Raw genomic sequence first — 115,343 nt, 5'->3', positions numbered from 1 at the left:
TTGGTTTATGTCTAATTTAGAGGTTACCAAACTAAGTAGTAGGTCTAATTTATACGATAAAATAAAGGCAACGGTAGCTTACCAAAATTTTCAAGAGAGTAGGATGGATAGAGATTTTCAATCTACAACGCGAAGTGTTAGTGAAGAGGCGGTTGATGCCTATTCTTTTAATATAGATTTAGAGAAAAAGTTATCGCCTAAAACAGAGTTTTTCTATGGTGGCGAGTATATTTACAATAAAGTAAAGTCGGTTGGTTTTAATCAGGATACCGCAAATAACACCGAAGTTGACGCGGTAACTAGATATCCAAATGGATCGAGTTGGCAATCGGCAGCAGTATATTCAAGCATAAAATATAAACCAAATCCAAAGTTTGTGTTTCAGTCAGGTTTACGTTTTAATTATGTGGTTTCCGAGGCTAATTTCACCGAAAACAATGTCTTTTTAAACCTGCCTTTTGATTATGCCAAAAACGAATCGGAAGCCTTAACAGGAACTGCAGGTATTAGTTGGGCTCCAAGCCCCAAAATACAATGGAAATTAAATGCATCTTCAGCATTTAGGGCGCCAAACATTGATGATATTGGTAAGGTGTTCGATTCCGAACCAGGTGCTGTGGTTGTACCAAATAATAATTTAAAATCGGAATACGCTTATGGTGGCGAATTGGGCTTAAAACTTAACTTTAATAACAAGTTAGTTTTAGATATGAGTACTTATTACACATATTTGGATAATGCTTTGGTAAGACGAGACTATAGTTTAAATGGCGAAACCGAAATTTTATATAATGGCGAATTAAGCAATGTACAAGCCATACAAAATGCATCAAAAGCATGGATTTATGGGTTTGAAGTGGGTTTAAAAATGCCTATTACAAATCAGTTGGATTTAACATCGCAGTATTCGGTAATTGGAGGAACAGAAGAGGAGGAGTCTATAGAAGTGCCTATACGCCATGTGGCACCAAACTTTGGGAATACACATTTAACATGGACATCCAACGCTATTAAATTAGACTTTTTTGCAAATTATAATGGCGATTTGTCTTATTACGAGTTAGCACCTTCCGAAATTGAAAAGGACTATATTTATGCATTAGATGCGAATGGAAATCCTTACAGTCCGTCGTGGTACACCATAAATGTTAGAGCACAGTACCAAGTAAATAGTTCCATTACTTTAACTACAAGTTTAGAAAATATTACCGACCAGCGTTATAAAACCTATTCTTCTGGAATTGCAGCTGCCGGACGAAACCTAATTGTAGCTTTAAAATATAGCCTATAAAAAATGCTCTAGCTATAAACTAGAGCATTGTATTATGTTATATTTTTTTCGATTTATTTTTTAACTGCCTTTTTAGTAATAATGGCACCGCTAGAAAGTTCTACTTTTGCAATATAAATACTGCCACTATTTAATTGTGATAGGTTGTAGGTTTCTGAAGTGTTGTTGCCTTCAAATTGATATAATTGACGGCCTAGTAAATCAAAAATACTTATCGATTTTATATTATTTGATGCTGTAAATTGAACATGGTTATCATCCAATTCCACAATTTTTAATGCGTTAGTTTCAAGTGAATTACTTTCGGTTGATAATACAGACGCGGAAAATTGAATTTTAAAACGATCGTTAAACTCTCCAACTTCCGATGTAAAACTATAATCGGAATCCGATAGGTTATGTACCTTATTTAATAGATTATCTTTTAAGTAAATGATGTTGTTGGCTAAAAAGTCACCTTCTAATTGTGCAATAGAAAAGGTATATAAAGTAGCCACATCAATATTAGTAGCAAATCCAAGATTTATAATTTCATCTTCTGTTAAGCTATTTATGGCCTTACCTTGAATGGCAAATTTAGTGTTAGACCCTTCAATGGTAGAATATAGAGTTGTGTTAAAATCTGGTGTTAAAAATCGTTTAGCATCGTAGGCTCCATTATCTATTCCGTTGGTTGCCCCATCAACATAGGCTACAAGTATTTGGTTAAATATACCGTTATCCGAAGTTAAATTTACCCAAAGTCTATTAGCTGTAGCGGTGTTTTGTTTAGCGCTAGAGTTTTTGAAAAATTGTGTATTGCTAGTGGCATCTGCCATACGCATAGCGTTGGTAAACGTAGCAGGTCCATTGGCTAATCCAGCTATAAAAAATCCTTGTCCTGAAGGTATGTACTGTGTAGGTGTTTCTCCACTTGCACCAGCTACACCACCACTTCCAAAGGCATACATGGCGTAATCATTTCTACTAAAATTACTTTGTTCGTTACCAGGATTAGCTCCAGACGGTGGTGTGAATTGCGACCAAAAATAGGCGGTACCATCAACTTCAGTAGAGTTTGCCGTATAAAAGGCATCAAAATCGATAGCCGAAGGGTATGGGTTACCAATAAAATTCCAACTAGTACCTGGATTTGCAGCGTTAAATGAAATGTTTGTGTCTATATCACCAGTGTTAAATTCACCTTCAAATGATGCAGATCCCGTACCTGGCGCAAAATTTGAAAAAAGTCTAGCTTCTGTAACGGCATACCCAACTCCAGGAAGCATATTATCGGTCCCGTTTGAAGCTAAGGCATATTGCCATGCGTCTGCATTATCATCAACGTTATCAGTATCTGTATCAACAAAATTAGCGGCATTGAACCAAAAACGTCTGTCGCCATCTACATCCGGAAATACGTTAGTGGTAGTTTCTCCAACAACAGGAGAACTCCAGTAAGTATAGTAATACCAATCGGCTTTTGTAGCTGTAGTTTTATTTACTCTCGATGTGCCATTATTTGTAAACGTTCCTGCGTTGTCTCGTTGTACAAAGTTTCCTTGGGTTTCAACTACTAAAGTACCATTAATGGTTACATCATTTTCAATTTCTGCAAATGTGCCATCGGCTATAGTTAGTGTAGCTCCAGAATCTACGGTTAAACTACAACCTACAATATCTTCGGTTGTAGTGCTGTAATTACTGCTTATAACAACACTTTTTGTTAAGCTATCCGGCGATCCGTTAGACCATGTTCCAGTATAAATTGTGGCAGTAGGACAGGGAAGAGCATTAACTAAACCATTTATAACAATCCCTTTGTCAGTAGTAGTATTTTCTTCAATATCAAAAGTCCCCGATGCACCATTAGCACTAAAAGCATATAATCTAAATGTTATTGTTCCAGTAATTCCAGTTATTGAAGTCAAATCTATACCATTATTATCTTCTGCTGGATCTGATACGGATGCATCCGTAAATATTGATGAATAACCTGAGCCAGTATCAACTTGAATATCAACCATTGTTGGACCTGTTCCGCTTCTATCATAGGTTATGTCCATTGTAGTTAGATCAATGGAATAACCAGAATTTGCGGTTAAAGTCCATTCTAAATAATCATTAGAATCTAATGTTGCATTTGTAGTCCAATCTCGTGAATTGTATGTTCCGCCTGTGTTTATATTAATTCCAGATCCTCTACAAATTCCAGTAGTACTAATATTTGCATTATTTGAAATAGTTCCACTACATCCGGCATTAGCAACAGAGCTAAAAGCAGCTATTTCTTGCCCAAAACCAAAATCAAAAGCCAAAAACAATAATATTAATAAAGTAATTTTTTTCATAACCGTTAAGTTTTAAAAATCTAAGATTTGGTATTTATAATATTTTTTTCAAATTGTTACTTTAACATTGTTATTTTTGATGCTTATGCAAACAAAAAAAACATTTACGGTACAAGAAGCGACTAGAAAACTAGAGCATTATTGTGCGTATCAAGAACGTTGCCACCAAGAAGTAAGGCTAAAATTAGAATCTTTACACATGATACCCGAGGCTATCGATGTTATAATAGTTCATCTTTTAGAGCATAACTTTCTTAACGAAACACGTTTTGCTAAAACATTTGTTAGCGGAAAGTTCAGAATTAAGGCTTGGGGCCGTCGCCGATTAACTTTAGAATTAAAGAAAAAAGACATAAGCAAAGTTAATATAAATCAAGCACTTGCTGAAATAGAAAACACGGAGTACATCGAGGTTTTCAATACCTTAGCCGAGAAAAGAGTTAATTCTATTACAGAACCTAATAAATTTAAGAAAAAGAAAAAATTAATCGATTATCTGCTGTATCGAGGCTGGGAAACTCATTTGGTGTACGAAAAAGCCAGTGAGTTATTGGGGTAATCCCGTAAAAAAGGCGAATTATGTATAAAACATAATTCGCCTTTTTAATATTTAAAAGTTTAGAACTATAAGTTGAAAACAGCTCCTAAATTAACAGTAAATTGGTTGTGTAAGGTTTCGGCAGCAGTTAAAGTTTCCGATTTGTATTTAGCAAACGGTGCATTTAATTCTGTGTAAATACCAAAACCATCTGTAAAGAAATAACGTGCTCCTAAATGACCACCAAAGTTTTTAAGTCCAAGACTTAAACCAGGATAAAGATCGAAGTTTTCGTCAATATTAATTACGTTACCTAGGTTAGCATTAAAACGAAATCTTACATCAAAACGATTATCGAAATTAGCATCTAAATCTTCGTTTTCATTATTTTTTAAAGCATCATCAACACCTAAAAGGTAAGTAGACGATATACCAATAGATATGTTTTCTCCAATACCGTAATCGTAACTTACATTAATACCAGAACCATTGTCTTGTAAATTAGCACCTACTTGAAATTTGTTGTCACCTTGTCCTTTGTAGGCTTGTGCACTTGCAGCCGAAAAACTAAGAATAGTCAATAATAATATTAAATTTTTCATTTTGTTATGTTTATTTTTAAGTTGTAAAATGTAATTCGTACAATAAAATTTTGATTTCATCTAATATTTTAGATGTCCTCATGTCTTGAAATGAGCTTTAAATTTAAGTGCGCAAAGATATTACAAGTTTTTTAATATCAAAGGTTTATTTGTAAGTTCTATCTTATTTAGAGTTTGTTTAAAAAGCCCTAAAAACAGGTGTTTTAGCTTTATAAATGTTTGTTGGTTTTTAAAATGGCTTGCTGGTTTTTCCAATCTATCCATTTTTGGCCTTTAATACGGCGCATAACATTATCGAAATTGCGCATTATCAAAATGTTATAAACGGCTTTACTAAAGTTTTTAGGGTTTCTGGCAAGGGCTCTTAAACTCATAGAAAACCCAGGCGTAATGTAGCGCATGTAATGCCAATAACCTTCTGGCATGTATAGCATTTCGCCATGTTTAAGTTCGGTTTTGTAACCCTTAGCCTTTTTAAGCATAGGCCATTTTTTAAAATCGGGGTTATTAAAATCTATATCTTCTCTGGTAATTAAGGCATGCGGAATTTTATACAGGAATTCGTTTTGCTTTTGGTCGAATAAAATAACTTGTTTTTGCCCCTCGAAATGAAAATGAAAAATATTAGCCAAATCAATATCGTAATGCATAAAGGTGTGCGAATTGCTACCGCCAAAAAATAGCATAGGCACTCTTTTTATAAGGTGTATGCCCAATTTAGGAAATGTAAAATCCTTTTGTAATTGCGGAATTTCCTTTAAGGCATTCCATAAAAAAATACGGTATTTAGTAGGTTCGCGCTTTAATAAATCTATATAATCGCGCAGTTTCATTTTGGCATGTGGCTCGTTAAAGCCGTCTTTATAATCTACTGGTCTGTCATCGTAAAGCGGAATGGTAATATCGCCGCCAACGGCCTTCATATACTCTAAATTCCATTTGCTGTATGCCGGCCAATCTTTGGTTAAGCATTCCACTACCACAGGTTTTTGCGGTTTAAAATAATGCTTTAAAAAATCCGCTTTAGTAATGGTTTTTACACGCGGAATGTCCAGTAGGTTTAACGACAAAGTATATTTAGTTTAAGACCGCAAAGTTAACAAAACGATATTAGAACTAAAATAGTATTTTGGGCGTTACCACAAGGGTCGGGCTTTCGGTTACAAGTCCTCGCTCTTCCTTTGTCAGGCTGTGGGCTATCCACTACAATCCCTAACGCAGCTATCGTTAAACTTAAAACTTGAGTTTAAAACTTCATGTTATTTGTTACCAATAAAAAGCAATAACGATATAAAGTATTTTTAAATTTAGTTTAGTATTGTGCGAGTTCTAGCAAAAAAACTTAAAACGATTGGATTGTTGACTAAATTATACAGACTTACCCGCGTTAGGGATTGAGGTATTGTTGAAGCTCTTTTTGTGTTGTTGCACATATGCAACACAAAAAAGCGACTACTGAAAGCCCGACCCTTTTGGTAACGCTCAAATTATTAAAATTTATAGGTTTATTTAAACTTATAGTTAAGCCCAAAAAGGACATTGCTAGGTGGCATAGGCACAAAACCAGCTTCAATATAATCGGCATTAAAAATATTGCTTGCCGTAAAGGTGAATTCTAGCTGTTTTAGGTGTAATGCAATGGAGGCATCCCAAACGTTATAGCTGTCGCCAGTGGTACGTTGGGCGTATTTGTAAATTATATTCTGACTCACATTTTTAAACAATTGTGTACTTAAACGGGTTGTAAAATGGTGTTTAAGTGTGTTTAGTGAGTAACGCGATAGGTCTTTGTTATTGTTTAAAATATCGTCTTCTAAAAAGTTATAACCAACGGCTAGTGTTTGGTTATAGTTGTTATGCTTAAAGTGGTATGCAGCATCTACCTCGAACCCTTTTGTGTTAACCTCGGTAATATTTGTTGCTGTATAAATGGTTTCTGTAACTCCGGTACGAACAAAATCTATTAAGTTTTGTGCATCGCGGTTGTAAACAGCCAACGATCCTGTAAATTTTGGAGAAAAATATTTAATTCCAATTTCTTGTGAAAACGCTTCCTCAACTTCTAAGTCTGGGTTCCCAACCGTACTTGGGTCGTTATAATACAAATCGGTATAGGTTGGTATTCTGTATGTATAGCCAATGTTACCGTATGCTTTTAATTGATCGTTAATTTTGTAACCAATGTCTATACCTGGAAAGGCATAAAAATCGAAATCTGAAAAATAGGTAACCGCAATGCCTGGTGTAATATCTAATTTTTGGTTGGCTAATTTAAAAGCATGTTCTAAAAACAAGGTTGTCATAAAACGATTGCGGTTTCCTAAATTGTTACTAGTAATATAAACTTGAGAGAGATCGATTCCAAAACCAGTTATTCCTGCTTTAGATGTATAGTTTCCGTTAAGCTCTGCACCAATTTTGTTGGTAATATGTAAATTACGGTAAACGGTTGGGTCGTTTCTTAAATACACATATTCATCTTGGTTTCGTTTCCAGTATATGCGAGGTTTAAGGGTTAATTTTTCGGTGTTAAAGTTTGTAGTAAAACCAATAAGGCTGTTTTGAGTTTCTTCGTATTGCTCGGTAGCGCTTTCTCTAGCATAAAAACCATTGGCGCCAAATTTTCGTTCTTGAAACGTAGCAATCATTTCAATGGCTTTTTTGTTTTTATTAAAAACACTTTTTACAAAATAGTTACTGTTATCGTAATCGGTATTATGGCGGTAACCCGCCGATGTCATTTTATCTACATGCACAATATGCGATGAGTTATCGAGGTCTGCACCAACGGTTACGCCAGTATTTAACTGCCCAAAAGATCCAGTTTCTGTTTTAACCGAAACCGAATTGCTAAGTTCTTTTTTAGTGATAATGTTTATGGCACCATTAAATGCATTTTGCCCAAAAACACGAGCAGCAGGTCCTTTAATAATTTCGATACGTTCTATAACCTCTAGCGGTAAAGCCGCGTTCATGGTGTGGTGCCCTGTTTGTGCATCGTCCATTTTTATACCATCGATAAGCAGTAATGTTTGGTCGAAACTACCACCACGAATATATAAATCGGCTTGACTACCGGCAGTTCCACGGCGTCTAATATCTATTCCGGCTACTTGTTGTAGCAAATCAGCTAGCGTTGTTGAGGCACTTTTTTTGATGTCTTCTGATGAAATAATATCTATGGTTCTAGAGTTTTCTTTAAAAGGTAAATTGATTCTTGTAGAATTAATAATAACCTCTTCCAACGAGTTTGTTTGTACAGGGTTTTCTTGTGCATACCCAATAATAGAGAAACAAGTAAATGCGATTGTAGCGTAAATAGACTTCATTAAATGATTTGTTTTTAACGCTGCAAAAGTCGTAACTTTCCGGACGAGTAGAATAGTCCAGTTTTAAAACAATGAATAGTCCGGTTAGCCAACTTCTAAAACAGTTAATACATTTTGATAAATCTACTGCACAACCTATTTATATTCAAATAGCGCAACAAGTTATAAATGCGATACAACGTGGCTATTTAACAAAAGGCACCGTTTTACCCGGAACACGTGTTTTAAGTCAGGTTTTAAAAATACATAGAAACACCGTGGTTGCGGTTTACGATGAGCTAGCCTCGCAAGGATGGGTAAATATTATACCTAATAAAGGCACTTTTGTTTTGGTGCCTGAGCAAACTACTGCAAAAATAAAAGCTAGCGCACAACATATAGATCAAGCCAATACATACTCCACTACTACAGGGTTTCCTTTTCAGTCGTCTTTTAATTTGGCCTCAAATATTAAGGCTACCAGGGCGAAATATAGTATAAATGAAGGCTCGCCAGATTTAAGATTGCATCCTGTACACCAGTTTTCTAGATGGTATAGCGCGGTAATGAAACGAAAATCGTTGGTTAGTAAATGGAATGAATCATCCTACTCACTTTTCGAAATGCAGTTGTGTAATTATTTAAACGCTACGCGCGGTTTCCATATACAACCTAATAATCTTTTAAGTACCCGAAGTACAGAAATGAGTTTGTATATCGTTTCGCAGCTTTTAGTACAACAAAACGATTTGGTTTTGGTGGGGCATTTAAGTAATTATGCCTCTAACATGATTTTTCAGCAGGCAGGAGCCAATATTAAAACAATTCCCGTGGATGCGCATGGTTTGGATGTAGATTATATAAAAACACATTTTGTAAAAGGTAGTATAAGGTGCGTTTATGTTTGTGCACACCGGCATTATCCAACCACAGCAACACTAAGTGCAGAACGCCGGATAAAATTGTTAGCTTTAGCCAAAGCTTACCAATTTGCTATAATTGAAGATGATTTCGATTACGATTTTCAGTTTGAAGGTTCTGCCATGTTACCTATGGCGAGTGCCGATGCTAATGGTATGGTTATTTATTTAGGAAAGTTGGGGCAATCCTTATTTCCTAGTTTTCAAGTGGGTTTTGTTGTAGCGCCCGAGAATTTAATTCAGGAAGCTAAAAATTATTTAAAATTACTAGATAAGCAAGGTGATGTTATACAGGAACAAATGCTAGCTGAGTTAATTATGGAAGGCGAAATTTATCGCCTTCTCAAAAAAAATATTGTAATCTATAAACAAAGGCGCGATTATTTATGTAATGAATTAACAAAGCAATTTAAAGACGCTGTGCATTGGGAACTACCATCTGGCGGACTAGCAATTTGGTTGCAATTTAAATCTAAAATATCTTTAGTGCAATTAGCCGAAGAAGCGGAAAAAAACGATTTGTATCTTCCAAAGACAACGCTTTATCAAGATAAAGATACCTGTGCTATTCGTTTTGGTTTTGGGCACTTTAATGAAGCAGAAATTGAGCTCGTGGTTAAAAAACTAAAAATTGCTTATGATGTGTTGATTTTAGAATAGAGTTTACGAGGAATAAAGTTTATGGCTTCTTTATATCAAATTCTGTATTACAGTTTTCACAACGGTAACTATCTTTTGAATAAATAGGAAGAACGGTAGTTAATAGACTTAATATAAGAGCGAATAAAAAGGCAAAGAAAGATTTACTTTCTTTTATAGTATAATAGAGTTTTATTTTATTGCTGTTACAGTTTGGACATTTTAAATTATCACCTTGGTCATCCAAAGAGTATTCACTTATAGAATTTAAGATGCTTTTTGCTTCTATAGCTTCATGTGAAAGTACTTTTAATTTCACGCCTCCAATAGCATTACTAACTAAAGGATCAGTATCAATAGTTAAATTATCAAATAAGAATACTTTAATCCCTTCGGCTACCAAACGTCCTTTAACAATTTGCGCTTCTGCCGAATATTGAAATTTTGCAACTGTAGTGAAGGTTTCGGCCATAATTCAAGATTAGTTTAAATAAATATAGTTTATTAAAGTTTGTTTGTAAACGAATACTATCATTTTTTTCTTATATTAATTTGGTGTCTATCAACAATCTGTATTCTTCACGTCTCTATTTTTTTTAAAACATAATGAATTATAAATTGTATTTTTGGTGGTACAAATAATCTTATAACGCTCCCTTCATGAAAACATATTTTTTCCTTTTAAGTCTTTTAGTTTCATCTTTTGTATGTGCTCAAAACAACCACATTGTAAACACCGAAGATGGTAGGCGCGTTTTACTTAATGCCGATTTCACTTGGGAGTATATAGATGGGCAATCTTCATTAACTAGTATTAAAACACCTTTAAAAGCGGATACAGGCTGTAATTTAGCTCCAGATTTTAAAGAGCCGGCTTTAAATAGTAAAATACAAGCCCAATTAAAAAAAGGAAGGGCTACTATAAGTCACGTAAAAGCTAAAGTAGCTAAAGATAATAACTGTACGGTAGAAGATGTTTTGTTGCTATTGGTTTCCGAACAAAAATCGAAAGCAACATATCAATTTTGTGCCAACGGAATACTTGTTGCATATAAGCGAATAGGTAACACCATTATTAAAAAGCAGGATCTTTTTTAGGATTATAGTGTGTAATAAAAGATGATATTTCAAAAATTTAAATTAAATTTAAAAGCAGAAAATTAATTTGGGCGCCTGCCTACATGCAGGTTAGCACACCCTTCGTCTATGCTCAGGTCAGGCGGTCGGGCTTTTGCTACTCAATCTTTTTGCGAAAAACAAAAAGGATTTCAAACATGCCGCTAACGCACAAAACCGCCAGCAAAACCTTTAATTTATGATAGCACTAAACACAAACTCGTTAGATATTTTTTCGCCAGAATCAACTCAGACTTCAGGTGCACTTTTTTTCGATACAGGAATTTCGGCAGGATTTCCAGCGCCAACAGAAGATTTTAGTCAGCAACGTTTATCCTTAGATACCGAACTGGTAAGAAATAAAGAAACCACCTTTTATGCACGTGTAAGTGGACAATCGATGATAGGGGCGGGGCTTGATGATAATGATTTACTAGTAATTGATAGAGGTTTAGAACCTGCTAATAATAAAATAGCGGTGTGTTTTCTAGATGGCGAATTTACCGTAAAGCGCTTAAGGGTAGATAGGGATGGTATGTGGTTACAACCAGAAAATCCAAATTATCCTATTATTAAAATTACCGACGATAACGATTTTGTTATTTGGGGTATTGTAACTAATGTGATTAAAAAGGTTTAATAAATAGGGTAGAGCCTATTGAGAATTACTACGGTTACCTTTTTAAACTAAGGTGCCCATTTAAAAACGCGCCATTTTTGTAGTGTATAGTGTACCAATAGTCATTTGATGGTAACGTATTATTTAAATAGATCCCATCCCATCCTTTCGATATATCAGTAAATTGCTTTAACAATTTTCCATACCTATTATAAATATTAATATACGATATGGTATTTAAAGGGTCGGGTACTACCCAAGTATCATTATAGCCATCATTATTAGGTGTAAAATATTTAGGAATGCTTGAGGTTGTAAGGGTTTCAGTTGTAAAGTGAATATTTTCACAGTCTATATTTTCTGTTATAGAATTATAGGGAGTTATTTTTACGTAAACCTCAGTGTTTTGGGGTAAGTTTCTAAATAAATCGAAATTTAGAATGTTACCAACGTCAGTTGATTCTAAAATATTGTTGTTGCTAGAATTTGTTCCTATAGCTATTTTATAACCTTCTGCACCAGCTACTGCACTCCAAATGAAATCAGTTTCTACTGATACATTTGTCGAATTTAAACTTGGTATATTTAAGGTAGCGCAAGATAAGGTACTTGAAATTAAGGTTAATTGGAAAGACTGCTCTGAAATGCAAATACCATTAGAAACGTCGTAAGCATAAATTGTAATTGGGTAGGCGTTGAAATCATTAAAATAGATAATATCACCAGTATTATAAACGGTACCTGTGGCATTTGGTGCTGTATAATATTTTTCATTTGTGCTAAGGTTTTTTCCTGTAATTTTAGGCAATGTATATTGGTCAATGGCCTTTTGGTTTTCTATATCATCTAAAATTGGCGCATCGGTACCACCATCTATAATTATCCAGTTGTAGGTAGAAATTATCTTTTCTCGTGCAGCAGCTCCGGCGCAATATTGGCTATACCCGCCGTGAAATTCGACATTAGATAGAAGGTCAAGCTTAGACCAGCCTATTAATAAAGCATCGTAGTTAGAAATGGATAGTTTTACGCTTGAAAACATTCCGTACATTTCTACCACGCTAACAACATTCCAATTCCCTAAATCCTGATCGAACAAAATAGCACCTCCAAACATGAGCTCCATATTTCTAACTTTACTAACATCCCAACGGCCAATATCTTGATTGAATGATTCGGCAACGTAAAACATTTTAGCCATGGTTAATACATTGCTCGTATCCCAATTACTAATATCCTGATTAAAATTAAAAGCATGCGAAAACATATCTGCCATATTGGTGACTGCACTCACATCCCATTGGCCAATATCTTGGTTAAATTCCGAGGCTATATAAAACATCCCATTCATGTTAATAACCTTACTCACATCCCAATTTGAAATATTGTGGTTAAATTTTGTTCCTTCAAAAAGTCTACTCATATTAGTAACGTTACTCACATTCCAATTGCCAATATCCTGATTAAATGGCGATGTGTTTAAAAACATGGCTTCCATATTAGTAACATTTTTAACATCCCAATTTCCAATATCTTGGTTAAAACTAGAAGCTTCAGCAAACATATATTGCATATTAGTAACATTGCTAACATTCCAATTTGCTATATCTTGGTTGAAACTAGAAGCTTCTGCAAACATATATTCCATATTAGTAACATTGCTAACATCCCAATTTGCTATATTATGATTGAAAGAAGCTGCATTATAAAACATATATTCCATGTTGGTTACATGAGATAAATCAGGAGTATCTGTAAAATTACCTTGTACATTAATGCAATCCTTAAAAGCATTTTCCATGGATTGCCATTGGTTATCGCCCCATTGTTCTATGGTTAATAACCTTTCCATATTAATAAAATCAATCTTAGGAAAATCGCCTGTTATACTCACGGTATAAATACCTGCTGCTGAATAGGTATGTATGGCGACACTGGTATGATTTGTTGTTGTACCATCTCCCCAATCTACAGTGTAATTAAAACCAGTTTCCGAAGCACGAATTGTTATATAATTATTAAGTGGCATCCCAAATTGGTTAACTTCATCGCCTACAAACCATGTGGTTATAAAGGGAGTTGTACCTCCGTATGCTTTCAGTGAAGAAAGTATGAGAAAACAAAATAACATTGCTGCTTTGTAAAATAACTTAGAAATAGTTGTAATTGGCACTGAAATATTGGTTTTTCTTAAAACTAAGATACTAAATTGTAATACTTTAAAACTAATTAGTTTGTAAATTCTATTTTGTAATTAGGAAAGTTTTTAAGCTTGTGTCAAGAATGGAATGGCAATACCGGATAGATATTAAGAGTTTTATTACTAGTGCACCAAATGATTCAAGAAAATTTATGCCTTATACTGTGCATGGCACAAAAAAATCACCTTGTATTTGTACTAGAATATATTACTGGATTGTAATGTTGTTGTACCATAACAATTTTGTTTTTAGAGTTTTTGTAAACTAAGCGATTAAAAAGGCTATTAGGAAATAGATAGGAAATATTGAGCATAAAAAAAACGCAAAGCTTAAGCTTTACGTTTTTTTTATATGTCAATTTAAAATAAAATTAATCGGCTAAAATTATAGCTTTATTATCTTTCATTTCAAGTGTACCCGAATTTATTTTTATAGTCAATACTTTATCATCATCGTTATGTGGAATAACTTCAGAATGTAAAGCATCAAACTCTAAGTGGGTTTGTGTATGTGTATGGATTTTTATAAAACCTTCTTTTAGTATAGAAACTATAGGAGCGTGATTATCCAACATTTGAAACTCACCGTTTATACCTGGAACTGCTACAGAATCAACTTCGCTGCTAAATAATGTGGCTTCTGGTGATACTATTTCTAAATACATCTTTTTAAGTCTTCAGTTTGTAGTCTTCAGTCTTCAGTACTGCTAACTGCAGACTGTGGACTGTGGACTAAGTTTTACGCTTCCGCTAACATTTTATCTCCAGCTTCAATAGCTTCTTCAATGGTTCCTTTAAGGTTAAACGCTGCTTCAGGAAGACGATCTAATTCACCATCCATAATCATGTTAAATCCTTTAATAGTCTCCTTAATATCAACTAATACACCAGGAATACCAGTAAACTGCTCTGCTACGTGGAAAGGTTGAGATAAGAAACGTTGTACACGTCTTGCTCTACCTACGGCTAATTTATCTTCCTCAGATAATTCTTCCATACCAAGAATAGCAATAATATCTTGTAATTCTTTATAACGTTGTAATAACTCTTTAACACGTTGTGCACAAGCATAATGCTCATCACCTAAAATATCAGCAGTTAAAATTCTAGAAGTAGAATCTAAAGGATCTACCGCAGGGTAAATACCTAACTCAGCAATTTTACGAGATAATACAGTTGTTGCATCTAAGTGAGCAAAGGTTGTAGCAGGTGCAGGATCCGTTAAATCATCCGCAGGTACGTAAACCGCTTGTACAGATGTAATAGAACCTCTTTTAGTTGAAGTAATACGTTCTTGCATTGCACCCATTTCGGTTGCTAATGTTGGTTGGTAACCTACCGCGGAAGGCATACGACCTAATAATGCAGATACCTCAGAACCAGCTTGTGTAAAACGGAAAATGTTATCTACGAAGAAGAGTACATCTTTTCCTTGTCCTTCACCAGCACCATCACGGAAATACTCAGCAATAGTTAAACCAGATAAGGCAACACGTGCACGTGCTCCAGGAGGCTCATTCATTTGTCCGAATACGAAAGTAGCTTTCGATTCTTTCATTTTAGATTTATCCACTTTAGATAAATCCCATCCGCCATCTTCCATAGAATGCATAAAATCATCTCCATAACGGATAATTCCAGACTCTAACATTTCACGAAGTAAATCATTCCCTTCACGAGTTCTTTCACCCACTCCAGCAAATACAGATAAACCACCGTGTCCTTTTGCTATATTATTAATTAACTCCTGAATTAATACTGTTTTACCTACACCAGCACCACCAAATAAACCAATTTTACCACCTTTTGCGTAAGGCTCAATCAAATCGATTACTTTAATACCAGTAAATAAAACTTCAGTTGAAGTTGATAAATCTTCGAATTTAGGAGCTTGACGGTGAATTGGTAACCCAGCTTCTCCAGCTTTAGGTAAATCTCCAAGACCATCAATAGCATCTCCAATTACATTAAATAAACGTCCATAAACGTCATCACCAATCGGCATTTGAATAGGTGCGCCAGTTGCAGTAACTTCTGTACCTCTACTTAAACCATCAGAAGAATCCATTGCAATAGTACGTACAGTATCTTCTCCAATATGAGATTGTACTTCTAGTACTAAAAGCGAACCATCTGCTTTTTTAATTTCTAATGAATCGTAAATTTTTGGAAGTTCTGATCCAGCAGCGAATTCAACATCGATAACCGGTCCAACTATTTGTGCAACTTTACCTGTAACTTTAGACATTACTTATGTATTTAATATTATGCGTTTTAATTCTATAAAAACACTTTAAGTTTTCGCGTGCAAAGATATATTTTTTAATTTAAAATGAAAGTTGTTTTTAAAGCTTTTTTGTACCAAAAAAAACACCTTCAATTTGAAGGTGTTTTTATAGTATAAGTTGAATTCTATTTTATTGTAATAAAGGGGAGTAGTTAGTCGGGTAATTTCCTATGTCTACTAAATTACCTGAAGCTTCAAAGTTGGTGCCATAGGTCACATCAATGGCTTTCATAAATTCATTTGCAGCCATTGCATAACCTCTAGATGTTAAGTGAACACCATCTAATGAAAACGCACCACCCGTTACTAAGTTAGAGGTTAAAATAAAATTATCAGTTTCTATTCCAGTTGTTGCTAATTGAGATAATAAAGAGTTAGCGTCAACAAATGCTAATCCTGCATTTATTGCTGCGGTTTCAATAGTTAAATTAAATGCATCGACAGCTTTTTTAATTTCGTCTTGTTCACTCGGAATTAAAACCCATTTATCTGCCAAAGGAAAAGTAACACCTTCTGCTGAGAATTGATCTGCAAGGGCTTCTGGTAAGTCTTGTGATTGTAAAAAGGCTGATTGAGTTTCGTTAACCTCTCCAATAATACTTAAACTAGGTAATACAAATAAATCGTCTGCTGTGGCTTGTCGAGCTTGTCCATAAACAATTCCAAATAAAGTAGCTACAGAATCCGCAGCTTCAGGCGCTAAGCCGAACTGAGCAATAAAGCCTTCAAATGCTGGTCTATTCGATAGTAATCCACCTCTGATTACTGAGGAAAGGTCGGCTAAAGTTTCATCTTTAATTACAACACCGTTAGCTTCTGTTGAAGAAAATGTTATGACGCGAGAAGGATCAACCAAATTAAAAATTTGATTTAATGCACCATAAACAGTATTTAAAGTTGGTATTTGAGCTACAAGTGCAGGGCCGTTATCTTCATCATTTGGATCTAAAGCATTATATGGCACCGTTGTAAAATGTGGAATATCGGTTACATAAGGTATGTTTGCAATAACGCCTTTGGCGCCACCGGCTGTTAATGTTGCAATTAAAGCGCCATAAGTTTGAGTAAAACCAACACCTGGAGCACCATCAACAGGAGTTATTGGGTTTGTGCCATCTCCACCTGTAGTGGCATATCCTAAAACATCATTATTCCCAATCCATAAAGAAAAGAAGGTTGGTGTTTGTGCCATAGCTAACTGCAAAACACTAGCATCTGGAGTTGTTCCTGTCATTCTAACAAAATATGGATTTGCCGTTGCAGGGTCGGTTAATAAACCACTAATGTTACCATAGCCGGGAGCAAGTAAATGAAAACTTTTTGCTCCTGGAACACCCATGTTATTAAAAGGTCCGGTCGGATTATTTAATGCTACATCTGTTGTTACAGTAACAGGTCCAATTACGCTTTCTAAACTTACCGGAGCTCCTCCTGTTGTTACTAATCTTGGTTCCAAGATTCTGTTTCCTCCTAGAGCAATACCTCCAAAGTTGTCGTTTGTAAGTGGTTGATTAAAATCTCCACCACCAATCATAGCAAATTTTTGTGATAATATATTTGGAAACGAGTTTTCTTGAGATGCTTTAAATAAAGCATTATCTGTAAAACCAGCAGTAAGCGAATTTCCTATAGAAACATAAGTTGAGAAATCTGTAGATCCTGTTATTAGTTCTGGTAATACAACAACTTCTTCAGGCTCAATATTAGTGTCTTTAAGGACATCTTCTGGTTCATTACAGCCAACAAAAGCAATAAGGCCAAATATTAAAGTTAAATATTTTATATTTTTCATGTTTGTTTTTTTATAGGTTATTAATAGTCCAAGACACATAGTACATTGAGCCTATAAAGCCTGTACCAAAAGCGGTAAAGTACTCATCTCCTAAAAGATTTGTAGCTCCTGCTTTGAACGTAGATTTAAAACTAGGGACTCTTAAATTGATTTGAGCATCAACAACGTGGTATTCTGGTACTAGACCATTACCAAATGTGGCTTCCCAGAAATAGTCATCACTAAATCTGTAATTTACATTAAAACCGAAGTTTTTAAATAATTCAGTATTTCCAAAAGACGCTTTAAATTTGTGTTCTGGTGTATTAAAGTTTGTTGTGAAATCTGGATATTTATTTCTATCAAAATCTAATTTAGCGTAGGTATAACTTCCGCTTAAATCAAAATCTCCAAAAACTTTAGTAGTTAATCCAATGGATGCGCCATATGAGTTAACATCGGCTTCTGAATTTGTGTATGTGCTATAGGCTTGAAAGTCTTTATTAGCAATTGAAGCGACGGCTAATCCATCCGGAGAGCCCACAGTACCATAATAAGGAGATATAACAACTTCTTGAGAAATGAAGTCTTTATACTTGTTGTAATATGTACTAAAATCAACAATTAAATTTTCGAATTTACCACGATATCCAATCTCAGCAGATGATACTTGCTCTGGTTTAATAATATCAGGATTAGAAACCTCAAGAACAGCAGGGTTTCCAGTATCTGATAAGGCCTGTACAGAACTTGCAGTATAAGAATTCTCATAAGCAACACGTCCTGTTTGTGTTACAGTAGCCTCTTGACCGAATCCTACTTGACCTTCATCACTTACATCAAATGTTCTAACATATCTGTCTAAATTTTCTGGAGCCGAACCAACTAAAATAGCTCTACCAGCATCTAAACCAATAAATAAATCTTGTGTTGTTGGATTTCTAAATCCTGTTTGCACAGACGCACGAATGTTGTGGTTTTGATTAACTGTTAAACCTGCAGATATTCTTGGTGAAAAGAAACCATCAAAAAATTCAGATTTATCGTAACGAACAGATCCTGTTAATTTTAATTCTAAATCGTCATTGAATTCTATGTTTTTTTGAATTTGAGTATAGATGCCATATTCTGAATAATCTATTGGTCCATCTAAATCTGTGTAAATAGTTCCTGAAGAATTTAGATTATATCTTCTGTAAGATGCACCAACTTGAATTTCGGCAAAATCAATTAAATGACTTAAGTTATAGTTAGCATCTGAATGGTAATATTTAGAGGCATCTTGAAATTTAGATCCTGTACTTAAGTCTGGATCGTTAATACTTCTAGTAAAAGCAGATTCGTACTCAGGAGTACCCGGTAAATAGCGTCCAGATTCTGCTTGCGCTCTTGCCGCTGCGTGAGATTCTGCTTCTGTTGCACCACCAAGGGTTGCGCCAGCATAAGTTTCAATATATTCTTGAAACCATTGTTTATCTGCTTTCCATGCTCTATTAATATTAATACCTGTAAAGACCATATCGTAAGAGTCTCCAGCCTTATCTGTTACAACATAACCTCTTAAAAAGAAATTATCATTTTTAAATTCTATTTTATGTTGTTGCTGAAAGAAGTTTGCAATGTTATATCTATTTGTTCCTTGATATATAGTTGATCCTGTTCCTACTTTTCCAACATAAGATACTTCAAAATCATTTTCCCAAGGACGGTAATATAAACCCCAATCAGATTTTATACTTTCTGCATTGTAGTTTGTTAAATCTCTTTCGTTATAACCAGTTCTACTAACCACAACATCTGGAATAATGCCTTTTACACTGGCAGGAGCTTCGGTTCTAATATTTGCAGATACTTCATCACCATATACGTTAATACCATCGTAATCTGAGTTAGCCCTGGTGTTGTTTGGGTTTAACTTATCTGTTTCGCTAGTTGCTGCCCAATCGGTACCTTTTAAGTAACCGAAGTTGATTTTTGCTGCAAATTTTTCAGTGAATTTGTAACCAGCTCTAAAACTAAGATCCGTATAAGCGTTATCTCCTGCAGATTCTTGAGAAGTAATTCCTCTTTTTATTGAAGCACTAATGCCTTGGTGATCGAAAGGATTCTTACTACGCATGAATAAAATACCATTAAATGCATTTGCACCATATAATGCAGAAGATGCACCAGGTAGTAATTCTACACTTAGCACATCGGTTTCTGTCATACCAACTAAGTTACCAATTGGAAAGTTTAATGCCGGAGTAGAGTTGTCCATGCCATCTACTAATTGCATGAAACGGTTGTTTGCAAATGTTGCAAAACCTCTTGTGTTAACCGATTTGAAAGTTAAACTATTAGTGTTTACATCAACACCTTTTAGGTTTTCTAAACCACCATAAAAATCGGCAGATGTTGTGTTTTTTATTTGTTTAAGACCGAAACGCTCTACAGTTACTGGAGATTCAAAAATACGTTCTGGTGTTCTAGATGCAGAAATTACAACTTCATCTAGAGCGTTACCTTCCTTTAAAATAAAATTTACTTTTTGGTTTCTTGCAGTAACCTCTTCAGTAGCCGTTTCAAACCCAACGCTACTAGCTTGTAGTGTAAAGGGTGGGTTTAAGTTTGTGGTTACGGTAAAATTACCATCAAAGTCGGTTACGTTTCCAGTTGATGTACCAACAATAATAATGTTGGCTCCCGGAATGGGTTGGCTGTTGTCATCAACTACTGTACCAGTAATTGTTGTTTGCGAAAAGGAAATTCCACAAAATAATAACATTAAAAAGGGGAGAATTGTCTTCATTTAGTTTACAAAGTTTTAGTTTAATAACAAGATACTATAAAATTATAATATTATGCAAGTGTCTAAAAATATAAAAAATTATGCACGCATAGTATGTTTTAGCAAAAAAAGTGTCAATTTATTATTAAATATTTAAAAAATAAGGCTTAAAAAAAGAATTCCCATGCTTGTGCTAAGCATGGAAATTTAAAATGTGTTTATAAAAAGTAATTTTTATTCTACTGTAACCGATTTAGCCAAGTTTCTTGGTTGATCAACATTTTTATCTAACATTACTGCAATATGATATGATAACAGTTGCAGAGGAATTGTAGTTAATAATGGCGAAAGAGACTCTAAAGTTTCAGGTACTTCAATAACATGATCTGCTAAATCTCTTACTTGAACATCACCTTCGGTTACTATTCCAATAATTTTTCCTTTTCTTGATTTAATTTCTTGAATATTACTGACTACCTTTTCGTAATGCCCTTTTTTAGTTGCAATTACTACTATTGGCATGTTTTCGTCAATTAAGGCAATAGGACCATGCTTCATTTCTGCTGCAGGATAACCTTCGGCGTGGATATACGAAATCTCTTTTAATTTAAGAGCGCCCTCAAGAGCTACCGGGAAATTATAACCTCTTCCTAAATATAAAAAGTTGCTTACGTTTTTGTAAACATCAGCTATGACTCTAATATTTTTATCAGATTCTAATGCTTTTTCCACCTTTTTAGGAATCATTTCTAATTCTAATAAATGCTGACGGAAATCTGAACTAGTAATAGTTCCTTTTGCTCTAGCAAGTCTTAAAGCAATAAGAGTTAAAACAGTTATTTGAGTGGTAAATGCTTTAGTTGAAGCTACACCTATTTCTGGTCCAGCATGTGTATATGCACCGGCATGAGACTCTCTAGAAATTGATGAACCTACTACATTACAAACTCCAAATACAAAGGCACCTTTAGATTTTGCTAATTTAATGGCTGCAAGCGTATCGGCAGTTTCTCCAGATTGAGAAATAGCAATTACTACATCATCTTCTCTTATAACAGGGTTACGATATCTAAATTCTGAAGCGTATTCAACTTCTACAGGTATGCGCGCTAAATCCTCAAAGATATATTCGGCTACTAATCCTGCGTGCCATGATGTACCACAAGCCACTATAATAATACGATTAGCATTAAGAAACCTTTTCATGTTATCTTCAACACCAGCCATTTTTATAATAGCTTCGTTTCTTAATAATCTTCCTCTATAGGTATCAGTTATGGCTTTAGGTTGCTCATGTATTTCTTTAAGCATGAAATGATCGTATCCTCCTTTTTCAATTTGCTCTAAATTCATTTGAAGCTCTTGAACGTAAGTGTCTACTAACGAATCATCCTTAATTTTTCTAACTTTTATACCCTTATGAAATCTAATAACAGCCATTTCTTCATCTTCAAGATAAACAGCGTTTTTAGTGTATTCTATAAAAGGTGAAGCATCACTAGCTATAAAGAATTCGTCCTCGTTTTCTCCAATACCAATGGCTAACGGACTTCCTAAACGAGCGACTACAACTTCTTCTGGTTTATTTTTATCAAAAACAGCAATAGCATAGGCACCTATAACTTGATTTAATGCAATTTGAACTGCTTTACCAAGTTTTACACCTTCTTGCTTTTTTACGTCTTCAATTAAATTAATTAATACCTCGGTATCGGTATCAGATTGAAAGGTATAACCTCTTGTAATAAGTTCTTTTTTAAGTGAATCGTAATTTTCAATAATACCATTATGGATAATGACTAAATCACCAGAGTTTGATAAGTGTGGGTGTGAATTAACATCGTTAGGAACACCATGGGTTGCCCAACGTGTATGGCCAATACCAACATTTCCTGTTTTAGTAATTTCTTGGGTAGCTCGCGCTTCTAAATCTGCTACTTTACCTTTTGTTTTAGATACTTTTAAGTCTGTGCCATCAAATAATGCTATTCCAGCACTATCATAACCTCTATACTCTAATCTTTTAAGCCCTTCAATTACAATAGGGTAAGCCTCTCTGGGTCCAATATATCCAACAATTCCACACATAATTTTTTAATTTGATTTTGGGGTTATAATTAATTGGCGCAAATATGAAAAATAAATGTTTAGAACGGATAATTATTATATGAACTAGTCTATTTATACGTTCAAAAACACTTTGCTTAATTTATAACGTGTTAATCCTCTTTAGTTTCAGTGAAAAGTATATTTAATTTTAGTTTTTTATCGTCATCCACACTTTCATGACTTCCGTATAAAATTGTTCCTCTTGGGGTTATTACTGAGGCAGAAGGAACAGCTGTTACTTCGTCTGTGCTGTTTAAAATTTCAGAATTATTTGTGTAATTAACATTATTAGAAATGACTAAACCAATATTGTAATTGGTTGAATCGTTTTGGATAATATTATTTAGATGTTCGGTAATACGTATTTTGTATTTAACTTTTTCTTCACCATCATCATCGGTTAAAACACCTCTTTGCCCTAGACTAATAATTTTAGAACTAACAGCTGCGTTATTTTCTGTAGGGTCATATAAATAATCAATAAGGGTTGTATTATTTTTTATATCGTAAGCATAAATACGATCGTATTTGTGGTATTCATCACCGTTATCATCTAAGGTATTTGAAACCTGAGTGTCGTCTTCATAGATTTCTAAATGCGCTTCGTTAATTAGTCTTTTTAAAACATAACTATCGTCTTCGTCTTTAACAAAGTTGCCACTTTCATCGGTTTTTCTATATGTCTTTAAAAATGTATCTAAATTATCAGGAATTTCATTACCATCAAGATCTTCTGTTCCAAATAAATCGATTACAGCCATAGAACCTTCCATCCCTTTTAAATGTATTGTTGAGTCTCCATTAACGTTGTCGCCATCGGTTAATGTAGTTTCAAAATCGTTTATAAAGGTGTTTAGCTTATTTCCGGTGAATTTCAGGGTGTAAGTGTTTTCAACTCTTGTGTCGTCTTCACCATTGGTATAAGCTATGGTTATGTATGCATTTGTAGATTCTAAATTCACTAAAAACATGCTTCCGTCATTGGAGTCATCAACGGCTTCAGCTTTAAAATATAAGCCACGAAAATAGTTTTTAAAATTATTTTCGTTACTCAATTCAGCTCCGCCACTTTTTGCAACTATAGTATTTTGCCAAAATTCATTTTCTAATTCAACTTTAAAAGCAGGTTCTGAATAAGTTATAATTTCATCTTCAGTATCTTCGTCTGTTATCGTTTCTGATGCAGCGCTACTAGGAATAATAGTGCTTGCAGAGAAAATCGTTTCTAGAATATGATCGTCAAAATTAATGGTTGTACTTCCGTTAAGTGCAGAATTAGTAGTGCTCGAAGCGTTAGAATAATAATTCTGAGATGTACTGGCATCTCCTAAAGGATTGAAATCTCTTAAAAAATAATTACTTCTATAAATGGATAATTTAATAGGTTTGTTTGCGTTGCCATAAACGGAATCCAATTGGTAGGTTGTATTACCTTCATCATCTAAACCTATAGCTGTACTAAAATAAGGAATATGAAGGGTAACTTTATCTATTGTTGGATTAACGCCAAAATCTACACCGTATACAGAAGGTGTTAATTGAGTTACAATACCAGCTGTTGTTGTTCCGTATTCCGGATCTTTAAATACGCCTAATAAATTAGATGCTAGATTGTTAACTTGTAGAGCGCTTAGTTTTTTGTTGTAAGCCGTTACAGGAATAAATTCTGTATTGGTTAAAAAATTAGCATTGCCTTCACCTAGAACATCACTTTCTATGATACTAAAATCTTTGTCGCAGGCCACTAAAGAGGTTAGAACAAAAAGTGAAAAAATAGAGATTTTAAGGGCTGTAAATGTGTTTTTCATATAGTAATACTTAATGAATTAATTGGAATTACCTAAAACAGTTTCGTTAAAAAACGTGGTATAAGCTTCACCAAATTCATCTTTACTTTTATATTCTAAAATAGGTTTGTCTGCGGCTTTTAAATAAGTATCTAATTCATCAGGAATATTTTCAGACCCTACAATTAAAGCATCAGAGTAATCAATAGCTACTTTCATTAAGCTATTGTATGATGGTTCTACTAAAGTTTTAATAGCATCCTCTTCAATATTATCAAACTTAATTTTGTTAACCATATCTGTATTTAACGTGCCTTCAAAGCTTTGATTGTAAATAGAGGTAACTATTTTACTTTCGTTAAATAATGGCTCGTCTTTGTAGTATTGTTTTAAGTAAAGTGGTAATAGAGATGCTAACCAACCATGAACGTGAATAATATCTGGCGCCCAATTTAATTTTTTAACAGTTTCAATAACACCTTTAGCAAAGAAAATAGCACGCTCATCGTTATCAGAAAACAGCTTACCATCTTCATCTGTTAATGTTGCTTTTCTTTTAAAATACTCATCATTGTCAATAAAATAAACCTGAATACGCTCTTTAGGTATAGAAGCCACTTTAATAATAAGAGGCATATCTAAATCATTAATCACTAAATTTATACCTGATAATCGGATAACTTCGTGTAATTGATGTCTTCTTTCATTAATGTTTCCGTATCGAGGCATGAAAATTCTTATTTGACCGCCTTGTTGATTTACCAATCGTGGTGCTTCAAAAGAAGCTGAAGAAATCTCGGTTTCTGGTAAATAAGGTACTACTTCAGATGATACATATAATATCCTCTTATCTTTCATATATTTGTTTTTGTTGACTTAAAATAGCTCTATAATAGCAATTGTTGTTTTCTTTTTTTGAAATGAGAACTTTAAAAAGCCTGCCGTAAAGTGGTTCTTCTTTTGAAATTTCAAAATAAAAAACACGCAAAAGTACAAAATTTTATGCTAATTGGTTGTAAAATCTTAAGTTTGCACCCGTTAATTTTTTATTAAATAGTGGAAATTTACTCAGATAAACAACAAATTACATTGGTTATTGATGGTTTTAAGGCTAAAAAGCTAACCGTTGGTATGGTGCCTACTATGGGTGCATTGCATGAAGGGCATTTGCAGTTAGTTAAAAAAGCTTTAGTTGATAACGATAGGGTTGTGGTAAGCATTTTTGTGAATCCTACGCAGTTTGATAATAAAGACGATTTGCTAAAATACCCCAGAACTTTAGAGAATGATGTAGCTTTGCTAAACACTGTTAGTTCAACTAAAATTGTGGTTTATGCGCCTACTGTAGAGGATATGTACGGTGGGAATACGGTGTCGCAAAATTTCGATTTTGATGGCCTGGAGTTTGAAATGGAAGGCAAGTTTAGGTATGGTCATTTTGATGGTGTAGGAACTATTGTTAAACGCTTTTTCGATATTGTAAAACCACATAAGGCTTATTTTGGAGAGAAGGATTTTCAGCAATTAGCTATCATTAAAAAATTAGTGGAAAAGTACAATATACCTGTGCAAATTGTAGGTTGTGAAATTCATAGAGAATCTAATGGACTAGCAATGAGCTCGCGTAATACAAGGCTAAGTCCGAAATATAAAGAGGCTGCGCCTTTTATTTATAAAACGTTAAAAGCTGCCAAAGAAAAATTTGGCACAAAAAGTGCTACTAAAGTTACGGAATGGGTTAATGCTCAGTTTAATAAACACGATATTCTTGAATTAGAGTATTTTTTAATATCGGACATTGAAACCTTAAAACCAGTAAAACGAAAATCTAAAACTAAAAAGTACAGAGCGTTTATTGCTGTGTATGCTAACGATATTAGACTTATAGATAATATCGCTTTAAATTAATTACCTTTGTAACATGCAAATTCAAGTAGTAAAATCTAAGATTCATAGAGTTAAATGCACAGGTGCAGAACTTAATTATATAGGAAGTATCACCATTGATGAAGACTTAATGGATGCTGCCAATATTATTCAAGGCGAAAAAGTACAGATTGTTAATAACGACAATGGCGAACGTTTAGAAACCTATTGTATTCCTGGACCTAGAAATAGTGGCGAAATAACTTTAAATGGTGCGGCAGCTAGAAAAGTTGCGGTTGGAGATACATTAATTCTTATCACCTATGCTTTTATGGATATTGAAGAAGCTAAAGTATTTAAGCCGTCTTTAGTATTTCCAGATGAGGCTACTAATCTTTTAAAATAGGCATTGAATAAAAACATAAAGAACATATTAAAAATCACACTCCCATTATTATTGGGAGTTTTTTTAGTTTGGTATTCTCTATCTCAAATTTCAATAAGCGAGCTTATAAAGTACTTTAAAAAAGCAGATTACACCTATATTGTGTTGGGTATGTTTTTTGGGTTACTTAGTCACTTGTCAAGAGCTTATCGTTGGCAGTTTCAGCTAGAGCCTATGGGTTATAAAATAAAGTTGGGTAACAGTATTATGGCTGTTTTTGCAACCTATTTAATAAATTATACTATTCCTAGAGCTGGTGAAGTTGCAAGAGCATCAATACTAACAAACTACGAAGGTGTTCCTTTTGAAAAAGGTTTCGGAACTATTGTTGCCGAACGTATTGCCGATTTAATTGTAATGCTTGGCATAATAGCGGTAACACTTTTTCTTCAGTTCGATTTTATTTATGGGTTTTTGGTAGAAAAATTTAATCCTACCAAAATAGCGATATCATTTGCTATCCTTTTGGTTTTAGGTCTTTTGTTTTTAAGGTTTATAAATACTAGTAGTTCCAAGATTGCCATAAAAATTAAAGGCTTTGTTAGTGGATTGGTGGAAGGTGTTTTAAGTATATTTAAAATGAAGAAAAAATGGGCCTTTATTTTTCATACGCTATTTATCTGGACCATGTATGTGCTTATGTTTTATGTAACTACCTTTTCGTTACAGGAAATGAGTAATATTCCTTTTGCTGCCGTTTTAATTGGTTTTATAGCGGCTAGTTTTAGTATTGCGGCTACAAATGGAGGTATAGGTTCTTATCCAGAAGCTATTGTATTAGTGTTTACCTCTTTGTTTTTTATTCCAGAAGATCCTAGTCGTGCTTTTGGTTGGATAATTTGGTCGGCTCAAACGGTGTTAATCATTATTTGTGGAGGCTTATCACTTATTTATTTACCTATTTTTAATCGAAATAAAGACTCAAGCAAGGCTTAGATTTTGCTTTTATTCTCTCTTTATAATTTCTTACCTTGCCATTATAAAATCTCAAATCTTTTTAAAATGAAAAAGACTATTACTTTCTTTTTGTTATTGTTTGTAGCTTGTAATCTATTAGAAGCACAAGTTAAATATGAAATTATCAATTCTTTAAAACTAGGCGAAGAGCGCCAAATTAAGGTGCAATTACCTAGAGGTTATAATTCAGACACAAAAAAAACATACCCAATATTTGTTGTGTTAGATGGTGATTATATGTTTGAAGCCGTAGCGGGAAATGTAGATTATTTTACCTATTGGGAAGATATGCCAGAAGCTATTGTAGTTGGTGTTAACCAAATGGGAAAACGATTTGATGATTGTATGTATTCTGAGCAAAACTCATTACCTATTGAAACTGGAGCAGCTTTTTTCGAGTTTATAGGCATGGAATTAATGGCGCATTTGGAAAAAAAATATAGAGTAGGTAATTTTAGGGTTGCTGTTGGACATGGCGAAACGGCTAATTTTATTAATTATTACTTATTAAAACCACAGCCTTTATTTAAGGCTTATATTTCTGTAAGTCCAAATTTAGCGCCACAAATGATAGAGTATCTTCCAGAAGCCTTGGGTAAAACACAATCTAAAACGTTTTACTATTTAGCAAATACTAATAACGATACTAAATCTGTAAAAGAAATGACTGAAGCACTAAATACAGATCTTTCAGTTATTGACAATGATAATATAGTTTTCAGTTTTGATAGTTTTGATGGACCATCGCATTATTCGTTACCAACCCATGCTATACCAAGTGCTATAGAGGGCATTTTTAAAGTATTTCAGCCTATTTCTAAAAAGGAGTATAAAGAGGTTATCCTTGAATTAGAGATTTCGCCAGTACTGTATCTTCAAGAAAAATATCAGTCTATCTCCGATTTGTTTGGTATTGATAAGAAGATTTTATTAAACGATTTTAAAGCTATTTCTGCAGCCATCGAAAAAAATGAATTATATGAGTATTATGAGGAGTTAGGCAAAATGGCGAGAAAAGCATATCCTGAGACGTTGCTAGGCACTTTTTATATTGCGCGTTTTTACGAAGAAACAGGCGAGCCTAAAAAGGCTATGCGCACCTATCAATCGGCCTATACCTTAGAGGAAATTGCTGGACTTACAAAAGATTTAATGCTAGAAAAAGCAGATTTAATAAAAGAAGATTTTGGGTATTAATGGCTAAAGTAAAAACAACTTTTTTTTGTCAAAATTGTGGTACACAATACGCTAAATGGCAAGGGCAATGTAATGCCTGTAAAGAATGGAATACCATTGTAGAGGAGCTTATTCAAAAACCAGAAAAAAGCGATTGGAAAACACCAACAAGCGCAGTAAAAAAAGCATCGGTTCCTTTATTAATTAATGAAATCGATTCTTCAAAGGAAGCGCGATTAGATACTTTTGATGGCGAGTTTAATCGCGTTTTAGGCGGTGGTATTGTTCCCGGATCGTTAACCTTATTAGGTGGCGAACCAGGAATTGGTAAAAGTACACTTTTGCTTCAGGTGTCATTAAAATTACCATATAAGACTTTATATGTTTCAGGTGAAGAAAGTCAGAAACAAATAAAAATGCGTGCAGAACGTATTAACCCTAATAATAGTAACTGTTATATTTTAACAGAAACAAAAACTCAAAATATCTTCAAGCAAATCGAAGCTTTAGATCCAGATATTGTAATTATAGATTCTATTCAGACCTTACATAGCGATTATATCGAGTCTTCGGCCGGTAGTATTTCGCAAATTAAAGAATGTACTACAGAGCTTATTAAGTTTGCTAAAGAAACCGCTACACCTGTTTTGTTAATAGGGCACATAACAAAAGATGGTAATATTGCTGGCCCTAAAATTTTAGAACACATGGTCGATACTGTTTTGCAGTTTGAAGGCGATAGAAACCACGTATTTAGAATTTTAAGGGCGCATAAAAATCGTTTTGGATCTACCAATGAGTTAGGAATTTATGAAATGCAAGGTTCTGGTTTGCGAGAAGTTTCAAATCCATCGGAAATTTTAATCTCAAAGAAGGACGAAGAGCTTTCTGGAAATGCTATTGCTGCAACTTTAGAAGGCATGCGCCCGCTAATGATCGAAGTGCAGGCTCTTGTAAGTACCGCTGTTTATGGTACGCCACAGCGAAGTGCCACAGGTTTTAATGCTAAAAGACTTAATATGTTACTCGCTGTTTTAGAAAAACGTGCTGGTTTCCGTTTAGGAGCGAAGGATGTGTTTTTAAACATAACAGGGGGTATTACTGTTGATGATCCTGCTATAGACTTAGCGGTAGTAGCATCTATTTTGTCTTCAAATGAAGATGTCTCACTTCAAAAAGATTTTTGCTTTGCTGCCGAGGTTGGACTATCTGGCGAAATTAGACCAGTACAGCGCGTGGAGCAACGTATTTTGGAAGCTGAAAAACTTGGTTTTTCAACTATTTTTGTATCAAAATACAATAAAATCTCACTTAAAAACACTGTAATTAAGATTCAACTCATATCTAAAATTGAAGATTTGGTAGGTTTTGTAGTTTAAAAAAGAGAAGCGTTTGTATTACGTTAAATTACCGTTTGTCGATAAAAAGATACATTTAATGGAGTTTTTAGTGCTTTTGCGAGGCTTTTTTTAGTTCTTTTGGATTAAATATCCTAGGTTTGCCTTGTAAATTGTTCGAATCGTAATGTTTTACGATTTGTAAATTTGAAATATTCTTCCCTCAAGAATCAATTTCATAACATTGTTAATGTGTAAAATTTAAAAAAACAAAGGGCAGTATTAAGCATGTAATGTTGCACTTTCAAAGTTGTTTTATCGGTTTTGCACTAAAGTATGATATTGAGTTTAAAATTTTAAATAGCTAACCCCAAACCTATTAAAATGAAAAAAAAATTACTTTTTTTTGTCTTAGTTTTATGCCTTATTTTTAATAATGCAATCTCTCAAACTAATGCACCTAGTATTCAGGCTGGCGTCGATTTTAGATGGGCAGATACTCAAATAAGTCCTACGGATCCCGCAACTATAGAAAGTATTGTTATTAATAATTTGGTTTATGATACGTATAACGTACCTACAAGTTATGAGTTAACTCAATTAGGATCTTCTGGTCATAGTTATAATAAAATACAAAAAAACGCAACGGTTGTTGAAACCACTAGTGCTAGCGCTACATGGAATGCTTCAGCCTTAGCGGCATATCAAGATTTTAATTTAAATCACTTTTTTTGGGCTACAGGAAATGGCGCAAATGTTTGTGATAATTTTACAGCCGAATCGTCTACAACAACGGCTCAACGTCAAACCTTATCTTATAGTGCAGGTGTTGTATCTAGTTCTAGTAGTATTTTGGCAATTACAGAACGAAATGCTAATAATTGTTATCATATAGAGTTGTTTGGTAAGCTTACATCTAGTGGAGCAGAGCAATCGTTAGGCGAAACTTTTGTGCATGAAACATCAACGCAATGGGGTTTTGGTGGTACAGGTAGTTCGGGTAATTTGGGTACACCGGGTGCCATAACACCACCTGTTTCAGGGTCGGATTATTGGTTAAGTGACAGGGTTGTAAATACTAATTGTTCAACCGTTGGAATTGCTTTGTTTTATTTAGATGATATTGCTCCTAATGGATCAATAATAACTAAGGTTAGACTAACGGGTTCTACAAGCGATCACGGAGATGGAAAAGTTTTTATACTTACTTTGGACGATAGTGATTCTGATGGCTATAGCGATGGCGATGATTTAGATGATGACAATGATGGTATTTTAGATGCCGATGAAATGGATTGCTCGCATTTAAATGATGGAAACGGAAACGGTTCTGCAACTTATGTAGATAATATTTATTGGTTCGATTGGTCTGGTATTTTAAATAATGGAATTCAGAATGGAGATTCTAAAAACTTTACATTACCAGATGGTACAATGGCTACGGCAACATTTTCTAATGCCAATGCCGATGCTGGTTTAATGTTGGCTAGAAGTATGCAAACTTGGGCGGGCGCCGAATTATGGAAACATTATGATGCTAGCAATTCCGCGGGTAACTTGGCTATTTACAATGATTTACAGGCTGGGGTTTCGGCAAGTTTTACTGTAACCATTATAACAGATACAGGTCAAAAGTTAGATTTAGTTGTAGCCGATGCAGAAACAACCGATGTTAATAGTGCAGGTACAGCTGCCGAAAATGACGAAGAATATCAATTAACTACCAATGGTGGTAACTGGGAACTTTTAGAATATTATGGTTCTGGTACAAATTATCCATTAACTGGATTAGGTACAGGAACGGTGGCTGGAAATGGAATTAATACATCAGTTACAGCACCATTATTTAGAAGTGTAAATGCTACTGTTTTAGATATTTTTATTGAAAGTGAAACAAATGGCAAGCAAGGACTTTCTATAGGTGTGTTTTTGGAGTGTGCAGATAAAGATACCGATGGTGATGGTATTCCAGATCATTTAGACAATGATAGTGATAACGATGGATGTCCAGATGCTCTAGAGGGCGATGCTTCAAACAGCCAAATAGGATATAGTAATTTAGATGCTATTGGCAGAATAATAGGAGGTGAAGATGCAGTTGGTATACCAAATACAGCTAGTGGTGGACAAGGTTTAGGAAGTAGTATAGATATTTTGGTTCAAGCAAACGAGTGTAGTCCTTGTGATAGTAATAACCCATCTTTTAATGATATAGATGGTGATGGTGTTGGCGATGAATGCGATTTAGATGATGATAATGATGGTATTCCAGATCTTGAAGAGTGTGGTCAAGTTGAATATAGCACGTTTTCAGTAACTAACGGAAATACGGACATCTTCACTTTTTCTGCGGCTACAGGTGGCTATGTTATTGAAATCACATCATTAGATAATAGTTTTAATTTAGAAATAAATGGTACTAAATTGGTCCCAGATGAACTGCAATTCGCCTCTGTGGCTTATTCAAGTGGTGAGTCGTTAGTGCGATTTGCTTCAGATAATTCCCTTTTTGGACAGTCAGGTAACTCTAATGTTTGGTCATTAAATTATAATAACGCTAATCCATTATTTCTATCCTTAAAAATCATTATTTCTCCAATAGGAAAAATTACTATGCAAGGGAAACGTACGCTAACTTCACCGTTAGAAGATTTGATTATTGATGCTGCACACCCTCAATTTAATAGAGTTACATGGAATTCGCTAACAGATAATACTGTTGTTGTTTCTCAAAAAGTTGATGGGCCAACATTTCTTTATGCAAATAGTTATGGTTTAAACTGTAGTAATGATTTAGATAATGATAGTAAGCCAGATTTTATAGATATAGATTCGGATAACGATGGTATTCCAGATAATGTCGAAGCACAACCTACCGTTGGCTATGTTCCACCTACAGGAACCGTGGGTAGCGCAACTGGAATTGATACTGCTTATGGCACAGGGTTTACTAGTTTAGAAGATACAGATGGCGATGGTACACCAGACTATTTAGATTTAGATAGTGATAATGACAGCACACCAGATATAGAAGAAAATGGAATGGCAAATGTTGTTTCAGGAAATGATGCAGATTCAGATGGATTGGATGATGCGTTCGAAACCACAAATATTAATGATGCCTCATTGGATGTTAATGAAGATATTGAAAATCCATCAGACTTATCTATTTTGCCAGATACAGATGCCGATTTAGTAGCAGGCGGCGATTTAGATTATCGAGATATATTTAATATCAATCCTCCACGTTCTGCGACTATTGATTTTGATGGCGTTGATGATTATGTTGATAGTGATTTTAATTTTAGTGGTTTATCAAAAATGACTACCATGTTATGGATAAAACTTGATGATACTTTTACTAATTATGGGGTAATTGTTAATCAAGGAGAGTTTATTTTGGATGTTGATGGAGGTATGGAGTTAAGTACTAATGTAAATAATGGCTATTTGGACTCCAATATGTCAGATAAGTTACAAAGAAATAAATGGTACCATATAGCGGTGGTCTTTGATTCTAGTTTGCTATTTAATAATTTAAAGCTTTATTTGAATGGAGCTTTAATAAAATCGACTAGTCACTTTTCTTTAAAAGGATCAATTAGTAGTTCCTTAGATAAACTTACCATTGGTAAAAGTTCAGCTTCCGATAATAATTATTTTAAAGGATCTATTGACGAAGTAAGGGTATTTGATGTAGCACTGACCGAGAATCAGTTACAACAAATGATTTATCAGGAAATAGAACAAAACGGAAGTGATGTAATAGGAAAGGTTGTTGCTAAAAAAGTGGCAGATTTGACTTCAGGCACAAGCGTTGCGTGGAGTAAATTGCAAGCTTACTATCCAATGACTGAAATTATAAACTCAAAAACAATTGATTATTCAAGTAATAATTATGACGCGGCACTCCATAATATTACAACTGTACAAGCACAAACGGCACCAATGCCTTATCAAACCTCTGGAGATGGAGAGTTGGCAACAACAGGTAATTTGTTACATGGCGCAGTTTGGAATTTGGATGCCCTTACTAACTCTGGTTATTCTATAGTAAAAGTGAGCCATGATGTATCAATTAATGCGAGTTTAAAAACACAAGGTTTAATTATCGATAGTGGAAAAAAACTAACCGTTAATGGAGACCATGAGGTAAACAATAGTTGGTATTTTGAGTTAAATGGCACATTAGATTTGGAAGCTGACTCACAATTAATACAAACAGAAAATAGCGATTTAGTGACCTCTTCAACAGGTAAAATAATACGCCGTCAAGAAGGAAACTCAAGTCCGTATTGGTACAATTACTGGTGTTCGCCGGTAGGAGAGTTACGTGCTACAACCTTGTCTAACAATAACGGGTCTGCCAATAATGCAAACAATAGTCCTTTTAGTATAGATATGATTAAGGATGGCTCTGGTAGTAATTTTATGTTCACAAGTGGTTATACCGGAAATGGTACAATAAGTAGTTATTGGTTATATACCTATATGAGCGGGCAAACCTATTACGATTGGAAACGTGTTAGTCCATCAACGACTTTAGCTCCAGGAGTAGGTTACACGCAAAAAGGTACAGGTACAACAGCAACAGAACAAGAATATATATTTGAAGGTAAACCTAATAATGGTACTATTTTAATAGACGTCGATAAAAAAGGCGGTTTATTAGCCTCGTTATTTAGTAAAACGCAAACTTTGGTTGGTAACCCATATCCATCAGCTATAGATGTAGGTAAGTTTCTAGACGACAATTCTAGTGTAATATCGGGTTCTATATTATTGTGGCAACAATGGGATGGTACTTCACATAACTTAAGCGAGTACGATGGTGGTTATGCCACAGTAAATAAATTAGGCTCTGCAAAAGCATTTCAATTTCAGGGTATTTTAGGAGCTTTGTTGGGAGGAGGTCCAAGTGGCACAAAAAAACCAACTGAAACAATTCCAGTAGGTCAAGGTTTTATGGTTAATATTAGTGCAGATGGTCAAGTAGAATTTAATAATAGCCAGCGTGTATTTGTAAAAGAATCTGATGCTAATGGTTCGTATAATTCTGGTTCAGTATTTTTTAAAGGAACCAAAAAGGGAACTGCAACTACGGATACTGAGGAAGTAACTACAGAACCACAGTTTCAGAAAATAAGTTTACAACTAAATTCTATAACAGGTCCAGAAACGCATCGCGAATTATTACTAGGATTTAGTGATTCAACAAGTGATGGTTTCGATTATGGTTACGATGCAGAAAATGTAGTAGAAACTAATAACGATTTATTATTAAGTTTTGAAGATAGGGGTATGGTTATTCAGGCTTACAGTGCTTTAACCACCGATAAGGTTGTGCCTTTAAACTTTAAATCGTCTGGAGATAATTCATTCGAAATAAAGCTAAACGAATTAGAAAATATAGACGAGAATCAATCTATTTATTTAAAAGACAACCAAACGGGCACATATTTCGATTTAACTAAAAATGATAGCTATGAGTTTAAAGCTGGTCAAGGTGTTTTCAATAACAGATTCGAACTGGTGTTTCAAAGCAAGCAAGAAAGTTTAAGTACAGAAGAGTCCATAGCTTCAGAGAATTATATCTATTTTCAAAATACAACAAACACGTTATTTGCTAAAAAGCTAAATAGTAAAGTTAGCAAGCTATCGCTAATAAATATGCGTGGACAAGTGGTGTTAGAAATGGCAGATGTTTCCATGCAACAATTACAAAATGGTATAACATTCAATTCGGTCTCAACAGGAGCTTATATTGTATATATGAGAACAGAGGCAAATGAATTACTTACTAAAAAGGTAATACTTAAATAAAATAGGTTTAATAAATTAAGTGAAACAAAGAGTTAAGTTGTTATTATGCTTAATTAATAATTGATCAAGGGAAAAAACACACATTATTGTTAATTTAAAAGATTAAATATTGAAAAAATAAAATTACAGTTCTTACATTTAAACCTTACATAAAATGCATTTCATCGATTTTAACAGTCTTTTTAACTTATATTTTCTTTGTGATGTAAGGTAAATAGTAGTTAAATTACCATCTTTGTACCTGTTTTTGGAATTTCTCTCAAGTTTGATGGAAAATCAAACTTTAATTTAAAAACAGAGTAGAAAAGATTTTTAATCTTTTAGAATTACTATTATTTATGCTATTTGTGTAAGTTTTTGTGTGTCTAAAATATGAATGTCTGTTGCTAAAGTCTAAAGGTTATGAAAGCGTTTTTTAGTTATACTGTATGCGTTTTAATGATATTATTATCAGTGACTAGTCATGCTCAATTTAGTACCTACGGAATTGCCGCATATACCATTAATGAATCTAGTCCTCATCAGGTTTATGTTAGTCAGAACCCTAACACTACAGGACCGAATACTTGGACTTATATTGGAAATTTAAATAATGGTACCAACGATCTTCCTGGTTTTGCAAGAGATTGTGTTATAGTTGGCGATAAGCTTTATGTAGTTTATTTAGGTGCAAATTTTACAGATACTGGAATTTATATTTATGATTTAAATAATCCTACAGCAGGTGTACAACCTATGGGTTCGGGGCTTTTTGGTAACCTTGGTGATGGCTCAACAATAGAACGAGTTAATGGTATTGGACGATCCATTAATAATGAATTTTTTGCGGTAAGTAGTCCGTCAGGTAGGCCAGATTTTATTTTTTCATTTGATACTACAACTGGAAATGTTGTGCCTAATGCTTTTGGTGCTGGAATTGATCATTTAGATTTAGTAATGAATCCAGCATATTCAGGATTTACCATTGGAACAAACGAGGACATGACTTTCAATACCTGTACCGACGATTTATACATTTCGGGAGCGTTTTCTGGCACTGGAGGAGGAGATGACTGGATTGCGAGAGTGAATAAAACAAATGGTGAAGTAACACCCATAGCAAATTCAAATTTAATAAGTGATGGTTTAGCGTTTGATATTAGTGGTAATTTTTTTACTTCTGATGGAAAAAATTTTTACAATGTAAATGAAACAACTGGAGTCATTACTCTAGTAGACCAAGTTACCACAACATCGGGAATTGATTTAGAAAGTTTGGATATTGTTTTAGACGGAAGACCAATAGCAGTAGATGATACCCTTGTAGGTGTATTTTGTCCTTCAGATACTATAGTAATTGATGCCTTGGATAACGATATAGATCATGAAAATAACATCGACCCAAGCACTGTAGAAGTGTTTAATTTACCAGCAGGGGTTACAGCGGTTGTAAACAATACAACAGGAGAAATTACGTTATCCACTGTGCCTGGTTTTTCTGGCTTATTCAGTTTTAATTATACAGTAAAAGATACCGTGCTAGGAGGTTGTGATACAGCTTCAACAAGTAATATAGCAACCATAACATTAGAAATAAATACAGGAGTTGATACAGATGGTGATGGTATTTCCGATAGTTGTGATTTAGATGACGATAACGATGGTATATTAGATTGTGATGAATCTGAAGATTCTGTTAATGGCTCTTTTGTTTGGTCGCTTAATTCCCCGCCAGGGAATTTAGATATGGATTCAGTAGATGATCCTAAAATAACAGATTGGGTGCTAGCTTCAACCACAGCTTTAAATTTCGATACTGCTAAATTTAGTCCTGGGGCGAGTACTCAACTCAGATTTACATCAACAGCTTCTTCTAGTTTTGCCGAAGCAATATCTAATAATGACTATGTGGAAATGAGTTTTACTACAAGCTCAGAGATATCAAATTTATTATTAAAGGATATATATACGGGTTGGTATGAGCCAACAAAAGGCGATTCGTTTTACTCTGCAACTCAGTTTTCTGAAGGTAGTTCAGGAACTTGGGCGACTTTATCTGAAGATATTTATAATGTTGATGATGGAACTATTTATGCACGGTTTGATAACTTAGTTCTTCCGGAAATTCGATTAAAACCAAATACAGAGTATACCTTTAGGTTTTATGTTTATGGTAAAGAAGATGCTAGTTCCATAGAGGCATATTCAGCTATAGATGATTTTCGTTTTTATGTGGAAGCATGCAAAAGTCAAGACACCGATGGTGATGGAAAATTTGATCATTTAGACACAGACGCTGATGGTGATGGTTGTCCCGATGCAATAGAAGGAGATGCGTTATTTAGCGAAATTGGATATTCAGATTTAAACGGTAACAGTCAAATAACTGGAGGTGTAGATGCTAATGGTATTCCAACTACAGCCAATGGTGGTCAAGGTATTGGAACAAGTGCAAATAATACGCAACAAGCAGATGAATGTAGTACTTGTGATAGTAATAACCCAAACTACGTAGATACAGATAGTGATGGTGTTGGAGATGATTGCGATCTAGATGATGATAATGATGGTATTTTAGATTCTATGGAATGTCCAAGTATAAATTTAAATAATTTAACTACACTAATTGGAAATGGATCTAATTTACAAGTTGGCGATTTTTTACTAAATCAAAATGCAATTACTTACAATAGTATTAATTACGATGTTGTTGTTGAAATTACAGAGTTGCATAGTCCAACAGGTGTTTTAGAAGTTTATGATATTAGTGGAACAAAATACTTAAGATTTAAAGGGGTAGTTGCTAATGAAGATCCTTATGTTTTATATAAAATTTCAATTGTTTCTTCCGGATCGGCAACAGCTGTAACACCGCAAGGTTCTCCAGTTACTTTAAATAATGTTACAATAACGCTTCCAGATTTAGATTCTGGTGCAGGTCAGTTTTCAGATATGGTTGGGTATGAAGCTTCCGATGCTCCGGACCGAGTAAATCCAGGGTCTCAAGTAACTGCAATTAATTTTGCAAACGGAGGAGGGCCAGCAAGTGCATTTCAAAATTTAGGAACAGATTTTAATAATGGTTCAGAATCTTCTTCAAACAGGAACTATTTAGCGTCGTTTTTTTACAACTCGTTTTCATCTAAAACCATACTTTTTGGTGTTACAGGACCGCATACAGCAACTCTAAATAGAATATTTTTTAACTTAATAAAAGTGGCTTGCGATTTTGATAATGATAATATATTTAACGAGCATGATATTGATAGTGATAACGATGGTATACCAGATAATGTAGAGGCACAACCAACAGTTGGTTATACGCCGCCTACAGGAACTATTGATAGCACAACAGGAATAGATACCGCCTATGGTACAGGATTTGCTAGTGTAGAAGATACCGATGGCGATGGTACTTCAGATTATTTGGATTTAGATACCGATGGCGATGGAACTCCAGATATTGAAGAAAACGGAGATGTAAATACACTAAGTGGCAATGATAATGATAGTGATGGTTTAGATAATAATTTTGATACCGTTACAGCAGTTTGGGATGTAAATGATGAAGTTTCTATTGGTGATATAGGCGATTTAACCACTTCATTTTTAGATACGGATGGCGATATTCCTTTAGGAGGCGACTTAGATTATAGAGATGTTATTGACGTTTACATTGAAAATGCCACTTTAGATTTTGATGGCGTAGACGATTATTTATCAGGAGATTCTATGCTCAATGGATTAAACGAAGTTACCTTAATGGCCTGGGTAAAAGTAGATCCATCAAACGCAGGAGTTTCAAATATTACTATTGCTGGAGAAGATATTTCGTGTAGAATATATGTTCAAAACGGTAACAAGTTTATGTTTGCTACTAGAACCACAGCAGGATTTACAAGCGCAACCAATGGGGTGAATGTAAATTATAATGAGTGGCACCATATTACTGGTGTATTTAGCGGTGTAACAGGTAGGCAAACCATTTATATAGACGGAAAAAAGTCAACTTCAAGTGTAAATACAAGTCAAATTGGGCAAACCATTTTATGTACTTCAAGTTGGACAGGGAAGTTCGAAATAGGGCGTTTGTCTAGAAATGTATCAAACCAGCAATATTTTAATGGTGAGATTGATGAGGTTAGAGTTTTTGATAAAGCATTAACCGAAACGCAAATTCAACGTATGGTTTATCAGGAAATTGAAGACAATTCTGGATTTGTAAAAGGAACCGTTATTAATAAAGATATAGAAGATGAGTTTACAGCATCCAAAGTAAATTGGAGCAATCTTTTAGCGTATTACCCAATGACGAATATTTTAAATTCTAAAACTTCCGATTATTCTGGTAATAATAGAGATGTTGTATTGCATAATATAACAACAGTACAAGAACAAACAGGGCCAATGCCTTACCAGACTATTGGTAATGGTAGTTGGACAAGCGAGAGCACCTGGTTACATGGTAATGTTTGGGATATAGAAGATACGGCAACCAATAAAGATTGGAGTATTGTACATATAAAACATAATGTAGATGCTAATCATTCCATAAAGAATTTAGGTTTATTTATAGATGCCAATAAAACGCTTGAAGTAGCAGGTACTAATGAAGTAAATAATTCTTGGTATTTAGAGTTAAATGGTACTCTAGATTTATTGGGAGATTCTCAATTGGTACAGGGTATTAATAGCGATTTAGTAACCTCGGCACAAGGTCATATTTTACGCCGTCAAGAAGGTACATCTAGTCCATTTAGATATAACTATTGGTCGTCACCAGTTGGTGCGCCATCAGCAACAAATCTAGCCACCGCTTTAACCGATAATACAGCAGGAATAAACAATCCTAATAATACGCCGTTTACGTTAAATACTATAAAGGACGGTAGTGGTAATACCTTAACTTTTACAGGTGCCTATAACGAAATTGGAAAAATAAGTACCTATTGGCTATATACGTATCAAAATGGGTTAAGCTACTGGAACTGGGCTTTTCACTCACCCAGCACACCGCTAGGTCCTGGGGTTGGTTATACTCAAAAAGGAATAGGAAAAGCAGGTGCCGAGCAACAATACATTTTTGATGGAAAACCAAATAATGGTACTATTTTAATTGATGTAGATGATGTAGGAGGATCAGGATCGGTAGCAGATGTATCAAAAACTGGATACCTTCTAGGAAACCCTTATCCATCAGCAATCGACATTCATAAGTTTATAGATGATAATGCAGGAGTTATTGGAGATGAGAACCATCCTAACGGAGGTTATTTGCAAATATGGCAACAATGGTCTGGTTCTTCACATATTCTAAATGATTATATAGGCGGATATGCTAAAGTAAATAAAACAGGCTCCATTCGAGCGTCACAATTTATTGGTTTTTCTGGTGATAATACAGGTAATGAAGAAGGTACGGTATTGCCAACAAAATACTTACCTGTGGGGCAAGGTTTTGTAGTAGAGATTTTGGCTAATAATGCAAAAATAAACTTTAATAATAGCCAACGTGTTTATGTTAAAGAATCAGATGCTAATGGAACTGGAAGCACGGGATCTGTATTTTTAAAGCCCTCAACGGGGAAATCCTCAAAATCGGCTATTTCCGAAGAAATAGAGGCGGAAGATGTAATGCAAAAAATTCGATTAGAATTTAGTTCGGTTAAAGGTCCTGACACAAGGCAGGAACTCTTAATAGGGTTTAGCAATTATACTACTGATGGTTTTGATTATGGTTATGATGCAAAAAGTACAGAGGAAAGTCATGACTATTTAAATTTAGATTTAGAAGGTCAGAACATGCAAATACAAGCCTATGGTGAAATAATCAAGGAAAAAGTTGTGCCATTCAATTTTAGATCATCGGGAGAGCATACCTTCGAAATAATGCTAACAGGGTTAGAGAATATATCAGAAGATCAAGAAATATATATTCGTGATAATGAAACTGGTGTTTACTTCGATTTAACAAATGAACATCCCTATAGTTTTACATCCAAACAAGGTATATTTAATGCAAGATTCGAATTAGTGTTTCAAAGCAAACAAGAAAGTTTAAGCACGGAAGAAACCATAGCTTCAGAGAATTATATCTATTTTCAAAATACAACAAATACCCTATTTGTTAAAAAGCTAAATAGTAATGTTAGTAAGCTTTCGCTTATAAATATGCGCGGACAAGTAGTGTTAGAAATGTCAGATGTTTCAATTGAGCAATTGCAAAATGGTATAACATTCAATGCTATTTCTACAGGAGCGTATGTAGTATATATGAGGACTGAAACAAACGAAGTACTTAATAAAAAAATAATTGTAAAATAAATAATTATGAGAGTATGAAAAATGCTAGATAAAAACTGCTTAATCGCTGAAAAGTAACTTATTATCGTTTGTTTTAAGCTTATGCAACTTGTTTTTGTTATTTTTGCGGTTCCCTCAAATAAAATTTTAATAGTCCCTATCTATTAAGGATTAACCTATGAAGAAGTTTTCATTTATAACTGCATTATTTGCAATTGTATTTTTAAGTACAAATACTATTCATGCTCAAGATGCAGATTTGGATAGTATAACAGATTCTGTTGATTTAGACGACGATAACGATGGTATTCCAGATGAAGATGAATGCGGATTGCCATTGCTAGCAAACAGTCTTTCTGGAGAAGGAACTAATAGTATTTCTGGTACATTCGAATCGGGAGTTATGTCTTCAGATTTTTCATTATCGTCACCATCTTTAGTCGAAATACCTTCAGGAAATCCCGTGCCCGTGGAATTTACTTCTTTCACTACAAATGTTACAGATGGTGTTTTAATAACTTGGGATGAAGGTTATGTAAATCCAGGTAATGTTTTTGATATAGCATTTGTTTTACAAGAAGCTCAAAATGGAAAGTTAAGTTCATTAAGGGTTGGTAATAATGCGCGTTCTTCAACATATGGTGCTCAAAATGCGGATAAAGAAATTACTATTACTTGGCCAGGTGGATCTACTGCAGTGCTTAACGATCCGTTAAATGAAATTTTAAATTATCCACATGGATCGGTAATAACTTCGGGTGCCGTTTTAGATTGCAGTTCTGGGGGTGTTCTTATTAGAGATTCGGAGTGGTATATTGTTATAGGTATAGAAGGTGTTACATATCCGTTTAATGTAGATTATAACACGGTATCAAGTGTGTCTACCAGATTTGAAGGTGTAGCCTTTATGCCAATTGGTTGTTTAGATAGTGATGGAGATGGTATTATTAATGCGTTAGATACCGATTCTGATAACGATGGCTGTCCTGATGCTTTAGAGGGCGACGCTTTAAACAGCGACATAGGATATTCAAATTTAGATGGTAATAATCAAATCACAGGAGGTGTAGATGGTAATGGTATACCTAATACCGCTAATGGTGGTCAAGGTGTTGGAACAAGCGCTGATGATGCGCAACAAGCCGACGAGTGTAGTACTTGTGATACTAACAATCCAAATTACATCGATACCGATATAGACGGTGTTGGTGACGATTGCGATTTAGATGATGATAATGATGGTATTTTAGATACCGTTGAACATCCTAAAACACTACTTTGGGTTAAAAGGGGTGCAATTACTACAGACCAACAAAACACTATAGATAAATTAATAAACTTAGGTTTTATAGTTACTGTCGCTAACGATACTGATTCTGAAGATGTCGATAACTATTCGGTAACATATGTTCATCCTACAGTAAATAGCGGTACTACATTTACAAATATTGCTAATTTAGAAACTTCAAAAAAAGGTATTGTTACCAGTGAAAATGCGTTGTTTGATGAAATTTTTGGTACTACAGGAGCAGAATCGCAACCTGTTTCTAGCGTTATTAATATTACAAATAATACACATCCCATAACCCAAGGTTTACCTTTAGGCGATTTAGATATTGGAGATGGTAGTTACATAGTCGCTAATATTTTGTCAGGTACGCATTTAGGAGAGCATCCTAACGGTACGGTAAGTATGATTGCATGGGAAATTGGGGAGCCAATGGAAAATGCTGTAGCAGCACCGGGTAGAAGGGTGGCTGTTCCACATACAAGCTATAATGGCGGTTTAAATGCAGCAGGCGAAGATTTATTGGTAAGAGCTATATTATGGGCTTGGGCTAAAGATTCAGATGGTGATGGTTTTTACGATCATTTAGATATAGATTCAGATAACGATGGTATTCCAGATAATGTTGAGGCACAACCAACAGTTGGCTATATTCTGCCATCGGGAACAGTGGATAGTACAACAGGAATAGATACGGCTTATGGCGCAGGATTAGCAAGTTTAGAAGATACCGATGGCGATAGCACACCAGATTATTTAGATTTAGATAGCGATAGTGATGGCATTCTGGATATAAATGAAAACGGCATGTCAGGACCTGTAATGACATTTGTAGATGATGATAGTGATGGTTTAGATAATGTATTTGAAACAACCGGAACTAATGATGCAACGTGGGATGCCAATGAAGATATTGAAGATCCCACAGATTTATCGATTTTACCGGATACCGACAGCGATTTAGCTTTAGGTGGCGACTTAGATTATCGTGATTTAATAGATGTTTATTATGCCAATGCTACTATAGATTTTGATGGTGTAGACGATTACGTGTCTATTCCAGGTATACAAATGAGTGGATGGGCCGAAGGTACCTTAATGGCATGGGTTAAATTAGATCCTAATCATTCGCAAAGTGGTAATATTCTTGGGCAAAATATGTTTAGGATTTCGGTTACGTCAACTGGTGGTATAAGCGGATATGTAATTACTAATAATTCCGGTACATCATACAGTTTAAGCCCTAGTGGTTTAACAATCCCGAAAAATGAATGGCACCATTTAACCTTGACTTTTAGTGGTGCAGATAAATCTATAAATCTTTATTTGGATGGAGAGCCTGTGCGAACAGTAACTTATATAGATTCAGGTACGGCTTTGTCTACAAATGCAACGTTTACTAATCCAGTATTTACGGTTGGTAGGTTTGAGCGCTTTGAAAACAGTTATTTTCATGGGGCTATAGACGAAGTTAGGGTGTTTAATAAAAACATGACCGATGAGCAGATTCAACAAATGGTGTATCAAGAAATACAAGATAATGTTGGGTTTTTACAAGGAACAATAATTCCAAAAGATATTGAAGATTTAACGACGAATGTAAAAGTGCCTTGGACTAATTTAGAAGGGTATTATACAATGCGAAATATTTTAAATTCTACTGTGCAAGATGACTCAGGAAACGGTAATATAGCTCAGCTTCATAATATTACAACATTACAAGACCAAACGGCGCCAATGCCTTATGCAACTGTAAATGATGGCGCTTGGACTAGTGAAAGTACTTGGTTACATGGCGATGTATGGGATATAGAAGATGTATGGAATAATAAAGATTGGAGTATTATTAATATCCAACATAATGTTACTACAAATCGTTCGCACACCAATTTAGGCTTGTTTATTGATGCAACAAAAACATTGCAACTAAGCGGTGACAATTTTATAAATAACACTTGGTATTTTGAGCTAAATGGAACATTAGATTTATTAAGCGATTCACAATTAGTACAAGGTGTAAATAGCGATTTAGTAACCTCGGCAACAGGGCATATTTTACGCCGTCAAGAAGGTACAATCAATCCATATTGGTATAACTATTGGGGTTCACCCGTTGGAGTTCCATTAGCTACCACTTTAATGGATAATAATACAGCAAGTAATAACCCCAATAATACCTCATTTAGTCTAGACATGCTAAAGGATGGAACGGGAACAGCTATGACATTTACTTCAAGTTATACAGGTAGTAATAGTATTAGTAATTATTGGTTACACACGTTTAAAAATGGTATTACGTATTGGGATTGGAAAAAAATTAGCACATCTGCGGCAATAGCGCCAGGAGTAGGTTATTCACAAAAAGGAACAGCAGCTTCTGGCACAGAGCAACAATATATTTTTGATGGTAAGCCTAATAATGGAACCATCATTGTAAATGTGGACGACTTAGGGGGAACTGGTTCTCTTCAAAATGTAACCAAAACAGCTTATTTGTTGGCTAACCCATACCCATCAGCATTAGATATCCATAAGTTTATCGACGATAATGAAGGCGTTATAAATGGGTATGTAGAGTTGTGGCAACAATGGAGTGGTTCTACCCATGTACTTACAGATTACAATGGAGGTTATGCTCAAGTAAACAAGACTGGAACCATAAGAGCGTCTCAGTTTATTGGTCTTGAAGGAAATGATACAGGCGGATTAGAAGGTACAAAAATGCCAACCAGATACATGCCAATAGGACAAGGTTTTATGGCAGAGATTGAAAATGATGGTATTTTACCGTTTGATGGTACGGTAGAGTTTAATAATAGTCAGCGTGTGTTTATAAAAGAAGCTAATTATTCTGATACTGATCCTTATGATACAGGTTCGTTATTTACAAAATCTGAGTTTGTTAAAGAAACAGAAACAGAAGATCAAGTTGAGGAGCCTATCATGCAAAAAATTAGATTAGAGTTTAACTCTACATCGGGACCAGATACAAAGGGCGAATTACTATTAGGATTTAGTGATTTTACAACCGATGATTATGATTATGGTTACGATGCAAAAAATACAACCGCAAAAAATAACGGTTTAAATTTAGAGTTAAATGGTCAAAATATGAATATTCAAGCGTATGGACCAATAACTGCAGATAAGATTATACCATTAAATTTTAGCTCGTCGGGTAATAATGATTTTGAAATTAGAATTTCAGAAACGGAAAATATCACAGAAAATCAATCGATTTATCTACACGATATAGAAACAGGAACTTACTTTAGTTTAAATGAAGGTGTAGCATATAGTTTTTCATCAACACAAGGAGTTTTTAATAGGCGTTTTGAGGTAGTGTTCCAAAACGAACAAGAAAGTTTAAGTACTAGTGATGACAGCTTCGATGTAAATAAAATGTATTATAAAAACTCAACAAATACATTATTTGTTAGGAATTTAAATAGCGATGTTAAAACAATGTCTTTAGTGAATATGCGCGGACAAGTTATTTTGGAAATGACAAATGTGTCTAAAGATAAATTACAAAACGGTATACAATTTGATAATATTGATATAGGTACTTATGTAGTGTTTATAAAAACAGACCTTAATAGTATTTTAACTAAAAAGATTATTATAAAATAAATTAAAAAATATGCCCCTCTCAACCTACAACGTGCTTAAACGTTTATTTATTATAACATGTTTGTTATTAATAAATGTATCATCATATGCAAATAACTACAATAAAACAGCCCTTTCAGCAAGTAAAGATAATACGGCATATTTTGATGTTGGAGGAGTTTTAACTTCTGTTGAAGCTACATGTTCAAATAATGGTTCTATAACAGCAACAGGAAGTAACGGTTTTGGTATTTTAAAGTTTTATATTTTTACTATTACCAATGGTCCAACGGCAAACGGACAAACCTATCCTACTACAGATGCTTTTGATTCGTCTTCGTTTACTTTTAATGATTTGTATCCTGGTAATTACGAAATAACCATAGAGGACGCAAACAATTCTAGTAACCCACCATTTATTGGAACTATAGAAGTAGAAGACCAAACAGAAATTTTAAATTTTTCACTTTCACCAACAAATCCAACGTGTACTAGTACAAGTACTGGTGCTATTAATGTTAATGTTGCAACAGGAATAGGCCCTTATCAATATCAAATTTACAGTGGGCCTTCTGGTACAACAACAGGATTGATAGACGAAGCTAGTAAAGCATATACATTTAATAATTTACCTGCCGGAAATTATAGCGTAAGAGTTTATGATGCTTGTGGCGATTTTCAAACTAGAAGTTATTTACTAACCGATCCTACTTTATCTACTTTAAATTTAACAACTTCTGGAAGTCCAACTCGCGAGCTTATATCATGTACAGAAGCTATTTATAAAGTGGGTGGTACTGGAGGTACTGGTTTTGGAACTTATATGTTCGAGGTTGTAGGTGGTGCACCTTCTGGGTACGCTTCTACCAATACTACGGGGCAGTTTACACTTCCAATAGATCAAGCACCTTATACGTTTCAAGTTACCGACGCTTGTGGGCAAACAGCAACATATACGCATTCAAACCCTAGTTCATACATTAACTGGTCTTCATTAGAAAGGACATGTAGCGATTGGTCTCTTCAAATTAGGCCTAATTGGATGCTAGGTCCTTATGTATATACTTTAACTAGTACACCTGCGGGGTATACGGGGGCCACATCAAATTCAACAGGAACTTTTAATAATATTCCTTATGGTTCTTATAGTTATTCTGTTACCGATGCCTGTGGGTTAACTAGATCTAGTTCAACTACGAAAACACAAGAACCTATAGAGATAAATGAAGCGTTAACTATTCCTTCAGTAGATTTTTGCGAAGTAGGTACAGGTAGAGTACAGGTTAGATACAACAGCGGTAGTAATGGTGCTGTTGGTCCGGTAAGTTTTGAGTTAACAACCGTGCCTTCTGGGTTTACAGGAAATCCAGGTCCACAAAACGGGCCTACTTTTAGTGAGCTTATACCTGGTAATTATGAAGTAACAGCTCTAGATTCTTGTGGTAATTCGGATACCTATGCTTTTGAAGTAACGGATGTACTGAGTGTTGATTTTTCTACTAACCCAACTTTAAACTGTGTAAACTCAAATTCTATTGATGTAAGCGTAAATAGTAATAATAGTTATTATAGTTCGGGTACTAGATACTTTAGGCTTCGAAATGCTGATACTAATTCGATAGTGCAAACAGGTACAGCTAGTAGTAATACATATACTTTTAATAACTTAGTTGCAGGCAATTATTATGTTCAGTATTATAAAACTACAACATGTATTTTCGAATCGGAAACCGTTTCTATAGCGGCCTATCAACAGCCTACTATTACACCATTAAGTAGCTATAATTGTGGTACTGGTTTGGTTACAGTTTCTGGAGTAGTATCCGGAGGTACAGGACCTTACTCTTTTTCTCTTATTAATAATGCGAATAATTTAGTTTTAGCCACAAATACTGATGGTTACTTTACAAACCAAAGCGCGCTCCTATCTTATTCTGTAAGAATTGAAGATAGTTGTGGTAATACTACAAGTTCTCAAGTATCGGAAGTCGCTACAGGATTAGGGGTGGCATTTCAAAATGAAAGCTGTGGTGAAATAGGTAGCGAATTTCCAATCTATCTTTTAAATTATAGAGGGATGGCCTATACTTGGACATTCCCAAATGGATCAACCTATGTTGGTCATGATCCTAGAGCCGCTATTGGTGTTTTGGATATTAATGATTTTGGAACCTATAGTGTTGATGTTGCTACTGTAGATGGTTGTAGAACACAAACACTAACAACTGTTTTTGAAAGATGCCCTTTGCCACCAATAAGTATAGATTTTGATGGGGTAGACGATTATATCGAGGGTACTCCATTTATAACTAATTGGGAAAATGGTACTATAATGAGTTGGGTAAAAATTAAGCATGATAATGATGGTAATTTACCAAGATTATATAGTGTAGCAGGTCAAGAGGTTATGCATCTTTATGTTACTAACGGTCGTACTCCTGCATTTAAAGTGTTAACGCAAGACCAAGTTACAGTAAGCGATAACTATCCAAACAATAGTATTAGTGTGCAGCCTAACCCCTTATTAGGAATAAAGTTAGAAAATGATATTTGGTATCATTTAGCGGGAGTTTTTAACTCTCAAGATGAAACTGTAAAATTGTATTTAAATGGCGAGTTAGTGGGTACTAATTCTAGTCCTTTGTTAAATTCAGAACTATTAACCCAATTTTATAATGGGTCTGCACATATTTACTCAACAAGAGGTTTTACCATTGGTCGTTACCCAACTAACACTAGTGCCGCTGGTTTTGGACACTTTCGTGGTGATATAGATGAGGTTCGCGTGTTTGATGCTGCTTTAACTGATCAACAAATACAACAAATGGTGTATCAAGAAATTGAGAACAATGCAGGTATAATTAAAGGCACCATAATACCAAAAGATGTTCAAGATTTTAGTTCAAATGAAAAAGTATCTTGGAACAATTTAAGGGCTTATTTTCCAATGACGGATATAATTAGTAATATAACTACAGATTATTCTAGTTATGGGAACGATATTACAATGTATAACATAACCACAATACAAGACCAAACAGCTCCAATGCCTTACGTTACTGTAAACGATGGCGATTGGACTAATGAGAGTACTTGGTTACATGGCGATGTATGGGATATAGACGATGTGGCAACTAATAAGGATTGGAGTATTATTGAGGTAAAACATGATATTAATGCCAGTCATGAAGTAAAAACTATTGGGTTGATAATTGATAATGATAAAACATTAACTATTAACGCCGATAACCAAGTGGAAAACTCATGGTATTTAGAATTAAATGGAACATTAGATTTATTAAACGATTCTCAATTAATACAAACCGAGTATAGCGATTTAGTAACAAGTGCCGAGGGTAATGTTTTACGACGTCAAGAAGGTACAATTAATCCATATTGGTATAACTATTGGGGTTCACCAGTTGGAGCACCAATGGCTACGGCTTTAATAGATAATAATACAGCAAATAATAACCCCAACAATAGTACATTTAGTTTAGATATGCTAAAGGATGGAACTGGAACTAATATGACATTTACTTCGGGATATACAGGTACTAGAAGTATTAGTAGTTATTGGTTAAACACGTTTAAAAATGGTATAACGTATTGGAATTGGAAACAGTTTAGTACTTCTACAGCATTAGAGCCAGGAGTAGGTTATTCACAAAAAGGAACAGGAGCCTCGGGTACAGAACAACAGTATATCTTCGATGGTAAACCTAATAATGGAACTATCCTTGTAAATGTAGATGACTTAGGAGGTGTCGGATCTATTCAAAATATATCAAAAACAGCTTATTTATTGGCTAACCCGTATCCATCGGCATTAGATATTCATAAGTTTATTGATGATAATGAAGGTGTTACAAAGGGTTATATAGAGTTGTGGCAGCAATGGAGTGGCTCCACCCACATACTTAAAGATTACAATGGTGGTTATGCCCAAGTAAACAAGCTTGGTACAATTAGAGCTTCTCAGTTTGTAGGTCTTGAAGGAAACGATACAGGCGGTTCAGAGGGAGTGAAAATGCCAACCAGATACATTCCAATAGGGCAAGGTTTTATGGCGGAGATTGAAAATGATGGTATTTTACCGTTCGATGGTACGGTGGAGTTTAATAATAGTCAACGTGTGTTTGTAAAAGAAGCCGATTATTCTGCTACTAGTCCTTATGATACGGGCTCTTTGTTTTCAAAATCAGATTCTAAAAAATCGAAAACTAATTCAACAACTTCTAGCGAATCAACAATTGATGCAGATTCAGATGAAGGTGTAATGCAGAAAATTAGGTTGGAATTTGTGTGCTCTAAGGGACCATATATTAAACGCGAACTACTGTTAGGGTTTAGTGATTATACTACAGACGAGTATGATTATGGCTATGACGCAAGAAGTACAAAGGAGACTATCAATGATTTAAATCTAGATTTCAATGGTCAAAATATGACTATACAAGCATACGGGCCTATTAAAAAAGATAAGGTCATAGCTTTAAATTTTAAGTCTTCGGGTGATAATGCATTTGAGATTAAAATTTCTGAAACAGAAAATATAGATGAAGCAGAAACAATATATATACGAGATAATTTAACAGGTGCTTATTTTGATTTAAGTGCTTTTAAAGCCTATATGTTTACTTCTGAACAAGGTATATTTAATGAGCGTTTTCAAATAGTTTTCCAAAACGAATCGGAAGCCTTAAGTATCGAAGATTCTACATTTAGTGAAAATAAAATTTTCTACCAGAACTCTACTAATACTCTGTTTGTTAAAAAAATAAATAGTGCTGTTAGTAAGCTCTCTTTAGTTAATATGCGCGGGCAAGTGGTTTTTGAAATGGCGGATTTAGCTATTGATACTCTAGAAAACGGAATACAATTCAATAGTATCTCTACGGGAGCCTATGTAGTGTATATGAGAACCAACTCTAACGAAATGTTGGTTAAAAAAATAATTATTAAATAAGCTCTTGCTGTAACTTTTTAAAAAAGGCTGCTAATAGCAGCCTTTTTTATGATCTAAAGTGAATAAATTTACTTAAAATTGCATTTTACCGAATAAAACGTGCTTTTCATCTAGTTTTTGTTGTTTTTTTAAACTATTATTGTGGATGGTTTGATTTTAAATACTAGTAGTTTATCCTTTTTTTATGCATTTCATTTTTCATCGATGCATTTAAATGGTTTTTTTTAATCTTTAATCGAAAAATAGTAGGCTATTCATCTTTAAGAACAAATTAGATTTATTTTTACATTATAATTGATTACTAGCACTTTGTGTTTTTGTTAATTTATCTTCCCTCAAGATATTATTTTTTTAATCCATTTTACTAATTTTTGTTATTGTACATAATAAACATAGCTCATGGCTATTAAATGTTTTGTTATGAATATAAAAATAAAATTAGGCTTTACATTTTCTGTTGTATTATTCTTATTAAACCTACAAGTTTTATCAGCACAAGGTTTGGTTAATTGTCCGCCTGTTTCTGGCGCGGCAAGCCCTCAAGGTGATGCTGTTAGTTGGATTAAGGAAGGATTTAAAATCTTTTCAAGTGCTAATAATACAAACGGTTTAGGTTACCAAGAATCTGGTTTTCAAGCAGAGGTATTTAAAAAAGGACAAACCTTAACTGTTTTAAATGGTACTAACGATTTTGTGTTTCCTTCAAGTTCTTCTACTGCAGGGTCTGCCAATACAAGTGTTGGGACTTTTGCAAACGGTACACTAGACTTTGTTGATAACTATTATCGTAGAACAGCATCTTCAAAAATTGCACAGTTTAGAGCAACCACATCTGGTGGGTTTATATCTGGTAACGCAGGGCAAGGTGTTTATATCTATCCAGAAACGGGTGCCTTAACAGGGGATTTTTACACAATGAATATAAACTTTACAACACCTGTGGTTTCCTTTAGTTTCGATTTAATCGATATTTTTGATACTATTGGAAATGGCTCTGAGTCAAATTATGAAATTTATGTTGATGGGAATTTAATAGCATATTTTAATGGTCCATTTTTAGGAGATGATCTTACAGGTAACATAAAACTATATGATGCAGATCATAATTTAAGGGCAACAGTAGTTGGTGGTCAAAATATAGAAAATACAATTGGTTTTATAAGTGATACGCCTGTAAGTAAAATAAGTGTAAAGCATATTATAATATCAGGAGGTCTATTAATAGATTCTCATGAGCCTCATGGTTTTGATACATTTGCATATAGTTTCGATTGTCAAATCGATTCGTGTAATGCTTTGGTTTCTGGTTATTTAGATTCTGATGACGATACTATTAGTGATATATGTGATTTAGATGATGATAATGATGGCATTTTAGATGTTAATGAACTTAACTGTTCTTCGGGACTAGTAGCTTTAGCGCAGACTTTTAATGATAACTCTTCTAATGTGGGTGTTGTTAATGGGGTGTTTCCTCATGGTGATATAGATATTGATTTTAAATATGAATTATTAGGATCAGCCTTATGGGGAACTGGAGTAAATTCAGCTACTGTTTCGGGTGTTTCGGGAGCCTATATTAATACGCAAGTACGAAATTCAGATTTTTCAAATGGAGATGTCGCTGTTTATACGTTTAGTGCTTCTAAACCTATTTATAACTTTTCATTTAAACTAGCTGGTTTTGATAATGAAGATATTGCCGATTTAGTAGCTACAAATGGTGGGGTAAATGTTCCAATCACTATTTCAGATATTAATTTAAATGATGGAATTGTGTCTGGGCAAACAGTATACGATGTAAATGGAGCTGCTGGCAATGCACCATCTAATAGTGTGCAGGTTGCTGTGCAAGGAGCAATGGATGAGTTAACTATTACGATAGCAAAAAATGATGGAAATAGCAGTCCCGCTACTATTCAAATTTACGACTTCTCATATTGTGAATCTATAGATACAGATGGCGATGGCTTTCCAAATCACTTAGATATTGATTCTGATGATGATGGTATTCCAGATAATATAGAAGCTCAACCTACAGTGGGTTATATTCCTCCAAGCAATGTTAGCACAAGTATTACAGACATTAATAATAATGGTTTAGATGATGCTTACGAAACTGCTATGGGCGGTACAGATATAGCTACTCTGGAGGACACCGATGGTGATGGCGTATTTGATTATCTAGATAGTGATACCGATAACGATGGTATACCAGATATTGAAGAAAACGGTCAAGCAAATACATTAGGGGCTAGCGATGTTGATACCGATGGTTTAAATGATATTTTTGATGCCATTGTTGGTTATCTAGATGTTAATGATGAAGTAGCTCTAGGAGATATAGCAGATCTTGTTAGTGCCTTTGGCGATGCAGATTCAGATACTGTTTTAGGTGGCGATTTAGATTATCGAGATATATTTAATATTAATCCTCCACACTCAGCGACTATAGATTTTGATGGTGTTGATGATTATGTTGATAGTGATTTTAATTTTAGTGGTTTATCAAAAATGACTACCATGTTATGGATAAAACTTGATGATACTTTTACTAATTATGGGGTAATTGTTAATCAAGGAGAGTTTATTTTGGATGTTGATGGAGGTATGGAGTTAAGTACTAATGTAAATAATGGCTATTTGGACTCCAATATGTCAGATAAGTTACAAAGAAATAAATGGTACCATATAGCGGTGGTCTTTGATTCTAGTTTGCTATTTAATAATTTAAAGCTTTATTTGAATGGAGCTTTAATAAAATCGACTAGTCACTTTTCTTTAAAAGGATCAATTAGTAGTTCCTTAGATAAACTTACCATTGGTAAAAGTTCAGCTTCCGATAATAATTATTTTAAAGGATCTATTGACGAAGTAAGGGTATTTGATGTAGCACTGACCGAGAATCAGTTACAACAAATGATTTATCAGGAAATAGAACAAAACGGAAGTGATGTAATAGGAAAGGTTGTTGCTAAAAAAGTGGCAGATTTGACTTCAGGCACAAGCGTTGCGTGGAGTAAATTGCAAGCTTACTATCCAATGACTGAAATTATAAACTCAAAAACAATTGATTATTCAAGTAATAATTATGACGCGGCACTCCATAATATTACAACTGTACAAGCACAAACGGCACCAATGCCTTATCAAACCTCTGGAGATGGAGAGTTGGCAACAACAGGTAATTTGTTACATGGCGCAGTTTGGAATTTGGATGCCCTTACTAACTCTGGTTATTCTATAGTAAAAGTGAGCCATGATGTATCAATTAATGCGAGTTTAAAAACACAAGGTTTAATTATCGATAGTGGAAAAAAACTAACCGTTAATGGAGACCATGAGGTAAACAATAGTTGGTATTTTGAGTTAAATGGCACATTAGATTTGGAAGCTGACTCACAATTAATACAAACAGAAAATAGCGATTTAGTGACCTCTTCAACAGGTAAAATAATACGCCGTCAAGAAGGAAACTCAAGTCCGTATTGGTACAATTACTGGTGTTCGCCGGTAGGAGAGTTACGTGCTACAACCTTGTCTAACAATAACGGGTCTGCCAATAATGCAAACAATAGTCCTTTTAGTATAGATATGATTAAGGATGGCTCTGGTAGTAATTTTATGTTCACAAGTGGTTATACCGGAAATGGTACAATAAGTAGTTATTGGTTATATACCTATATGAGCGGGCAAACCTATTACGATTGGAAACGTGTTAGTCCATCAACGACTTTAGCTCCAGGAGTAGGTTACACGCAAAAAGGTACAGGTACAACAGCAACAGAACAAGAATATATATTTGAAGGTAAACCTAATAATGGTACTATTTTAATAGACGTCGATAAAAAAGGCGGTTTATTAGCCTCGTTATTTAGTAAAACGCAAACTTTGGTTGGTAACCCATATCCATCAGCTATAGATGTAGGTAAGTTTCTAGACGACAATTCTAGTGTAATATCGGGTTCTATATTATTGTGGCAACAATGGGATGGTACTTCACATAACTTAAGCGAGTACGATGGTGGTTATGCCACAGTAAATAAATTAGGCTCTGCAAAAGCATTTCAATTTCAGGGTATTTTAGGAGCTTTGTTGGGAGGAGGTCCAAGTGGCACAAAAAAACCAACTGAAACAATTCCAGTAGGTCAAGGTTTTATGGTTAATATTAGTGCAGATGGTCAAGTAGAATTTAATAATAGCCAGCGTGTATTTGTAAAAGAATCTGATGCTAATGGTTCGTATAATTCTGGTTCAGTATTTTTTAAAGGAACCAAAAAGGGAACTGCAACTACGGATACTGAGGAAGTAACTACAGAACCACAGTTTCAGAAAATAAGTTTACAACTAAATTCTATAACAGGTCCAGAAACGCATCGCGAATTATTACTAGGATTTAGTGATTCAACAAGTGATGGTTTCGATTATGGTTACGATGCAGAAAATGTAGTAGAAACTAATAACGATTTATTATTAAGTTTTGAAGATAGGGGTATGGTTATTCAGGCTTACAGTGCTTTAACCACCGATAAGGTTGTGCCTTTAAACTTTAAATCGTCTGGAGATAATTCATTCGAAATAAAGCTAAACGAATTAGAAAATATAGACGAGAATCAATCTATTTATTTAAAAGACAACCAAACGGGCACATATTTCGATTTAACTAAAAATGAAAGCTATGAGTTTAATGCTGGTCAAGGTGTTTTCAATAACAGATTCGAATTAGTATTTCAAAGTGAGCAGGCGAGCTTGAGTATAGAAGAATCAATAGCTTCAGAGAACTACATTTATTTTCAAAATACAGAAAATACATTATTTATTAAAAAGCTAAATAGTAATATTAGCAAGCTATCGCTAGTAAATATGCGTGGACAAGTGGTGTTAGAAATGGCAGATGTTTCCATGCAACAACTACAAAACGGTGTAGCATTCAATGGTATTTCTACCGGAGCTTATGTTGTATATATGCGTACAGAAGCAAATGAGTTGCTAACTAAAAAGATAATTGTAAAGTAATGCTTCAAATATTTGACCACTAGCCACTTTTTAGTCATGTTTCCCTCAAGTGTGTTTGCTGTTTTCAAATATTAAAATAACGTAAGAAAACTAGTAAAGTCTTTTAATTGTGACGTTTAAGAATATCTTGTGTCTAAAAAGTAAATACTATTACAGTGAAAACAAAAGTATATTTAATAACAACTAAAACGTTTGTATGATTTTTATATCGTTTAAGATTTTATTCGTTTATTGGTCGATTTTTTAGTGGTTTAAGCGAAATAATAGAGTTTGTTTTTAATAAGAAACCTAATTAATTTAGTTTTACCCTCATAATTAGCTGTAACAATGATTGTTAGTTAGTTATTGCTTCCCTCAAAGCATTTTAATCCATTTTACTGTAAGTGTATTAGTATAAAAAATCCTGTTTTATGGATAGTTTTTTTATTAAACTATTTTTTAAATCATGTATAAAATACTTAACCTACAATAATTGTAAATGGAAAAAAAATACGCTCTCTCGCCTAAACTTGTATTCGTACTTGTATTGTTATTTTTGATTGGCTTTAATGGCTTCTCTCAAGTCGAAATCGCAAGCCAACGATTTCATAACGGAAGTCCAGATTATCCCTATACGGTAGCCGATAAAGATGGTGTTTTTGCACCACCAAGTCAAACCATTTCTAATCATGTGGGTTCAGATAATTGGGATTATACGGCTACCACATCCGATGGTATTATTAGGGTTGTTAACTCTAGTGTTACAAATCCTGCTTCAGACTTTTATTGTTTGGAATTAAAAAATTATTGGAAAGATGCTCCATCTTTAGAATTTAAAGAAAGAGACTTATCCAATTATGTAAATGTAACTTTTTCTATAGCATATCAATCCTTAGGCGATCCAGAAAATAATGAAGATTTAATTTTAAATTACTCGTATCTAGATGGTGGTACTTGGGTCGATAATACAATAATATTGATAGAAGGATCTTCCTCTAGTTTTTTAGGGCTTCCCTTTGATAGAGAATTGTTTAATTTTTCTTTTCTTGGTTCTAACCCATACCAAGTTTCTATTCCAGATTCTGCTACTAAATTTAGAGCAACCATAAGTGCTACTTTTGTTAACGGAGCTAATGGTTCTGATAATTATTATATTGATGATGTAATACTAAGCGGTGAAGCAATAACAATAGCTCCAGTAGCAACTTGTAAAGGAGATTTTGGTATAGAGTTAGATGCCTTTGGTAATGCTTCAATAACGAGTGCCGATATAGATGATGGCTCTACTGTTTCTGTAGGTACAAAGTCTTTGTCAATTGATAAATCTAGTTTTACATGTAATGATTTAGGGCCAAACCTTATTACACTAACGGTAAACGATGGAACACAATCAAGCACGTGTACAACAACGGTTACCGTAAATAGTTATACAGGGGCAATGGTTACTCCTACAATTCCCGATACAACAACATATTGTTCCTTTACTGTTACACCTCCGGCAGATATTTCATATAAATGTAATACGGTTTCTCCAACAACCACAGACCCAATATCTTTTGATACACCGGGATCTTATAGTATTACTTGGACCTATCACGATTCGGTCAGTGGCGATTCACAACCGGCAATTCAAAATATTACTTTAAATAATATTGCGGCTCCAACAGGAATAGCAGTTACCAATATTGGTGCAGATACAGGAACAATTTCTTGGAATGCACAAATTGGAGTTGAATCTTATGAAATTCAGTATAAAAAGAATAACCTGGTAAACTGGGAAACAGTAACCACAACTAATAATACCATTAATATTGCTTCTTTAAATCAATTAACCTTGTATGATGTAAGAGTAGGCTCTGTTTGTGGAGGAACTACAGTGCATTCTGGAGTTACAAATTTTACAACAGCGGGTCATGATTATTGCGATACTAATGTTGATAATACGAGTACACGAGTTTATGTTCGTACAGTACGAGTTGGGAGCATTAATAATACTGAAGGAAGACAAGCAGGTGGTTACGATGACAACACGCATTTGTCTACAGTGTTATATAAAAATGAATCCCATACCTTTAATTTCACCTTCAGAAATAGTAATTATTACAATATAGGTCATGCCGTTTGGATAGATTATAATGGAGATGGCGATTTTGAAGATGCAAATGAACTGGTGTGGAATAATAATGGAAATTTAGATAATGCAGGAACATATCAATACCATAGTCCATCTATTTTAATCCCCTCATTTGCGGTTACGGGACCAACTAGAATGCGAGTTGCAGTAAGACAAAATGGAGCCCCAGATGGTACGTGCGAGGACGATTCGTGGGGAGATAGTAGAGGTGAATTTGAAGATTACACATTAAACCTGCAAATTCGTCCAGATGCACCTCAAGAAATTGATGTTACGGGTAATGGTAATTTAATTTTAGATGATGCTGGGGCTAGTGATATTGCAGAAGATAATAATACAGATTTTGGTGAATACGATGTGTTTGAAGTGCCTATGGTAAAAACCTATAGGATTACTAATAATGGGGCAGATCCATTAACCTTAACAGGGAGTCCTTTAGTTGAATTTGCAAGTAATACAGGTGATTTTACACTTTCTCAACCTTCGGTTTCTGTTTTAGCTATTGGAGAGTCAACAACATTTACAATTACTTTTAACCCCAATACTGTTGGCATTAAAAATGCAACTATACAAATTTTAAACGACGATGTAGATGCAGCTGATACAGAAGATAATTATACCTTTTATATTGAAGGACAAGGTGTAAAAAGTTTTCAAGATACAGATGGCGATGGCGTACCAGATAATATTGATGGCGATGATGATAATGATGGATTGTTAGATGCTACCGAAGACAATGCCTGTAAATCCTATGCCTATTCTAACCAAGTAGAAACCGTGTTTTTAAATGAAACATTTGGATCTGGCTACGATAGAATTACAGTAGGTGAGGCGAGTACAGGATCCTCAACTACATACTGCTACGAAGATGGCACAGGAAGCTGTAATGGAAATAACAACCTAAATGATGGTGCCTATACAATATATTACAAAGCGGCAAATGGAGACGGAACAAACCAAACCCCAAATGGAGAGGTGGCTTCATGGGCAGATCAATACTGGTATACAGGATTAGATCATACACCAGATACTACTGATGGGTCATTACCTGGTAGAATGTTATTAATTAATGCTGATTATGATCCAGGAATATTTTATAGTGCTACAATAACTGGTGTTACTCCGGGAGTAGAAGTTACTTACGGTTTTTCCGTTATTAACTTAGATCGAACAGATGCACCATGTATTAATGGATGCCCTGGTGGAGCTACTTGGGATGATAACCCGAGAAATCGACCTGAAGTATTAATAGCAGTGTACGACCAAAATGGAAACTCTTTGATTCCAGCAACTACCTCTGGGTTAATAGATCCTACCAGCAATTCAAATCCTAATGGAGATTGGGTTACTGTAGAAACAACTTTTACAACTAACTCATCTCAATTTACTATTCAACTAATAAATAGTCAAAGTGGGGGTGCTGGTAATGATCTTGCTATCGATGATATCTATGTAAAACAAATATTATGCGATCAAGATGGCGATGGCGTTGCCGATTCTGTAGATTTAGATAACGATAATGATGGTATCCCAAATGTTGTAGAATTAGGTCTTGCAGATCCAGATAAAGATGCTACATTATTGGGGTCTGGTTGGGTTGATAACAACGCTAATGGTGTACATGATTCGTACGAAGGTGGTGCTCCAATTATAGATACAGATGGCGATGGGATTCCAGATTATGTGGATGCAGATTCAGATAACGATGGTATTTTTGATGCTGTAGAATATGATGGGTTAGGAGACATAGATGTTGATGGCGATGGTAAAGGAGACGGGTCTGATATTGATAGTTTTTTAATAGACGACGAGGCCGATGGAGATGGACTTTTAGCTATAATTGATGGTAATGATTCGGATTCAGATGGCGTAGATCATGGTAGTGCAGGGTATACAACACCTTTAGATTCTGATAGTGATGGAATTCCAGATTATTTGGAAATAGATTCTAATAATGATGGTGTTTTTGATATTAAAGAAACTATTTATGTGGATTACGATACTAATAATGATGGTAGAATTGATGGATCTGCAGATGTTGATAAAGACGGAATTTTAGATAGTTTTGATACCAATAGTACGGTGTTTGGTTCTCCTAGAAAATTAGACGAAAGCTATACCTTGTATTTCGATGGTAGAAATGATTACATCTCTGAAAATCTTCCGGTAATAGATAGTTGGTCTAGCAGTACTCTAATGGCTTGGATAAAAATTGCGCCAGGGGCTTCAGGAAAAAGAAGAATAGTAGGGCAAGATAATTTTTACTTAGCAGTTAATGCAGATGGTACAGCCATTGCTACTGCTGGAGGTGTTAGTACAAATTCAACAACAGTATTGCCAATTAATATTTGGGTGCACGTAGCAGCATCATTTAATAATGTAGATGGTAATTTTGTGCTATATGTTAATGGAGAAGAAGAAAGTATTGAGACTGCAGGGACAATACCAACAGCGGTATCAGATTTTACAGTAGGAAGAAAACCAGGTGTTTTAGGAGAAGAAAACGTATTAACAAGCGAATACTTTAAAGGTGAAATAGACGAGGTAAGATTGTTTAATGCTGGGTTATCTGAAGATGAAATTCAAAAAATGGTATATCAAGAATTAGATGATACTAATGGTTTTGAAACAGGAAAAATAATTCCTATTAATATTTCTGCTATAACAGGATCTAGTTTACAACGTTATTATAAAATGGATAAGTTTGATGCAGATATTACTTCAGAGAAAAAAGGAATTTCTGCAGGCGCTAAGCTATACAATATTAAAAACGTTTATTTTCAAACAGCACCATTACCTTTTGTAACAGCTACTTCGGGAGTATGGACAGATAAAAGTTCTTGGTTACATGGCGATGTTTGGGATATTGATGAGATAGAAAAAAATAAAGATTGGAGTGTTGTAAAAATTGAACATGATATTACAGCAAATCAAGATGTAAAAACCTTAGGTTTATTAATCGATTCTAATAAAACTTTAAAAATAGAAGGAGATCATTTGGTGAAAAATTCATGGTACTTCCAGTTAAACGGTGTTTTAGATTTAGAAGACGACTCTCAATTAATACAAACGGAAACTAGTAATGTAATTACTTCAGCTAACGGACGCATATTAAGAAGGCAAGAAGGAGAGGCTAATGCATTTAGATATAATTACTGGGCGTCGCCTGTAGGTGTAACCGGTGTTACCAATTTGTCAGATAATAACGCAGCAACACACAATACTAATAATACATCATTTAGTTTAGGTATGCTTAACGATGAGGCGGGGAATAATGTAACCTTTACTTCAGATTATACAGCAAACGGAAATATAAGTACCTATTGGATGTATACTTTTAAAAATGGTATTACATATTGGGATTGGGAAAGAATAAGTCCTACGGCCGAAATTTCTCCAGGTGTAGGTTTTACTAAAAAAGGTTCTGGTACGGCAGGCGCTAATCAACAGTATGTTTTTGAAGGTAAACCTAATAATGGTACTATTTTAATTGATGTTATTGATAGTGGAGGAGCTGGATCTGAGGCGAATGTTTCTAAAACAAGTTACCTTTTAGGTAACCCGTATGCAAGTGCTCTGGATGTCTATCAGTTTTTGGAGGATAACGAAGGCGTTATTGATGGTTACCTGCAACTGTGGCAACAATGGAGTGGTAATTCTCACAATCTTAGTGAGTATAATGGAGGTTACGCTCAAGTTAATAAATTAGGAGCTATACGTGCGTTTCAGTTTAAAGGAACGTCCGGAAAAAACACAGGATCTCAAGACGGTACGTTGTTGCCATCACGATATTTGCCAGTAGGACAAGGTTTTCTTGCAGAAATAGTGGCAGATGGTGTAGTAGAATTTAATAATGGTCAGCGTGTATTTGTAAAAGAGAGTGATGCCGATGGAAGTGGTGAAAATGGATCTGTATTTTTAAAATCAGAAAACACTAAAGCATCTAAAATACAAACGTCAAATACAAATGAAACTGCTAATGCAATTAAAAAAATTAGATTAGAGTTTAGTTCTGTTACTGGTCCAGAAACTAGAAGGGAATTATTATTAGGCTTTAGTGATTTTACCACAGATGGATTTGATTATGGATATGATGCTAAATACACCGAGGTAAATAATAATGATTTAAACCTTAATTTAGAAGGGCAAAACATGACAATGCAAGCCTATAGTCAAATTACAAGCGATAAAGTAGTAGCCTTAAATTTTGTGTCTTCAGGCGATAATACATTTGAAATTAAAATTTCAGATTTGATAAATATGGATGATTCACAAGTCATTTATTTACGCGATAATTTAACTGGAACCTATTTCGATTTAACACAAGATGTCGCGTATAGTTTTTCTTCGGCGCCAGGTGTTTTTAATAAAAGGTTTGAAATTGTATTTCAAAGCGAGCAAGAAGCTTTAAGTACAGAGGAATCTGTTATTTCAGAAAATTACATGTATTATCAAAATGCTTCAAATACATTTTTTATTAAAAAGCTACATACAGATGTTAGTAAACTATCTCTTGTAAACATGAGAGGGCAGGTTATTTTAGAGCTGGATAATGTAACTAAATCACGTTTAGAAAACGGATTGCAATTTAATAATATGGCAACAGGTGCTTATGTGGTTTACCTGCGTACAGATACTAACGAGGTGTTAACTAAAAAGATAATCGTTAAATAACATACTGCAAAAACAAAACGAATTTAAAGACTACGTTAGTGCGTGGTCTTTTTTTTGTTTTTAAATTATAGTTAAATTGGTATAATTCATTAAATTCGCGAACTTATAAGAATTAAGAAAAAATGAGCGCTAAATTTCCTGAATACAAAGGACTTGACTTACCAAATGTAGCAAACGATATACTACAATATTGGCAAGAAAAAAACATTTTTGAAAAAAGTGTATCTACGAGAGAAGGTAAAGAATCATTTGTGTTTTTTGAAGGACCTCCTTCTGCAAATGGACTTCCTGGAGTACACCATGTTTTAGCGCGTGCTATTAAAGATATTTTTCCGCGTTACAAGACCATGAAAGGCTACCAAGTTAAGCGTAAAGCTGGTTGGGATACACATGGCTTACCAATAGAACTAGGTGTAGAAAAAGAATTAGGAATTACCAAAGAAGATATTGGTAAAACCATTTCGGTTGAAGATTATAATGCAGCCTGCCGTAAAGCAGTTATGCGTTATACCGATGTTTGGAACGACCTAACCCAAAAAATGGGGTATTGGGTAGATATGGAAGATCCATATATTACCTACGAGCCAAAATACATGGAGTCTGTTTGGTGGTTGCTAAAGGAAATCTATTCTAAAAAATTAATGTATAAAGGCTATACTATTCAGCCTTATTCTCCAAAAGCTGGTACGGGTCTTAGTTCGCACGAGGTTAATCAACCTGGTGCCTATCAAGATGTAACAGATACAACTATTGTTGCTCAATTTAAAGCTTTAGAAGAAACCTTGCCAGATTTTTTACAAAACGAAGGCGATATTCATTTTATTGCTTGGACCACAACACCTTGGACATTACCTAGTAATACGGCATTAACCGTAGGACCTAAAATTGATTATGTATTAGTAGAAACGTACAACCAATATACATTCAAACCAATGAATGTAATTTTGGCAAAAGCCTTAGTTAATAAGCAATTTGATGGTAAGTTTAAAAGAGTTGAAGATAAAGCAGCACTTTTAGAGTATAAAGATGGCGATAAAAAAATACCATATTTTGTTGTAAAGGAATTTAAAGGTGCAGACCTTGTTGGTATAAAATACGAACAATTATTACCATATGCTTTACCAAACGATAATCCACAAGATGCCTTTAGAGTAATTTCGGGCGATTTTGTAACTACCGAGGATGGTACAGGAATAGTACACACCGCACCTACTTTTGGAGCAGACGATGCCTTGGTTGCAAAACAAGCAACACCAGAAGTGCCACCAATGCTTGTAAAAGATGAGAACGATAATTTAGTGCCACTTGTAGATTTACAAGGTCGTTTTAGACCCGAAATGAAAGAATTTGGCGGTAAGTATGTTAAGAATGAGTATTACAACGATGGCGAAGCTCCAGAACGTTCAATAGATGTAGAAATAGCTATTAAACTCAAGGAAGAAAATAAAGCCTTTAAGGTTGAAAAATATAAACATAACTACCCACATTGTTGGCGTACCGATAAGCCAATTCTGTATTATCCTTTAGATTCTTGGTTTATTAAAATTACAGATGTAAAGGGGCGTATGCACGAGCTTAATACGGGTATAAACTGGAAACCAAAATCTACAGGAACAGGCCGTTTTGGTAACTGGTTGGCAAATGCTAACGATTGGAATTTATCGCGTTCGCGTTATTGGGGAATTCCATTACCAATTTGGAGAACCGAAGATGGTAAAGAAGAAATTTGTATTGGCTCTGTTGAAGAGTTAAAATCTGAAATGGCCAAAGCAGTTTCAGCAGGTGTGTTAGATAAAGATATTTTTGACGATTTTGAAGTAGGAAATAATTCCGAAGAAAACTACGCTAAAATAGACTTACATAAAAACATCGTAGATGAGGTTGTATTAGTATCACCATCTGGCCAAAAAATGTTCCGCGAAAGCGATTTAATTGATGTTTGGTTCGATTCTGGTTCTATGCCTTATGCACAATGGCATTACCCATTTGAAAATAAAGATTTAATTGATAAAGGCACCACGTTTCCTGCAGATTTTATCGCAGAAGGTGTCGATCAAACTCGTGGTTGGTTTTATACTCTTCACGCTATTGGAACCATGGTTTTCGATTCTGTGGCTTATAAAAATGTAGTTTCAAACGGATTAGTGTTAGATAAAAACGGACAAAAAATGTCTAAACGTCTAGGAAACGCTGTCGATCCTTTTGATACTTTAGGAACTTACGGAGCTGATGCCACACGTTGGTACATGATTAGTAATGCCAACCCTTGGGATAACTTAAAATTTGATTTAGAAGGTATAGAGGAAGTAAAACGTAAGTTTTTCGGAACGCTTTATAACACCTATTCATTCTTTCAGTTATACGCTAACTTAGATAATTTCACGTATAGCGAAGCAGATATTCCTTTAAGCGAAAGACCAGAAATAGACCGTTGGATTCTTTCAGAATTACATACGCTAATTCAAAAAGTAGATGCTTTTTATGCCGATTACGAGCCTACAAGAGCTGCACGAGCTATTTCAGATTTTACTCAAGATTATGTAAGTAACTGGTTTGTGCGTTTAAGCAGAAGACGTTTTTGGAAAGGCGATTACCAACAAGATAAAATTTCGGCATACCAAACATTGTATACATGTATGGAAACGATTGCCAAATTAAGTGCACCAATTGCACCGTTTTTTATGGATAGATTGTATTTAGATTTAAATGGAGCCACCAAAAAAGAAGATTTTGAAAGTGTGCATTTATCTAATTTTCCAGTTTTTGATGAAACTTATGTTGATAAGTCGCTAGAAAACAAGATGGAAAGTGCTCAAATAATTTCGTCTTTAGTGCTATCATTAAGAGCTAAAGAAAAAATTAAAGTGAGACAGCCGTTGCAAAAAATAATGATTCCTATAAGTAGCGAATCGCAAAAAAATGAAATTTTAGCGGTTGCAGACCTTATAAAATCTGAGGTTAATGTAAAAGAGATAGAAGTTTTAGAAGATGCTTCAGATATTCTTGTAAAACAAATAAAACCTAACTTTAAAGTTCTTGGTCCACGTTTTGGAAAAGACATGAAAGCTGTGGCTCAGTTAGTTAATAACTTTACCCAAGCCGATATTAAAAATATTGAGCAAAATGGTATTTTAGACGTTGAAATAAACGGAAAAAGTGTTACCTTAGAACGTACAGATGTTGAGATAACATCGCAAGATATTGAGGGTTGGCTAGTAGCAAACGAAGGCTCATTAACAGTCGCTTTAGATGTTACTATTTCTGAAGATTTAAAGCAAGAAGGTATTGCTAGAGAGTTAATTAATAGAATACAAAATTTGCGTAAAGATTCAGGTTTTGAGGTTACAGATAAAATAGATGTAACGCTTCAAAAAGACGAACATATTGTAAAAGCTATTGAGGCAAACTTAACGTATATTAAAACAGAAACATTAACAAATAAACTTGACTTTACAGATAAATTGGAAGATGGTATAGAAATTGCTTTCGATGAAGTAAGTACAAAACTATTTATACAAAAACATTAATATTATGGCAGAAAATACCGTAAGATACTCAGACAAAGAATTAGCCGAATTTAAAGAGCTAATTAGCAATAAAATAGAGAAAGCAAAGCACGATTTAGAGTTAATTAAAAGTGCGTATATGAACGACCATACTAACGGTACAGAAGATACATCGCCACAGTTTAAGGCTTTTGATGAAGGAAGTGCTGTTATGAGTAAAGAATCAAACTCGCAATTAGCTATTCGTCAAGAAAAATTTATACGTGATTTAAAAAATGCTTTAATTCGTATAGAAAACAAAACTTATGGTATTTGTCGTGTAACAGGAAAACTAATTAATAAAAAACGATTGGAGCTTGTGCCACATGCTACTTTAAGTATTGAAGCTAAGAACATGCAGCAATAATTATTACTAATATAGAATTCTAAAGATTTTAAATTATATATTTGAAACGTCTCAATTATGTTGAGGCGTTTTTCATTTATATACTTTTTGTCATTCCCACAAAGGCGGGAATTTAATTGATAAAACATGTCACTAAAAAAATCCATAATCCTAATTTTCATTATTTTGCTTATCGACCAGATTAGTAAGATTTATATAAAAACAACTTTTGTACTTCAAGAAAGTATAGATGTTTTTAGCTGGTTCGAAATCATTTTTGTTGAAAACGACGGAATGGCATGGGGAACTAAAATTAGCGATTTTGTGTCTTTTATTTCCGATAGAACAGCCAAAGTTATACTAACATCGTTTAGAATAGTGGCTATTTTCGGGATTGGCTATTGGCTTTACGACGCTACGGTTAAGCAACATTCAAAATTATTAATTATAGCAATTGCCTTAATCTTTGCAGGTGCTTTAGGTAACATAATAGATTCTGTTTTTTACGGTGTACTGTTTGATGATAGCTATAGTCAAGTCGCAACCTTTTTGCCAGAAGCAGGTGGTTACGATGGTTTGTTGCACGGTAAAGTTGTAGATATGCTTCACTTTCCGTTATTCGAGGTAGACCTACCCGAATGGTTTCCATTTTATGCAGGGAAACGCTTTAGTTTTTTCGATCCTGTTTTTAATGTCGCCGATATGGCAATAAGTACAGGGTTTATTATGCTTATTGTGTTTAATAAAAAGGCGTTTTCAGATAAAAAATAGCATTTTAGAATAATTCTCGTGTAAGTATTGGATTATGTTTTTTGTACTTGTTATCTTTAATGCAGAAAACTAATTCAATTTATGAAAATCAAACAGGGTCCTTTTCTTTTTTTATTTGTGCTTTTTAGTTTTAATGCTATAAAAGCCCAAAACACTTTCGATATTCAATTTCCTAAAACAGAAAGTGAACAAACTCAAAATTGTCAAAGCTGTTATCAATTATTTAGGCAAAAACCTAAGGAAGTTAAGTTTTCAATTAAAAGAGAAAATAATAACCTCTATTTTGAAACTAATGATAAAAAATGGTTCAATTTATTATTTAAAAATGCTGGCGACGGTTTAGCAGTCGATGTTGTAGATAAGAACCGTTATAGCTGTGATGTAGAGTCTGTAGAAAACTCTCAAATTAAAGGAAAACTACTAAAACCAATTTATGGATCTAAATTACGAAGTGGCTTAAAGTCAAATGGAGAAAATAGATTCAGGGTGCATGTAGGTAGATTATCTGATGCGGATATTAACAAGGAGTTGGAATATAATATCCTGTTTTTAAGCAATAAATACTTATGCCAGTATTACGTTATTTATAATTTAGAATCTTACCAATGGGAGCTTTTAGACATGGGTATGTTTCTAGATTCCTTAACCTACAATTTCAAACAAATAAAGGCTACCGCTAAAGAAGGGTATATTATAAAAAATAAAACTTTAAAATTTAAAATACCTTTTGAAAAAAATAAAGCTGAATATTCTCAAGAAGACATCAAACCCATTTACGACTCACTTAGGTTAACAGATTTTAATATAAAAAGTATAAATATTAAAGCCTATTCGTCTGTTGAAGGGAGCTTAGAGCGAAACATTGTATTACAAGAACAACGAGCAAATAGTATAGTTGCAGCGTTGCAATCATTCCAAAAGCCAACTATTAAAACCCAAGTAACATCCTCAGAAAATTGGGTAGAATTCTTAAATGATATTAAAGGAACAAAATTTACTGATTTAGCTAAGCTAAAAAAGAATCAAGTAAAAGCAAAACTCGTAGGTGCTACTTCAACAGAAATGGAACCTATTTTGCAGTATCATAGAAAAGCGGTTTTAGAGTTAGAATTGGAAAAAAAGGACAAGTATAAAACCATGTCACCAGATGAGTTAATTGCTAAATTTAACGCATCGATAAAAGCAGATAAATTAGATGAAGCAATTGAGATTCAAAACTCATTATTCGAAAAGATAAGGAATAAAGAAACCTCGCCCGATATTCTTAAAAAAATGGAAATCCCAAGGCAGGATAAGTTTTATAAAATATTTAATAAAAATTCAGCGTTTCGATACATAATGAATGTAAGACAGTCACTTATTGTATATAATGAGTTGTTAGAGTTAGAAAAATTAGTGCCAAATAATGGTGAGGTTAAGTATAATATAGCGGCAATTAAAATAAGATTATGGCGATTTAGAGCTTTAGAAATAAATGAAACGAAACTCAAAAATCAAATTTCTGCTTTAAAAAATTATGGTATTGAAAGTTCACTTATTTCAAGAATGATGGTTAATTTTCATATTATAAATGCCGAAAATTTAATGCGAGAAAGAGATTATGATAATAAAGATAAATCGGTAACTTTTATAAAAAATAACTATAAAAAATTCTATTTATCGGATTATGATTACTTGAGTTTAGCTCAGTTTTTTAGCTATTATGCAAATGTTGATTTTGCCGTAGAATTGTTAGATGAAAAGGCAAGAACTATTGATATTGATGAAAACTTATTGTTTTACTATTTAAACTTAACGCTCGTAAATAAAGAATTGACCGAGGACGATGATTATAGAACTATTTTATTAAACGCTATAAACATGAATAAGGAGCGATTCTGTAAATTGTATAATAGTGTTGAAGATGGAGGAGTAACTTTTCAGTTATTAGATGATGAGTATTTAAGAGTAACGTATTGCGAGAATTGCGAAAACGGGAACTAAAAAAGATAAACCCCTTTAGGCGTTACACAATAATCCAAACCAATATCACCATCAAAAACATCGGTAATCTCAGTTTCTGCTTCAAAAAAGGACAATCCAATTTTTATAGTTTCGGTTTTACAATCGGCTAAAAATCTATCGTAAAACCCTTTGCCATAACCAACGCGATTGCCTTGTTTATCGAAGGCTAAAAGCGGAATAAATACCACTTCAATTTTATCATTGGTAATTTCAATACCATCAACAGGTTCTGGAATGTTGTATTTGTTTTTCTTAATTACGGTATTATCCGTTAGTAAAAAATGAGTCATTCCGCCAGTTTTAAAATCACTTTTAGAGATTAGTGTGTTTTTGTCTTTACCCGCAAGAATGTTTAATATATAATCGGTGTTAACCTCCTTCTGTTCTGCAATAGCAAGAAAAATATGGTAAAACGAATACTCCCAAATAGGCAATATTAAAAGCTGATTTGAAATAGCTAAACTAAAATCATCAATGTCATTTTCAGACAAATCATTACGAAGGGCTTTATATGTTTTTCGTAATTCGGTTTTAGTCATTACCCTTTTAATTTAGTAGAAATATGAAATAAAGCATCACCTTGATATACAATAGGCGATTCGTTTACATTAATAATATACCCATTGCTAGATGCTTTTACTGCATAGTTAAATTTACCATAAGGATCTGTAATATTACCCAAAACATCGCCTTTTAACACAAATGATCCAATAGGAATCGAGGCTTTAAACATACCAGAATATTTAGCACGCTGCCATTTACTATCATTTATAAAAACAGTGTCTCTTTTAGGCTTAGAAATCTTAAAGGTAGATTGCAGCATACCTAAATGTTTCAATAAACGTTTAGAGCCATTAACGCCAGAGTTGGTTACGGCATCGTCAATATGAAACGATTTTCCGCCTTCAAAAAGCAACAAAGGTTTTCCTAATTTATAGCAGGTTGTTCTAAAGGATTTCGATAAGTTTTTAGAGTACAAAACAAAGGGCGCTCCAAAGGCTTTGGCTAAGTTGTTTAGCTCTTTATTCTCCCTGGTGTAACGTAATTGCGGCGCATTAAATCTGCCCGAACCACCGGTGTGAAAATCGATTATCATATCCACATGTGGTATAATATCGTTTATAAGTTTATGAGCCACACGACCTGCTAACGATCCCGAAGGACTTCCAGGAAATACTCGGTTTAAATCGCGCCCATCTGGAAATTCACGTTTTAAATTTATAAACCCAAAAATATTAATTACCGGCATACAAATTATAGTGCCACATTTGGGTTTGTTAATACCTTTAGATATAAGTTGTCTCACAATTTCAACACCATTTACCTCATCGCCATGTATACCAGCGGTAAACAATAGTGTTGGCCCTGGTTTTTTAGAGCGTTCAATAATAACGGGAATATTTACCGGTGTAGAGGTGTGTAAATTTGCAACATCAAAATTAACCTCTTTGCTTTCACCAGGAGCAACAGTTTCGCCAAAAATGGTTAAGCCATTATTATTTACTTGTGTCATTTATTGTTTGTTTTTTTCTATAAAAGTAATTATCGCCTTAGCAATATTACGTCCTGTTGCAGCTTCAATACCTTCTAAACCCGGTGTCGAGTTTACTTCTAATAATAAAGGACCTCTAGCCGATTGTAACATATCTACCCCACAAACTGGTAATTTTAATGCCTTACTAGCATTCATAGCTAGTTTTAGTTCGTCGTGGTTAAGTTTTATAATGTTTGCCGATCCTCCACGGTGTAAGTTCGATCTAAATTCACCTTCCTTACCTTGGCGTTTCATAGCACCAACAACCTGCCCATCAACTACCAATGCACGTAAATCTGCGCCACCAGCTTCTTTAATAAACTCTTGCACAATAACGCGGGCTTCCAATCCATTAAAAGCTTCTAAAACCGATTCGGCAGCATTTTTAGATTCGGCTAAAACCACACCTAAACCCTGCGTACCTTCAAGTAGTTTAATAATTACAGGCACACCACCAACATGCTCAATAACCTCTTCCACATCGCGCGAATAGTTTGTAAAAACCGTTTTAGGCATACCAATTCCGGCCTTACTTAAACGCTGTAAACTACGCAGCTTATCTCTAGAGCGCTGTATGGCGTCCGATGTTACAATGGTAAAAACACCCATTTCCTCAAACTGTCTCACCACGGCGCAACCATAAAACGTAACCGAAGCTCCAATTCTGGGTATTATGGCATCTACATAATCCAAATACCTATCCTTGTAAAAAATGGTAGGTTTTTCCTTTTCAATAATAATATCACATTTCAAAGGGTCAATAACTTCAATTTTATGTCCTCTCTTTTCACCTTCATCAATCAAGCGTTCAGTAGAATATAAATTTGCGTTTCTAGAAAGTATTACAATATTCATGCTTTGTTTTTACTATTAAAATTAAACGAAACGTTTTCCAAATCTACATCAACTATAAATTTTTGCCTTAAAAATTGCCTGCCAATAAGTACAGGGAATTTCATAGCGTCTCTAGTGCTTAAAGTTAAGTTAATCTTATAAGTTTTACCAAAAAATACTACTTCACTTTTCACTTTATATCTATTTTCTTTATAACCATTGCTGCTTTTTACATCGGTACGCCAAAAGGTATCAAAAATAATCTCTGTTTTACCAAAGTTTTTGTGCACATTACTGTTAAAAATGCACAGTAATGCGTTGTCAACCTCAATAATTTCAGAACAATGTATGGTCGAGGTGTACGCCCCAGTATCCATTTTTACATCAATATTAAATAATCCCAACTGCGGAAAATCAATGATATCAGTACGTCCTAGAATTTTTTTACTCATTTTTTTAAATAAATATTTGTCACTTCAAGTGTCCCAAATCTATTTCAGGATGTCTCTAGAAGTAGGCGTTACCACAAGGGTCGGGCTTGAAGCCTGTCTTGAACCAAGTCTAAAGACTGCAAGTTCTCGCACCTCCTCCTTCGGGCTGTGGGCTTTTCTCTGCAATCCCTAACGCGGGTTAATCCGCGGTCTTTGGTTTTGTCGCCAATTAAAATAATACCAACAAAGGTAGTCGCTTATATCTTTTTTTTAAAGCGGCGCAATGTATATAAATTATCGATTCAAAAAACAAAAAACAAATTTATTTACATAACATTAAATTAGCCATAATTTCTCCCAAAAAGCATTAAAATAATTACCTTTACAGTAATGGATACCCCGACTTTAGATATACAGTTAAAAACATTACCAAACCAACCCGGAGTTTATCAATATTACGATAAAGAAGGGACTATTATTTACGTTGGTAAAGCCAAAAATCTAAAAAAAAGGGTGAGTTCGTATTTTACCAAAACGCATGATAATGGTAAAACTCGGGTTTTAGTAAAAAAAATAGCCAATATAAAACACATTGTTGTCGAAACTGAAACCGATGCTCTTCTACTCGAAAATAACCTTATAAAAAAGCACAAACCACGGTATAATGTTTTGCTTAAAGACGATAAATCCTATCCGTGGATTTGTATAAAAAACGAACGTTTTCCCAGAGTATTCTCTACGCGTCGTGTATTTAAAGATGGTAGCGAATATTTTGGACCATACACCAGCGGAAAAACCGTGCATACGCTACTAGATTTAATAAGAGGCTTGTACAGTTTACGTACATGTAACTTTAATTTATCAGAAGAAAAAGTAGGTGCAGGCAAGTATAAAGTATGTTTAGAGTATCACTTAGGTAATTGCAAAGGCGCCTGCGAAGGCCTCGAAACCGAAGTAGAATACAATAAAAATATTAAAGCCATAAAAGAAATATTAAAAGGTAACTTTAAAGATTCGCTATCACAATTTAAAGTGCAAATGCGCGAGTATGCCGAAAATATGGAGTTTGAATTGGCTCAAAAAATAAAAGAAAAAGTTGAGGTACTAGAAAACTATCAGGCAAAATCTACCATTGTAAATCCAAAAATTAGCAATGTCGATGTGTTTTCGATAATGAGCGACGAGAGTTATGGTTACGTAAACTTTTTGCAATTATCCTACGGTTCTATAATCCGTTCGCATACCTTAGAGATAAAAAAGAAACTAGACGAAACCGATAAAGAATTGCTAGAGTTATCCATAACCGAGATTAGGCAACGTTTCAACTCTAATTCCAAAGAAATTTATGTACCTTTTAAAGTTGATTTAGGAGAAGACTTAAAAGTAACTGTTCCAAAATTAGGCGATAAAAAACATATTTTAGATCTATCGCTTCGTAATGCTAAGTATTTTAGAATGGAGCGTTTTAAGCAAATGAAAATTGTAGATCCCGATAGACATGCCAATCGTATTATGGCACAAATGAAAGTCGATTTACGCCTATCGGAAGAGCCACGACATATCGAGTGTTTCGATAACTCGAACATTCAAGGTACGCATCCGGTAGCTGCATGTGTAGTTTTTAAAAACGGAAAACCAAGTAAGAAAGATTATCGCCATTTTAATATAAAAACGGTAGAAGGTCCAGACGATTTCGCATCTATGGAAGAGGTGGTGTATAGGCGTTATAAACGCTTGCTAGATGAAAACCAACCCTTGCCACAACTAATAATAATAGATGGTGGTAAAGGGCAATTGTCGTCCGCTTTAAAAAGTTTAGAAGTATTAGGGCTTAGAGGTAAAATAGCTATTATCGGAATAGCTAAACGTTTGGAAGAATTATTTTACCCAGACGATCCAATTCCCTTATATTTAGATAAAAAAAGCGAGACCCTAAAAATTACTCAGCAACTTCGAAACGAAGCACACCGTTTTGGTATCGAGCATCATAGAAATAAACGTAGTAAAACAGCGTTAAACACGGAGTTGGAAACCATTGCTGGTGTTGGAGAAAAAACGGTAGTCGAATTATTAAGGCATTTTAAATCGGCAAAACGAGTAGCCAATGCTAAGTTAGATGAGTTGGAAGCTGTTGTAGGTGTGTCGCGAGCCGAAAAGGTCTATAGTTATTACCATGAGAAGTAAATAATCTTTGCCAACCTACAAGGTTTTTAAAACCTTGTAGGTTTGAAATAAAATAAAGTTTTTATTTAAGTGTAATTAAAAAACCTAATGAGAAAATTGGTATTGGCATTTAGTTCATTCATCCTTTTTGTAGGTTGTTTTTCTATTGATACTTCAAACCCTAAAGAAGCTTATAAATACTGGGCAGGAGTTGAGGTTTATGAGGGTATTGAAATTATGAATGGAGAATATTATCAATCTCCTCATTTTACTTTGGAGTATGAGTTTTTTCTAAAATTCAAACCGACCAAAAAATGGTGGAATGAGTTTATTGTTATTAATAATTTGGAGGTGGATAATCAAAATGTAGATTGGTCAGCTTTCACTAAACTACCCAAATGGTTTAAACCAGTATCTAATTATTCCATTTACAGTAAAAATAATGATTTTGACCGCTCCAGATATTTCATAGAGGAAAAAAGTGGAATATGCTATATATACGAAACAGTAGGAATGTAAAGACGAAATCAACTTGAACATAAAAACAATCATATTAACCCTATTTATACTCGTTTCTCTTTCCGCGAAAGCGCAAAATAAGGAATTAGAAAACCCTAGGCCCAAAGTTGGTTTAGTGTTAAGTGGAGGAGGCGCAAAAGGTTTAGCACACATTGGTGTTTTAAAAGTGATTGATAGTTTAGGCATACGAATTGATTATATTGCAGGAACCAGTATGGGTTCTATTATTGGGGCACTTTATGCTTCGGGGTATTCGGGTAAGCAATTAGATTCCATTTTTCATGAAATAGATTTTGATAAAATTATTAATGACGATTTACCTAGGTCCTCAACAGCATTTAGCGAGCGTAGTAATATGGAGAAGTATGCGCTTAAATTGCCGTTTAATAATTTTAAAATAAAATTACCATCGGCGCTTTCTAGAGGCCATAACACTTATAGTTTATTTTTAAAATTACTAATTCACGTTAACGAGATTAATGATTTTAGTAAACTACCTATTCCATTTTTCTGTATTGCAACTAACGTAGAAAAAGGGGAGCAAGTCTTGCTAGAAAAAGGAAATTTAACACAAGCTATTATGGCAAGTTCTGCATTGCCATCTTTATTTCAGCCGGTAAACATTAATAAGGATTTGTTAATTGATGGCGGTGTGGTAAATAATTACCCAGTAGATGAAATTCGTGCTAAAGGCATGGATATTATTATTGGTGTGGATGTGCAAGATGGGTTGGCAAATAGAGATGAGTTAACCTCGGCACCCGATGTTTTAATTCAAATTAATAACTTCAGGACCATTCACGACATGAAGTTTAAAGTCGAAAAAACAGATATTTATATAAAACCCGATATTAGAAAATTTAATGTAGTGTCTTTTGATGAAGGGAAAGAAATAATTAATTCTGGTAAAATTGCAGCGTTAAACGAGTTTGATGCACTAACTAAACTAAGCAAAACCCCTAATATTAATCAAAAGCTGAAAATTAAAGCCATTGATAGCTTAAAAATTAACAATATTGACATTAAAGGGAATAAAAATTACACAAGAGCCTATGTTTTAGGAAAACTTAAATTAAAAAAAGACGAAGTAATAAGTTATCAAGATTTTGCTAAAGGTTTAAATAATTTGGTGGCTACAAATAATTTTAAGGCTTTCGAGTACGAGTTAAAAAGTACGCCAGATAAATCGGGTTACAACATGTTAGCTACGGTAAAAGAACGGCGCATAAATACGTTTTTAAAACTAGGACTCCATTTTGACGATTTATACAAAAGTGGCGCTTTAATTAATTTAACTAAAAAGCAGTTGTTGTTTAAAAATGATGAGGCTTCGCTAGATATTGTTTTAGGAGATAATGTGCGGTATAATTTTGAGTATTTAATCGATAAAGGATTTTATTGGAGTGTAGGTATAAGGTCTCGTTATAATCAATTTCAAAAACAAATAAGTGCACAGTTGTTGTTGGATGATGAGCAAATTACCAACTCTGGTTTAAATAAAATTGATGTAAAGCTTAGGGATCAAATGAATCAGTTTTACCTGCAAACTTTGTTTAGAAGAGATTTTTCATTGAGTGCAGGATTAGAACATAAAAGACTCGAAATAAACTCTGAAACTATATTAGGTAATAGGCCAGATAGAGATTTTCAATTCGAAAATACAGACTATTTAAGCCTTTTTGGAAACCTTAAACTAGATACTTATGACGATAAGTATTTTCCGCGAGAAGGTGTTTATTTTAATGGCGATTTAAATGTTTATATACGTGCATCAGGTTTTGTTGAAGAGTTTAAAGATTTCTCTGTGGCTAAGGCCGAATTAGGCTATGCCTTTGGAGTGTCTGATAAAGTATCCTTTAATATTAAATCGAGTGGAGGCTTTAAATTAGGCGATAAATCCAACCGAACACTCGATTTTGCTTTAGGTGGTTACGGTAACGATTTAATAAATAATTTTATACCATTTTTGGGTTACGATTTTATTTCATTAACGGGTAATAGCTATGTAAAAGCATCCTTTCTTGCAGATTACGAACTTATAAAAAAGCACCATCTTACTTTAGAAGGTAACTGGGCTAATGTAGATGATAATATTTTTGATAGCGGTGAGTGGTTTACGCTTCCAGATTACCGTGGTTATGCTTTGGGTTACGGTATTGAGTCGGTTTTAGGGCCATTGCAAATAAAATATAGTTATTCGCCAGAACAGAGAGCCAGTAATTGGTTTTTTACTATTGGCTTCTGGTTTTAGTAGTTTATTGTCATTCCCAAAAGATGAACATCTTCCAATAGTTAAGGTTAAAGGAATTATCAATAATTTTTCCGATATTTGTAACACTATGACACTTTTTTGGAAAGATTTATTAGCATATCTGCACTACCTCATCAAGAGAAATCCTGAGTGAGTATAAATTCTTTTATTTCTGCGTAGGCAGGAATCTTTTTTTATTTTACTATCTTTATTAGAGTTTGAATATTAGGCTTTTAAAGCTTTTAATGTTTGGCTTTTCATAATTTAAAACATACAAATATGCCTTTTTATCATAAATTAGGAAATATTCCCCCTAAACGTCACACTCAGTTTAGAAAGCCAGATGGTAAATTGTATTCCGAGCAGTTGTTTGGAACCATTGGTTTCGATGGTATGTCCACAAATAGTTACCACGAGCAACGCCCAACGCAGGTAAAAGAAATAAAAAAGCAATACAGCGTTGCTCCAAAAATTGCTTTAAAAAATAATATAAAATCGTACCGCCTAAAAGGGTTTCAGGTTACGCCAGAAAACGATTTTCTAGACAGCCGAAAAACGGTTTTAATAAATAGCGATTGTGCTATAGTTTTGGCAGCACCAAAAGAATCGACCAAAGATTATTTTTATAAAAACACCGATGCCGATGAATTAATTTTCATCCATAAAGGCACTGGGAAATTAAGAACACACTTAGGGAATCTCGATTTTAAATATGGCGATTATCTGTTAATCCCAAGAGGAATAATTTACAAAATAGATTTTAATACCCAAGATAACAGGTTGTTTATTGTAGAGTCTCGCAGGCCAATTTACACGCCAAAACGCTACCGCAATTGGTTTGGGCAAATGTTAGAACATGCGCCATTTTGCGAGCGGGATATTCGCCGTCCGCAAGAATTAGAAACCCATAACGAATCTGGCGAGTTTTTAATTAAAGTAAAAAAACAAGATGATATTATAGAAATGGTGTACGCTTCCCATCCGTTTGATGTGGTTGGCTACGATGGTTACAACTATCCGTATGCGTTTTCAATTCACGATTTCGAGCCTATTACGGGTCGCATTCATCAGCCGCCACCAGTGCATCAAACTTTCGAGACCGATGCTTTTGTGGTGTGTAGTTTTGTGCCACGTTTGTACGATTACCACCCGCTATCCATTCCGGCGCCATATAATCATAGCAATATTGATAGCGACGAGGTGTTATATTATGTTGATGGCGATTTTATGAGCCGAAACGATATTGAGGTAGGTCATATTTCATTGCATCCAGCAGGAATCCCCCATGGTCCGCATCCAGGAGCAACAGAACGCAGTATAGGGAAAACAAGAACCGATGAGCTTGCGGTTATGGTCGATACTTTTAAACCATTAATGGTAACAGAAGAGGCCATGAAAATTGCCGATGAAAGTTATTATAAATCATGGTTGGAGTAATTTTATTAGAAGCTATTTCCTGCTTTCGGCAGTCGCTCTCTGCGAGGAGCTCCAACAAATGCCTCAATCAGGGCTATAAACATCTCATATTCGTTATGGACTAAATAGCTTAACGAATAAACAACTAAACAATTTATCATGAGTAAAGACATAAAATCAGTAAACTACGGATTAGAAAAAATATTTGAAGGCGCACAAGATTTCTTGCCGCTTTTAGGAACAGACTATGTAGAATTCTATGTAGGCAATGCAAAACAATCGGCACATTTTTATAAAACAGCCTTTGGGTTTCAGTCGTATGCTTATAAAGGCTTAGAAACGGGCTCTAAAGATTCCGTTAGTTATGTATTAATACAAGATAAAATTAAATTAGTGCTTACCACGCCACTTACTAGTAAATCGCCAATAAACGAGCATATTGTAAAACATGGCGATGGTGTTAAAGTGGTTGCGCTTTGGGTTGAAGATGCTAAAAAAGCCTACCAAGAAACCACAAGCAGAGGTGCTAAATCCTATATGGAACCCGTTGTTGAAAAGGATGAGCATGGAGAGGTGGTTAGAGCTGGTATTTACACTTACGGCGAAACGGTACACATGTTTGTAGAGCGCAAAAACTACAATGGTGCGTTTTTACCAGGTTTTCAAAAATGGGAAAGCGATTATAATCCAGAACCAATAGGTTTAAAATATATAGACCACATGGTTGGTAATGTCGGTTGGGGCCAAATGAATACTTGGGTAAAATGGTATGAAGATGTTATGGGTTTCGAAAACTTTTTATCCTTTGATGATAAGCAAATACACACCGAATATTCGGCACTTATGAGTAAGGTGATGAGTAATGGTAACGGACGCATAAAATTCCCTATTAACGAACCAGCGAAAGGGAAAAAGCGTTCGCAAATTGAAGAGTATCTGGATTTTTACGAAGGTGCGGGTGTGCAACACATTGCAGTTGCAACCGATGATATTATTAGTTCGGTAAGTGCATTAAGAGCTAGAGGTGTTGAGTTTTTATCTATTCCGCCAGAGGCATATTATAAGGCTGTACCTGGCAGGTTGGAAGAGCATAGCCACGAATTAAGAGAAGATATTGAGGCCTTAAAAAAGTTGGGTATTATGATTGATGCCGACGAGGAAGGTTACCTACTTCAAATTTTTACAAAACCAGTTGAGGATAGACCAACGCTATTTTTTGAAATTATTCAGCGAATGGGCGCAAGAGGTTTTGGTGCAGGTAATTTTAAAGCGCTATTTGAATCTATTGAGCGCGAGCAAGCCAAAAGAGGTACACTTTAATCTAAATTATATCGACCTGCAAGGTTTTTAAAACCTTGCAGGTCTTTTTTCTTTTTTTTACTAAAACATGTTGGTTTAGATTGGCTCCTTGAGGGATGTGTAAAACCAAAAGTTTAATCTTTTATCGTAAAGACCATGCTTAGTTCTGCACTGCGTTAGGGATAGCAGTGGCATCCTTTTTTTGCTTCCGTATATGGCAAAAAAAGATATAGCGTATAGCCCGACCCTTTTGGGAACGCCGAAAACATATTACGAATTCGTTAATTTTTAATATTGTAACACAACTATAACCTGCTTTAAGGTGGCTTATAGAATAAAATTTTTATTTTTGGAACAGTAATTGTAATTTCTAGGTTAAAACAATAAAAGTAACCACAAAGGAGTTACATAACAATTACCCAAAGAGGATGAAAAAATTAGTGCTTATATGTATCGCAATAATGACTATGCAAACGGCTTTTGCTCAGCAAGAATCGGCTTTTCAAGATGGCGAATGGTTTAAATTTAAAATGAGTTACAGCAACTGGCTTAAGGCTGGTAATGCCACATTAGCTGTTAAAGATGCTACGCTTAATGGTAAAGATGTTTATCATGTGGTTGGTAAAGGTTGGACTACCGGAATGATAAAATGGTTTTTTAAGGTTAAAGATCGATATGAAACCTATTTTGATAAGCAAACTATTATGCCGTATAAATTTGTTAGAAATATTGATGAAGGTGGGCATACTAAGGATTTAGAGATTGATTTTGATCAAGTCAATAATAAAGCGCACGTTACTGATAATAAGCACAAAACTAAAAAGGTTTTTACTACGAAGCCTAATATTCAGGACATGGTTTCTACTTTTTATTATTTGCGTAATAATTTAAAAACCGATAAGCTAAAAATAGGTGATGAGGTGCAGATTGATATGTTTTTTGATGAAGAAAATTATGGGTTTAAGTTAAAATATCTTGGCGAGGAAACAATTGACACCGAATTTGGCGATATAGAGTCTTTAAAATTTAGACCTTATGTAATGGCTGGACGTGTATTTAAGGAGGAAGAAAGTTTAACGCTATGGGTGTCAAAAGACAAAAATAAAGTACCTTTACGCATTAAGGCAGACTTAGCTGTTGGGTCTTTAAGAGCAGACCTGGAAGCATTTAAAGGATTAAAACATCCCTTTAAAGTAGTTGTAAATAATTAAGATATTTTGAAATCTAAAATAACCGATCAACTAAACGAAAAATATAATGCAATAGACCAAGATGCTGAGGTGCATTTGGAAGGTTTACTTCATAGCAAACCCATTAATTATTGGGATTATATACAAACCGATGCCTTATTAAGTTTACAGGTACAACGTACTGTTTTTCCCGATGAGAACGTGTTTATTATGTATCATCAGGTTAATGAATTGCTATTTAAAATGGTGCTTTCTGAAATGAATCAAATAGCAGCAATAGAAAACATAGATACCGAAACGTTTACCACCAAAATAATGCGTATTAGTCGATATTTTGATGTGCTAACCTCGTCATTTAGTATCATGAAAGATGGTATGGATGTCGAGCAGTACAATAAGTTTAGAACCACTTTAACGCCTGCTAGTGGCTTTCAAAGTGCACAATATAGAATGGTTGAGTTTGCATCTACAGAGTTAATTAACCTTATTGATAAGCGCTTTAGAGATGGTTTTACTATTGACGATACGTTTATGGATGCTTTTGATCATTTATATTGGCAAGCAGCTGGTAAGGATTTTAAAACGGGTAAAAAAACGTATACACTTTCTGCTTTTGAAGAGCGTTATAAGGATGAATTTATTAGATTTATAAAACGTTATAAGGATAAGAATTTGTGGAGCAAGTTTAAATCGTTGCCAAAAGAGGATCAAGCCAGTAAAGATTTAATAAGTGCCATGAGACACTATGATTATACGGTAAATATAAAATGGGTTATGGCGCATTACGAAACGGCAAACCATTATTTAAATATTAACGGAAAAACTGCCGAGGCTACCGGTGGAAGTGAATGGGTGAAATATATGCACCCAAAATATCAAAAAAGAATATTTTTTCCAGATTTATGGACAGAGAAAGAAAAAGAAACGTGGGGAACAGATATTTAGTTTTAATACTGTGTATTGCATTTGTTTTTGGATGTAAAGACGATAAAGAACCTGTTGTAGAAGATATTGCTGAGGTCATTGAAGAACCGGAAGAGGTTTTAGAATTTGGTTTTAAGGTAGACGACTATGTTATTAAAAGAGATACCATTCGTCGTGGCGATAGTTTTGGCGAAATTCTAGAGCGTAATAAAGTTGGGTATCCTAAAATTTTTAATATAGCAGAAAAAGCAAAGGATACTTTCGATATAAGACGACTTCAAGTAGGGAAACCTTATACGCTTTTATGTTCTAAAGATTCGTTAGAAACTCCTAAATGTTTTATTTATCAGCCTACTTTAGAGGAGTATGTGGTTATAAATTTTCATGACTCTATTCATGCCTATACCAGCAGAAAACCTATTAAATACGTTGAAAAAACAGCTACAGGGATTATTAATAGTAATATTTCCCAAACCTTAGAAGACCAAGGTTTGAGCCCAAGATTAGCTTACAAAATGGCCGACGAAATTTATGCTTGGACCATAGATTTTAGAAGACTGCAAAAAGGAGATAGATTTAAAGTAATTTATACCGATAAGTTTATTGATGATACCATTTACACAGGTGTGCACAATATAAAAGCGGCGTATTTTGAGCATAATAAAGAGCCTTTTTATGCTTTTGAGTTTGTTACCGATTCTGCTAAAGGCATTGTAGATTATTTTAGTGAAGAAGCTAAAAATTTACGTCGCGCGTTTTTAAAAGCCCCAGTAAAGTTTAGTAGAATATCTTCTCGTTATAATCTAAAACGACGTATTGCAGTTTATGGTTTTAAATTACGACCACATAAGGGAACCGATTTTGCGGCACCAATAGGTACGCCTATTATGGCAACAGCTAATGGTACAGTAATCGAGTCTAAGAAAAGAGGTGGTAATGGTAATTATGTAAAAATTAGACATAATGCGACCTACGAAACGCAATACCTTCACATGAAAAGTAGAAAGTCGAAAGTAGGCGATTTTGTAAAACAAGGTGATGTTATTGGATGGGTAGGTATGACCGGAAATACTGGTGGGCCTCACGTTTGTTATCGTTTCTGGAAAAACGGAAAACAAGTCGATCCTTTTAAGCAAAAATTACCAGAAGCTAAACCTATATCTGATTCTTTAAAAGTTGAATACCTTGATTTTATTTCACCTATTAAGCAACAGCTCGATAATATTCATTTCCTAGAAGATATTTTTGAGGACCAGAATCAGCCAGAACAAACCATTAAACAAAATACTAATCAAATTTCATTAAACCGTTAATAGATATGGCATTACCAAGCATTAACCCAACAACAACTAATTCGTGGAATAAATTAAAAGCGCATTTTGACGATGTTAAGGATGTGAAAATGAAGGATTTGTTTGCTAAAGATAGCCAGCGCGCAAATAAATTTACCATTAAGTGGGAAGATTTTTATGTTGATTTTTCTAAAAACAGAATCACAGAAGAAACTTTTAAATATCTGTTAGAATTAGCTGATGATGTTAAGTTGAAAGAGGCTATAAAAAGTCAGTTTTCGGGCGAAATTATTAATGAAACAGAAGGAAGAGCAGTATTGCATACGGCATTAAGAGCGCCAAAAGATGCAGATTTTAAGGTAGATGGTGTAAATGTAATGCCAGAAATATATCAAGTAAAACAAAAAATAGAAGGCTTTACAAACGAAGTTGTTAAAGGCGATAGAAAGGGATACACAGGAAAAGCATTTACCGATGTTGTAAATATTGGTATTGGAGGTTCCGATCTTGGTCCAGCTATGGTGGTTGATACGTTACAGTATTATAAAAATCATTTAACTACGCACTTTGTTAGTAATGTAGATGGCGATCATGTTAATGAAGTTATTAAAAAGCTAGATCCAGAAACAACGCTATTCGTAATTGTTTCAAAAACCTTTACAACGCAAGAAACACTATCTAACGCTAATACATTAAAGGCATGGTTTTTAAAATCAGCTTCAGAAGATGCTATTGCAAAACACTTTGTGGCTGTTTCAACAAATATTAAAAATGTAAAAGCTTTTGGTATTGATGAAAATAATATTTTCCCAATGTGGGACTGGGTTGGTGGTCGTTTTTCATTATGGAGTGCGGTAGGTTTAACTATTAGTTTAGCCGTTGGTTTTAATAATTTTGATAGCCTTTTAAAAGGAGCTAACAAAATGGACGAGCATTTTAAAAATGAAGATTTCGATAAAAATATACCCGTAGTTTTAGCTTTAATTAGTGTATGGTACAATAACTTTTTTGGAGCCGAAAGTGAAGCTATTATCCCATATTCTCAATACTTAAACCAATTTGCAACGTATTTGCAACAAGGTATTATGGAGAGTAACGGTAAAAGCGTAGATAGAAACGGTAATCCAATAGATTACCAAACAGGTACTATTATCTGGGGAGAACCAGGAACGAATTCCCAACATGCTTTTTTTCAATTAATACATCAAGGTACAAAGTTAATACCTGCCGATTTTATTGGGTTTGCTAAATCGTTACACGGTAATCAAGATCATCAAGATAAGTTAACATCTAACTTTTTAGCACAAACAGAAGCGCTTTTAAATGGTAAAACGCGAGACGAAGTTATTGCAGAAGGAACAAGTGAATCAATCATACCATTTAAAGTCTTTGAAGGTAACAAACCTACAAATACCATATATATTAATAAGTTATCACCAGAAAGTTTAGGCGAATTAATAGCAATGTACGAACATAAAATTTTTGTACAAGGTATTATATGGAATATTTTCAGTTACGATCAATTTGGAGTAGAATTAGGTAAGCAATTAGCTAGTAAAATTTTACAAGAATTTAACAATACTGCCAATAATGAACATGATTCTTCAACTATTAATTTATTGAATTATTATAAGCAAATGTCTTAAAACCTAAGATTATTCTTAACAAAATTCCTAAAAGGCAATAATATTTTAAGTGTTATTGCCTTTTTTCTTTTAATAAAATAACTAATTTGTTAATAATTAGTTAATGTTAGTCGATTAATAATCCTTATTTTTGCACCGACTAATTTCAAAAAATTAATTATGAAAAGAACTACGCGTTTTTTAATGTTTACCGTAGCAATGCTATTTTCAGTAGTTGTTATGGCTCAAAGTACAATTTCAGGTGTAATAACTGAAGTAGGCTCTAATATGCCACTTCCAGGTGCAAATGTTATTGAAAAAGGCACTACTAACGGTGTCGTTACCGATTTTGATGGAAATTTCACCATCAACACTAAGTCTTCAACAGGTGATCTTGTTATTTCTTATGTGGGTTACAACTCTAAAACTATTGCTTTTACTGCAAGCGCAAGTTTAGGGAAGATTGCTTTAGAGTCCAGTCAAGTAGGACTTGATGAAGTACAAATTATTGCTTCTGTGGCAGTTGATAGAAAAACGCCAGTGGCGGTTTCTACAATAAAAGCTGATGAAATTTCTTTAAAATTAAGTACACAAGAATTTCCAGAGATTTTAAAATCTACACCTGGTATCTATGCTACCAAACAAGGTGGTGGATATGGTGATGCTAGGGTTAATATTCGTGGGTTTTCTTCTGAAAACGTTGCGGTAATGATTAACGGTATTCCTGTTAATGATATGGAAAACGGAGCTGTTTACTGGTCTAACTGGGCTGGTTTAGGCGATGTTACGTCTACTATGCAAGTACAAAGAGGTTTAGGAGCTTCTAAAGTAGCTGTGCCATCTATAGGTGGAACAATTAACATTATTACAAAAACAACAGATGTTGAAGAAGGTGGTAACTTCTTTACAGGAATAGGTAATAATGGGTATTTAAAATATGGAATGACGTATTCTACAGGTTTATCGGAAAAAGGATTTGCTGCAACTGTAAGTGCTTCTAAAATTGAGGGTGATGGTTACGTTGACGGTACTGAGTTTTCTGGTTATAATTACTTTATAAACTTATCACAACAAATTAATGAGGCTCACAGAATATCTTTTTCTGCATTTGGAGCACAACAAGAGCACGGACAAAGATTCAATCGTTCTACTATAGCAGAGTTACGTCAAACTGAACAAGGTCCTCTAAAAGCTAATAAAGATTGGGGTTATAAAAATGGTGAAGTTTATCACCAATCATATAACTTTTATCACAAACCGCAAATGTCTATTAATCACTTATGGGACATTAATGATAAATCAGTTTTATCAACTGCTGTATATGCATCTTTTGGTAAAGGTGGAGGCCGTAGAGATGAAGGTGATAAAATTGGTTCTGATGATTATAGAATTGGTGGCGTAGATCAACCAATCGATTTTGATACTATTGTAGAAGAAAACATTGCTAATGGTGTTGCAGGATCATCTGATATTATTGCTTCTACTATTAACGGTCATAAATGGTATGGTATATTATCTACTTATAAAAATGATATAACAGATAAATTAGTGCTTTCTGGAGGTTTTGATGGTAGATACTATGTTGGTTCACACTACTACATTGTAGAAGATTTATTAGGAGGTCAGTTCTATTTAGATAACGAAACAGATACAAAAGCTTTTGGTCAAGCCTTACAAGTTGGTGATCGTTACAATAAAGATTACGATGGGTACAATATAAGAACAGGTTTCTTTGGTCAAGCTGAATATCAAGTTAATGATGAAGTTAATGTATTCATGGCTGCCGATGTTTCTAATACGACTTATTTTAAAAAGGAGTTTATGAGTTCTGAAATTCCTGATGGTGATCGTAAATCGGATAAGGTAACTTTTGTTGGTTTTGGTGTAAAAGGTGGTGGTAACTACAATTTAGATGCTAATAATAATGTGTTTGTAAATGTTGGTTATTTTGAAAAAGCTCCATTTTTAGTAAATGTTTTTCCTCAAGAGGACGAGCTAATTTATAATCAAGATGCAGTAAACGAAAAAGTATTTAGTGCTGAGGTTGGTTATGGATTTAGAAGTGAAAAATTATCTGCTAATGTAAATCTTTACCATACAAGATGGTCGGATAAAGCAGAATCAAGACAATTACCAGAAACAGGTAGTGGCGATATATTATACGCAAATATTTTAGGTATTGATGCATTACACCAAGGACTTGAAATCGATTTCAAATATAAACCAACTAGTCAATTAACAATTACTGGTATGGCATCTTTAGGAGACTGGCAATGGAAAAGTAATGTAGATGCTGATATTTTTACTCAGGATGGTGATTTGTTTCAAAGTGTAAAAGTTTTTGCTGATGGTATTAAAGTTGGTAATTCTGCACAAACAACATTTGCTTTAGGTACTTCTTACGATTTTACATTTAACACTAAATTATATGTAGATTACAACTACGCTACTAACATGTACGCGGATTTTGATGTAACAAGTAGAAGTTCTGACGATTTACCAGACGTATGGGAAGCACCAGGTTTTGGTCTTTTCGATGTTGGTTTAAGCCATACATTCAATGTAGGAGAGTTTGAAGCAGTACTTAACGGAAAAATCAATAACTTATTCAATACAGAATATATCTCTGATGCTCAAGATAACGGAGGGTTCGAATCTAATGCCACAGTTTACTACGGTACAGGAAGAACCTATAGTGTAGGATTAAAAGTTAACTTTTAAAAAAAAAGAAAAATGAAAAAATTTATTTATTTATTAATGGCGGTTGGGTTCGTGTGTACATCGTGTAACCCTATGGAAGACATATATAGCGATATCGATGAAGCTCTTGAAAAAGAAGGTATTATTGCTAAATTCGACTATACTTTAGTTGAAGATGATTACAAAGAAACTTTAGCTTTAGATTATGCTAATTTTAATTCTGATGAAGATGCAAAAACATTAATCTCAGAATTTTTAAATGTAACATATCCTTATTTTGGTGTTACTTACAAAGCAGACGGAACAATTAACGATGCTTCTACGGCTAATATAACGTATGCACTTTATAATAGAATTGATACTTATAGTGCAGACATAAGAGAAGTTGAATACGCTGAATATGGGCCAATAACTGGCAATACTTATGGTAACTTTGATAGAGATAGTCACCTTCAAGATTATTTAAATCAAGAATATCCTGATGCAGAAGAAGATGATTTTGTGTCTTTAAGATACGATTATTATTCAGGATCTGTAAATACCTATACCGATGGATTTGTTTATGACGGATCTGTTTGGAACAAAATTGCTGGTTTTACTGAAGATGAGTACGAAGCTATGGGAGAAAGTTACCCAAATTTTTCAAGCGAGTCTGAAGCTGAAGAAAAAATACCTGCAGGATTAAGTACAGACGGTGCTGAGTTTGGAGATATTCTTCAGGCTATGTACGAGCTTTATTCAAGTGGTACAACTACAAGTTATACCATTAACTATACGTTTGATGGTACTGAATGGGTTGAGTATACTAATGTACAACCTAAGACGCTTCAGTTTGGTCATGATGGAACAAACTGGTTGCCAGATAATACAATTAGTTATTCATTAGTAACATCTGATTATGCTGATATTGTTTCAGCATTAGCAGCTACTTACCCTTCTGCTACCGATAGTATGGATAACTATGGTAACTTTGAAAGAAGATCTGGAAATGCAGCAGAATGGACTAATGACATGGTAGTTGAAGCAATAAATGTTGTTTTAGAAAATGTAGATCCTTCAGCAGAAGAAGGTCAAAAATATGTAGTTTCTTTTGATGTATATAATGGCTCTAACGGAACTGAAAACTTCTCAGTTATAAAAACTGGAGGTGTTTGGGTTCTACAATAGTAAGAGCTTTATTTAAATAATAAATTAAAACCTCTTATCGTTTAGATAAGAGGTTTTTGGTTAAAAATATTAATGATTATGAGAAAGTTAATTTCATTATTTGTTGTTCTAATTGCAGTGTACAATTGTAGTTCTAGTAGCGATGATTCACCAGAGCAAGAGCCAGAACCAAACGGAGTTTCTATAGCTGTAAATGATATTGCAAATACTACCGAGGATACAGCAGTAATTATTGAAAACCTATTGTCCAATGATACGGTTCTAGATAATGCAAGAATTACAAGTTTTGATGCTACTAGTGCAAATGGAGGTACTATTGAAGATAATAGAAATAATACCTACACGTATACACCAAAAATTGGGTTTTTAGGTGATGATACGTTTACTTATACGATTTGCGATAATGATGCAACACCAGATTGTTCAACAGCTACAGTTACCATTACCATAACAGATGAAGGAAACCCAACTGCTGAAAACGATGCTCTAAATGTGATACAAAATAGTACAAAGGTTATTACTACCCTTTTAGATAACGATGCCGCTATTGATGATGCCGTTTTAACCTCGGTTGATAATGCCGATACGCAAGGTACTGTGGTTTTAAACTCAGATGGTACAGTTAGCTATACGCCAATGAGTAATTTTACAGGAGCAGACACGTTTACATATACCATTTGTGATGATGATGCTCCAAACCCATCTTGCTCTACGGCTACAGTAACGCTTACGGTAATTGCACCAATAAGCTTTAATATACCAGTTGATTTGGTAGACTATTATAGTGATGTTCTTTTTTCTGAAGATTCAGATTTAATGTTTGAAGAATTAGATAATAACACGAAAATAAATCACACAACTATTTTATCATACACGCAAAGACACACGTATTTGTACAATGCTGATGCCGATTTAACAAATTCAGATAATGTTATTTTAATGTATTCTGGAGAAAGTAGATACTGGGAAGAATATACGTCTGGAAATAACTCTTATTCGCCACAAACGTTTAATACAGAGCATATATTTCCGCAATCACGATTAAGTTCTGATGATGCCGTTACTGATTTACACCATTTAAGATCTGCCGATGCTGCGGTTAATAGTCTTAGGCTTAATTATCCATTTGCAGATGGTAGCGGAACTTACCAATTAATAGGTGAAACATGGTATCCTGGTGATGAATGGAAAGGCGACGTTGCTAGAATGGTATTATATTTAAACGTTCGCTATGGTGAAGATTTTAATAAAGTAGGAAGCTTAGATTTATTCTTAAAATGGAACATAGAAGATCCAGTTTCAGATTTTGAAGAACAACGCAACAACGTAATATACGCCGCACAAGGCAATAGAAACCCTTTTATTGATAACCCTTACTTAGCCACTTTAACGTGGGGCGGTACGGCAGCAGAAAATAAATGGGAATAAAATAAATTAAAACCGCTTTTAATCGAAGCGGTTTTTTTTATGGTAATTATTTTAATTCCTCATAATTATATTCATCACCTAAAAATTGGCAATCGAGATAAAATTTAGAATTAAATTTTATCATTACATTTGCACTTCAGAAAAAAAACAGAAATAATCATGTACGACGTTGTAAAATCACTCCACTCTTATTGGGCCTATTTAGTGCTTGTTATATTAACAATAGCAGCTATTAACGCTATAATCAAATTCTTAGGCGATAAGGAATATGAAGCAAACGATTTTAGAAAATCATTGTTTACTTTAATTGTATCTCACATTCAACTATTAATTGGTTTGGTGCTGTATTTTGTATCACCAAGGTTGCAATTATTTAGTGAATCTGGCATGGGAGAAATCATGAAAGATTCTGTTAATAGGCTATATTTAGTAGAGCATCCTTTAATAAATATTATTGCGGTTGCATTAATTACTATAGGTTATTCAAAGCATAAAAAGAAGTTAACATCTAAGGCTAAATCAAAAATGATAGCTATTTTTTATACCATTGCATTGTTATTGTTTTTATCAAGAATTCCTTGGAGCGCCTGGATTGGATAAAACTTAGATATATTTTATAATTCTAGACCTGTCATGTTTAAAAACGTGGCAGGTTTTTTTTTATTCATTCTCTTTTGCAGAGACTTCCTTAATCAAGTAGATATAAACAGGAAAATGGTCGCTAAATCCATTGCTAAAACCTCCATCAGACCAACTTCTAAAAGGATATCCTTTATACGTTCCTGTTTTATGTATAAGAAAACGTTTATTAAAGATTCCAGCTTTATAAAACCTGAAAGAACTATAGTCTTTTTCCGTTAGTGGTTTTGTAATCATAATTTGGTCAAATAAACTCCAAGAATCTCGATATGCTGTTGTGCCAAGTCCATTTTTAAAGAAATTGATATAGGGGTTATAAACACCTTTTAATCCTACTTTACGTTTTTCGTTTTTAGCCTTTAAAATAGATTTCACACTCGCGTTATTCGGGTTGTCGTTTAAATCGCCCATAATAATCACCTTAGCATACGGATTAATAACTTGAAGCGAATCTATAATGCGTTTATTCAATTTAGCGGCAGCAACTCGTTTTGGTCTGCTTTTAGCTTCGCCACCCCGTCTAGAAGGCCAATGGTTTACGATAATATGAATGAGTTCGCCTTCTAATTTACCGCTTACCAATAACTGATCTCTTGTGTAAATTCTCTTTTGATCTTGTTCATCATAAATTTTCAAAGTATGCGAACTTGTATGTGTTGGAGTAAATATCTCTTTTTGGTAGAGCAGAGCTACGTCAATCCCTCTTATATCTGGTGAATCATAATGTACAATACCATAATTTTTTTTGAGTAACAGTGAGTCGTTAAGTAAATCTTCCAAAACAGTTTTGTTTTCCACTTCGCAAACACCTAAAATAGCAGGAGTATTTTGAGTAATGTCTAGACCTATTTCAGAAATTACGCGCGACATATTTCTTATTTTTTTTAAATATGCTTCTCCACGATTCACTTTTAATTCCATCATGGGGCTATACTCATCGAATTTACTGGTGTCATTTATGGTATCAAATAAATTCTCAAGATTGTAAAACGCTACGGTATGTATTTTAAAGGCTTTGTCTTGCCCGTAATGGTACAATGAAGAAGCTAGTATTATTGTGATAATGCAATTTTTTAAGAATTTCATTCCGCTAGTGTTGTTTTTTACAGCAAATAATTTACAAAAATTATGTCAAAGTTTGTGTTTTGTAATAAATATCGTAAATTTTATGTCTTAAAAAAGTATGCTGTAGAGCTATTGCATTGTAAATTATTTATGAATAAAATTTCCCTCATTTTTTTATTCGGAATTTTCACCCAGTTTTTCCATGCCCAAAACACTATAGTTAGGGGTAGTGTATTGGATGCTTTATCCTATGAGCCTATTGAAGGTGTAAACGTTGCCATTGAAACTACAAGCTTATTTCTACTAACCGATGTTTTAGGGATGTTCGAGTTTAAAGAAAACGTTCCGTTAGGAGAGCAGATTCTACGAATTTCTAAAACAGGATTTATTACAAAACGCTATCCTATTGTTGTAAATGAAGGCCAAACGGTTAACATTACAGATATGATTTTAGAACGCGACGCATCACAAACAGCAGATTTGTTTACCATAACATTATCGGACGATGAATTGAATGATGATGTTAGTGGCGCCGATAATATTTCAGGGCTGTTAGCATCGTCATTAGATATTTTTCAAAGAACTGCAGCTTTCGAGTTTAGTTCGTCTTTTTTTCGTGTACGGGGTTTAGATTCTAAAAACGGATCTATTCTAATTAACGGTATCGAAATGAATAAAACCTATAATGGTAGGCCGCAGTGGAGTAATTGGGGTGGGTTAAACGATGTATTACGAAATCAAGAATTAACTTGGGGTTTAACACCTTCAAATTATAATTTTGGTGGTGTTTTAGGTACTACTAATATAAATGTGAGAGCTTCAAAAGCTAGAGCGGGGAGTCGGTTAACCTATTCCTCATCAAACAGAAGTTATACAAATCGATTAATGGCAACTCATGCTTCGGGATTATTAAAAAATAATTGGGCATATACAGTTTCTATTGGCAGACGTTGGGGAAATGAAGGTTATCAAGATGCAACAAGCTATAGTTCAAATTCTTTTTTTACTTCTGTGGAAAAGAAAATAAATGATAGCCATAGTCTTAATTTAACTGCTATTTATACACCTAACCGCAGAGGTAAGTCTTCCCCAAATACGCAAGAAGTTTTCGATTTAAAAGATATTAAATATAACGAATATTGGGGTTGGCAAAATGACGAAAAACGAAATTCTAGAATAAAAGAAGTTAATGAACCCATAATTATGTTAAATCATTATTGGGATTTAAATAGTAAAACATCCTTAAATACCAACGTAGCGTATCAGTTTGGGAAAATAGGAAATAGTCGATTAGACTATAACGGTACCGATTTAACAGATGATTTTCCGCAAGGTGGAGGTGCAAACCCGAGTCCAACCTATTACCAAAAGTTACCAAGTTATGCCGAGCGTAATTTTCCAGATAATTTAGGTATTGCTTATGGCGCTTTAATAGCATTTCAAAATGATGGTCAAATAGATTGGGGTACTATGTATAAGGCTAATATTGCAAATTCTCAAAATGGCGGAAATGCTATTTATGCCCTGTATGAAGACCGTGTTGATGATACTCAGATAACTGTAAACAGTATTTTAACCAACCAAATAAATGATAATGTAATACTAAATGCAGGTATACATTATAAGGCTTTAAAATCTGAAAATTTTGCTGAAGTTATTGATTTGTTAGGGGCCTCAACGTATTTGGATGTCGATGGTTTTGCAACGCAAATTGACGAGGCACAAAACGATTTGTTAAATCCAAATAGAATTGTTGGTGTAGGCGATAAGTTTAAGTATTATTATAACCTTTTTTCGCATGAGTTGGGGGTTTATGCGCAATCTCAATTTAGTTATAATAAAGTAGATTTTTATATTTCGGGTAGTGTAAAAAACACCGAATACGAAAGAGAGGGTATTTATCAAAACGGAGGTTTTCCTGATAGTTCACTAGGTATTGGTCATGTGCTTGTTTTTACAGGTTTTGGTATAAAAGGAGGTGTTACCTATAAGTTAACCGGTAAACATGTTTTCGATTTTAATACGGGTTATATTTCTAGAGCACCAACCGTTCAAAATACCTATTCTAATTCTAGAGAAAACCATAATACAGTTCCTAATAGTGGTAATGAAACCGTAACATCTATGGATGGGAGTTATATATTCCGTTCGCCAATTGTAAAAGCTAAATTAACGGGTTATTACACTAAAATTACTGATGCTAGCGAGATTTCTTTCTTTTTTGCCGATGGTATAGGTGGTGATAATACAGCTTTTGTTCAAGAAATTTTACAAGGTATTGATAAGATACATTTAGGTGGAGAACTGGGAATAGAAGCTCAAGTAACACCAACTATTAAGCTAAAAGGAGCTGCGGCTGTTGGCCAATTTACTTATGCTAATAACCCTAATTTGTTTTTATCTACAGAACCTGATACCGAAGCGGAAGCCGCTGGTTTTATAAACGGATTTAAAGATTTTGGAAAATCAAACTTAAAAAATTATAGGTTGGCTTCAGGGCCACAAACAGCACTTTCGGTAGGATTTGAATATCGCGATCCGGAGTATTGGTGGTTTGGTGCAACGGTCAATTTTTTTAAAGATACTTATGTAGATGTGAGCCCATTAACCAGGTCTTCAAATTTTAATACCGATTTTGATGGTAATGTATTTAATGATTATGATGAAGATTTAGCGAGAGCACTTTTAAAACAAGAACGTTTTGATGATTATATGTCGGTGAATTTGGTAGGCGGAAAATCATGGAAAATTGGTAAGTATTACATTGGTTTTTTTGGAAGTATTAATAATTTATTAGATGAAGTTTATAAAACAGGTGGTTTTGAGCAAGGAAGAAATGCTAATTATCGCGAATTGCGAGATGATAAACTTTTAGATACTCCAGTTTTTGGTGCAAAATATTGGTATGGCAGAGGCGCAACCTATTTTTTGAATTTGAATGTTAGATTTTAATTTAAACCTAAATGTAGAAGTTAGTTGTGCTGCGCGTTAGGTATTGAACGGTTTGTTTGAAATCCTTTTTGTTTTTTCGCAAAAGGATTGAGTAGTGAAAGCTTGACTTTTTGCAATCCTGCAAGGTTTTCTGAACCTTGTAGGTATGAGTAAAAAGTAACGCCCAAATAAAATAAAGAGTTATGAATAAATTTTTAATAGTTTTTAGCGTTTTAGTGATCCTTTTTATGTCTTGTGTGAAAGATGAAGATTATAGCACGCCAGATATTTCGATTACAGAACCTAGTATTCCGCAAGAGCACATTACCACTTTTAAGGCTATAAAATCGCTTTATGAGCAGGCTGTGAATAACGGAAATTCGACTGTGGTTATTGAAGATGAAACTGATTTGTATATTGAAGGTTATGTGGTGTCTTCTGATAAATCTGGCAATTTTTTTGAGGAGTTGATTATACAAAATAAGATCGACGGAAGTACTAGCGACGCAGATCCTAGGCTTGGTTTTAAGGTTGATATTAATTTGAGTAGCTTATCTGACACCTATCAATTTGGACAAAAAGTATACGTGAAAATGACCGGATTAACCATTGGCGAAACTAGCGGTGTTGTTACTATTGGTAAAGGAAATGCGGTGCAAGTGGAGCAAATTCAAGCTGCCGAATATAAAGATATTGTAATAAGAAGTAATGAAATAGCAGATATACTACCTAAAATTTCTGGATTAGCAGATTTAACTGAATCCGATGAAAATACGTTAATACAATTGGATAATGTGCAGCTGAATAGATTTGAACTTGGCGCTACATTTGCTAGTGAGTCGTTCGATGAGTTTGATGGTTTACGCTTATTAGAAAGTTGCGACTCTGGAATACAAATGATTATGCAAACCAGTACGTTTTCCGATTTTAAAAGCTTACTCGTGCCACAAGGAAAGGGCAGTGTAACAGGTGTTTTTAGTCGCGATTTTAGAGACGATTTCAATGTGTTGGTTATTAACACTTCAGCTGATGTTAATTTTGAAAGTAATGAACGTTGCGACCCAATGGAATTAACATGTGGTTTAGCTGAAACAATTGGTACAGGTAATTTGTTATACGAAGATTTTGAAGACCAAAGGAATAATAGACCCATTGAAATTGAAGGTTGGACTAATTTTATGGAAGCCGGAACGCAGGCTTGGGAGGGTTACTCGTCTACATCATCAAATGCATCGTTGGGGAGGTCTGCTCGGTTTCAATCGGCTAGTTCTGGTGATATTAGTAATATAGGTTGGTTAATAACGCCTGCTATAAATCTAGATGCCCAAGATGGTGAAACCTTACGTTTTAAAACCTCTAATAGTTTGGCCGATAGCAGTTATATGGAAGTATTGTATTCTTTGGATTGGGATGGGGTTGAGGCCAATATAACTAGCGCTAGTTGGGGTGTGTTATCGGCAGCTTATGTTGTTAAAGATTCCGATTCCTTTTCTGCCTGGTTTAACTCTGGTAATGTCGATTTATCTTGTATAACCGGAACCATACATGTTGCTTTTAAATACACGGGGAGTGGACAAGATAGTTTTGATGGTATTTACGAATTAGACGAGATTAGTGTAGATTATGTTGAATAGTGAAACATAAGTTCTACCTTTGGCGCAATAAATAATTTCATGACCACATTCGACGCCCTATTTTTTCATTTCTTTCAGCATTATAAAATCAAAAGAAATAAGAAAGCTAATAGTATTGCTACGTTTTACGTAACGATTTTACAATGCAGTTTACTACTACTTTTAGGTGTGTTTTTTGCTGGCTTTTTTAGGCAAATGCATGTTACTACTATGTCGGCACCAAAAGCATGGGCTTTATTTATATTGGTCTCCGTTTTTCTTTATTTTAAAAATTGGATGCAATATGGCGGAAGAAAACGAAAAGTTTTAAACGCTAAAATGCTAAAAAAGAAAAAGTTGTCTTATAATATTTGGATGCTGTGGTTGTTGCCGCTTGCTATATTAGGACTCACTTTTGTGCTATTTCAAGCTATCTAATTATTTCTTTAAAATAATATATACAGGGAAATGATCGCTGTAACCACCTGTGTATTTTGGACCAGCATAAGTTCTGTATGGCGAACCTTTATATGGCCCTTTAAAAAGCTTTAAGAAAGCTTCATCAAAAATATTGGCTTTAAAAAATTCGAATTCGTTATTAGAGCTTTTAAAAAAATTGATTGACACTAATATTTGATCGAAAACAAACCACTGTCTCCTGTGTTTCACCGTACCACGAGTGAAAGAGCGCAAGGTTTCCATAGGGTTATACAAACCGTAATCGTCTACTAAACGCTTAAGACTAAGGTTTTGTGGCGTGTCGTTAAAATCACCTAATACCAAAATTTTAGCATCTTCATTTTTATTTTTTAAAGTTTCAATAATGTCGCTCACTTTTTTGGATGAAGCTAAACGTTTATAATCTGTTTCTTTTTGACCCTCACGTCTAGACGACCAATGATTTACAATTACATGCACGTTTTCGTTATCTAAAATGCCAGAAACTAATAATACATCGCGCGTGTAATCAGTAGAGCCATCTGGTTCTGTTAAAACGATGACAAAAGCTTCAGAATGGGTTACTTTAAATGTTTTTGTGTCGTATAATAAGGCTACATCTATACCACGTTCATCTTTCGATTCAAAATGAATGTAGTTGTAATTACAGTTTTTTAAATGTTTAGAGGTAATTAAATCTTTTAGCACGCTAGCATTTTCTACCTCGGCTAACCCAACTAAAGCAGGGTGTTTTCCTGTTTCACGTCTTCCAATATTAGAGATGGCATAACCTATTTTTCGTAATTTATTATGGTAACGTTTCTGTGTCCATTTTTTAATAGATCCCGGTAAAAAATCACTGTCATGTTTATGCTTGTTATTTTTTAAATCAAATAAGTTTTCTACATTATAAAACGCCACAGCTTGCATATCTTGGCGTACAGGTATATCTTCAAAAGGTTCTATCATAATTCAAAAATATGCTAAAATAATTAAACCCATGGTAATCATTTTTAACATTGAAAATGGAATTAAAATATTAAATATAAAATCAAGGCAATTGTGTAACTTTGTAATATGATAGAAGAGAAAGATATTTCTTTAGAACGCGCCGTGTTAATAGGCGTTATTACTAAAGACCAAAATGAAGAAAAGTCTAGAGAATATTTAGACGAGTTAGAGTTTTTAACCTATACCGCAGGCGGATATGCAATAAAGCGTTTTACGCAAAAAATGGATATGCCTAATCCAAAAACCTTTATTGGTACAGGTAAAATGGAAGATGTTCGCCAATTTATTGAGGATAACGATATAAGTACCGCTATTTTTGATGATGAGTTATCGTCGGCACAAGAACGAAATATTAGTAAAATATTAAACGTAAAGGTGTTAGATAGAACCAATTTAATACTTGATATTTTTGCACAACGAGCACAAACAAGTTATGCGCGTACGCAAGTAGAATTAGCGCAATGTGAATATTTATTACCTCGATTAAGAGGGATGTGGACACACCTTGAACGCCAAAAAGGGGGAATTGGAATGCGCGGACCTGGTGAAACCGAAATTGAAACAGATAGGCGTATTGTTCGCGATAAAATAGCCTTGCTTAAAGCACGTATTAAAACCATCGATAAGCAAATGGCTATTCAACGTGGTAACCGTGGTAAAATGGTGCGCGTTGCTCTTGTAGGGTATACCAATGTAGGGAAATCTACACTTATGAATGTTATAAGTAAAAGTGACGTTTTTGCCGAAAATAAATTGTTTGCAACTTTAGATACCACGGTACGTAAAGTTGTTATTCAAAATCTACCATTTTTATTAAGTGATACCGTAGGGTTTATTAGAAAGCTTCCAACGCAATTGGTCGATAGTTTTAAAAGTACTTTAGATGAGGTTCGTGAAGCCGATTTATTATTGCACGTTGTAGATATTTCTCATCCTAATTTTGAGGAGCATATTGCATCTGTAGAGAAAATTCTAGGCGAAATTAAAAGTGGTGATAAGCCAACCATTATGGTATTTAATAAAATAGATGCTTATACAGCAGAGCCCTTAGAGGAAGACGATCTAGAAACCGAACGTACCGCAAAGCACTATTCTTTAGAGGAGTGGAAAAGCACATGGATGAGCAAAGTTGGTAATAATGCTTTATTTATTTCGGCCTTAAATAAAAAGAATTTAGAAGACTTTAAAAAACGTGTTTACGACGAGGTTCGCGATATTCATGTTACCCGTTTTCCATATAATGAGTTTTTATATCCAGATTACAATTACGAAGGCATGGAGTAGATAAAACTATGTATGGCATTATTTAAAAAGTTATTTAAAAATAAATGGGTGAAATGGGCCTTTATTGGTTTTGCGTCTGTTTTATTATTTTTTGTAGGACTCTATATTTGTATTTATTTAGGCGCTTTTGGTAAAATGCCAACATCGGCTGAATTAAGTTTTATTAAGCAAGAAGAAGCTACGCAAGTTTTAGATCAAGAAGGGAAGCTTATTGGTAAATATTATGTTTATGATAGGCAACCTCTACAATTTGATGATTTACCTAAACACCTTATTGATGCCTTAGTTGCTACTGAGGATGTTCGGTTTTTTGAACATGATGGTATTGATAATGTAAGCTTAATTCGGGTTTTTGTAAAAAGTATTTTGCTTCAAGATAAATCTGCAGGAGGTGGAAGCACCATAACTTTGCAGTTAGCTAAGAATCTTTACGGAAGAAATAATTACAAACTTTTTAGTATGGTAATTAATAAGTTTCGCGAGTCTATTATTGCTAAACGTATTGAAACCATATATTCTAAACATGAGATTCTTACCATGTATTTTAATACGGTGCCTTTCTCGGATAATACTTATGGCATTGAGAGTGCAGCGCGAAAATTTTTTAATAAACCGGCTTTTGAACTTACAATAGATGAAGCAGCCACTCTTGTTGGTTCCTTAAAAGCTAATAACTATTACAATCCAAGATTACATCCTGAGAGAAGCGTGGATAGGCGTAATGTAGTACTCAACCAAATGGTGAAATATGGTAATATGCCTCAAGATTCTGCTAAGTTTTACGCAGATAAACCATTGGGTTTAGATTATAAATCGTTTAATCACGATGTGGGTATAGCGCCTTATTTTAGAGCTCAGGTTAAAAAGGAATTGGCCGTAATTTTAGATAGTATTAAAAAGCCGAATGGCGAAGCTTACGATTTGTATCGCGACGGACTTATAGTGCATACCACCTTGGATATTGGTATGCAAAAAATGGCAGAAGAAGCCATGAAGGAACATCTTACAGCGCTGCAACAAAGTTTTGAACGTTCTTATGGTAGTGCTGCACCATGGCAGAAGAATAAGAAATTAATAGAAGCTACTTTAAAAAAACTTCCACAGTATAAACTATATCAGGAAGCAGGATTAACGGACGCTCAAATTAAAGATTCATTATCCATTAAACGAGATGCCGAATTGTTTGAATGGGAAGGCGATACCATTAAAAAGGCAAGCGTTATTGATAGTTTACAACATTATTTAAAGTTTTTAAATACAGGTATGTTAAGTATTGCTCCTAAAACAGGAGCTATTAAAGCTTATATTGGAGGCATTGATTATCGTTATTTTAAATACGATCATGTATCACAAAGTGAAAGGCAAGTAGGTTCTACATTTAAGCCTTTTGTTTATACAGCTGCTATTGAGAATGGCATGAAACCATGTACGTATTTTTCTTTAGCTGAAGTTACTTATAGTAATTTTAATAATTGGACACCATCAAACTCGGGTGGCGAAATTGAAGATCCACATCTTAATTACAACCTAGAAATGGCTTTGAGTAACTCGGTTAATACCATTGCTGTTAAAGTTTTAAATGAGGTTGGAATCCCGAAAGTATTAGAGCAAGCAAAACGTATAGGCATTAATAAAGAGCTGCCTAATTTACCTTCAATTGCGCTTGGTGTAGCAGAAATTAATTTAAAAGAACTTACAGGTGCTTATGCCAGTTATGTAAACGATAGTAAACCGGTTATGCCTTATGCTATTACTAAAGTTACCGATAGAAACGGTAAGGTATTGGCAGCATTTAAACCGGAAGTATCGGAACCTGCTTTTAAAGATTACACACGTCAGGTTATGTTAGAAATCATGCAGTCTACAGTTAATAAGGGGACAGCATCTAGATTAAGATCAACCTATGGTTTAAATAATGATATTGCCGGTAAAACAGGAACTACACAAGATAATAAAGATGGTTGGTTTGTTGGTATTACGCCAAAATTAGTAACTGTAACTTGGGTTGGAAACGATAATCAAGCGATTGGTTTTAGAACAACAAGATTAGGACAAGGGGCAAATTCTGCCCTACCAATTTTTGCAAAGTTTTACTCTAAATTAAATAAAGATTCCGAGTATAACGACATAACAAAAAGTCGTTTTGAAAGACCTAGCAATCAAGTCGCTTCGGATCTGGATTGTAATGAAGAAAAACGAGATGGTTTTTTAAAGCGAATTTTTAGTGGTAAACAGAAAAAACGAAAGTTTAAGGGCGATAAAAAATAAGTTAAAACAAAAAACGCACATCTCATGATGTGCGTTTTTTGTTTCTTCGGTAAAAGAGAAGTCCTTAGAACTTGTAGCTTAAACCAAAAGTATAGTAAGATTGTAAGTCGTTATCAACACTATCAAAAGTTTCACCAGTGTTACCTAGAGTTTCAATAGAGTAGTTTAAAGCTTCTTGTTTGTTGCTTCTTAATCCAAAATCAAAACCAACACCAATCATTTTCCATAAAGTATAGCTAAATGAGTTAGTCCAAGTCCAGTTTGAGTAATCTCCAGACTTATAGCTTTGGAAAGCAGATAAGTTTGTTTTAAAGTTAATAGCTCCTAATTGTCTTGTATAATCAGCAACAATTTTTGCGCCTAAAGAAGATTCGAAAACTGAGTCACCATCAGCAAATACAAAGTTGTAGTTTAATGGGTGTACAACTACTATTAAGTTTTGTACTGGAGTCCAAGTGGCACCAACACCAACATCTAAATAACCAGGGTCATTAAAGTTGTCTAAAATTGTTGTTCTGTATTCTGCTAAACCAGAGATAGCTAATGTTTTAGTAATATTTCTACCGTATAAAGATGAGATATTAAAAACATCAGTAGAAGGCTCAAAACTATCGTCTGCGTCAGTTCCGTTGTCTTTATTGTCTAATTTCACCCAGTTTAAATTTGTAGTTAAACTATTTCTCCAGAAAAACTTGTCTTCAATTAAGTTAGCAAAACCGTTTACAGTAAAGCCAATGTTACCAGAAGCATTATTAGGAGTTCCTTGCGAATACCAGTTGTTAAAGTTAGATAGGTTACCACCAATAGTACCAAAAGCACCTTTTCTCCATCCTGGTAGAGCGTCAATTTTAGCTTGTAATGCGTTTGCTTCTCCTTGAGCAGCATCTGCTATAGCTTGTTTTTCGGATTTCTGAGCTTGTAGCTCTTCTTTTGTTTGTGCGTTTATAGATAAAACGCTAACAGATAATAATAAAGTGAAAAATAATTTTTTCATAATTTTAATTTTTGTTAAAAATTTTTGCAAATATACATTTTAGACTCAATTAAAATTGTTTTGTCACAAAAAAATTACAAATTTTTAAAAAGAGGAACGGAAGAACACGCTTCGCCATACATGATGGACTTAGCTACGGTTTGTAACTTGTTGGCAAGCATGATGTAAGCGTTTTGAGGTACGGGTTTATTTGAACAACCTTTTATAATTATAGGTTTGTCCTTATAGTCTGAAACATCGATGTTATTTATGATGTCTTGGTAAATAGAAGTTTCTAAATTATCCAAAGTTCCAACTATTGTTTTTTTAGCATAAGGCTCTAGCTGAATGCTTAAAAACATATAAGCCCAACCCGGAATTATAGCATCTGAACTACACGTTAATGCCACATAAGCATCTTTATATTGAGACCAATCGAAGGCTTTAACTTGTGCTCTAAAATCTTTTTCTCGAAGCACAAACCCTTCAAATAGCCAATCTTTAATATCAAATAGTACACGGTTGCCTTTAGGATAGTAATCCTCAAGGTCTAAAGTGACTAGTTTGCTATTCGCTACGCGATTTATAATTTCGTCTTCCAAAAATGTAATTTGTTAAGGTGTTTTTTGTTTAGTTGTAGGCTTTCGGTCGAATTAAAGCATGCCTAACTCTAACTTCGCTTCTTCGCTCATTAATTCTTGTGTCCAAGGTGGATCGAAAGTAATTTCTACTTCGGCACCTTTTACTTCGTTAAGCGATTTTACTTTTTCCTCTACTTCTAAAGGCAGTGTTTCTGCAACAGGACAGTTAGGTGTTGTTAAGGTCATTAATATTTTAACATCGTAATCCTCGTTTACGAATACATCGTAAATTAATCCTAGTTCGTAAATATCAACAGGGATTTCTGGATCGTAAATCGTTTTTAAAACATTTACTATTTTTTCGCCTAATTTGGCAGTATCTATGGCTTCGCTCATTGTTCTAAATTTTTTTTTATTTCCGCGAAAGCGAAAATGGTATTAATATTCCTGCCTTAGCAGAAACGATAAAACACATTATTTAAGCTGTGTTTGGTATGCTATAGCATACATTTTTAGTTGTTTCACCATACTTACTAATCCGTTAGCTCGTGTTGGTGATAGATGTTCTTTTAAACCAATTTTATCAATAAAATCGGTATTAGCATCAATAATATCTTGTGGGTTCTGATTTGAAAATGTACGTATTAAAATAGCTATAATGCCTTTAGTAATTATAGCGTCACTATCGGCAGTGAATTCTATTTTATCGTCGTTCAATTCTGCATGAACCCAAACTTTACTTTGGCAACCTTTTATAATGTTGCTTTCCGTTTTATATTGGTCGTTAATTAAGGGTAAATCTTTCCCTAAATCAATCATATATTGGTAACGCTCTTCCCAATCTTCAAACATTGCGAATTCGTCTATTATTTCGTTTTGAATGTCTTCAATACTCATAGGTTACTTTTTATACAAAAATACAATAAGTAAATTTGCTATTCAATAATTAGACGTATGTTAATTTTTAACTGCTTGAATAATAGTATTGCTATCTACGTTTAAATGTAGCATATTATCCTTTATAGTGTAAGCGTTAATTCTATCTAATGATTGTAGCATAGCCGTTTCTAAAGCATTTGCGGCGGGTTCGCACATTTTTCGTGTAGATCCCATTTGGCTAAAATTTAAGGCGTTTCCTTCTATTTTATAAGTACCGAAAAATTGGTTACAGCCAGAATGTCCTGATACTTTTTTTGTAGCATCATCAAAACTAATAGTTAGTTCTTTTGATATATTATTATGCTCTGGAAGTACTGTAATAGTATAGATTCCTGATGGTGTTTCTGAGGCGCTTGAATTTGGGTCGTTAGTGCCGTTTTTACAAGAGTTTAGAGCTAAACAGCTTAGTAGTAAAATAGTAACGTATTTCATGTTGAATTTAATTTGAATGTTATTTTGAAATGTATTACAAAAAATAAGCCAAAGCTGTTAGGATAGCATCATTTTTGCTTTTTTGACACCTTCAACCAAAACATCTATTTCGGCCTTAGTGTTGTAAAATGCAAAAGATGCTCTAACAGTACCTGGTATTTTATAAAAATCCATGATGGGTTGGGCGCAATGGTGCCCCGTTCTAACTGCAATGCCTAGTTTATCTAAAATAGTACCAACATCGTACGGATGAATACCTTCTAGATTAAACGAAATAACTGAGGTTTTTTGTTTTATAGTGCCGTAAATTTTTAAACCTTCTATTTCTAAAAGTTTTTTTGTGGCGTATTCTAAAAGCTCGTTTTCATAATTAGCAATGGCCTTAAAACCTATGCTGTTCATATAATCTAACGCTGCTCCAAAGGCTATGCCTCCACAGATATTAGGTGTTCCGGCTTCGAATTTATGCGGTAATGCGGCGTATGTTGTTTTTTCGAATGTTACTTCTGCTATCATTTCGCCTCCACCTTGATAAGGCGGTAATTTGTTTAGCCATTCTTCTTTGCCGTAAAGCATACCAACACCTGTTGGTCCGCAAGTTTTATGTGCCGATGTTACATAAAAATCGACATTTAAAGCTTGCACATCTGGTTTTATATGTGGTGCAGATTGTGCACCATCAATTAAAACAGCAGCACCAACTTGGTGTGCTTTTTCGATGATATACTCTATAGGATTTATGGTGCCTAATGCATTTGAAATGTGATTTACAAATACAAGTTTAGTGTTTTTGGATAGTAATGCATCGAATTCTGAAATGACTAGTTCGCCTTCGTCATTCATAGGAATGACTTTTAAACTAGCGCCTGTACGTTCACAAAGCATTTGCCATGGTACAATGTTGCTATGATGCTCTAAGGCAGAAACAATGATTTCATCTCCTTTTTTTAATAGCGACGAAAACCCATTGGCTACCAAGTTAATACTATGGGTTGTGCCCGATGTAAAAATGATTTCGTGCGCAAACTTAGCATTAAAATGTGCTTGTATTTTATGGCGTGCTTGTTCGTATAAATCGGTTGCTTCTTGACTTAAGGTATGTACACCACGATGTATATTTGCATTATAGTTTGAGTAATAATCTACAATAACATCGATAACTTGTTGTGGTGTTTGCGATGTGGCTGCATTATCAAAATACACCAAAGGTTTACCGTTTACTTTTCTAGAAAGTATCGGGAAGTCTTTTCGTATGTCTTCTACATTAAACATGGTGGGTGATTTAGCCCCGATTGAGGCATTTGTTAGAGCTTCTCGCATATAGCCTTCGACTGCGCTCTGGATAAACTTTTGCCGAATCCGAGTTTAGCTTCAAAATAAATATATTATAATTAGCATTTTAAGATTCCCTCTTTCGAGGGAATGACAAAATATGCTATAAATCGAAACCAATATTTACGCCTAATTTGTTGGCGATAATTTTGGTAATACGTTGCTTTAATTCTGGTATTTTAACTGAACTGAGTACGTTATTGCTAAAAGCAAACATTAAAAGAGCTTTGGCTTCTTTTTCTGGAATACCTCTAGATTGCATGTAAAACATAGCGCTTTCGTCTAATTGCCCGATGGTACAACCGTGAGAACACTTAACATCGTCGGCAAAAATTTCTAATTGCGGTTTGGTGTTTATAGATGCCTTATCGCTTATTAAAATATTGTTGTTGGCTTGAAATGCATTGGTTTTTTGCGCTTCTTTGTTTACAAGTACTTTACCGTTAAAGACACCTGTAGATCTGTCGTCGAAAATACCTTTGTAATCTTGGTGACTTTCGCAATTTGGCTCTATATGGTGAACTAAAGTGTTATGGTCTACATGTTGTTTGTTACCAATTATGGTAATACCTTTTAGGGTAGAATCGATACGCTCGCCTTCTTGATAGAAGTTTAAATTGTTACGTATTAATTTACCACCAAAAGAAAAGGTATGTACAGATGCAAAACTTTCTCTACTTTGTTTTACGAAAGTATGATCTATTAATGTTGCGTTTTCGTTGTCGTTTTGGATTTTGTAAAAATCGACAATGGCACGTTTATTAGCAAAAATTTCGGTAACGCTATTGGTTAATACTGGGTTTTCTGTTAAACTTTGGTGACGCTCTAAAATTTGCACATGCGAGTTCTCGCCAACTACAACTAAATTACGTGGTTGTAACATGGTTGCAGACTCGTTTCCTGTTGAAAAATGTAGAATTTGAATTGGTTTTTCTACTATTTTATTTTTAGGAATATGAATATATGCACCTTCGCAAGAAAAGGCTGTATTTAACGATGTTAAACTGTCTTTTTCGGCCGCTTTATTAAAATAGTTTTTAATAACCAATTGGTATTTTGGTTTACTTAATGCCGCAGACATTAAACATACATCGATACCATCGTGTGTAGTTTGCGACAAATGCGAAGCATATTTGCCGTCTATAAAAACAATTTTGTAAGTATCTATATCATGGATAAAGTACTTTTTAATATCCTTAAATTCTAAGGCGTTTTCTTGTTTAGGGAAAACACTGTAGTCTTCTTTTAATATACTATTTAAAGAGGTGTATTTCCAAGCTTCTTCTTTTTTAGAAGGGAAACCTTGGTCTTCAAATATTTTTATAGCATCAGTTCTAACATCATGCACATAGCTGTCTATATCAACTTTGTTTTCTAATGCTAAAAATGACGATACTAATTTTTCTTTTAAATCCATTGTTTTCAGTTTTCAGTCTCAGTCTCTGTTTTCAGTAAATAAAAACTTTGATTTTGACTGTTTACTTTCTTTTAAAATTTTTAGTAATCAGTTTTAAGTAAACCACTGAATACTGCAACTATTTACGCGTTTACTTCTTCTTTAATCCAATCGTAACCTTTTTCTTCTAATTCGTGCGCTAGTTCTTTACCACCAGATTTTACTATACGACCATTATAAAGTACGTGTACAAAATCTGGAACGATATAGTCTAATAAACGTTGGTAGTGTGTAATTACTACAACAGCGTTGTCTTTACTTTTTAATTTATTTACACCATTAGCTACAATACGAAGGGCATCGATATCTAATCCAGAATCTGTTTCGTCAAGGATTGCTAATTTAGGCTCTAACATAGCCATTTGGAAAATCTCATTACGTTTCTTTTCACCTCCAGAAAAACCTTCGTTTAATGAACGTGATAAGAACTTTCTATCTATTTCTAGTAATTCAGATTTTTCACGAATCATTTTAAGCATGTCTTTTGCAGGCATATCCTCAAGACCTTTTGCTTTACGTGTTTCGTTTATAGCTGTTTTCATGAAGTTAGTAACAGAAACTCCAGGAATTTCTATTGGATATTGAAACGATAAAAACACACCTTTGTGAGCGCGTTCTTCGGCTGCTAATTCTTCGATATCTTCACCTTCAAAAAGAATATTACCATCGGTAACTTCGTATTCTTCCTTGCCAGCAATAACAGAGGCTAATGTACTTTTACCAGAACCGTTAGGTCCCATTATTGCGTGTACTTCACCTGCTTTAACTTCAAGATTAATACCTTTTAAGATGCTTTTATCTTCAATGCTTGCGTGTAAATTATTTATTTTTAACATACTTTATATTTAAAATTCCAAATTCAAAATCCCAAGTGATTACTTCTGCTATGGGTTTAGAGTTTGTAGTTTATTTTTTGTTCTAGTTAGTTTTCTAATTTTATAACTTTATTATCTTCTTTAGGTGTTGGTTTTACGTTTAGGATTTCCATAACTTCAACTTTGTTTTCCCAAAGAATTTTTTCGTCTTTTTGGTTTGTTATTTTCCCGCGAATTTGAATTAAAACCATATCTGTTGGTTCGCTTTTATACTGTTGTGCTTGTTTATCTAATTCTTCGAGCTTATCTGTAATTAGTACACCATAAATATCGGAATGTGTTTGCAAAACTGCAGCGCCATCGTAATACACAAATTCACCTTTTAAAAGCGTGAGTCCGTCATTTTGTTTTGCTGTTTTTTCTTCTGTTGAAGAATTACTAGTGTTTTGGTTTTCAGATTTCGAATCGTTTTTACAGCCTGTTAATCCTGTAATAGATACTAATAAAATTAATAATACTCTTTTCATATGTATTAATGTTTTCAGTTAAATTGATGAAATTCCTACCTACGCAGAAATGTCAAAAATTTTATCCAACACTTCCTTCTAAACTAATTTCTAATAATTTTTGAGCCTCAACCGCAAACTCCATTGGTAATTTATTTAGTACCTCTTTACTAAAGCCGTTTACAATTAATGCAATGGCTTTTTCGGTATCGATACCACGTTGGTTACAGTAAAAAATTTGGTCTTCACCAATTTTACTAGTTGTTGCTTCGTGTTCTATTTTGGCTGTTTTATTTTTAGCCTCAATGTATGGGAACGTGTGTGCACCACATTTGTTACCCATTAATAAACTATCGCATTGCGAAAAGTTACGTGCATTATCGGCTCTAGAATTTATTTGAACTAAACCTCGGTAACTGTTTTGAGATTTTCCGGCTGAAATTCCTTTTGATATTATAGTAGACTTAGTGTTTTTTCCTAAGTGAATCATTTTTGTTCCAGTATCGGCTTGTTGGTAGTTGTTTGTTACTGCTATTGAGTAAAATTCACCTACCGAATTATCACCTTTTAAAATACAAGAAGGGTATTTCCAGGTTACCGCAGATCCTGTTTCAACTTGTGTCCATGAGATTTTAGCATTTTTCTCGCATAAACCTCTTTTGGTTACAAAATTGTAAACACCACCTTTACCTTCAGAATTTCCTGGGTACCAGTTTTGAACAGTCGAATATTTAATTTCGGCATCATCCAAAGCAATTAGCTCTACAACAGCTGCGTGTAATTGATTTTCATCACGACTTGGTGCTGTACAACCTTCTAGGTAACTTACATAACTACCTTCATCGGCAACTAAAAGCGTTCTTTCAAACTGACCTGTTCCTGCTTGATTAATACGGAAGTATGTTGATAATTCCATTGGGCAACGTACACCTTTAGGAATATAACAGAAAGACCCATCACTAAATACAGCAGAATTTAAAGCCGCATAAAAGTTATCTTTTGTTGGAACAATAGTTCCTAAATATTTTCTCACCAATTCTGGATGCTTTTTAATAGCTTCAGAAATACTCATGAAAATTATTCCTTTTTCTCCTAATGTTTTCTTGAATGTAGTTGCAACAGAAACAGAATCTACAACAATATCCATAGCGACATTGTTCATCTTTTTTTGTTCATCAACAGAAATCCCTAATTTTTTATACATAGCAAGTAAATCTGGATCTACATCGTCTAATGTTTTATTTGGGTCTACGGCTGTTGGTGCAGAATAATAAGCTATTGCTTGAAAATCTGGTTTTTCATAATTAACATTGGCCCATTCAGGTTCAGTCATTTCTTTCCAAACTTTAAAAGCATCTAATCTCCAATCGGTCATCCATTGCGGCTCTTCCTTTTTCTTAGAAATAGCACGTACAATATCTTCATTTAAGCCAATAGGAAATGTTTCAGATTCTATATCCGTATAAAACCCGTATTCATATTCTTTGGTTTTTAATTCTTCGCGTAAGTCATCCTCGGTATACTTCGACATATTACTTTCTTATTTTATAATGAAAATGATTCGCCACATCCACAAGTACGGTTGGCGTTAGGGTTGTTAAAAACGAAACCTGTTCCGTTTAACCCTCCAGAATATTCTAACGTTGTACCTATTAGGTATAAAAAGCTTTTTTTATCAACTATGATTTTGATGTCGTTATCTTCAAAAACTTTATCGCCTTCTTGTTGTTCTTTATCAAACTTTAAATCGTAAGATAATCCAGAGCAACCTCCACTTTTTACTCCAACACGTACATAGTCAACAGTGGCATCATAACCATCATCGGTCATAAGCTCAACTACTTTCTTTTTTGCTGTTTCAGAGACTTTTATCATATTGTTTTATTATTAAATTTAGAAGTGTATTAATGCATATATTAAGACAGTTTCTAAATAGAGCACAAATATACAATATAAGTCCCTGAAAATCGAATAACCTAACATTATATTAGTATATAGTTTTATAGGTTTTTCTTATCAATAAACAATAGCTCGAATTATAGGTTGATTCGAGCGTTATAATAAGGGTAATTTGATAAGTAATTTAACGGTTTACCCCGTTTTTTTGTGAAGAAATTGAGTGGTTATTTCGCTATTTTCTTTATTGTAATAAGGTGTAATTATTCCGTTGTTTTCATATTTAAAATAACCACGACAAGACTTGCATATAAGTTCTGGTGTATTAGCAACAGCTTCAATTAGCCTGAAGTAATTATGGCCATAGGCAATGCAAAACGCATTTAAAGTAGTTTTGTTCATAAAATGAAAGATTTGGGGATTGTAAAAGTACTAAAAAACTTGTAAAATCAGACAAAAACAACCTTATTTTCGATGAAATACATTAATTATGTAGTCTAATACGTATTTTTATGATTTAACGGATAGTAAAATCATAATCTGAAAGTGATAGTAGAAAAGCTTTTAAATCTGCTTTATCACTATCAGATAAATTAACACCACCTAGGTTTATTTTTTTCATTAAAGGATCTATGGTCGCTGAGGTTTTTAAGCCTTCGCTGTAATGATTTATAACTTCCTCTAGTGTTGCAAATCGGCCATCGTGCATGTATGGCGCGGTAAAGGCAAGGTTTCTAAGTGAGGGCGATTTAAATTTTCCGTTGTCGGCTGGATCTCCTGTTACGGCACCTAAGCCTAGATCTGTAAAGGTGTTGTCTAGTCCATTATTATGAAACGAATTGTCTGTCCAAAGTGGGTTTTTATCGCTGCCATGACAATGGAAACAATCGCCTTTAGTTTCGTCCATAAAAACGTTAAAACCATTAAGTTCATTTGAAGTTAATTCGGTTTCACCTAAAAGAAATTGATCAAATTTAGAGTTAGCAGAAATCAAAGTTCGCTCAAACTGTGCAATGGCTTTTGATACCAATGTAGAATCGATATTGCTTGTGTCAAAAGCATTTTTAAATAATTTTGGGTATTCTGTGTCTTGCTGAAGTTTTAGTTGGAGATCCTTCCAGTTACTATCCATTTCGGTTGGGTCTGAAACAGGAACAAATGCCTGATGCTCTAAACTAAAAGTATTGCCATCCCAAAAGAATTTTTCATCGTAATTCCAAGCGAGGTTGAATAGAGGCATTGAATTTCTACTGCCTAAATTGCCGTTTATACCTTCGCTAAATTTAGCCGAATCTGTAAATGCATTTTCTGGAGCATGACAGTCTACACAGGCTAGGGTGTTATTTCTAGATAATATAGGATCAAAAAATAGTTTTTTTCCTAACGCTATGCCTTCTTGGGTTTGCGGATTATTAATAGGGATTATTGGCGGAATTATATTGTCTGAAAAGAGTTTTGGAATTTGCAAAGGACTTGGAGTTGCCACGTATTGTTCTACTGATTCATTTTCGCATGAAAAACAAAACAGTAAAGCAAGCATGATATGACATCGCCATTTTTTCAATTAAATTATTGATTTACAGATTCTAGACTAAATACATTTTGTCCGTTTTCATTCATCATTATTTGTGCAGCCGAATTTGGCATGAGTGCTTGGTTTAGTTCATTTAAATTCCAAGTGTTTGGTGTTTTAAACCACTCGGCAATATTCATTTCAATATTAAAGGTAGCATTACTAGTTATTGCGGTTGGGCCTAGGTTAATAACTATAAAGGTGTCTTGAGGGAAACTTGGGTTTTCTCCAGGATTATCAACTGCGCGAATAGCATGGTAATTAAAGCCTTGTTCTTTATTGGCATCGTTTAAAAATTTACCGTCGAATTGCATGTAATGGTAGCCGCCACCAAGCATATCTGGTACAATCCACGATGCCGTGTTTAAATCGGTATAGTTGTTTGTATTATCTTCATTATTAAAGCCAAAAGTAAATGAAATATTGCTGTATTCGCCAGTTGTAACAAAGGTTGAAGACATAAAACTTAGGTTTTCGTTATTTGTAACATCAACAAGGTTGTAGCCTTCTAAAACAATGGTTTTACCATCACTTTTATGAAACGTTATTTTTGAAATTAGATAACGTAATCGTTCGATACTTAATTGGTTTCCGTAAGCATTTGTGAATTTTATAGCGTTGAAATCAGTGTTTGTAATCGCAGTACCATCCCAGTTATGATTAAAATTAAAGGTAACATTGGTTAAGTCGATTTTGTCATTATTACTACATGCTGATGATAGCATCAATAAAACAAGAAGTAGTAGGGAGATTCTTTTCATTTTATGTGATTAATTTAATTTGAATATTAGTAAATCTGAAAACCCGTTATTAGTTGAAAGATCAAAATTAGAACTACTTGTGTCTCCAACTACTATGATGCTTTTATTATTAAGCTCGACAGCGTCGCAGGCGAAATCAATTTCTGATCCTCCTATAGTTTTTTGCCATAAAAGTTTTCCGTTAGTGTCTATTTTTAATAACCATGCGTCATTCTGACCATAATTTGTGGTTAAATCGCCATCTAAACTACGGGAGTTTCCTGCTATTATAAAGTTGTTATCTGCCGTTTTAGAAATGGATAATGCCACGTCAAAACTAGTGCCTCCAAAAGATTTTTCCCAAATAAGGTTTCCTGTAGGTGATATTTTAATGGTCCATAAATCTGCAGCACCATTGTTAATAGAAACGTCATTATCACTACTTCTAGTATTGCCAACAATAATATAGTTGCCATCGCTAGATTTTACAATGGCTCTAGCCTCATCGGTTTGCGAGCCTCCAAAAGATTTTTCCCAGACTAAAGCTCCGGTTTCAGATATTTTTACCACCCAAAAATCGTAAGTGCCTTTATTGTCTTTTATATCAACATCATTACTATCAGACGAGCCTATAAGTAAAAATCCATTATCTTCAGTTTGAATGGCACCATAAGGTGTATCGGTAAATGAACCTCCATAATAGTTTCGCCACTGTATTACTCCTAAAGTGTTTGTTTTAATGGCCCAATAATCGCCTCCGGCATGTAGAGTTTTTGAAGATTTTGAATTCGAGTTTTTACTATTTCCTTGTCCGTTGGATGCCGAAACATCTAATACACCTGTTAAGAGGTAGCCGTCATCGTTGGTTTGGATTATGGTGTTGCCTATGTCTGCGCCTAAAAAACCATAATTTTTTTGCCATAAAATAGTACCAGAAGCTGTTAGTTTTAACATCCAAAAGTCGTGAGCACCTTGGTTACTTGTAATATCTCCATCGTTACTTTTGCTAAATCCGATAACGGCATAACCACCATCGGAGGTTTGAATAATATCGTTACCTCTATCATCATCAGTTCCGCCATAAGTTTTTTGCCACTCTAGGTTGTTATTTTGGTCGTATTTTAGAATCCAATAATCAAAAGAGTCATTGGTTTTATTGGAAATGTCGCCATTTAAACTTTGTGTGTATCCTAAAATAATATAACCACCATCTGAAGTTTTGGAAATAGCTTGAGCGCTTTCGTTTTTGGTTCCTCCTAAAGATTTTACAAAACTAGTAGTAACAGATTCTACTGCTGTTTTTGGAGATTCTTCGGTTTTAGAGCAACTAAAGCATAACAAAGCTATGGCAAATATGCCACCTGTAAAACGGTATTGCTTTGAGCGAATAGGCATAATCAGGCAATTAAGAGCCACTTTTTCTAATTATAAATAAGCCTCTATCTATATCGCTAACAATAATATTTCCGCTAGAAAAATATGGGTAAATACTCCATGCGCCATTAAACTCGGTACCATTGTTAGTAGGGTAGGTATCAAAATAGCCTATTTCTGTAAAGTTACTATT

The 115,343-nt window shown here is 34.2% G+C and carries 73 protein-coding genes (2 of these 73 running past the window's edge); 38 read left to right on the top strand and 35 right to left on the bottom strand.

Annotation, left to right across the window (positions count from 1 at the left end):
* Window positions 1–1,291, top strand: partial view of a TonB-dependent receptor domain-containing protein gene (locus AAFN75_RS05565; protein WP_411808616.1) — the 3' portion only. It extends 1,121 nt beyond the left edge of the window; the window shows 1,291 of its 2,412 coding nt (coding positions 1,122–2,412); the start codon falls outside the window, past its left edge; it ends in the stop codon at window positions 1,289–1,291.
* Between the two features lie 53 nt (window positions 1,292–1,344).
* On the opposite strand, the gene AAFN75_RS05560 is transcribed toward AAFN75_RS05565, so the two are convergent.
* Entirely contained in the window at window positions 1,345–3,621 is a 2,277-nt protein-coding gene (locus tag AAFN75_RS05560) for a T9SS sorting signal type C domain-containing protein (RefSeq protein ID WP_411808615.1), read from the bottom strand.
* An 85-nt stretch (window positions 3,622–3,706) separates the two neighbouring features.
* Here AAFN75_RS05560 and AAFN75_RS05555 point away from each other — a divergent pair, with 85 nt between their 5' ends.
* A complete protein-coding gene (locus AAFN75_RS05555) occupies window positions 3,707–4,180 on the top strand; it encodes a regulatory protein RecX (RefSeq protein ID WP_411808614.1) in 474 nt (157 codons plus the stop codon).
* A gap of 65 nt (window positions 4,181–4,245) precedes the next feature.
* On the opposite strand, the gene AAFN75_RS05550 is transcribed toward AAFN75_RS05555, so the two are convergent.
* From AAFN75_RS05550 to AAFN75_RS05540, 3 genes are all read right to left on the bottom strand, one after another.
* Entirely contained in the window at window positions 4,246–4,761 is a 516-nt protein-coding gene (locus AAFN75_RS05550; protein WP_411808613.1) for a DUF6646 family protein, read from the bottom strand.
* A gap of 209 nt (window positions 4,762–4,970) precedes the next feature.
* On the bottom strand, window positions 4,971–5,831 hold the full coding sequence (locus AAFN75_RS05545; protein WP_411808612.1) for a cupin-like domain-containing protein: 861 nt from the start codon (window positions 5,829–5,831) through the stop codon (window positions 4,971–4,973).
* A gap of 435 nt (window positions 5,832–6,266) precedes the next feature.
* A complete protein-coding gene (locus AAFN75_RS05540) occupies window positions 6,267–8,090 on the bottom strand; it encodes a TonB-dependent receptor plug domain-containing protein (RefSeq protein ID WP_411808611.1) in 1,824 nt (607 codons plus the stop codon).
* Between the two features lie 71 nt (window positions 8,091–8,161).
* Here AAFN75_RS05540 and AAFN75_RS05535 point away from each other — a divergent pair, with 71 nt between their 5' ends.
* Window positions 8,162–9,649 carry a PLP-dependent aminotransferase family protein gene (locus AAFN75_RS05535; RefSeq protein WP_411808610.1) on the top strand — a complete coding sequence of 496 codons (1,488 nt, stop codon included), beginning with the start codon at window positions 8,162–8,164 and terminating at the stop codon, window positions 9,647–9,649.
* Between the two features lie 19 nt (window positions 9,650–9,668).
* Here the strand turns inward: AAFN75_RS05535 and AAFN75_RS05530 are convergent, their stop codons facing one another.
* Window positions 9,669–10,100 (bottom strand): DUF2007 domain-containing protein, encoded by a 432-nt coding sequence (locus AAFN75_RS05530; RefSeq protein WP_411808609.1) that lies wholly within the window; start codon window positions 10,098–10,100, stop codon window positions 9,669–9,671.
* A 188-nt stretch (window positions 10,101–10,288) separates the two neighbouring features.
* Here AAFN75_RS05530 and AAFN75_RS05525 point away from each other — a divergent pair, with 188 nt between their 5' ends.
* Together AAFN75_RS05525 and AAFN75_RS05520 are read left to right on the top strand one after the other, a co-directional pair.
* Entirely contained in the window at window positions 10,289–10,726 is a 438-nt protein-coding gene (locus tag AAFN75_RS05525) for a DUF3157 family protein (RefSeq protein ID WP_411808608.1), read from the top strand.
* A 217-nt stretch (window positions 10,727–10,943) separates the two neighbouring features.
* Window positions 10,944–11,384, top strand: coding sequence for a LexA family protein (locus tag AAFN75_RS05520; RefSeq protein WP_411808607.1), 441 nt, complete (start codon window positions 10,944–10,946; stop codon window positions 11,382–11,384).
* 34 nt (window positions 11,385–11,418) lie between these two features.
* Here the strand turns inward: AAFN75_RS05520 and AAFN75_RS05515 are convergent, their stop codons facing one another.
* The 8 genes from AAFN75_RS05515 to AAFN75_RS05480 all read right to left on the bottom strand — a co-directional run bounded on the left by AAFN75_RS05515 (window position 11,419) and on the right by AAFN75_RS05480 (window position 25,145).
* Window positions 11,419–13,494, bottom strand: coding sequence for a BspA family leucine-rich repeat surface protein (locus AAFN75_RS05515; protein ID WP_411808606.1), 2,076 nt, complete (start codon window positions 13,492–13,494; stop codon window positions 11,419–11,421).
* A gap of 440 nt (window positions 13,495–13,934) precedes the next feature.
* The gene (locus AAFN75_RS05510) at window positions 13,935–14,228 is read right to left on the bottom strand and encodes a F0F1 ATP synthase subunit epsilon (RefSeq protein ID WP_144114629.1); all 294 of its coding nucleotides are present in this window, start codon (window positions 14,226–14,228) and stop codon (window positions 13,935–13,937) included.
* Between the two features lie 74 nt (window positions 14,229–14,302).
* Window positions 14,303–15,811, bottom strand: coding sequence for a F0F1 ATP synthase subunit beta (gene atpD, locus AAFN75_RS05505; protein WP_144114628.1), 1,509 nt, complete (start codon window positions 15,809–15,811; stop codon window positions 14,303–14,305).
* Window positions 15,812–15,980: 169 nt separating this feature from the next.
* Window positions 15,981–17,642 (bottom strand): G-D-S-L family lipolytic protein, encoded by a 1,662-nt coding sequence (locus tag AAFN75_RS05500; RefSeq protein WP_411808605.1) that lies wholly within the window; start codon window positions 17,640–17,642, stop codon window positions 15,981–15,983.
* A 10-nt stretch (window positions 17,643–17,652) separates the two neighbouring features.
* Window positions 17,653–20,412, bottom strand: a complete 2,760-nt coding sequence (locus AAFN75_RS05495) for a TonB-dependent receptor (RefSeq protein ID WP_411808604.1) — start codon at window positions 20,410–20,412, stop codon at window positions 17,653–17,655.
* A gap of 213 nt (window positions 20,413–20,625) precedes the next feature.
* Entirely contained in the window at window positions 20,626–22,479 is a 1,854-nt protein-coding gene (glmS, locus tag AAFN75_RS05490) for a glutamine--fructose-6-phosphate transaminase (isomerizing) (RefSeq protein WP_411808603.1), read from the bottom strand.
* 131 nt (window positions 22,480–22,610) lie between these two features.
* Window positions 22,611–24,308, bottom strand: a complete 1,698-nt coding sequence (locus AAFN75_RS05485; RefSeq protein ID WP_411808602.1) for a DUF4270 domain-containing protein — start codon at window positions 24,306–24,308, stop codon at window positions 22,611–22,613.
* Between the two features lie 18 nt (window positions 24,309–24,326).
* Window positions 24,327–25,145 carry a glycogen/starch synthase gene (locus tag AAFN75_RS05480; RefSeq protein WP_411808601.1) on the bottom strand — a complete coding sequence of 273 codons (819 nt, stop codon included), beginning with the start codon at window positions 25,143–25,145 and terminating at the stop codon, window positions 24,327–24,329.
* A gap of 198 nt (window positions 25,146–25,343) precedes the next feature.
* Between AAFN75_RS05480 and panC the strand changes: the two genes are divergently transcribed.
* The 15 genes from panC (at window position 25,344) to AAFN75_RS05405 (ending at window position 70,490) form a co-directional block, all read left to right on the top strand.
* A complete protein-coding gene (panC, locus tag AAFN75_RS05475) occupies window positions 25,344–26,195 on the top strand; it encodes a pantoate--beta-alanine ligase (RefSeq protein WP_411808600.1) in 852 nt (283 codons plus the stop codon).
* Window positions 26,196–26,208: 13 nt separating this feature from the next.
* Window positions 26,209–26,559, top strand: a complete 351-nt coding sequence (gene panD / locus AAFN75_RS05470; protein WP_144114621.1) for an aspartate 1-decarboxylase — start codon at window positions 26,209–26,211, stop codon at window positions 26,557–26,559.
* Between the two features lie 3 nt (window positions 26,560–26,562).
* The gene (locus AAFN75_RS05465; RefSeq protein ID WP_411808599.1) at window positions 26,563–27,534 is read left to right on the top strand and encodes a lysylphosphatidylglycerol synthase transmembrane domain-containing protein; all 972 of its coding nucleotides are present in this window, start codon (window positions 26,563–26,565) and stop codon (window positions 27,532–27,534) included.
* Window positions 27,535–27,600: 66 nt separating this feature from the next.
* Window positions 27,601–28,752, top strand: a complete 1,152-nt coding sequence (locus AAFN75_RS05460) for an alpha/beta hydrolase (protein ID WP_411808598.1) — start codon at window positions 27,601–27,603, stop codon at window positions 28,750–28,752.
* The gene (gene radA / locus AAFN75_RS05455) at window positions 28,752–30,110 is read left to right on the top strand and encodes a DNA repair protein RadA (protein WP_411808597.1); all 1,359 of its coding nucleotides are present in this window, start codon (window positions 28,752–28,754) and stop codon (window positions 30,108–30,110) included. The genes AAFN75_RS05460 and radA overlap by 1 nt, the downstream gene beginning before the upstream one ends.
* A gap of 342 nt (window positions 30,111–30,452) precedes the next feature.
* A complete protein-coding gene (locus AAFN75_RS05450) occupies window positions 30,453–35,891 on the top strand; it encodes a LamG-like jellyroll fold domain-containing protein (RefSeq protein ID WP_411808596.1) in 5,439 nt (1,812 codons plus the stop codon).
* Between the two features lie 438 nt (window positions 35,892–36,329).
* The gene (locus AAFN75_RS05445) at window positions 36,330–42,194 is read left to right on the top strand and encodes a LamG-like jellyroll fold domain-containing protein (RefSeq protein ID WP_411808595.1); all 5,865 of its coding nucleotides are present in this window, start codon (window positions 36,330–36,332) and stop codon (window positions 42,192–42,194) included.
* 157 nt (window positions 42,195–42,351) lie between these two features.
* Window positions 42,352–47,094: a LamG-like jellyroll fold domain-containing protein gene (locus tag AAFN75_RS05440; protein WP_411808594.1), complete on the top strand. Its 4,743-nt coding sequence runs from the start codon at window positions 42,352–42,354 to the stop codon at window positions 47,092–47,094.
* A gap of 61 nt (window positions 47,095–47,155) precedes the next feature.
* Window positions 47,156–52,042, top strand: a complete 4,887-nt coding sequence (locus AAFN75_RS05435; RefSeq protein WP_411808593.1) for a LamG-like jellyroll fold domain-containing protein — start codon at window positions 47,156–47,158, stop codon at window positions 52,040–52,042.
* Between the two features lie 420 nt (window positions 52,043–52,462).
* On the top strand, window positions 52,463–57,058 hold the full coding sequence (locus AAFN75_RS05430; protein WP_411808592.1) for a LamG-like jellyroll fold domain-containing protein: 4,596 nt from the start codon (window positions 52,463–52,465) through the stop codon (window positions 57,056–57,058).
* A 478-nt stretch (window positions 57,059–57,536) separates the two neighbouring features.
* A complete protein-coding gene (locus AAFN75_RS05425) occupies window positions 57,537–63,845 on the top strand; it encodes a LamG-like jellyroll fold domain-containing protein (RefSeq protein ID WP_411808591.1) in 6,309 nt (2,102 codons plus the stop codon).
* Between the two features lie 122 nt (window positions 63,846–63,967).
* Window positions 63,968–67,372, top strand: a complete 3,405-nt coding sequence (ileS, locus tag AAFN75_RS05420; RefSeq protein WP_411808590.1) for an isoleucine--tRNA ligase — start codon at window positions 63,968–63,970, stop codon at window positions 67,370–67,372.
* 4 nt (window positions 67,373–67,376) lie between these two features.
* The gene (locus AAFN75_RS05415; RefSeq protein WP_144118193.1) at window positions 67,377–67,757 is read left to right on the top strand and encodes a TraR/DksA family transcriptional regulator; all 381 of its coding nucleotides are present in this window, start codon (window positions 67,377–67,379) and stop codon (window positions 67,755–67,757) included.
* Between the two features lie 126 nt (window positions 67,758–67,883).
* Window positions 67,884–68,507, top strand: coding sequence for a lipoprotein signal peptidase (locus AAFN75_RS05410; protein ID WP_411808589.1), 624 nt, complete (start codon window positions 67,884–67,886; stop codon window positions 68,505–68,507).
* 81 nt (window positions 68,508–68,588) lie between these two features.
* Entirely contained in the window at window positions 68,589–70,490 is a 1,902-nt protein-coding gene (locus tag AAFN75_RS05405; RefSeq protein WP_411808588.1) for a hypothetical protein, read from the top strand.
* Here AAFN75_RS05405 and AAFN75_RS05400 read toward each other — a convergent pair.
* From AAFN75_RS05400 to AAFN75_RS05385, 4 genes are read right to left on the bottom strand one after another with little or no spacing between them, the layout of a single operon-like run.
* Complete coding sequence (locus AAFN75_RS05400; RefSeq protein ID WP_411808587.1) at window positions 70,487–71,050, bottom strand: 5-formyltetrahydrofolate cyclo-ligase; 564 nt, start codon at window positions 71,048–71,050, stop codon at window positions 70,487–70,489. The two genes, AAFN75_RS05405 and AAFN75_RS05400, sit on opposite strands and share 4 nt — an antisense overlap.
* Entirely contained in the window at window positions 71,050–72,024 is a 975-nt protein-coding gene (locus AAFN75_RS05395; protein WP_411808586.1) for a succinylglutamate desuccinylase/aspartoacylase family protein, read from the bottom strand. Before AAFN75_RS05395 ends, AAFN75_RS05400 begins: the two co-directional genes overlap by 1 nt.
* Entirely contained in the window at window positions 72,025–72,900 is an 876-nt protein-coding gene (gene rimK / locus AAFN75_RS05390) for a 30S ribosomal protein S6--L-glutamate ligase (protein WP_144118189.1), read from the bottom strand.
* Window positions 72,897–73,331 carry an ATP-dependent zinc protease gene (locus AAFN75_RS05385; RefSeq protein WP_144118188.1) on the bottom strand — a complete coding sequence of 145 codons (435 nt, stop codon included), beginning with the start codon at window positions 73,329–73,331 and terminating at the stop codon, window positions 72,897–72,899. The genes rimK and AAFN75_RS05385 overlap by 4 nt, the downstream gene beginning before the upstream one ends.
* Window positions 73,332–73,700: 369 nt before the next feature.
* Between AAFN75_RS05385 and uvrC the strand changes: the two genes are divergently transcribed.
* From uvrC to AAFN75_RS05320, 13 genes are all read left to right on the top strand, one after another.
* Window positions 73,701–75,494 (top strand): excinuclease ABC subunit UvrC, encoded by a 1,794-nt coding sequence (gene uvrC / locus AAFN75_RS05380; protein ID WP_411808585.1) that lies wholly within the window; start codon window positions 73,701–73,703, stop codon window positions 75,492–75,494.
* Between the two features lie 87 nt (window positions 75,495–75,581).
* Window positions 75,582–75,992, top strand: coding sequence for a hypothetical protein (locus AAFN75_RS05375; protein WP_411808584.1), 411 nt, complete (start codon window positions 75,582–75,584; stop codon window positions 75,990–75,992).
* 19 nt (window positions 75,993–76,011) lie between these two features.
* Window positions 76,012–78,243 carry a patatin-like phospholipase family protein gene (locus AAFN75_RS05370; protein WP_411809271.1) on the top strand — a complete coding sequence of 744 codons (2,232 nt, stop codon included), beginning with the start codon at window positions 76,012–76,014 and terminating at the stop codon, window positions 78,241–78,243.
* Between the two features lie 279 nt (window positions 78,244–78,522).
* Window positions 78,523–79,680 carry a homogentisate 1,2-dioxygenase gene (locus AAFN75_RS05365; RefSeq protein ID WP_411808583.1) on the top strand — a complete coding sequence of 386 codons (1,158 nt, stop codon included), beginning with the start codon at window positions 78,523–78,525 and terminating at the stop codon, window positions 79,678–79,680.
* 138 nt (window positions 79,681–79,818) lie between these two features.
* Window positions 79,819–80,979, top strand: coding sequence for a 4-hydroxyphenylpyruvate dioxygenase (gene hppD / locus AAFN75_RS05360; RefSeq protein WP_411808582.1), 1,161 nt, complete (start codon window positions 79,819–79,821; stop codon window positions 80,977–80,979).
* A 407-nt stretch (window positions 80,980–81,386) separates the two neighbouring features.
* Window positions 81,387–82,169 (top strand): DUF3108 domain-containing protein, encoded by a 783-nt coding sequence (locus AAFN75_RS05355; RefSeq protein WP_411808581.1) that lies wholly within the window; start codon window positions 81,387–81,389, stop codon window positions 82,167–82,169.
* A 6-nt stretch (window positions 82,170–82,175) separates the two neighbouring features.
* Entirely contained in the window at window positions 82,176–83,093 is a 918-nt protein-coding gene (locus tag AAFN75_RS05350; protein ID WP_411808580.1) for a tryptophan 2,3-dioxygenase family protein, read from the top strand.
* Window positions 83,051–84,385, top strand: a complete 1,335-nt coding sequence (locus AAFN75_RS05345; protein WP_411808579.1) for a peptidoglycan DD-metalloendopeptidase family protein — start codon at window positions 83,051–83,053, stop codon at window positions 84,383–84,385. Before AAFN75_RS05350 ends, AAFN75_RS05345 begins: the two co-directional genes overlap by 43 nt.
* A gap of 5 nt (window positions 84,386–84,390) precedes the next feature.
* Window positions 84,391–86,010 carry a glucose-6-phosphate isomerase gene (gene pgi, locus AAFN75_RS05340; RefSeq protein ID WP_411808578.1) on the top strand — a complete coding sequence of 540 codons (1,620 nt, stop codon included), beginning with the start codon at window positions 84,391–84,393 and terminating at the stop codon, window positions 86,008–86,010.
* A 159-nt stretch (window positions 86,011–86,169) separates the two neighbouring features.
* Window positions 86,170–88,710 (top strand): TonB-dependent receptor, encoded by a 2,541-nt coding sequence (locus tag AAFN75_RS05335; RefSeq protein WP_411808577.1) that lies wholly within the window; start codon window positions 86,170–86,172, stop codon window positions 88,708–88,710.
* A 12-nt stretch (window positions 88,711–88,722) separates the two neighbouring features.
* A complete protein-coding gene (locus AAFN75_RS05330; RefSeq protein WP_411808576.1) occupies window positions 88,723–89,856 on the top strand; it encodes a hypothetical protein in 1,134 nt (377 codons plus the stop codon).
* Between the two features lie 78 nt (window positions 89,857–89,934).
* Complete coding sequence (locus tag AAFN75_RS05325; RefSeq protein WP_411808575.1) at window positions 89,935–91,284, top strand: endonuclease; 1,350 nt, start codon at window positions 89,935–89,937, stop codon at window positions 91,282–91,284.
* Window positions 91,285–91,443: 159 nt separating this feature from the next.
* Window positions 91,444–91,884, top strand: a complete 441-nt coding sequence (locus tag AAFN75_RS05320; protein ID WP_411808574.1) for a hypothetical protein — start codon at window positions 91,444–91,446, stop codon at window positions 91,882–91,884.
* A gap of 60 nt (window positions 91,885–91,944) precedes the next feature.
* Here the strand turns inward: AAFN75_RS05320 and AAFN75_RS05315 are convergent, their stop codons facing one another.
* A complete protein-coding gene (locus AAFN75_RS05315) occupies window positions 91,945–93,009 on the bottom strand; it encodes an endonuclease/exonuclease/phosphatase family protein (protein WP_411808573.1) in 1,065 nt (354 codons plus the stop codon).
* A gap of 129 nt (window positions 93,010–93,138) precedes the next feature.
* Here AAFN75_RS05315 and AAFN75_RS05310 point away from each other — a divergent pair, with 129 nt between their 5' ends.
* From AAFN75_RS05310 to AAFN75_RS05300, 3 genes are all read left to right on the top strand, one after another.
* Window positions 93,139–95,940 (top strand): carboxypeptidase-like regulatory domain-containing protein, encoded by a 2,802-nt coding sequence (locus tag AAFN75_RS05310; RefSeq protein WP_411808572.1) that lies wholly within the window; start codon window positions 93,139–93,141, stop codon window positions 95,938–95,940.
* 182 nt (window positions 95,941–96,122) lie between these two features.
* Window positions 96,123–97,553, top strand: coding sequence for a DUF5689 domain-containing protein (locus tag AAFN75_RS05305; RefSeq protein ID WP_411808571.1), 1,431 nt, complete (start codon window positions 96,123–96,125; stop codon window positions 97,551–97,553).
* Window positions 97,554–97,592: 39 nt separating this feature from the next.
* Window positions 97,593–97,970: a hypothetical protein gene (locus tag AAFN75_RS05300; protein ID WP_411808570.1), complete on the top strand. Its 378-nt coding sequence runs from the start codon at window positions 97,593–97,595 to the stop codon at window positions 97,968–97,970.
* Here AAFN75_RS05300 and AAFN75_RS05295 read toward each other — a convergent pair whose 3' ends face one another.
* On the bottom strand, window positions 97,971–98,939 hold the full coding sequence (locus tag AAFN75_RS05295) for an endonuclease (RefSeq protein WP_411808569.1): 969 nt from the start codon (window positions 98,937–98,939) through the stop codon (window positions 97,971–97,973). It lies immediately after the preceding gene.
* A gap of 108 nt (window positions 98,940–99,047) precedes the next feature.
* On the opposite strand from AAFN75_RS05295, the gene hflX reads away from it, so the two are divergent.
* Both hflX and AAFN75_RS05285 read left to right on the top strand, forming a co-directional pair.
* Window positions 99,048–100,265 (top strand): GTPase HflX, encoded by a 1,218-nt coding sequence (gene hflX / locus AAFN75_RS05290; protein WP_411808568.1) that lies wholly within the window; start codon window positions 99,048–99,050, stop codon window positions 100,263–100,265.
* 12 nt (window positions 100,266–100,277) lie between these two features.
* Window positions 100,278–102,533, top strand: coding sequence for a penicillin-binding protein 1A (locus tag AAFN75_RS05285; protein ID WP_411808567.1), 2,256 nt, complete (start codon window positions 100,278–100,280; stop codon window positions 102,531–102,533).
* A 64-nt stretch (window positions 102,534–102,597) separates the two neighbouring features.
* On the opposite strand, the gene AAFN75_RS05280 is transcribed toward AAFN75_RS05285, so the two are convergent.
* From AAFN75_RS05280 to AAFN75_RS05205, 16 genes are all read right to left on the bottom strand, one after another.
* Window positions 102,598–103,527, bottom strand: coding sequence for a DUF3078 domain-containing protein (locus AAFN75_RS05280; protein ID WP_411808566.1), 930 nt, complete (start codon window positions 103,525–103,527; stop codon window positions 102,598–102,600).
* Window positions 103,528–103,601: 74 nt separating this feature from the next.
* Window positions 103,602–104,108 (bottom strand): DUF2480 family protein, encoded by a 507-nt coding sequence (locus AAFN75_RS05275; RefSeq protein WP_411808565.1) that lies wholly within the window; start codon window positions 104,106–104,108, stop codon window positions 103,602–103,604.
* Window positions 104,109–104,159: 51 nt separating this feature from the next.
* Window positions 104,160–104,483 carry a DUF59 domain-containing protein gene (locus AAFN75_RS05270; protein WP_411808564.1) on the bottom strand — a complete coding sequence of 108 codons (324 nt, stop codon included), beginning with the start codon at window positions 104,481–104,483 and terminating at the stop codon, window positions 104,160–104,162.
* A gap of 78 nt (window positions 104,484–104,561) precedes the next feature.
* Window positions 104,562–104,984, bottom strand: coding sequence for a SufE family protein (locus tag AAFN75_RS05265; RefSeq protein ID WP_411808563.1), 423 nt, complete (start codon window positions 104,982–104,984; stop codon window positions 104,562–104,564).
* A gap of 60 nt (window positions 104,985–105,044) precedes the next feature.
* Window positions 105,045–105,458, bottom strand: coding sequence for an META domain-containing protein (locus tag AAFN75_RS05260; protein ID WP_411808562.1), 414 nt, complete (start codon window positions 105,456–105,458; stop codon window positions 105,045–105,047).
* Window positions 105,459–105,515: 57 nt separating this feature from the next.
* Window positions 105,516–106,730 (bottom strand): aminotransferase class V-fold PLP-dependent enzyme, encoded by a 1,215-nt coding sequence (locus AAFN75_RS05255; RefSeq protein WP_411808561.1) that lies wholly within the window; start codon window positions 106,728–106,730, stop codon window positions 105,516–105,518.
* 163 nt (window positions 106,731–106,893) lie between these two features.
* Window positions 106,894–108,207, bottom strand: coding sequence for a Fe-S cluster assembly protein SufD (gene sufD, locus AAFN75_RS05250; RefSeq protein ID WP_411808560.1), 1,314 nt, complete (start codon window positions 108,205–108,207; stop codon window positions 106,894–106,896).
* 122 nt (window positions 108,208–108,329) lie between these two features.
* A complete protein-coding gene (gene sufC / locus AAFN75_RS05245) occupies window positions 108,330–109,082 on the bottom strand; it encodes a Fe-S cluster assembly ATPase SufC (protein ID WP_144118161.1) in 753 nt (250 codons plus the stop codon).
* Between the two features lie 86 nt (window positions 109,083–109,168).
* The gene (locus AAFN75_RS05240; RefSeq protein WP_411808559.1) at window positions 109,169–109,588 is read right to left on the bottom strand and encodes a hypothetical protein; all 420 of its coding nucleotides are present in this window, start codon (window positions 109,586–109,588) and stop codon (window positions 109,169–109,171) included.
* 61 nt (window positions 109,589–109,649) lie between these two features.
* On the bottom strand, window positions 109,650–111,098 hold the full coding sequence (sufB, locus tag AAFN75_RS05235) for a Fe-S cluster assembly protein SufB (RefSeq protein WP_411808558.1): 1,449 nt from the start codon (window positions 111,096–111,098) through the stop codon (window positions 109,650–109,652).
* A gap of 14 nt (window positions 111,099–111,112) precedes the next feature.
* Window positions 111,113–111,442 carry a HesB/IscA family protein gene (locus tag AAFN75_RS05230; protein ID WP_144118158.1) on the bottom strand — a complete coding sequence of 110 codons (330 nt, stop codon included), beginning with the start codon at window positions 111,440–111,442 and terminating at the stop codon, window positions 111,113–111,115.
* A 216-nt stretch (window positions 111,443–111,658) separates the two neighbouring features.
* Window positions 111,659–111,865, bottom strand: coding sequence for a hypothetical protein (locus AAFN75_RS05225; RefSeq protein ID WP_411808557.1), 207 nt, complete (start codon window positions 111,863–111,865; stop codon window positions 111,659–111,661).
* A 115-nt stretch (window positions 111,866–111,980) separates the two neighbouring features.
* Window positions 111,981–113,027 (bottom strand): cytochrome-c peroxidase, encoded by a 1,047-nt coding sequence (locus AAFN75_RS05220; RefSeq protein ID WP_411808556.1) that lies wholly within the window; start codon window positions 113,025–113,027, stop codon window positions 111,981–111,983.
* Between the two features lie 5 nt (window positions 113,028–113,032).
* Window positions 113,033–113,797, bottom strand: a complete 765-nt coding sequence (locus tag AAFN75_RS05215; protein ID WP_411808555.1) for an MbnP family protein — start codon at window positions 113,795–113,797, stop codon at window positions 113,033–113,035.
* Between the two features lie 9 nt (window positions 113,798–113,806).
* On the bottom strand, window positions 113,807–115,171 hold the full coding sequence (locus tag AAFN75_RS05210; RefSeq protein ID WP_411808554.1) for a hypothetical protein: 1,365 nt from the start codon (window positions 115,169–115,171) through the stop codon (window positions 113,807–113,809).
* Between the two features lie 10 nt (window positions 115,172–115,181).
* Window positions 115,182–115,343, bottom strand: partial view of a choice-of-anchor B family protein gene (locus tag AAFN75_RS05205; RefSeq protein ID WP_411808553.1) — the 3' end only. 1,224 nt of this gene lie beyond the right edge of the window; 162 of the gene's 1,386 nt are visible here — the last part of the coding sequence; the start codon falls outside the window, past its right edge; it ends in the stop codon at window positions 115,182–115,184.

Origin of the sequence: Algibacter sp. AS12 (assembly GCF_046736315.1) — a bacterium.
Lineage (GTDB): Bacteria > Bacteroidota > Bacteroidia > Flavobacteriales > Flavobacteriaceae > Algibacter_B > Algibacter_B amylolyticus.
The sequence above is the reverse complement of the archived record's forward strand: the minus strand, read 5'-3'. Positions and strand labels throughout refer to the sequence as shown.

Bases quoted from the DNA above. Each gene is read 5' to 3' on its own strand.
- AAFN75_RS05525 (WP_411808608.1), top strand. From the start codon at position 10,289: ATGAAAACATATTTTTTCCTTTTAAGTCTTTTAGTTTCATCTTTTGTA.
- AAFN75_RS05240 (WP_411808559.1), bottom strand. From the start codon at position 109,588: ATGAAAAGAGTATTATTAATTTTATTAGTATCTATTACAGGATTAACA.
- AAFN75_RS05560 (WP_411808615.1), bottom strand. From the start codon at position 3,621: ATGAAAAAAATTACTTTATTAATATTATTGTTTTTGGCTTTTGATTTT.
- AAFN75_RS05310 (WP_411808572.1), top strand. From the start codon at position 93,139: ATGAATAAAATTTCCCTCATTTTTTTATTCGGAATTTTCACCCAGTTT.
- AAFN75_RS05520 (WP_411808607.1), top strand. From the start codon at position 10,944: ATGATAGCACTAAACACAAACTCGTTAGATATTTTTTCGCCAGAATCA.
- hppD (WP_411808582.1), top strand. From the start codon at position 79,819: ATGAGTAAAGACATAAAATCAGTAAACTACGGATTAGAAAAAATATTT.
- sufC (WP_144118161.1), bottom strand. From the start codon at position 109,082: ATGTTAAAAATAAATAATTTACACGCAAGCATTGAAGATAAAAGCATC.
- AAFN75_RS05430 (WP_411808592.1), top strand. From the start codon at position 52,463: ATGAATATAAAAATAAAATTAGGCTTTACATTTTCTGTTGTATTATTC.
- AAFN75_RS05280 (WP_411808566.1), bottom strand. From the start codon at position 103,527: ATGAAAAAATTATTTTTCACTTTATTATTATCTGTTAGCGTTTTATCT.
- AAFN75_RS05440 (WP_411808594.1), top strand. From the start codon at position 42,352: ATGAAGAAGTTTTCATTTATAACTGCATTATTTGCAATTGTATTTTTA.
- AAFN75_RS05445 (WP_411808595.1), top strand. From the start codon at position 36,330: ATGATATTATTATCAGTGACTAGTCATGCTCAATTTAGTACCTACGGA.
- uvrC (WP_411808585.1), top strand. From the start codon at position 73,701: ATGGATACCCCGACTTTAGATATACAGTTAAAAACATTACCAAACCAA.
- panD (WP_144114621.1), top strand. From the start codon at position 26,209: ATGCAAATTCAAGTAGTAAAATCTAAGATTCATAGAGTTAAATGCACA.
- AAFN75_RS05320 (WP_411808574.1), top strand. From the start codon at position 91,444: ATGTACGACGTTGTAAAATCACTCCACTCTTATTGGGCCTATTTAGTG.
- hflX (WP_411808568.1), top strand. From the start codon at position 99,048: ATGATAGAAGAGAAAGATATTTCTTTAGAACGCGCCGTGTTAATAGGC.
- pgi (WP_411808578.1), top strand. From the start codon at position 84,391: ATGGCATTACCAAGCATTAACCCAACAACAACTAATTCGTGGAATAAA.
- glmS (WP_411808603.1), bottom strand. From the start codon at position 22,479: ATGTGTGGAATTGTTGGATATATTGGACCCAGAGAGGCTTACCCTATT.
- AAFN75_RS05225 (WP_411808557.1), bottom strand. From the start codon at position 111,865: ATGAACAAAACTACTTTAAATGCGTTTTGCATTGCCTATGGCCATAAT.
- AAFN75_RS05405 (WP_411808588.1), top strand. From the start codon at position 68,589: ATGAAAATCAAACAGGGTCCTTTTCTTTTTTTATTTGTGCTTTTTAGT.
- AAFN75_RS05500 (WP_411808605.1), bottom strand. From the start codon at position 17,642: ATGAAAAATATAAAATATTTAACTTTAATATTTGGCCTTATTGCTTTT.
- AAFN75_RS05330 (WP_411808576.1), top strand. From the start codon at position 88,723: ATGAAAAAATTTATTTATTTATTAATGGCGGTTGGGTTCGTGTGTACA.
- AAFN75_RS05255 (WP_411808561.1), bottom strand. From the start codon at position 106,730: ATGTTTAATGTAGAAGACATACGAAAAGACTTCCCGATACTTTCTAGA.
- AAFN75_RS05265 (WP_411808563.1), bottom strand. From the start codon at position 104,984: ATGAGTATTGAAGACATTCAAAACGAAATAATAGACGAATTCGCAATG.
- AAFN75_RS05480 (WP_411808601.1), bottom strand. From the start codon at position 25,145: ATGAAAGATAAGAGGATATTATATGTATCATCTGAAGTAGTACCTTAT.
- sufD (WP_411808560.1), bottom strand. From the start codon at position 108,207: ATGGATTTAAAAGAAAAATTAGTATCGTCATTTTTAGCATTAGAAAAC.
- AAFN75_RS05215 (WP_411808555.1), bottom strand. From the start codon at position 113,797: ATGAAAAGAATCTCCCTACTACTTCTTGTTTTATTGATGCTATCATCA.
- ileS (WP_411808590.1), top strand. From the start codon at position 63,968: ATGAGCGCTAAATTTCCTGAATACAAAGGACTTGACTTACCAAATGTA.
- AAFN75_RS05385 (WP_144118188.1), bottom strand. From the start codon at position 73,331: ATGAGTAAAAAAATTCTAGGACGTACTGATATCATTGATTTTCCGCAG.
- AAFN75_RS05325 (WP_411808575.1), top strand. From the start codon at position 89,935: ATGAGAAAGTTAATTTCATTATTTGTTGTTCTAATTGCAGTGTACAAT.
- atpD (WP_144114628.1), bottom strand. From the start codon at position 15,811: ATGTCTAAAGTTACAGGTAAAGTTGCACAAATAGTTGGACCGGTTATC.
- radA (WP_411808597.1), top strand. From the start codon at position 28,752: ATGGCTAAAGTAAAAACAACTTTTTTTTGTCAAAATTGTGGTACACAA.
- AAFN75_RS05270 (WP_411808564.1), bottom strand. From the start codon at position 104,483: ATGAGCGAAGCCATAGATACTGCCAAATTAGGCGAAAAAATAGTAAAT.
- AAFN75_RS05260 (WP_411808562.1), bottom strand. From the start codon at position 105,458: ATGAAATACGTTACTATTTTACTACTAAGCTGTTTAGCTCTAAACTCT.
- AAFN75_RS05335 (WP_411808577.1), top strand. From the start codon at position 86,170: ATGAAAAGAACTACGCGTTTTTTAATGTTTACCGTAGCAATGCTATTT.
- AAFN75_RS05555 (WP_411808614.1), top strand. From the start codon at position 3,707: ATGCAAACAAAAAAAACATTTACGGTACAAGAAGCGACTAGAAAACTA.
- AAFN75_RS05510 (WP_144114629.1), bottom strand. From the start codon at position 14,228: ATGTATTTAGAAATAGTATCACCAGAAGCCACATTATTTAGCAGCGAA.
- AAFN75_RS05550 (WP_411808613.1), bottom strand. From the start codon at position 4,761: ATGAAAAATTTAATATTATTATTGACTATTCTTAGTTTTTCGGCTGCA.
- AAFN75_RS05395 (WP_411808586.1), bottom strand. From the start codon at position 72,024: ATGACACAAGTAAATAATAATGGCTTAACCATTTTTGGCGAAACTGTT.
- AAFN75_RS05450 (WP_411808596.1), top strand. From the start codon at position 30,453: ATGAAAAAAAAATTACTTTTTTTTGTCTTAGTTTTATGCCTTATTTTT.
- AAFN75_RS05495 (WP_411808604.1), bottom strand. From the start codon at position 20,412: ATGAAGACAATTCTCCCCTTTTTAATGTTATTATTTTGTGGAATTTCC.
- AAFN75_RS05355 (WP_411808581.1), top strand. From the start codon at position 81,387: ATGAAAAAATTAGTGCTTATATGTATCGCAATAATGACTATGCAAACG.
- AAFN75_RS05210 (WP_411808554.1), bottom strand. From the start codon at position 115,171: ATGCCTATTCGCTCAAAGCAATACCGTTTTACAGGTGGCATATTTGCC.
- AAFN75_RS05530 (WP_411808609.1), bottom strand. From the start codon at position 10,100: ATGGCCGAAACCTTCACTACAGTTGCAAAATTTCAATATTCGGCAGAA.
- AAFN75_RS05410 (WP_411808589.1), top strand. From the start codon at position 67,884: ATGTCACTAAAAAAATCCATAATCCTAATTTTCATTATTTTGCTTATC.
- AAFN75_RS05460 (WP_411808598.1), top strand. From the start codon at position 27,601: ATGAAAAAGACTATTACTTTCTTTTTGTTATTGTTTGTAGCTTGTAAT.
- AAFN75_RS05515 (WP_411808606.1), bottom strand. From the start codon at position 13,494: ATGTTATTTTGTTTTCTCATACTTTCTTCACTGAAAGCATACGGAGGT.
- AAFN75_RS05230 (WP_144118158.1), bottom strand. From the start codon at position 111,442: ATGATAAAAGTCTCTGAAACAGCAAAAAAGAAAGTAGTTGAGCTTATG.
- AAFN75_RS05365 (WP_411808583.1), top strand. From the start codon at position 78,523: ATGCCTTTTTATCATAAATTAGGAAATATTCCCCCTAAACGTCACACT.
- AAFN75_RS05315 (WP_411808573.1), bottom strand. From the start codon at position 93,009: ATGAAATTCTTAAAAAATTGCATTATCACAATAATACTAGCTTCTTCA.
- AAFN75_RS05485 (WP_411808602.1), bottom strand. From the start codon at position 24,308: ATGAAAAACACATTTACAGCCCTTAAAATCTCTATTTTTTCACTTTTT.
- AAFN75_RS05425 (WP_411808591.1), top strand. From the start codon at position 57,537: ATGGAAAAAAAATACGCTCTCTCGCCTAAACTTGTATTCGTACTTGTA.
- AAFN75_RS05345 (WP_411808579.1), top strand. From the start codon at position 83,051: ATGGACAGAGAAAGAAAAAGAAACGTGGGGAACAGATATTTAGTTTTA.
- AAFN75_RS05415 (WP_144118193.1), top strand. From the start codon at position 67,377: ATGGCAGAAAATACCGTAAGATACTCAGACAAAGAATTAGCCGAATTT.
- AAFN75_RS05305 (WP_411808571.1), top strand. From the start codon at position 96,123: ATGAATAAATTTTTAATAGTTTTTAGCGTTTTAGTGATCCTTTTTATG.
- AAFN75_RS05300 (WP_411808570.1), top strand. From the start codon at position 97,593: ATGACCACATTCGACGCCCTATTTTTTCATTTCTTTCAGCATTATAAA.
- AAFN75_RS05285 (WP_411808567.1), top strand. From the start codon at position 100,278: ATGGCATTATTTAAAAAGTTATTTAAAAATAAATGGGTGAAATGGGCC.
- AAFN75_RS05540 (WP_411808611.1), bottom strand. From the start codon at position 8,090: ATGAAGTCTATTTACGCTACAATCGCATTTACTTGTTTCTCTATTATT.
- AAFN75_RS05400 (WP_411808587.1), bottom strand. From the start codon at position 71,050: ATGACTAAAACCGAATTACGAAAAACATATAAAGCCCTTCGTAATGAT.
- sufB (WP_411808558.1), bottom strand. From the start codon at position 111,098: ATGTCGAAGTATACCGAGGATGACTTACGCGAAGAATTAAAAACCAAA.
- AAFN75_RS05375 (WP_411808584.1), top strand. From the start codon at position 75,582: ATGAGAAAATTGGTATTGGCATTTAGTTCATTCATCCTTTTTGTAGGT.
- AAFN75_RS05535 (WP_411808610.1), top strand. From the start codon at position 8,162: ATGAATAGTCCGGTTAGCCAACTTCTAAAACAGTTAATACATTTTGAT.
- rimK (WP_144118189.1), bottom strand. From the start codon at position 72,900: ATGAATATTGTAATACTTTCTAGAAACGCAAATTTATATTCTACTGAA.
- AAFN75_RS05295 (WP_411808569.1), bottom strand. From the start codon at position 98,939: ATGATAGAACCTTTTGAAGATATACCTGTACGCCAAGATATGCAAGCT.